Source organism: Nocardiopsis oceanisediminis (assembly GCF_048595525.1).
Lineage (GTDB): Bacteria > Actinomycetota > Actinomycetes > Streptosporangiales > Streptosporangiaceae > Nocardiopsis_A > Nocardiopsis_A oceanisediminis.
Genome location: NZ_JAFMZJ010000001.1, coordinates 271,073 through 382,680 on the forward strand (window position 1 = coordinate 271,073; position 111,608 = coordinate 382,680).

Annotated in this window: 107 protein-coding genes, 3 tRNA genes, 3 rRNA genes, 1 pseudogene and 1 riboswitch (2 of these 115 running past the window's edge); of the genes and pseudogenes, 55 read left to right on the top strand and 59 right to left on the bottom strand. The window is 71.2% G+C overall.

The features are described from left to right. The 15 genes from J0910_RS01550 to J0910_RS01620 form a co-directional block, all read right to left on the bottom strand. Positions 1–887 carry the 5' portion of a DUF3631 domain-containing protein gene (locus tag J0910_RS01550; RefSeq protein ID WP_420156714.1) on the bottom strand. It extends 265 nt beyond the left edge of the window, so only the first 887 of its 1,152 coding nucleotides appear in the window; it begins with the start codon at positions 885–887; its stop codon lies beyond the left edge, outside the window. A gap of 26 nt (positions 888–913) precedes the next feature. Continuing rightward, a complete protein-coding gene (locus J0910_RS01555) occupies positions 914–1,828 on the bottom strand; it encodes a bifunctional DNA primase/polymerase (RefSeq protein ID WP_420156715.1) in 915 nt (304 codons plus the stop codon). Continuing rightward, a complete protein-coding gene (locus J0910_RS01560; RefSeq protein WP_420156716.1) occupies positions 1,825–3,129 on the bottom strand; it encodes a DNA cytosine methyltransferase in 1,305 nt (434 codons plus the stop codon). Before J0910_RS01560 ends, J0910_RS01555 begins: the two co-directional genes overlap by 4 nt. Positions 3,130–3,224: 95 nt before the next feature. Next, positions 3,225–3,569 carry a hypothetical protein gene (locus J0910_RS01565; protein WP_420156717.1) on the bottom strand — a complete coding sequence of 115 codons (345 nt, stop codon included), beginning with the start codon at positions 3,567–3,569 and terminating at the stop codon, positions 3,225–3,227. 425 nt (positions 3,570–3,994) lie between these two features. After that, positions 3,995–6,214, bottom strand: a complete 2,220-nt coding sequence (locus J0910_RS01570) for an FtsK/SpoIIIE domain-containing protein (protein ID WP_420156718.1) — start codon at positions 6,212–6,214, stop codon at positions 3,995–3,997. 61 nt (positions 6,215–6,275) lie between these two features. Then, the gene (locus J0910_RS01575; RefSeq protein WP_420156719.1) at positions 6,276–6,473 is read right to left on the bottom strand and encodes a hypothetical protein; all 198 of its coding nucleotides are present in this window, start codon (positions 6,471–6,473) and stop codon (positions 6,276–6,278) included. Continuing rightward, positions 6,473–7,672 carry a hypothetical protein gene (locus J0910_RS01580; protein ID WP_420156720.1) on the bottom strand — a complete coding sequence of 400 codons (1,200 nt, stop codon included), beginning with the start codon at positions 7,670–7,672 and terminating at the stop codon, positions 6,473–6,475. Before J0910_RS01580 ends, J0910_RS01575 begins: the two co-directional genes overlap by 1 nt. Then, the gene (locus tag J0910_RS01585) at positions 7,669–7,872 is read right to left on the bottom strand and encodes a hypothetical protein (protein WP_420156721.1); all 204 of its coding nucleotides are present in this window, start codon (positions 7,870–7,872) and stop codon (positions 7,669–7,671) included. Before J0910_RS01585 ends, J0910_RS01580 begins: the two co-directional genes overlap by 4 nt. Beyond that, positions 7,872–8,072, bottom strand: coding sequence for a hypothetical protein (locus tag J0910_RS01590; RefSeq protein ID WP_420156722.1), 201 nt, complete (start codon positions 8,070–8,072; stop codon positions 7,872–7,874). Before J0910_RS01590 ends, J0910_RS01585 begins: the two co-directional genes overlap by 1 nt. A gap of 16 nt (positions 8,073–8,088) precedes the next feature. Continuing rightward, entirely contained in the window at positions 8,089–8,844 is a 756-nt protein-coding gene (locus J0910_RS01595; RefSeq protein WP_420156723.1) for a DUF4097 family beta strand repeat-containing protein, read from the bottom strand. Positions 8,845–8,944: 100 nt separating this feature from the next. After that, on the bottom strand, positions 8,945–9,076 hold the full coding sequence (locus J0910_RS01600) for a hypothetical protein (RefSeq protein ID WP_420156724.1): 132 nt from the start codon (positions 9,074–9,076) through the stop codon (positions 8,945–8,947). 25 nt (positions 9,077–9,101) lie between these two features. Beyond that, complete coding sequence (locus tag J0910_RS01605) at positions 9,102–9,449, bottom strand: HIT family protein (RefSeq protein ID WP_420156725.1); 348 nt, start codon at positions 9,447–9,449, stop codon at positions 9,102–9,104. Then, positions 9,446–9,610 (bottom strand): hypothetical protein, encoded by a 165-nt coding sequence (locus J0910_RS01610; protein WP_420156726.1) that lies wholly within the window; start codon positions 9,608–9,610, stop codon positions 9,446–9,448. Before J0910_RS01610 ends, J0910_RS01605 begins: the two co-directional genes overlap by 4 nt. Before the next feature lie 140 nt (positions 9,611–9,750). Beyond that, a complete protein-coding gene (locus tag J0910_RS01615) occupies positions 9,751–10,275 on the bottom strand; it encodes a hypothetical protein (protein WP_420156727.1) in 525 nt (174 codons plus the stop codon). Then, the gene (locus J0910_RS01620; protein WP_420156728.1) at positions 10,272–10,475 is read right to left on the bottom strand and encodes a hypothetical protein; all 204 of its coding nucleotides are present in this window, start codon (positions 10,473–10,475) and stop codon (positions 10,272–10,274) included. The genes J0910_RS01615 and J0910_RS01620 overlap by 4 nt, the downstream gene beginning before the upstream one ends. Positions 10,476–10,888: 413 nt before the next feature. Between J0910_RS01620 and J0910_RS01625 the strand changes: the two are divergent. The 3 genes and pseudogenes from J0910_RS01625 to J0910_RS01635 form a co-directional block, all read left to right on the top strand. Beyond that, a pseudogene (locus J0910_RS01625) lies at positions 10,889–11,080 on the top strand (GntR family transcriptional regulator); the annotation flags it as partial. 87 nt (positions 11,081–11,167) lie between these two features. Beyond that, on the top strand, positions 11,168–11,656 hold the full coding sequence (locus J0910_RS01630; RefSeq protein WP_420161863.1) for a UTRA domain-containing protein: 489 nt from the start codon (positions 11,168–11,170) through the stop codon (positions 11,654–11,656). After that, positions 11,653–12,192 (top strand): GNAT family N-acetyltransferase, encoded by a 540-nt coding sequence (locus J0910_RS01635; protein WP_420156729.1) that lies wholly within the window; start codon positions 11,653–11,655, stop codon positions 12,190–12,192. Before J0910_RS01630 ends, J0910_RS01635 begins: the two co-directional genes overlap by 4 nt. Before the next feature lie 383 nt (positions 12,193–12,575). On the opposite strand, the gene J0910_RS01640 is transcribed toward J0910_RS01635, so the two are convergent. Next, a complete protein-coding gene (locus J0910_RS01640) occupies positions 12,576–13,220 on the bottom strand; it encodes a dihydrofolate reductase family protein (protein ID WP_420156730.1) in 645 nt (214 codons plus the stop codon). Positions 13,221–13,293: 73 nt separating this feature from the next. Here J0910_RS01640 and J0910_RS01645 point away from each other — a divergent pair, with 73 nt between their 5' ends. Continuing rightward, positions 13,294–13,818, top strand: coding sequence for a winged helix-turn-helix transcriptional regulator (locus J0910_RS01645; RefSeq protein WP_420156731.1), 525 nt, complete (start codon positions 13,294–13,296; stop codon positions 13,816–13,818). A gap of 82 nt (positions 13,819–13,900) precedes the next feature. On the opposite strand, the gene J0910_RS01650 is transcribed toward J0910_RS01645, so the two are convergent. After that, positions 13,901–15,016, bottom strand: a complete 1,116-nt coding sequence (locus J0910_RS01650; protein ID WP_420156732.1) for a chitinase — start codon at positions 15,014–15,016, stop codon at positions 13,901–13,903. Positions 15,017–15,326: 310 nt separating this feature from the next. Next, entirely contained in the window at positions 15,327–15,827 is a 501-nt protein-coding gene (locus J0910_RS01655) for a phosphoribosyltransferase (protein WP_420156733.1), read from the bottom strand. Between the two features lie 164 nt (positions 15,828–15,991). Here J0910_RS01655 and J0910_RS01660 point away from each other — a divergent pair, with 164 nt between their 5' ends. Continuing rightward, entirely contained in the window at positions 15,992–16,414 is a 423-nt protein-coding gene (locus tag J0910_RS01660) for an SgcJ/EcaC family oxidoreductase (protein WP_420156734.1), read from the top strand. A gap of 242 nt (positions 16,415–16,656) precedes the next feature. Here J0910_RS01660 and J0910_RS01665 read toward each other — a convergent pair whose 3' ends face one another. Together J0910_RS01665 and J0910_RS01670 are read right to left on the bottom strand one after the other, a co-directional pair. Further along, positions 16,657–17,127 (bottom strand): NUDIX domain-containing protein, encoded by a 471-nt coding sequence (locus J0910_RS01665; RefSeq protein WP_420156735.1) that lies wholly within the window; start codon positions 17,125–17,127, stop codon positions 16,657–16,659. A 4-nt stretch (positions 17,128–17,131) separates the two neighbouring features. Beyond that, positions 17,132–17,878: an XRE family transcriptional regulator gene (locus J0910_RS01670; RefSeq protein WP_420156736.1), complete on the bottom strand. Its 747-nt coding sequence runs from the start codon at positions 17,876–17,878 to the stop codon at positions 17,132–17,134. Between the two features lie 206 nt (positions 17,879–18,084). Between J0910_RS01670 and J0910_RS01675 the strand changes: the two genes are divergently transcribed. Both J0910_RS01675 and J0910_RS01680 read left to right on the top strand, forming a co-directional pair. Next, positions 18,085–18,207, top strand: a complete 123-nt coding sequence (locus tag J0910_RS01675) for a hypothetical protein (protein WP_420156737.1) — start codon at positions 18,085–18,087, stop codon at positions 18,205–18,207. A 137-nt stretch (positions 18,208–18,344) separates the two neighbouring features. Further along, positions 18,345–18,740 carry a hypothetical protein gene (locus tag J0910_RS01680; RefSeq protein WP_420156738.1) on the top strand — a complete coding sequence of 132 codons (396 nt, stop codon included), beginning with the start codon at positions 18,345–18,347 and terminating at the stop codon, positions 18,738–18,740. A gap of 196 nt (positions 18,741–18,936) precedes the next feature. Here J0910_RS01680 and J0910_RS01685 read toward each other — a convergent pair. The 4 genes from J0910_RS01685 to J0910_RS01700 all read right to left on the bottom strand — a co-directional run bounded on the left by J0910_RS01685 (position 18,937) and on the right by J0910_RS01700 (position 20,630). Next, positions 18,937–19,021: transfer RNA gene (locus J0910_RS01685), tRNA-Ser, on the bottom strand. A 10-nt stretch (positions 19,022–19,031) separates the two neighbouring features. After that, positions 19,032–19,544 (bottom strand): nucleoside deaminase, encoded by a 513-nt coding sequence (locus tag J0910_RS01690; protein ID WP_420156739.1) that lies wholly within the window; start codon positions 19,542–19,544, stop codon positions 19,032–19,034. An 18-nt stretch (positions 19,545–19,562) separates the two neighbouring features. After that, entirely contained in the window at positions 19,563–20,060 is a 498-nt protein-coding gene (locus J0910_RS01695; protein ID WP_420156740.1) for a tRNA adenosine deaminase-associated protein, read from the bottom strand. A gap of 60 nt (positions 20,061–20,120) precedes the next feature. After that, positions 20,121–20,630 carry a tRNA adenosine deaminase-associated protein gene (locus J0910_RS01700; RefSeq protein ID WP_420156741.1) on the bottom strand — a complete coding sequence of 170 codons (510 nt, stop codon included), beginning with the start codon at positions 20,628–20,630 and terminating at the stop codon, positions 20,121–20,123. A 275-nt stretch (positions 20,631–20,905) separates the two neighbouring features. Between J0910_RS01700 and upp the strand changes: the two genes are divergently transcribed. The 5 genes from upp (at position 20,906) to J0910_RS01725 (ending at position 23,480) form a co-directional block, all read left to right on the top strand. Further along, on the top strand, positions 20,906–21,559 hold the full coding sequence (gene upp / locus J0910_RS01705) for a uracil phosphoribosyltransferase (protein WP_420156742.1): 654 nt from the start codon (positions 20,906–20,908) through the stop codon (positions 21,557–21,559). A gap of 342 nt (positions 21,560–21,901) precedes the next feature. Further along, a complete protein-coding gene (locus J0910_RS01710; protein WP_420156743.1) occupies positions 21,902–22,126 on the top strand; it encodes a hypothetical protein in 225 nt (74 codons plus the stop codon). 164 nt (positions 22,127–22,290) lie between these two features. Next, positions 22,291–22,455 (top strand): hypothetical protein, encoded by a 165-nt coding sequence (locus J0910_RS01715; protein ID WP_017595513.1) that lies wholly within the window; start codon positions 22,291–22,293, stop codon positions 22,453–22,455. Positions 22,456–22,469: 14 nt separating this feature from the next. Next, on the top strand, positions 22,470–22,985 hold the full coding sequence (locus J0910_RS01720; protein WP_184393433.1) for a PH domain-containing protein: 516 nt from the start codon (positions 22,470–22,472) through the stop codon (positions 22,983–22,985). A 264-nt stretch (positions 22,986–23,249) separates the two neighbouring features. After that, positions 23,250–23,480, top strand: coding sequence for a hypothetical protein (locus tag J0910_RS01725; protein WP_420156744.1), 231 nt, complete (start codon positions 23,250–23,252; stop codon positions 23,478–23,480). Between the two features lie 77 nt (positions 23,481–23,557). Here the strand turns inward: J0910_RS01725 and dnaB are convergent, their stop codons facing one another. After that, positions 23,558–26,125: a replicative DNA helicase gene (gene dnaB, locus J0910_RS01730; protein ID WP_420156745.1), complete on the bottom strand. Its 2,568-nt coding sequence runs from the start codon at positions 26,123–26,125 to the stop codon at positions 23,558–23,560. 371 nt (positions 26,126–26,496) lie between these two features. Here dnaB and J0910_RS01735 point away from each other — a divergent pair, with 371 nt between their 5' ends. Beyond that, a complete protein-coding gene (locus tag J0910_RS01735) occupies positions 26,497–27,852 on the top strand; it encodes an MATE family efflux transporter (RefSeq protein ID WP_420156746.1) in 1,356 nt (451 codons plus the stop codon). Positions 27,853–27,936: 84 nt separating this feature from the next. On the opposite strand, the gene J0910_RS01740 is transcribed toward J0910_RS01735, so the two are convergent. The 8 genes from J0910_RS01740 to J0910_RS01775 all read right to left on the bottom strand — a co-directional run bounded on the left by J0910_RS01740 (position 27,937) and on the right by J0910_RS01775 (position 37,540). Beyond that, a complete protein-coding gene (locus J0910_RS01740; RefSeq protein ID WP_420156747.1) occupies positions 27,937–28,764 on the bottom strand; it encodes a peptidoglycan recognition protein family protein in 828 nt (275 codons plus the stop codon). Between the two features lie 165 nt (positions 28,765–28,929). Further along, complete coding sequence (gene rplI / locus J0910_RS01745) at positions 28,930–29,376, bottom strand: 50S ribosomal protein L9 (RefSeq protein ID WP_420156748.1); 447 nt, start codon at positions 29,374–29,376, stop codon at positions 28,930–28,932. Positions 29,377–29,404: 28 nt separating this feature from the next. Beyond that, on the bottom strand, positions 29,405–29,641 hold the full coding sequence (rpsR, locus tag J0910_RS01750) for a 30S ribosomal protein S18 (protein WP_017595522.1): 237 nt from the start codon (positions 29,639–29,641) through the stop codon (positions 29,405–29,407). 68 nt (positions 29,642–29,709) lie between these two features. After that, complete coding sequence (locus J0910_RS01755) at positions 29,710–30,297, bottom strand: single-stranded DNA-binding protein (protein WP_420156749.1); 588 nt, start codon at positions 30,295–30,297, stop codon at positions 29,710–29,712. A gap of 68 nt (positions 30,298–30,365) precedes the next feature. Beyond that, positions 30,366–30,656 (bottom strand): 30S ribosomal protein S6, encoded by a 291-nt coding sequence (gene rpsF / locus J0910_RS01760; RefSeq protein ID WP_026120709.1) that lies wholly within the window; start codon positions 30,654–30,656, stop codon positions 30,366–30,368. Between the two features lie 76 nt (positions 30,657–30,732). Then, positions 30,733–32,127, bottom strand: a complete 1,395-nt coding sequence (locus tag J0910_RS01765; RefSeq protein WP_420156750.1) for a glycosyltransferase family 87 protein — start codon at positions 32,125–32,127, stop codon at positions 30,733–30,735. Between the two features lie 18 nt (positions 32,128–32,145). After that, a complete protein-coding gene (locus J0910_RS01770; protein WP_420156751.1) occupies positions 32,146–34,734 on the bottom strand; it encodes a transglycosylase domain-containing protein in 2,589 nt (862 codons plus the stop codon). A 550-nt stretch (positions 34,735–35,284) separates the two neighbouring features. Next, a complete protein-coding gene (locus J0910_RS01775) occupies positions 35,285–37,540 on the bottom strand; it encodes a transglycosylase domain-containing protein (RefSeq protein WP_420156752.1) in 2,256 nt (751 codons plus the stop codon). Between the two features lie 353 nt (positions 37,541–37,893). Here J0910_RS01775 and J0910_RS01780 point away from each other — a divergent pair, with 353 nt between their 5' ends. The 4 genes from J0910_RS01780 to J0910_RS01795 all read left to right on the top strand — a co-directional run bounded on the left by J0910_RS01780 (position 37,894) and on the right by J0910_RS01795 (position 41,786). Continuing rightward, complete coding sequence (locus J0910_RS01780) at positions 37,894–38,466, top strand: PadR family transcriptional regulator (protein ID WP_420156753.1); 573 nt, start codon at positions 37,894–37,896, stop codon at positions 38,464–38,466. Between the two features lie 65 nt (positions 38,467–38,531). Further along, on the top strand, positions 38,532–39,611 hold the full coding sequence (locus J0910_RS01785; protein ID WP_420156754.1) for an inositol-3-phosphate synthase: 1,080 nt from the start codon (positions 38,532–38,534) through the stop codon (positions 39,609–39,611). Between the two features lie 123 nt (positions 39,612–39,734). Then, positions 39,735–40,430 carry a hypothetical protein gene (locus tag J0910_RS01790; RefSeq protein ID WP_420156755.1) on the top strand — a complete coding sequence of 232 codons (696 nt, stop codon included), beginning with the start codon at positions 39,735–39,737 and terminating at the stop codon, positions 40,428–40,430. Between the two features lie 39 nt (positions 40,431–40,469). Then, positions 40,470–41,786 carry an MFS transporter gene (locus tag J0910_RS01795; RefSeq protein ID WP_420156756.1) on the top strand — a complete coding sequence of 439 codons (1,317 nt, stop codon included), beginning with the start codon at positions 40,470–40,472 and terminating at the stop codon, positions 41,784–41,786. 175 nt (positions 41,787–41,961) lie between these two features. On the opposite strand, the gene J0910_RS01800 is transcribed toward J0910_RS01795, so the two are convergent. Further along, on the bottom strand, positions 41,962–43,458 hold the full coding sequence (locus tag J0910_RS01800; RefSeq protein ID WP_420156757.1) for a CCA tRNA nucleotidyltransferase: 1,497 nt from the start codon (positions 43,456–43,458) through the stop codon (positions 41,962–41,964). Positions 43,459–43,688: 230 nt separating this feature from the next. On the opposite strand from J0910_RS01800, the gene J0910_RS01805 reads away from it, so the two are divergent. From J0910_RS01805 to J0910_RS01845, 9 genes are all read left to right on the top strand, one after another. Continuing rightward, complete coding sequence (locus J0910_RS01805; RefSeq protein WP_420156758.1) at positions 43,689–45,926, top strand: DUF6049 family protein; 2,238 nt, start codon at positions 43,689–43,691, stop codon at positions 45,924–45,926. A gap of 55 nt (positions 45,927–45,981) precedes the next feature. Further along, complete coding sequence (gene murJ, locus J0910_RS01810) at positions 45,982–47,670, top strand: murein biosynthesis integral membrane protein MurJ (RefSeq protein ID WP_420156759.1); 1,689 nt, start codon at positions 45,982–45,984, stop codon at positions 47,668–47,670. A gap of 189 nt (positions 47,671–47,859) precedes the next feature. Then, entirely contained in the window at positions 47,860–49,695 is a 1,836-nt protein-coding gene (murJ, locus tag J0910_RS01815) for a murein biosynthesis integral membrane protein MurJ (protein WP_420156760.1), read from the top strand. A gap of 270 nt (positions 49,696–49,965) precedes the next feature. Further along, positions 49,966–51,507 (top strand): protein kinase family protein, encoded by a 1,542-nt coding sequence (locus J0910_RS01820; RefSeq protein ID WP_420156761.1) that lies wholly within the window; start codon positions 49,966–49,968, stop codon positions 51,505–51,507. 8 nt (positions 51,508–51,515) lie between these two features. Further along, positions 51,516–52,142 (top strand): RNA polymerase sigma factor SigM, encoded by a 627-nt coding sequence (gene sigM / locus J0910_RS01825; protein ID WP_420156762.1) that lies wholly within the window; start codon positions 51,516–51,518, stop codon positions 52,140–52,142. Beyond that, positions 52,139–53,077 carry an anti-sigma factor family protein gene (locus tag J0910_RS01830; RefSeq protein WP_420156763.1) on the top strand — a complete coding sequence of 313 codons (939 nt, stop codon included), beginning with the start codon at positions 52,139–52,141 and terminating at the stop codon, positions 53,075–53,077. Before sigM ends, J0910_RS01830 begins: the two co-directional genes overlap by 4 nt. 185 nt (positions 53,078–53,262) lie before the next feature. Further along, the gene (trxB, locus tag J0910_RS01835) at positions 53,263–54,201 is read left to right on the top strand and encodes a thioredoxin-disulfide reductase (RefSeq protein WP_420156764.1); all 939 of its coding nucleotides are present in this window, start codon (positions 53,263–53,265) and stop codon (positions 54,199–54,201) included. Positions 54,202–54,279: 78 nt separating this feature from the next. Further along, positions 54,280–54,615 (top strand): thioredoxin, encoded by a 336-nt coding sequence (gene trxA, locus J0910_RS01840; RefSeq protein ID WP_420156765.1) that lies wholly within the window; start codon positions 54,280–54,282, stop codon positions 54,613–54,615. A gap of 338 nt (positions 54,616–54,953) precedes the next feature. Then, complete coding sequence (locus J0910_RS01845; protein WP_420156766.1) at positions 54,954–55,955, top strand: ArsR/SmtB family transcription factor; 1,002 nt, start codon at positions 54,954–54,956, stop codon at positions 55,953–55,955. A gap of 396 nt (positions 55,956–56,351) precedes the next feature. Here the strand turns inward: J0910_RS01845 and J0910_RS01850 are convergent, their stop codons facing one another. The 9 genes from J0910_RS01850 to rpmH form a co-directional block, all read right to left on the bottom strand. Further along, the gene (locus J0910_RS01850; RefSeq protein WP_420156767.1) at positions 56,352–57,485 is read right to left on the bottom strand and encodes a peptidoglycan recognition protein family protein; all 1,134 of its coding nucleotides are present in this window, start codon (positions 57,483–57,485) and stop codon (positions 56,352–56,354) included. Positions 57,486–57,695: 210 nt separating this feature from the next. After that, complete coding sequence (locus J0910_RS01855) at positions 57,696–58,661, bottom strand: ParB/RepB/Spo0J family partition protein (protein WP_420156768.1); 966 nt, start codon at positions 58,659–58,661, stop codon at positions 57,696–57,698. A 40-nt stretch (positions 58,662–58,701) separates the two neighbouring features. After that, positions 58,702–59,532: a ParA family protein gene (locus tag J0910_RS01860; protein ID WP_420161864.1), complete on the bottom strand. Its 831-nt coding sequence runs from the start codon at positions 59,530–59,532 to the stop codon at positions 58,702–58,704. 116 nt (positions 59,533–59,648) lie between these two features. Then, positions 59,649–60,362: a 16S rRNA (guanine(527)-N(7))-methyltransferase RsmG gene (gene rsmG / locus J0910_RS01865; RefSeq protein ID WP_420156769.1), complete on the bottom strand. Its 714-nt coding sequence runs from the start codon at positions 60,360–60,362 to the stop codon at positions 59,649–59,651. 353 nt (positions 60,363–60,715) lie between these two features. Then, positions 60,716–61,252 (bottom strand): Jag family protein, encoded by a 537-nt coding sequence (locus J0910_RS01870; protein WP_420156770.1) that lies wholly within the window; start codon positions 61,250–61,252, stop codon positions 60,716–60,718. Between the two features lie 47 nt (positions 61,253–61,299). Beyond that, on the bottom strand, positions 61,300–62,247 hold the full coding sequence (yidC, locus tag J0910_RS01875) for a membrane protein insertase YidC (RefSeq protein WP_420156771.1): 948 nt from the start codon (positions 62,245–62,247) through the stop codon (positions 61,300–61,302). A gap of 28 nt (positions 62,248–62,275) precedes the next feature. Further along, complete coding sequence (gene yidD, locus J0910_RS01880; protein WP_420156772.1) at positions 62,276–62,593, bottom strand: membrane protein insertion efficiency factor YidD; 318 nt, start codon at positions 62,591–62,593, stop codon at positions 62,276–62,278. Continuing rightward, a complete protein-coding gene (gene rnpA, locus J0910_RS01885; protein ID WP_420156773.1) occupies positions 62,590–62,991 on the bottom strand; it encodes a ribonuclease P protein component in 402 nt (133 codons plus the stop codon). The genes yidD and rnpA overlap by 4 nt, the downstream gene beginning before the upstream one ends. A 79-nt stretch (positions 62,992–63,070) precedes the next feature. Next, positions 63,071–63,214, bottom strand: coding sequence for a 50S ribosomal protein L34 (rpmH, locus tag J0910_RS01890; protein WP_081620687.1), 144 nt, complete (start codon positions 63,212–63,214; stop codon positions 63,071–63,073). Positions 63,215–63,932: 718 nt separating this feature from the next. Here rpmH and dnaA point away from each other — a divergent pair. The 9 genes from dnaA to J0910_RS01935 all read left to right on the top strand — a co-directional run bounded on the left by dnaA (position 63,933) and on the right by J0910_RS01935 (position 75,857). Then, positions 63,933–65,723 carry a chromosomal replication initiator protein DnaA gene (gene dnaA, locus J0910_RS01895; protein ID WP_420156774.1) on the top strand — a complete coding sequence of 597 codons (1,791 nt, stop codon included), beginning with the start codon at positions 63,933–63,935 and terminating at the stop codon, positions 65,721–65,723. Positions 65,724–66,277: 554 nt separating this feature from the next. Beyond that, a complete protein-coding gene (dnaN, locus tag J0910_RS01900) occupies positions 66,278–67,414 on the top strand; it encodes a DNA polymerase III subunit beta (protein ID WP_420156775.1) in 1,137 nt (378 codons plus the stop codon). A 49-nt stretch (positions 67,415–67,463) separates the two neighbouring features. Continuing rightward, the gene (gene gnd / locus J0910_RS01905; RefSeq protein ID WP_420161865.1) at positions 67,464–68,369 is read left to right on the top strand and encodes a phosphogluconate dehydrogenase (NAD(+)-dependent, decarboxylating); all 906 of its coding nucleotides are present in this window, start codon (positions 67,464–67,466) and stop codon (positions 68,367–68,369) included. A 34-nt stretch (positions 68,370–68,403) separates the two neighbouring features. Continuing rightward, positions 68,404–69,534, top strand: coding sequence for a DNA replication/repair protein RecF (gene recF / locus J0910_RS01910; protein ID WP_420156776.1), 1,131 nt, complete (start codon positions 68,404–68,406; stop codon positions 69,532–69,534). After that, the gene (locus J0910_RS01915) at positions 69,527–69,988 is read left to right on the top strand and encodes a DciA family protein (protein WP_420156777.1); all 462 of its coding nucleotides are present in this window, start codon (positions 69,527–69,529) and stop codon (positions 69,986–69,988) included. Before recF ends, J0910_RS01915 begins: the two co-directional genes overlap by 8 nt. A gap of 338 nt (positions 69,989–70,326) precedes the next feature. Then, positions 70,327–72,264 carry a DNA topoisomerase (ATP-hydrolyzing) subunit B gene (gene gyrB / locus J0910_RS01920; RefSeq protein ID WP_420156778.1) on the top strand — a complete coding sequence of 646 codons (1,938 nt, stop codon included), beginning with the start codon at positions 70,327–70,329 and terminating at the stop codon, positions 72,262–72,264. Positions 72,265–72,316: 52 nt separating this feature from the next. Next, positions 72,317–74,878: a DNA gyrase subunit A gene (gyrA, locus tag J0910_RS01925; RefSeq protein WP_420156779.1), complete on the top strand. Its 2,562-nt coding sequence runs from the start codon at positions 72,317–72,319 to the stop codon at positions 74,876–74,878. Between the two features lie 144 nt (positions 74,879–75,022). Then, the gene (locus J0910_RS01930; protein WP_420156780.1) at positions 75,023–75,607 is read left to right on the top strand and encodes a DUF3566 domain-containing protein; all 585 of its coding nucleotides are present in this window, start codon (positions 75,023–75,025) and stop codon (positions 75,605–75,607) included. Between the two features lie 176 nt (positions 75,608–75,783). Beyond that, a tRNA-Ile gene (locus tag J0910_RS01935) sits at positions 75,784–75,857 on the top strand. A 198-nt stretch (positions 75,858–76,055) separates the two neighbouring features. On the opposite strand, the gene J0910_RS01940 is transcribed toward J0910_RS01935, so the two are convergent. Then, complete coding sequence (locus tag J0910_RS01940; protein WP_420156781.1) at positions 76,056–77,981, bottom strand: WD40 repeat domain-containing serine/threonine protein kinase; 1,926 nt, start codon at positions 77,979–77,981, stop codon at positions 76,056–76,058. Positions 77,982–78,501: 520 nt separating this feature from the next. On the opposite strand from J0910_RS01940, the gene J0910_RS01945 reads away from it, so the two are divergent. Next, entirely contained in the window at positions 78,502–79,839 is a 1,338-nt protein-coding gene (locus J0910_RS01945; protein WP_420156782.1) for an endonuclease/exonuclease/phosphatase family protein, read from the top strand. Positions 79,840–79,879: 40 nt separating this feature from the next. Here the strand turns inward: J0910_RS01945 and J0910_RS01950 are convergent, their stop codons facing one another. Next, positions 79,880–80,884 carry a DMT family transporter gene (locus tag J0910_RS01950; protein WP_420156783.1) on the bottom strand — a complete coding sequence of 335 codons (1,005 nt, stop codon included), beginning with the start codon at positions 80,882–80,884 and terminating at the stop codon, positions 79,880–79,882. Between the two features lie 85 nt (positions 80,885–80,969). Here J0910_RS01950 and J0910_RS01955 point away from each other — a divergent pair, with 85 nt between their 5' ends. After that, positions 80,970–81,557 carry a TetR/AcrR family transcriptional regulator gene (locus J0910_RS01955; protein WP_420156784.1) on the top strand — a complete coding sequence of 196 codons (588 nt, stop codon included), beginning with the start codon at positions 80,970–80,972 and terminating at the stop codon, positions 81,555–81,557. Here the strand turns inward: J0910_RS01955 and J0910_RS01960 are convergent. After that, complete coding sequence (locus J0910_RS01960) at positions 81,547–82,638, bottom strand: adenosine deaminase (protein ID WP_420156785.1); 1,092 nt, start codon at positions 82,636–82,638, stop codon at positions 81,547–81,549. The genes J0910_RS01955 and J0910_RS01960 overlap by 11 nt on opposite strands. Before the next feature lie 32 nt (positions 82,639–82,670). Next, positions 82,671–84,005 carry a NupC/NupG family nucleoside CNT transporter gene (locus J0910_RS01965; protein ID WP_420156786.1) on the bottom strand — a complete coding sequence of 445 codons (1,335 nt, stop codon included), beginning with the start codon at positions 84,003–84,005 and terminating at the stop codon, positions 82,671–82,673. Positions 84,006–84,217: 212 nt separating this feature from the next. On the opposite strand from J0910_RS01965, the gene J0910_RS01970 reads away from it, so the two are divergent. Further along, positions 84,218–85,216, top strand: a complete 999-nt coding sequence (locus tag J0910_RS01970; RefSeq protein WP_420156787.1) for a LacI family DNA-binding transcriptional regulator — start codon at positions 84,218–84,220, stop codon at positions 85,214–85,216. Positions 85,217–85,364: 148 nt separating this feature from the next. On the opposite strand, the gene wrbA is transcribed toward J0910_RS01970, so the two are convergent. Then, positions 85,365–85,982 carry an NAD(P)H:quinone oxidoreductase gene (gene wrbA, locus J0910_RS01975; RefSeq protein WP_420156788.1) on the bottom strand — a complete coding sequence of 206 codons (618 nt, stop codon included), beginning with the start codon at positions 85,980–85,982 and terminating at the stop codon, positions 85,365–85,367. Positions 85,983–86,120: 138 nt separating this feature from the next. Here wrbA and J0910_RS01980 point away from each other — a divergent pair, with 138 nt between their 5' ends. The 3 genes from J0910_RS01980 (at position 86,121) to J0910_RS01990 (ending at position 87,974) form a co-directional block, all read left to right on the top strand. Then, positions 86,121–86,576, top strand: a complete 456-nt coding sequence (locus tag J0910_RS01980) for a hypothetical protein (protein WP_420156789.1) — start codon at positions 86,121–86,123, stop codon at positions 86,574–86,576. A 79-nt stretch (positions 86,577–86,655) separates the two neighbouring features. Continuing rightward, positions 86,656–87,315, top strand: coding sequence for a DsbA family protein (locus J0910_RS01985; protein WP_420156790.1), 660 nt, complete (start codon positions 86,656–86,658; stop codon positions 87,313–87,315). Beyond that, entirely contained in the window at positions 87,312–87,974 is a 663-nt protein-coding gene (locus J0910_RS01990) for a vitamin K epoxide reductase family protein (RefSeq protein ID WP_420156791.1), read from the top strand. Before J0910_RS01985 ends, J0910_RS01990 begins: the two co-directional genes overlap by 4 nt. A gap of 132 nt (positions 87,975–88,106) precedes the next feature. Here J0910_RS01990 and J0910_RS01995 read toward each other — a convergent pair whose 3' ends face one another. Together J0910_RS01995 and J0910_RS02000 are read right to left on the bottom strand one after the other, a co-directional pair. Beyond that, complete coding sequence (locus J0910_RS01995; RefSeq protein ID WP_420156792.1) at positions 88,107–88,292, bottom strand: DUF397 domain-containing protein; 186 nt, start codon at positions 88,290–88,292, stop codon at positions 88,107–88,109. Beyond that, on the bottom strand, positions 88,285–89,151 hold the full coding sequence (locus J0910_RS02000) for a helix-turn-helix domain-containing protein (RefSeq protein WP_420156793.1): 867 nt from the start codon (positions 89,149–89,151) through the stop codon (positions 88,285–88,287). Before J0910_RS02000 ends, J0910_RS01995 begins: the two co-directional genes overlap by 8 nt. Before the next feature lie 116 nt (positions 89,152–89,267). Between J0910_RS02000 and J0910_RS02005 the strand changes: the two genes are divergently transcribed. Both J0910_RS02005 and J0910_RS02010 read left to right on the top strand, forming a co-directional pair. Then, positions 89,268–89,528 (top strand): hypothetical protein, encoded by a 261-nt coding sequence (locus tag J0910_RS02005; RefSeq protein ID WP_420156794.1) that lies wholly within the window; start codon positions 89,268–89,270, stop codon positions 89,526–89,528. Continuing rightward, positions 89,525–89,857: a hypothetical protein gene (locus J0910_RS02010; protein WP_420156795.1), complete on the top strand. Its 333-nt coding sequence runs from the start codon at positions 89,525–89,527 to the stop codon at positions 89,855–89,857. The genes J0910_RS02005 and J0910_RS02010 overlap by 4 nt, the downstream gene beginning before the upstream one ends. A gap of 1,044 nt (positions 89,858–90,901) precedes the next feature. Here J0910_RS02010 and J0910_RS02015 read toward each other — a convergent pair. Continuing rightward, on the bottom strand, positions 90,902–91,627 hold the full coding sequence (locus J0910_RS02015; protein ID WP_420156796.1) for an adenosylcobinamide amidohydrolase: 726 nt from the start codon (positions 91,625–91,627) through the stop codon (positions 90,902–90,904). A gap of 9 nt (positions 91,628–91,636) precedes the next feature. Next, positions 91,637–92,116, bottom strand: coding sequence for a hypothetical protein (locus J0910_RS02020; RefSeq protein ID WP_420156797.1), 480 nt, complete (start codon positions 92,114–92,116; stop codon positions 91,637–91,639). A 63-nt stretch (positions 92,117–92,179) separates the two neighbouring features. Here J0910_RS02020 and J0910_RS02025 point away from each other — a divergent pair, with 63 nt between their 5' ends. The 5 genes from J0910_RS02025 to J0910_RS02045 all read left to right on the top strand — a co-directional run bounded on the left by J0910_RS02025 (position 92,180) and on the right by J0910_RS02045 (position 100,709). Beyond that, positions 92,180–93,640 (top strand): cellulase family glycosylhydrolase, encoded by a 1,461-nt coding sequence (locus J0910_RS02025; protein WP_420156798.1) that lies wholly within the window; start codon positions 92,180–92,182, stop codon positions 93,638–93,640. 653 nt (positions 93,641–94,293) lie between these two features. Then, a 16S ribosomal RNA gene (locus J0910_RS02030) occupies positions 94,294–95,825 on the top strand. Positions 95,826–96,162: 337 nt separating this feature from the next. After that, positions 96,163–99,249, top strand: a 23S ribosomal RNA gene (locus tag J0910_RS02035). 95 nt (positions 99,250–99,344) lie between these two features. Further along, positions 99,345–99,462: ribosomal RNA gene (gene rrf / locus J0910_RS02040) — 5S ribosomal RNA — on the top strand. The 16S, 23S and 5S rRNA genes sit together here, the layout of an rRNA operon. Before the next feature lie 254 nt (positions 99,463–99,716). Then, a complete protein-coding gene (locus J0910_RS02045) occupies positions 99,717–100,709 on the top strand; it encodes a helix-turn-helix transcriptional regulator (RefSeq protein ID WP_420156799.1) in 993 nt (330 codons plus the stop codon). Positions 100,710–101,312: 603 nt separating this feature from the next. On the opposite strand, the gene J0910_RS02050 is transcribed toward J0910_RS02045, so the two are convergent. Next, the gene (locus J0910_RS02050) at positions 101,313–101,621 is read right to left on the bottom strand and encodes a hypothetical protein (RefSeq protein ID WP_420156800.1); all 309 of its coding nucleotides are present in this window, start codon (positions 101,619–101,621) and stop codon (positions 101,313–101,315) included. A 230-nt stretch (positions 101,622–101,851) separates the two neighbouring features. Continuing rightward, a riboswitch (guanidine-III (ykkC-III) riboswitch) is annotated at positions 101,852–101,913 on the top strand. Between the two features lie 29 nt (positions 101,914–101,942). On the opposite strand from J0910_RS02050, the gene J0910_RS02055 reads away from it, so the two are divergent. The 4 genes from J0910_RS02055 (at position 101,943) to J0910_RS02070 (ending at position 103,899) form a co-directional block, all read left to right on the top strand. Next, the gene (locus J0910_RS02055) at positions 101,943–102,257 is read left to right on the top strand and encodes a DMT family transporter (RefSeq protein ID WP_420156801.1); all 315 of its coding nucleotides are present in this window, start codon (positions 101,943–101,945) and stop codon (positions 102,255–102,257) included. Between the two features lie 124 nt (positions 102,258–102,381). Further along, positions 102,382–103,215: a helix-turn-helix domain-containing protein gene (locus tag J0910_RS02060; protein WP_420156802.1), complete on the top strand. Its 834-nt coding sequence runs from the start codon at positions 102,382–102,384 to the stop codon at positions 103,213–103,215. Between the two features lie 341 nt (positions 103,216–103,556). After that, positions 103,557–103,679: a DLW-39 family protein gene (locus J0910_RS02065; RefSeq protein ID WP_017595396.1), complete on the top strand. Its 123-nt coding sequence runs from the start codon at positions 103,557–103,559 to the stop codon at positions 103,677–103,679. 147 nt (positions 103,680–103,826) lie between these two features. Further along, positions 103,827–103,899 (top strand) — tRNA-Ala (locus J0910_RS02070). A gap of 111 nt (positions 103,900–104,010) precedes the next feature. Here J0910_RS02070 and J0910_RS02075 read toward each other — a convergent pair. Then, a complete protein-coding gene (locus J0910_RS02075) occupies positions 104,011–105,174 on the bottom strand; it encodes a tyrosine-type recombinase/integrase (protein ID WP_420156803.1) in 1,164 nt (387 codons plus the stop codon). Then, positions 105,171–105,671 (bottom strand): helix-turn-helix domain-containing protein, encoded by a 501-nt coding sequence (locus J0910_RS02080; protein WP_420156804.1) that lies wholly within the window; start codon positions 105,669–105,671, stop codon positions 105,171–105,173. The genes J0910_RS02075 and J0910_RS02080 overlap by 4 nt, the downstream gene beginning before the upstream one ends. A 536-nt stretch (positions 105,672–106,207) precedes the next feature. Between J0910_RS02080 and J0910_RS02090 the strand changes: the two genes are divergently transcribed. The 3 genes from J0910_RS02090 (at position 106,208) to J0910_RS02100 (ending at position 109,935) form a co-directional block, all read left to right on the top strand. Further along, on the top strand, positions 106,208–108,814 hold the full coding sequence (locus J0910_RS02090; RefSeq protein WP_420156806.1) for a DUF3987 domain-containing protein: 2,607 nt from the start codon (positions 106,208–106,210) through the stop codon (positions 108,812–108,814). A 90-nt stretch (positions 108,815–108,904) separates the two neighbouring features. Continuing rightward, complete coding sequence (locus J0910_RS02095; protein WP_420156807.1) at positions 108,905–109,126, top strand: hypothetical protein; 222 nt, start codon at positions 108,905–108,907, stop codon at positions 109,124–109,126. Further along, positions 109,126–109,935 (top strand): hypothetical protein, encoded by an 810-nt coding sequence (locus tag J0910_RS02100; RefSeq protein WP_420156808.1) that lies wholly within the window; start codon positions 109,126–109,128, stop codon positions 109,933–109,935. The genes J0910_RS02095 and J0910_RS02100 overlap by 1 nt, the downstream gene beginning before the upstream one ends. Positions 109,936–109,978: 43 nt before the next feature. Here the strand turns inward: J0910_RS02100 and J0910_RS02105 are convergent, their stop codons facing one another. From J0910_RS02105 to J0910_RS02120, 4 genes are all read right to left on the bottom strand, one after another. Further along, entirely contained in the window at positions 109,979–110,239 is a 261-nt protein-coding gene (locus J0910_RS02105; RefSeq protein WP_420156809.1) for a hypothetical protein, read from the bottom strand. Positions 110,240–110,985: 746 nt separating this feature from the next. Beyond that, complete coding sequence (locus J0910_RS02110) at positions 110,986–111,198, bottom strand: hypothetical protein (protein WP_420156810.1); 213 nt, start codon at positions 111,196–111,198, stop codon at positions 110,986–110,988. Then, a complete protein-coding gene (locus J0910_RS02115) occupies positions 111,195–111,440 on the bottom strand; it encodes a hypothetical protein (RefSeq protein WP_420156811.1) in 246 nt (81 codons plus the stop codon). The genes J0910_RS02110 and J0910_RS02115 overlap by 4 nt, the downstream gene beginning before the upstream one ends. Before the next feature lie 47 nt (positions 111,441–111,487). Beyond that, a protein-coding gene (locus J0910_RS02120) for a hypothetical protein (protein ID WP_420156812.1) crosses the window boundary here: on the bottom strand, positions 111,488–111,608 show its 3' portion. 65 nt of this gene lie beyond the right edge of the window; 121 of the gene's 186 nt are visible here — the last part of the coding sequence; its start codon lies beyond the right edge, outside the window; the stop codon is at positions 111,488–111,490.

Here is a 111,608-nt window from a genome sequence, read left to right on the forward strand (position 1 = left end):
GAATCGGCCTTGAGTCGTTCAAGCAGGACAGCGGTGGGAACCGCGGTGTCCGTGCCGAACGCGGTACGGCAGTCGGTCAGCAGCCTCAACCGGGGGGAGGGCTCGCCTGTGTCGTCGGCCTCCGCTGTGAGGGCCAGAACAGCGGCACGGGCCCGGTCCGGCCAGTGACCGCCTGCGTGGTCGGCCACCGCGACCAGGGGTTCCCAGGTGTCCGCCGCACGGTCTTCGACCGGCATGGAGGGCTCGGCGCTCTCCAAAGCGGACAGGTCCGCGCGCAGCCAGCGGGTCAGGTCGGCGGCGAGTCGGTGGAGCAGCGGACGGTCGCGCCGGTGCCGGTACGGGGCGACCGACTCACCGGGGGCGCGTCGGCGCATCCGTACCACCACGGCACGATCCTCGATGGTGTCCGGCATCGCCCCGATGCCCGCCAGGGCGGCCATGGCGAAGGTCGGGATGCTTTCAACACGGCCGCTGGTGGCGTCGTAGCGCTTGGCGGGCCGATTGCGCTGGTGACCTGCGTTGAGCAAGCCGCGCAGGTCCTCGTTGCCGTCGGCTTTCGGGCCGAAGATGGTGTCGGCCTCATCCACCAGCAGAGTGGGCGGGTCGTCGGTGATGGATCGGTAGACCGCTGCCGGAGAACTGTTGACGGTGATGAAGGGCTCGTGGCACGTCGCTTCGATGATGTCCAAGAGCCTCGACTTGCCACAGCGTTTCTCTGGGGCGCGGATCACCAGCCGCGGGGCGTGCGGCCATGCCGGCTGCACGTGGGTGGCAGCGATCCACAAGGTCACGGCGTCGGCGGACTCCTCTGTCGGCAGGACCACGTACTTGACGAGCGCGGCACGCAGAGAGTCCAGCAGGAACGCGCCGCTCGGGGTGGAATCCATAGTGTCTTCCTAGTGCGGGTCGATGGTCACGCGGCGCTTCCCCGGGGTGCGCGGATGCCGGCCTGTACGCCGGAGTGCACGGTGGCCTCGGTCTCTGCCTCGCCCAGTCCGACGTGCAGGGCGGCGTGGGTCAGGGCGTCCTCGGCGAGGTGCTTGGGCAGGATCCCGGCGCCGATGAGAGTGCCCAGGGCGAACGCGGCGGTGTTGAGGGCGTGGTTGCGGCTGCCAGGGCGGGAGTCCAGCACCCGCTGGACCTCGCCGCGCAGGGCAGCGTGGGCGTAGGCGGATGTGTCCCGGCGCCGATCGAGCATCTGATGGACCTGCCCGGCGGAGATGCGCCGCGGCTCCCACTTGGGCAGCAGGGCAGCCAGCCACGCAGGCAGCACGGCTGGTGGGGCGTTGTTGATGACTTCGTAGGTGCCGGCGCCGTCGTCATCGGCGACGTAGGAACCGGGACCGACGACGTAGCCGCCCATGGCGCGGGTGTCGATGAGCCAGCCGAGCCCTTTTCCGCTGGCACCGGTGGTGTTGCGGTACCGGGTTCCTTCAGGGCAGCGGTAGTACAGGTGGGTTCCGCCGGTACGGGTGCGCACCGTGAAGGTGTCCAGCTCGATGGCGGCGCCGTGCTGTTCGGCCAGGGTCGCGAGCACATCGGCGCCGTCGGTGATGCCGGGCCGCGCCCATTCGGGGGGAGGTTCCTGGCCGTCCTTGGGGACGTCGAGGTCGATGACGACCAGTCCGGCCGGACCGCATGTGATGCCGTAATTGTGAGCAGGGTGGACTTCCCAGTGGGCGCGGATGCGCCCCGGGTCGATGGTGGCATGACGCTCCCAGCAGGTGAACCTGCGGGCTGGCTGCTTGCCGTGGGCGCGGAGCGGGAAGACCGGCCACCCGCGGTGGGCGGCGGCCAGGGCGCAGGAGCTGATGGTGTGGGTGGTCATGCGGCCCTCCGCAGAGGCTGGGCGTGGACGGCGGCGGGTTCGATCTGCTCGCCGGTGATGGACTCGGCGACCGCGGCGATCAGGTCGCGGGCCGCGGGTGGGGTGACGGCGTTGCCGGCCATGCGCACGCGCTCCCGGCGCGTCCCGAGCAGCACGTAGTCGCCGGGGAAGGCCATCGCGGCCCGGTACTCGTCCGGGCTGAGCATGCGGAACCGCATCTGCTCGACCGAGGCCGCGATGGCCTTCCCGGAGACGAGCCCGTGGTGGTTGCCCGAGGCGCACACGGTCGCCAGGGGCTCGGAGACGGGGCGGTGCTTGGAGCCCCCGCCGCGCAGCTCGACCATGTAGGCGAGCCCGGTCTCGTTCCTCGCCGTGCAGGTGCGCAGCGGCTCGTCCGCAGGGCGGGCCTTCTTGCCCTCGCGCCCTTCGACCGGGACCACCAGGGGGCGGGCGGTGTAGGCCGCGAAGCCCTCGCGGATCCGCTTCATCGTCTTGGCGGCGAGCGGCTTGGGCCGGTCGGTGATACGGGCCGCGGGCAGCGCCCAGTCGATGATGTCGGCGGCCGGCCGGACCTGCGGGCGCACCTCGGTGTTGCGGCACTCCACGCGGGGGCACCGCCACACGTACTGGCTCTTGTACTTGCCGACGGTGCGGCCTTCGCGGCGCCACGCCTGGATGGCGCGCACCCGCCCGTGCTGCGGGCACTCCGCGATGGGTCGGGCCCACCGGTTCAGGTCCGGCGCCCGCTCCCCTGTGCGCCACGCGACCACGTACATGCGGTCACGGGACTGCGGGGCGGCCGGGCCGAGCGCGGCGGCGTGCATCGAGTTGAGCGAGACGAGCCGGTACTCGTACCCGAGGGCGGTCAGCGCTGCAGACCAGGCGGGCCACAGCACCCACGCGGCGGCGTCGACGACGTTCTCGACGATGATCGCGCGGTAGCGGTGGTGCTCGGCGAACCGGATGACGTCCCACATGGTCGCCCTGCTGCGCTCGGCGGCCTCGTCGGGCAGAACGTCGCCGAACAGGTCGGGCAGTTGGTCGCTTCGCCGCGCGCCCTTGGCGATGGAGTGGTTGGTGCAGCTCGGGGAGAGCCACGCGATGTCGGTCTTCGGGTACCTCCGCGGGTCCACCTGCGACAAGTCCGCGATGTCGTGGCGGGCACCGGGGTGGTTGGCGCTGTGGCTGTCCACGGCCAGCTTCCAGTGGTTGGCGGCGAGCTCGACCCGCACGCCGGGCACCTGGACGGCGCCGGTCGAGGACCCGCCCGCGCCGCAGAAGAAGTCCGACACGGTGATCATCGGCCATATCCTTTCGTGGAGTGCTTCTCTGATCGGGAAGTGCGGTCCCGGCGGTGTGCTTGGCGGCTATGCGCCGGGACCGCTTTGTCTCCTGGTCAGAACGGCATCGAGTCGTCGCCGAAGTTCCAGGGGGCGCGCCTTTCGGCCGGGGTCAGCGGACGCAGGAGCTCGACGTGGCAGCAGGTCACGCACTGGCGGGAGGAGTCGTTGTCGGTTATGGGCTTCTCCCAGGTGTGACCGAAGCGGCGGCAGGCCCGCCTGGCCGCGCAGAAGCGGCAGTACAGGGCGCCGCCCTCGGTGGTGAAGCGGTCGTCCTCCTCGGCGAAGGTGCGGGCGTCCTCTTCGGTGTCGAACAGGTAGGGCAGCTCCCAGTCGTCTGCCCAGCGGGTGCCGCAGTCCTCGCAGTCGAGCCGGTGGTAGGTGGCGGTCGTGATCGCCATCAGGGTCCTCCTTAGCTGGGGGTGGGCCGGTCGGCCCCCGCACCGCCCCGCGCGCTGCGGGGCGGCACAGGCGCCGCAGGGCACGCGGTCAGCGGCGGGTGTAGATCCGGCGGCCGCACGTGTCGCAGGCGGCCATGCGCATGTCGAGCAGCGCGCCGCACTCGCAGCGGGCCCGGCAGATTGCGCGGCGGATCAGGTGGCGTACCATCGGGGACCTCCCTCCTGGTGGTGTTCGCATTGGGCAGGGGCAGGGCCTCCGGGGCGGTCTCGTCCGGCAAGACACACCGCTCCGGAGGTCGTTTTTCAGGGCTTCGCAGACGTTCGGGCAGCGAGGTGAAACCCGATATCTTCCCTGGTCATCTGCGGGTTTCAGCGATGTCGCCCCCGAAACCGGTTTCGGGGGCACCGAAGCCGCCCGCGACGGCTCAGGCCCCCTCGGCGGAGGCGCTGGGGCGGGCCAGGACGGCGTCCAGATCGGCTCGCTTGACGCCCTTGCGCGACCCGCCGTCACCGCGCTTGGTGACCTGGCCGGTGGGCACCCCGAACGGCGCCAGCGCGTTCGAGAGGGTCGTGGCCATCCGCGTCTCATGCGCCCGCTTCTGCTCGGGCGTCATCTCCTCGACCGGCACCTCGGCCTCGGCCCAGGGGGCATAGGCCTCGGGCCGGTAGGCGGCCAGCGCCTCCACTAGGCGCACGGAGTGCATGGTCTCCTCCCCGGCCGGCCACACCGAAGCCAGGTGGTCCACCAGGGTGGTGGTGTCCTCGGCGGCGATGGTCTCCCCTGCGGCCTCCCCGGTCAGGGTCCCGGCGGCCCTGCGTACCGCCAGGGCGCGCTTGCCGATCTCGATGGCCTCGGCCTGCTCGATGAAGGCGGCCCGCACGATCTGGGTGTCGTGCGACGATTTGGCCAGCCAGCCGGTGCCGGCCTCCTTCTTGGGGTCGAACATGGTGGCCCGCACGCCGTTCTTGTACATCGAGGTGCCCAGAACCATGTCGTTGGCCTGCTGGCCGGTGACCGCCAGGCAGAACCGGGTGGAGACGTTGTCGCTGATGACCTTGGGAAGCGACTTGGCGTCGGGCCGCTGGGTGGTGATGACCAGGATGATCCCGTAGGCGCGGGCCTTGCGGACCAGGCGCCCGGCGATGTCGGCGGCCTCCTTGCCGTACTCCTCGTGCTCGAAGAGGGTGTGGGCCTCATCGAAGATGGCCAGCAGCGGGTGCAGCCCGAGGCGCTTGTTCGCGGCGAGGTGGGGGTAGACCTTGCGTCCCTTGGGCACCTGGTCGGCGGGCAGGTCGGCGATGATCTGCTTGCGGCGCTTGAGCTCTTTCTCCAGCTTGCGCAGGGCGTCCAGGCCGGAGGCGCAGTGCTCATCGTCATCACCGGAAACGTAGCGGTGGCACACCGGCTGGACCGGGTCCAGGTCGCCGGAGCCCTTCATCTCGTACACCCACATCTCGCAGGCCGGGTCCAGAGCTCCGGCCAGGGCCACGACCATGACCCCGGAGGTCTTGCCGGAGCCCGGCACGCCGCCCATGAGCAGGTTGGTGTACATCAGGTTCAGCGGAATCACCCGGCCCCGCGGGTCGAACCCGAAGGGGATGTCGCCGAACAGGTCGGTCTGCCCATCGCGCATAAGCGGCCACAGGCGGCGCTTGGCCTTGGCCGGGTCCTTCTTGGCCACCCACAGCACCAGCCGGCCCGGGTGGGCCTCGGTGTCGGACTCGGGCCACACCGTGGTCAGCGGGCGGCGCATCGCCCCGGCCAGCTTCGCGCGCTCCTCCAGCACCTTCTCGGTCAGGTAGCCCGGCGGCAGGTCGACCTCGGCCCGCCATCCGGGGCCGTCGGTCTGGATGGGGTTGACGAAGTCGATCTCGCCCTTGACCCCGATGGCCTCCAGGGCGGCGACGACCTCGGTCGAGGTGAGTTCGCGCTGGATGTGCGGGGAGGTCCAGCGTTCCACGATCGGCTTGGCGTCGGCCCTGGCGCCGGCTGCGCCGAACAGCGCCAGCATCGCGATGATGCCGCTCATGGACGCCCACGCCGGGGCCGAGGCCAGCGCGACCGCCCCGACGGTGGTCACGCCCAGCGCTACCACCAGGGAGGACACCAGGCGGGAGCGGACCCGGGCGGTGTGCTGGCGCGACAGCATCATGTACTCGGAGGTGCGCGAGCTGCCCGCCGCCGCGCGCCGCAGCTCGTTGGCCTCGGTGTCGAAGGCCCACCGGCCCCACACCGCCACCGCGCGACCCATGCCCCGCGGGGAGCGGGAGAGGAGTTTGAGCAGGTAGACCGGGGAGCGGGTGGCGCGGTAGGCGCCCATGCGGGCGTAGTACTCCACGATGAACCGGGCGTTGTCGCTGAACTCCTGCTTGTCGCGCAGGTAGGAGGGCACCAGGGCCGGCGCCTGGTCCAGCAGCGCCCGGTGGTCCTCGATCCAGCCGCCGCGGGCGGTCGGCAGGGCGTCGACTGGGCGCGAGGCCGCTCCCTCCTCCCCGCCGGGAAGGAGTTCGACGTCGGCGGGGTCGACGTATTCGACCCCGGGCCCGTCAGCGCGGTCGGGTTCGGGTGCGGCGCCGATCGTAGGGCGGGTCGGGAAGGCCACGACCGTTCCGTCGATCTGGTCGCAGGGGTCGGGGTGGGACATGCTGAGTGCTCCTTTGCCGGGGCGGCGGTCGGTGGGTGTGGCCGCCGCCCCGCAGGCGGGGCTACTGGCCGGTGTCGGCGTGCTGCTGGCGCAGGTCGCGCACGAACTGCAGGTCGTCGATGTAGATGTCGGAGAACCAGCCGCATGAGCAGCGGGCCTGGTAGGCGCGGCTGCCGTCCGCTAGGGCGTAGGGCTGCACGTAGGCCGAGTCGGCCTCGGGGTCGTGCCCTGCGCCGAACAGGTTGGAAAGGCCGAACATCAGGCGGCCTCCTCGTCCTCGGAGACCACGCTCAGGGCGGGGCCGGCGGTCTTCTGGGAGTGCAGGGCCATGACGCGCTTGGCCCGCTCGAACCCGATCCCGAGAGCCTTCTGAACGGCGGCCACGGAGGGCTCCTGAGACACCCCCGAGTCGGCGATGGCCGTGGCCAGCTGTTCGGCCAGTTCCTCGTCCGAGAGCGCCCGAGCGGACTTCGCAGGTGCGCTCTTACGGGCCGAGGGCGGGACCTTGCGGCCCTTGTTCGGACGGGGCCGGGCCCCCTCTTCCGAGGAGTGGTCTCCGCCCTGGTCGGCGGTGGTTCGCTGCGGCTTCCCAGGGGTGGTGCGGCCGCCGGTGGTGATGGCCCTTCGGGGGGTGCGCGCCACGAGCGGCAGCAGCACCGTCCCGGCCGGGACCTGCACCCACCCCGACAGCGGCGCCTGAGCGTGCTCAGCAGCACTCTCGGAAGGCTCCTCGGCCTCTCCCTGGGAAGAGTGGTCCCCGGTCTTTCGGGACAGGTCCGCGAGAGTGCGCACCCCCGGCCCCTCGGAAGGGCGGGCGCGGGAGACGCCGTCTTCGATCAGCCCGATCAGGTGGGCGGTCATCGCGGCCCCGACGGGCCCCAGGGAGTGCACCAGCAGCGCCCCGAACCCGGCCGGCCACACGGTGGGCCAGTGGCCGATCGCGTTGAGCAGGATGCTCACGCTCAGGCACCCCCACATGATGTGCTCGGCCTGGTCGTCGAGGTCGCCGCCGCTCGAGGACAGGCGGGCCCGGCACACGATGATCCAGGCGACCGTCCCCAGCAGAGCCGGTTCCAGCAGCCACAGCGCCCACCACATCGGCGAGTAGGCCTCGGCTCCTAGCAGGGTGGTCGCACCGGCGTGCACTCCGGCGGTCGACCAGACCCCGAACGCTGCCAGGATCGGCAGCAGGACGGCGAGGGTCAGGGCGCGGGTGCGCTGCACACGCAGCACCCGGGCCTCGGCCGACTGGGCCAGATCAGCGGCAAGCTTGGCCTTCTCCAAGGCCGCAGCGTTGCGGTCCCGGGCGGCCTCCCGCCGGATTGCGCGCTCCTCGCGCTCCCGGTCGGCCTGGTCGCGCATCCGGGCCAGGCGGTCCTTCTCTTTGGCACTCTTCAGGCTCCGTTCGCGGGTGAGCTTCTCGGTGAGTTCCTCAGCGGTCGGGGTCGTCGTCTTCATCGGGAACCTCCTCGTGAAGGCGCGGGCGGGGCTGGTGGGGACAGAGCCCGGGTGATTCCCGACGCGGCGGTGTCCAGGGCCAGGGCGGCGGCGGTCAGCGGCAGCGCCAGCAGCCGCAACACGATCACCACCAGTGCGGCCAGCAGGACCAGCAGCGCAACGGCGATACCGGCGGTGTGGATCAGCTCGGTGGTGGTCATCAGGCCTCCTCCCGCTGCTGGATCAGGGAGGCTGCGATGGACAGGGCCGCCTCCACCAAGGCGTCCTGGCGCAGTGCGAGCCCGGCGGTGGTGTGGCCGCGCTCGCGGGCCTTGTTCTTCAAGTCCAGGGCGCGCCGGTAGTGCTCCTGCGGGGTCGACTCCATGGGGAGGCCTCCGTCGCGGTTGGTGTAGCGGGGCATCGGGGCTCCTGCCTGGTCAGTCGATGTGCTCGGACCCGTTGTGGGTGCGGGTGCGCACCTTGGGGGAGAAGCCCGCCCGGCGGATCGTGATGGGCCCGTTGTGGGTGGTGGCGCGGATCGGCCCGTCGCCGCCGGCCGTGATCGCGACGGCCCCGTTGTGGGTGGCGGCCCGGGTGTGGGAACCGGTGCGGCCGACGGTGATCGCGCCGTTGTGGGTGCGCACGTCGGCCTCGCCGATCACCTCCCCGACGCGGACGGTGCCGTTGTGGAGGGTGGCGGCCACCGAGTCGGCCTCGGCCACGCGCAGGCAGGCGCTGTGGCCGGTGTGGTCGATGGCCCCGGCCCGCCCGCGGGTGGTTAGGCTGCCGGCGGTGATGTCGGTGACCAGGTCGGCGCCGGCGGGCAGCACCACCCGCGCCCTCACCGGCTCCCCGGTGTCGGTGATGACCGCGGTGCCGCGCCCGAAGACGCGGCCGTTGATGACGGTGGTGCCGCCGCTGACGACGATCGACCCGCGGACGGAGCCCCCGATGACGGTGACGCCCCCTCCGCCCAGGACGGTGGGGGCGGGCTCGGGGACGCGGATGCGCCAGGTGCCGGCGTCCTGGGCGGCGGTGGCCGCCTCGACGACCTCGGCCGGGCCGGACAGCTCGATGCGGGCCTGGCCGGCCCCGGCGGTGAAGACCACCTCGGCCTCCAGGTCGGCGGCGGACAGGTCGAGGGCCATGCGCCCGGTGGCGGGGGCGGTCAGGGTGCGGGTGGTCAGGGACATGGGTGTGCTCCTTCGTCGGGTTCGGGTGGTGCGGGTCGGGGTGGTGCCTGTCTCCGTCGTGAGCGGGCGCGGCCCGGGGCCGGGACAGGCCGAAGGGGGGCTACTTCTTCTTCCGGCGCTCTTCCTCGTCGCGCGTCATGGCCTCTTCCTGGGCCTTCATCAGCGCCTTGTCGGCCTCGATCTGCTTCTGGCGCTGCTGCTCCCAGAACTCGCGGTCGTTCACGTCGGGCATGAGTTCTCCTCGCTGGTGTCGGTGGTCAGGCGGCCGGGGCCCAGGGCAGGGCCAGGCCGTCGCCGGCGGCCCGGGGGACCAGGTGGACGTGCAGGTGGAACACGGTCTGGGTGGCGGCCTCGCCGATGTTGGCGATGAGGTTGCTGTCCTGGCCCAGCGCGGCGGCCAGCTCGGCGGCCCGGCCCATGACCGCCGCGGTGACGGCCGGCTCGGCGGCGGCGTCGCGCACGTGGGCGCGGGGCAGCACCAGGACGTGGCCGGGGTGGACGCCGCCGGAGCGGGGCCGGATGGCCAGCGCGTCCGGCCAGGAGTGCACGACCTCGGCCGGGGCGGTGCCGGCGCAGATCCGGCAGAAGACGCACTCGCCGCTCACTGGGCGAGCTCCCGGTGGCAGGAAGTGCACAGGGTGTCGCCGTCGTAGGCGACGAGCAGGTCCGGGCTGGCGGTGAGCCCGCACGCGTCGCAGGTGGTGCGCTGGCGCTCCTGCGGGGAGCGGCCCTTGGGCTCGCTGTCGAACCAGAAGCCGAAAGACATGGGATTCGTCCTTTCATCGGGTCAGCCGGTCACCGGATCGATGACGGCCGGGGGCGGGGAGGGGCGGCCGGGGCCGTCGGCTCCTCCGGTCGGTCCCTCCGCTCCACCGCTGGGCGGTGGGCGCAGAGGCACCGGCCGGATCAGGCGGGGGCCTCGGCCGCCAGCGCTCGGCGGGAGGCGGCTCCGGCGGCCGCCAGCACCACCGCGGAGGCGGCGGCCACGGCCAGGGCCAGCGGGGCCGGGGCGGCGATGGCCAGCGCGGCCGGGATCATCCAGGCCACGTGCCAGGCCTGGTCCATCCGCTCGGCGCCGCCGTTGTCGTAGTAGGTGGTCTTGTGGGTCATCGGCTCGGTGGCCAGCACCAGGCCCCGCAGGGTGGCCCGCCGGTCGGCCCACCAGTGCGTCACCGCGTTGATGGCGAGGCCCGCCGGCACCGCCCAGGGGGAGACCGCGGTACCGGTCGCGCCCAGCACCAGCACCAGCGCGAGCGCCTGGGCGACGGTCAGGACCAGGACGTGGCGGGTGCAGGCCATCCGCCCCGCGTGGCCGCACCGCCCCTTGGTGAGGGCTTGGTGGTCGGACTGCAGCAGGTAGTCGCCGATGTGGTGGCCGGTGTAGAGCGCCGCGTAGGCCAGGACGGCGGTGGTCGGGTCAGCGGGGATCATGCGGCCTCCTCGGCGGTGAAGCGGTCGAAGCGGGGGGAGGTCTCGGCGGGCGGCAGGTCGGCGAGGATGTCGGCCAGGGCGGTGGTGCGGGCCAGGTGGTCCTGCAGCGGCTCGCAGAGGCCGCGCGGGGCGGACAGCTCGGCGAACAGGGCGGGGTCGATCCCCGCAGGGATGTGCGCGGGTAGAGGGAAGCGGTACATCAGGGCTCCTTTGGTCAGAACGTTGTCGGGTGGTGGCCGTGCGGTCCCCAAGCCCGCCCCGAAGGGCGGGATGGGCATCGCACGGATGCTGTGTGGCGCGGCCATACGTCGCGGAAGCGGCTCCCCGGCTGCTCGCCGGCGGGGCGGTTCCGTCGTGGTCCACGGCTTCCCGTCGCCGTCCCGTGTGTGCGGGATGGGGTCAGGGCGTTACGCACTGTTGAGTTGTCAAAACGCATGCACCCGGGCTTCCACGGCCTGTGTGCCGAGTCCACTGTGCGGGTGAAGTAGCCCGGTCATGCCTTCATGTGCTGCTTGACCGGACAAGAAGATGCAAACACGAATCGACCTGACCGGTCAAGTGGATTCGCTGATATTCTTGACCGGTCAAGCAGCGACGTTGGGTGGGATGCCTTGTGAGCAGGGGAAAAGGGCCGCTGTACCTCCAGCTGGCCGGTGACCTACGCGCTGACATCGAGTCAGGTGCCCTCCCCCCTGGGGGGGCTCTACCGTCTGAGCATGACCTGATGGAGCGTTGTGGGGTATCGCGGGCAACGGTTCAGAAGGCCCTGTCGGTCCTGACTTCAGAAGGGCTGATCACCTCGGGGCAGGGGCGACGGCGGGAGGTTCGGCGGCGTGAACCGATCGTGTACAGGCCCCAAGAGGAACTGGTTAAAAGGGCCAAGAATCCTGAGATGGACCAGTTTCTGACTCGGTTTTCGAGTGAAGGGCGTGAGCCCCGTCAAGACATCTCTGTGGAGGTTCTGGTTCCCCCGAAGTTCATTGCCAAGCGGCTCGACCTTGCTCCTGATGAGCTGGCTGTAGTGCGTCGACGGCTGCGATTTCTTGACGGTCGGCCATCGCAGGTGAATGACACATACTTTCCGCATGGCGTCGTCAAAGACAGTGAGATAGTTGATCCGCGTGATATTTCGCGCGGCGCTCTTCGTGTTCTGGTTGACCTGGGGTATGAGCAGGCTCGCCTGCTCGACGAGACCTGGATTCGTATGCCGTCGGCAGAGGAGACAGACCGTCTCTCTCTACAGTCGGGTACTCCGGTGGCGGAGCATATCCGCACCGGCTACACCTCGGAAGGGAAGCCGATTCGCTGCGCAGTAACCGTACTCCCGGGAGATGTGTACGTAATCGCTCATGAATTCGATGTTCCGGAGGACTGGGAGTGACTGAATATCTCGTTCGAAATGCCGACTGTGCTGATGTCCCCCGCGTCGCGGAAATGATGGCTGAGGCCAGTTCCTGGCTGACTTCCCAGGGGTCGGATCAGTGGCAGTACCCTCCCCCGGTCAACGTGATCGAGCGTGATGTGGAAGCCCGTACCCTCTACGTCGTCCTGCGGGAGGGAGAGGTGATCGCTGCGGCCACTATCGACCGCAACGCGGATCCCGACTTCTGGGAAGCCGGAGACCGCCCGGAAGACGCTCTGTATGTGCACAAGATGGCCATCGACCGGGCCTGGGCGGGGCGCAAGCTCGGAGCTTCCCTGCTCGATTTGGCGGGGGTCCTCGCAGAGGAAGCCGGCTTGCCGTGGGTGCGGCTGGATGCCTGGAAGACCAACGAGCGTCTGCATCGCTACTACCAGGAGGAGGGGTTCGACCTGGTGCGCCTTGTCGACCTGGAACACCGCCAGTCGGGCGCGCTCTTCCAGAGGAAGGCCACAGCCCGGTCCTCCGGCATCACTCTGGTCCGTGAAGGCTGCTGACAGAGTCGGCAGTGACGAAGATCGACTAACGACGCCCTGAGGCGCTCTGAGGCAGGCGAGGGGAAGTGCTCGCGAGTGTTCGGAGCCGCCCCGAAAACCGCTGTGCACAGGGCATCTGAGAGCCGCAACTTAGTCTCAGTTCCAGTCTCATTCACCGCCGTTCAGAGCGGTTCGGAGGCAGCCGGAGAGTAGGAGAATCGCACGGCAGCACGCCGCTGCTCGCCCGTGAACGGTGTGATGCGGGATTGGAAAGCGTGTTGGGGGCAACCCCTCACGAGTTCGAATCTCGTATCCTCCGCCAGCCTCTACGAGGCAGAACGAAGGGCCCCGACCGGGTGCGCGGTCGGGGCCTTCGTCGTGTCCGGGGTGCTCCGGACCGGAGGTCAGCGCCTCCAGAACAGCAGGTGGGTGACTCCGCTGGGGCTCGGCACCACGTCGAGGTGGAACCGGTCGAGCAGTTCGGTGCGGCTCTCCCACAGCCGCTCGCCCCGGCCGAGGTCGATGGGGGCGACGGCGATGTGCATGGTGTCGACCAGGTCGGCCTCGAGGAAGGCCCGGATGGTGGCGACGCCGCCGCCGAGGCGCACGTCCTGTCCGCCGGCCGCCTCCTTGGCGCGGGCCAGCGCCTCGGCCGGCGACGCGTCGAGGAAGTGGAACGTGGTGTCGGCCAGGGTGAACGACGGCCGCTCGTGGCGGGTGAGCACGAAGACCGGGGTGTGGAACGGCGGGTTCTCCCCCCACCACCCCTTCCACTCGTGGTCCTTCCACGGGCCGCGCTGGGGGCCGAACTTGTTCCGCCCCATGATCTCCGCCCCGATGCCGCGGGTGAACTCGCGGACCAGGTAGTCGTCCAGGCCCCGGGTGCCGCCGGGCTCGGTGCGGTTCGGCCAGCTGGCGGTGGCGCCCGCCCAGGACATGAGGTCGGCGGGGTCCGCGTGCCCGAAGGGCCGCTCCAGGCTCTGCCCCTCCCCGGTGCCGAACCCGTCCCGCGACACGGTGAAGCACTGCACCCTCAGCAGCTGCGACATGCGTCCTCCTCGATCGGTGGAGAATTCCGATTGCACCGTGCAACCGGTTGTCCGCCATTATTACCGTGAGGGTGTGACAGGAACGCCGCGGACCGGCCGCCTGCCCGTCCCCCAGGGGAGGTCCGGCTGCCCGATCAACCTGACCGTCGAGCTGCTGGGCGACCGGTGGAGCCTGGTCGTGCTGCGCGACATCATGTTCGGCGGGCACCGGCGCTTCCGCGGGCTGCTCACCGATTCGGTCGAGGGGATCGCGTCGAACATCCTCGCCGCCCGCCTGGCCAAGCTGGTCGACGCGGGCCTGCTCACCCGGCACGACGACCCGACCCACCGGCAGAAGATCGAATACCGGCTCACCGAGGCGGCGATCCAGCTCGTTCCGGTCATGACCCAGCTGGGCGCCTGGGGCTCCCGGTGGCTCCCCGCATCGCGCGAGCTGTCCGTCCGCGCCGAGCTCCTCGCCCGCGGCGGCCCCGAGCTGGGGGAGCGGTTCATGGACGAGCTCCGCGCCGTGCACCTCGAAGGCCGGCCGCAGCCCTCCGGCGGCGTCCTCGCCGAGCTCACCCTGGCCTACGAGCGCGCCGCCGCGGACGAGGAATAGGGCACCGGGCCCCGGGACGGCGGCCGGAGGAGCGGCGGAGGCCCCGGCCGGGTGCGCGGTCGGGGCCCGTGTCCGAGCGGGGTCAGCCCAGGTACCGGCCGTGCTCGGTGGCGAACTCGTCGCCGTTGTACCGGTCCCAGTTGATCGACCAGGCCATCAGGCCGCGCAGCCCGGGGTGGGCCTTGGCCGGGGTGTAGCCGGAGCATCCCGCGCCGGTGGTCAGGCAGTCCCAGGCGGACCGGACCTCGGCGACCGGGGTGTGGCCGTTGCCCGCGTGCGGGGACGCGGGCAGGCCGATGGCCACCTGTCCGGGGTCCAGCGGCGGGAAGACCTGCGAGGCGTCGCCCCCGACCGGGAAGCCGGTGAGCACCATGTCCGCCATCGCCTGGTGGAAGTCGGCGGTGCCCATGGTGTGGTACTGCCCGTCCAGGCCCATCACCGGGCCGGAGTTGTAGTGCTGGACGTGGAGCAGGGTGAGCCGGTCCCGCAGCGCGTGGATCACCGGCAGGTAGGCGCCGGCCCGCGGGTCGGCGCCGCCCCACTTCCCTCTGCCGTAGAACTGGTGGCCGACCTGCACGAAGAACGTCTCCGGCGCCATGGTGAGCACGAAGTCCGGGCCGTAGCGGCCGGTCAGGTCGCGCAGCGCTCCGATCAGATTGGTGATCACCGGTGTGGTGGGCGAGCGGAAGTCGGTGTCGCCCTCGTCCAGGTAGAGCGAGTGGCCCTCGAAATCGATGTCGATGCCGTCCAGGCCGTAGCGGTCGATGATCGCCGAGGCCGACCGGACGAACGCGTCGCGGGCGGCCGGGGTCTCCAGGGAGACCTGGCCGTTCTGCCCGCCGACCGAGAGCACGACCTTCTTCCCGCGCGCCTGCGCGGCGTCGATCTGGGCGGTGAACTCCTGCTCGGTGGGGACGCCGGGGCACTCCGCGGCCGGGCAGAGCTCGAACTCCAGCCGCCCGGAGGTCGGCGAGGTGGGTTCGGCGAAGGCGAGGTGGATGATGTCCCACTGGTCGGGCACGTCGGCCAGGTCCACCCAGCCCGACCCGTTGGCGAAGCCGGCATGCAGGTAGCCGGCGAGCGCCCGGTCCGGGACCGGGGCGGCGGCAGCGGGTTCCGCGGCGGCGGGGGCCGGCGCGAGCGTGGCCGCGAGCAGGGCCGCGGCGGCGGTGGCGAGGAAGCGGGGGATGCGTCGCACAGGGCACTCCAAGGGTCCGGGCCGGTACGGCCGCCCTTAATTGACAGGAAACCTTCCTGTCCGTTTCGGCGAAGGTAGGCCCGGACCCCGGCGCTGTCAACGGCCCCGCGGGCCGCCGTTCCCGTCGGCCGCCCGCGCTCGCCGGTGCCGCGGCCCCCGGCGGCGCACCGCGAACCGGTACACCACCGGGGCGCGGGCGCCGCAGAGCCGCGCGAAGGCCGCCGGGCCCCGGCGCGGCGGCGGTCGCACACCCGTACCGCCCCCGCTCCGGGGCTCCGGTGGCGCCCGCCGCCCCGGAGCGGGCGGCCGCTCAGGCGTCCAGCACCTGCCCGGCGCGCTTCACCACCGGGGGCTCCACCGACCACGGGAAGTTGATCCAGGCGTCCGTGCGCTTCCACACGTACTCGCACTTCACCAGGGACTGCGGCTTCTCGTAGATGACCGCGCTGCGCACCTCGGCGACGTGCTCCTCGCAGAAGTCGTGCACCAGTTTGAGCGTCTTGCCGGTGTCCGCGACGTCGTCGGCCACCAGCACCTTCTTCCGGCCCAGGTCCACCGCGTTGGGCACCGGCGGAAGCATCACCGGCATGTCCAGCGTCTCCCCCACCCCGGTGTAGAACTCCACGTTCATCACGTGCAGGTTCTTCACGTCCAGCGCGTAGCCCAGCCCGCCGGCCACGAACAGGCCGCCCCGGGCGATCGACAGGATGATGTCGGGCTCATAGCCGTCATCGGCGATGGACTGCGCCAACTCGCGCATGGCCGTCCCGAACAGCTCGTAGGTCAGGTTCTCGCGGCCCTCGTCGCTCACGGTCGCTCCCTCGGCGTCGCTCTCGCAGGTATTCGGCGGACCGGGGAGGTCTCCCCCAGCTCACGGCCCTCCCCAGTATCGCGCCGGACGGCCGCCGCCCCGCTCCGCCCCGGGGCGGCCGCGGGATTGACCTGAACCTCCATTGAGGTCGTAGCCTCCCCGCCATGACGAACACGAACTCCGCCCTGTCCGGCCGCGACCTCGACGAGGCGCGGATCCGCGAACTCGTCGCCCGCTCCCAGGAGGCGCAGACCGACCCGGAGGTCCTGCCCGCGCTGCACACCGACGATGTGGTGATCATCAACATCGCGGGGCGCCGCCTCTTCGGCCGCGAGGCGTTCGCCTCGGCCATGGCCGGCGCCCTCTCCTCCCCGCTCAAGAACGTCCGGACCACGCTGGAGGTGGAGAAGATCGGGTTCGCCGGCCCCGACACCGCCATCGTGAGCCTGACCAAGACGGTCCACGACGAGCGCCCCGAGGCGCAGGAGGCCTCCGAACTCCCCCTCAAGGGCGCCATGAGCTACGTGCTGACCCGGGACGGCGGCGACTGGCGGATCGCCCTGGCCCAGACCACCCCGATCGGCTGACCCGCCGCCGGAGGGCCCCGGACACGAAGAAGGCCCGGGCTCACCAGTGTGAACCCGGGCCGGAAGCGGTGGAGGTGGGATTTGAACCCACGGAAGGTTGCCCTGCCGACGGCGGCGACTCACCAGGGGCGTAGCCCCGTGATGCCCGGTTGACCTGCAGTCCGAGGTCATCCGGGATCACTCGGAATCCCCGTGCTCACCGGGTTCGCATGTACTGAATGTGTACGCGGACACTCCCGGCCTCAGCCCAGGTAGGGGCCTGTTTCCCCACCGATTGCGTGGCGGAGGCGCAACCGCTGGGTGTGGTGCGTCGGAAGCTCGTCGAGCTCGTCGGCGCCCACCCAGCGGACGGCGGTCGATTCGTCGCTGACGGCCAATTCCCCGCCGAGCAGGCGGGCGCGGAAGCAGATGTTGAACTGGCGGCGGACCTCGCCGTCGTCGTAGGCGATCACATGGCGGGGGTCGGTGTAGGTGCCGACCAGACCGGTGATCTCGACGTCGTAGCCGGTCTCCTCCTTGACCTCGCGCACGGCCGCATCCGGCAGGCTCTCGCTCATCTCCATGCCGCCGCCGGGCAGCGCCCACAGCCCGCTGTCGGCGCGCCGCTGCAGCAGGATCCGCCCCCGGTCGTCGAAGACCGCGGCACTGGCGGCGACGACCACGTTGTTAGGAGTCGGGGCGTGGGGGTCGTCGTAGTACTCGGTGCGGCCCATGGGCTCACTCCCTGATCGGCTCGGCGGCGGACCATACGGCCTCGAAGCTCGCGGCGTAGGCGTCGAACATGCCGTGCTCCTGCCGGCGCCGCAGGTGGAAGACGGGGTTGGCGTAGGCGTTGGCCCCGTACACATGGGTGTTGGCGAACAGCTCGCCGTCGGCCCGGTAGACCGAGTTGTACAAGGTGGTCGCGTGCTGGGCGACGTCGATGCCCTCGACGCCGAGCACCGGGGCGTAGTGCAGCCGTGCCAGGCGGCAGCGCGATTCGATGCCGTGCCCGAACTTCTCTTCTCGGCCCCGCAGCCGGACGGCTTCGCTGTCCGGATCGCCGATGAGGATGCGCACCCGGCAGCCGGCCGCGGCCTTCGCCCTGAGCAGGTCGTTCCAGTCGGGCATCTGCTCGTGCAGGAACACGGCCGCGTAGACCATGACTTCGATGGTGCTCTGCGCCCGCTCGAACATGGCCCGCCACGCCTCCAACGGGACGTCCGAGCGCTGCGGGTAGATCCTGATGAGCTCGGCGTGCGGAGTCGTCCCGCTCTTCCTCGGGGCGTCGAGCCGGGGCCACAGGTAGGCGACGTCCTCTTCCAGGGCTTCGGCCACGCGATGCGCGTTGCGCCGGTGCGGCGTCCGCCCGGTGTTCACCCATCGCTCGATGGTCTTCGGATCGGTTCCGACGGTCTCGGCGAGGGTCCGTGTCGTCTCTCCGGCCGCTGCTATCGCGGTGCGCAGCCGTTCGTTAGGGGGCATGGGGACGTTTTACCTCACTCAAGACGTCCCCTGGGGCGTCCTCTGCGAAGTTCCCCCGTCCCCCTGCGGTCACAAGGCTGGAGAGCATCGGAGGCGCTCCCCTCCCTCTCTGCGGAGCAGGCGGCGATCCCCGATCGACGAAAGACCCCCGCAACGCGGATCAGGCGTCCGGGGGCACGGTCACCAGCTATCGAGGAGCTGACGACATGGCAGACCCTAACCCCCGCACCGGCCAGATGATGACGCGGTGGGGGCGTTCTCCGGACCACGCAGGCGCGCACGCCGCGGCCGCGCGGCTGCAGGCCCAGTACCCGCACCTGGTCATCTGATTCGGCGAGACCTCCGGCCACTTCTACGCCATGGACACCACAGGCCTGCAGGAGCGCCCGACGCTCGACGCACTCGCGCAGCTGGTGCGGCAGCGCACCAACCGGCCCCGCCCGCGCGTGGCGGCGGTGAGCGCACGATGAACGCCGGACCTGAACCGCTCCGCTTCGACGACCTCGTCACCCTCGGGGACTGGGCGCGCGCCATGGACGCCGCCGTCGAGCTGGTCGAGCAGGCGCCCGACGCCGACGTCTACGCCGTGCGCGCCGTCCACACCACCGCCGAATGCCGCGTTCCCGTGCCCCCGGACGAAGCGGCCCTGCGGCGACTCAACACCGAGCACGCCGGGAAGTGGCGCGTGTGGCGCTCCCTCGACGACCGCGGCCGGCCCGCCGCATGGGTGGCGACCAACCTCGGCGTCCCGGGCGCGGCGCCGACGCTGCACGAGACCACCCCCGAGCGGCTCGAAGCCCGGATGCAGGCGCCGCCGCCCGGCTTCGCCGGGCCGCTGGCGGCACTGACGGCGCAGGACTGAGGGAGGAGGGAAGCACGCAGCGCCCCTGCCCCGGCGGCTGCGCGCCGACGGCCCCGGCGCCGGTTCTCCGGCGATGCCTCCGGCACGCCCGGAAACCGGTCGGCCGCCGTGTGCACTGAATGTGCAACGCGAGCGGGAGCGCGCTCCCCGGACACGAAGAAGGCCCGGGCTCACCAGTGTGAACCCGGGCCGGAAGCGGTGGAGGTGGGATTTGAACCCACGGAAGGTTGCCCTTCACTCGCTTTCGAGGCGAGCGCCATCGGCCACTAGGCGACTCCACCGAGAGGAACTCTACCTGAAACGGCGGCCGGAGAAGAAATCGGTGAGCAGATCCGCGCACCGCTCCCCCAGCCGCGGGGAGAGCAGGTCCGGGGGGACCACCTCGGGGCGGTGGTTCATCCTGGGGTCGCGGACCAGGTCCCAGAGGGATCCGGCGGCGCCCGCCTTGGCGTCCCGGGCACCGTAGGCGATCCGGTCGACCCGGGACAGCACCGCGGCGCCGGCGCACATCGTGCACGGCTCCAGGGTGACCACCAGGGTGCAGCCGGCCAGCCGCCAGCCGCCCAGCCGCCGGGCGGCGGCGCGCAGCGCGAGGACCTCGGCGTGGGCCGTCGGGTCCCCTGCGGCCTCCCGCTCGTTGCGGCCGGCTCCGATCTCCCGCCCCGACGCGTCCAGTACGACCGCGCCGACCGGCACGTCCCCGGTCCGCAGGGCCCGCTCGCCCTCCTCCAGGGCCCGCTCCAGCGCCGCGTCCAGCAGGGCGCGGTCCTGCAGCGGGCCGCCGCCCGCACCGGTGCCGTCCACGTTCCCCCGTGCTCCCCGTCAGATCCGCAGCGCGTCGAAGTGGTCGGCGAAGCCCGCCCGCTCCGCCAGCTCGGCGAGCACGTCCGCGGGCAGCGCCCCCTCGGCCGTGGTCAGCGAGAGCAGCTCCTCGGCCGGGACGCCGAGGTCCGCGAGGAGCGAGCCGTCCCCGCCCGGCCGCGACCCGGGCTTCTGCCCGGTCCCCTCGACCTGCTCCGGAGCGGTGATCGTGCCGCTCTCCAGGAACAGCGCGGCGACCGGGTGGTCGTGCACCGAGCGGGTGTCGGAGAGGAACACCCGCGGCTCGGCGCGGTCGTCCACCCGGAGCACGCCGAACCACTCGTCGTCGGCCTCCAGGAAGAGGAGCATCGTGCCGTCCACGGCGCCGGGATCGACCGCGCCTGCCGCGTCGCGCACCGCATCGGCCAGGTCGTCGATGGTCGCGGCGTCCGCCGCGTCCACCTCGGCCGCGCCCCAGCCCGCCGCGGCGGGGAAGAAGACCGCTGAGAAGGTCGACACCGCGTGATCCCGTCCTCTCTCCTCCCGGGGCCCCGCCCCGGCGGCGGGCCGTGGAATCCCCTACCCCATGCTGTCCAGGGCACGCTGGAACGCCTGCTGGAATCCGAGCCGCTCGGAGACGCTGGCCAGCACCTCGTCCGGGTACAGGTCGAGATCGCCGGCGAGGGCGCCCAGCTCCATCTCCTCCAGACCGAGGTCGGCGAGGATGGACAGGTCGCCCGCGGGGAGCACCTGGTCCAGGTCCTCGTCGTCGGGGACGTCGATGTCCAGGTAGTCCAGCACCTCCCGGGCCACCGGCCAGTCCACCGAAGCGGTCACGTCGGAGAGGAAGACGCTGACGTTGTCCAGGCCGTACATCCGGACGATGATGAAGAAGTCGTCACCGATCGAGAGCAGGCCGATGGCGCCGCTGATACTGGGCTGCTGCCGGAGCGCGTGCAGCAGGCCCTTGAAATCCCTGGTGAGGACCTCGGGGAGCAGGTAGACGTCCCAGAGATCGTCCTCACGGTAGGCGACGGCCGCGAAGTCGCCTTCGCCGGGCAGGTCGTCGCTCTGGTCGAGTTCCGTCATCGCCACCCCATCAGGCCGGTCATGATCGGGACAGAATCGCAGATCCGTCCCGGCTGCGTCATCGTAGCCGTCAAGCCCCGCCACGCCTGTTCCTCCCCTCACGGTTCCGCCGCCGTCCGCGTGCACGCCTCCATTAGATCGGACATCCCGCCCTCCTGCGCACCAGACGGCGAACCCGGCCCGGCCCGGATTTCCGGACGCACCGGGGGCGGGGCGCGCACCGTTAGAATCGGACGCCGAATCCCGCACGTTTCGCCAGCTCACCGGAGTGTTCAATGGAGACCCTGGTCGTCGACCACCCGCTGGTCGCGCATAAGCTCACCACCCTGCGCGACCGGCGCACCGACTCCCCCACCTTCCGGCGGCTCACCGATGAGCTGGTCACCCTGCTCACCTACGAGGCCACCAGGGACGTCCGGGTCTCCCAGGTGACCGTGGAGACCCCGCTGCAGCCCGCCCCCGGCGTCCAGCTGACCCGGCCGACCCCGCTGGTGGTACCGATCCTCCGGGCCGGCCTGGGCATGCTCGACGGGATGACCCGGCTGCTGCCCACCGCCGAGGTCGGCTTCCTCGGGATGGCCCGCAACGAGGAGACGCTGCAGCCCGCCACCTACGCCGACCGGCTCCCCCAGGACCTCTCCGGGCGCCAGTGCTACGTGCTCGACCCGATGCTGGCCACCGGCGGGACCCTGGCCGCGGCCCTCAAACTGCTGGTCGACCGGGGTGCCGACCACGTCACGGCGATCTGCCTGCTGGCCGCGCCCGAGGGGCTGCGCGCGGTGGAGCAGCGGCTGACCGAAACCCTCGGCGAGGGGCACGGCGCGACCCTGCGGGTGGTCACCGCCGCAGTGGACGAGCAGCTGAACGAGCAGGGGTTCATCGTCCCCGGCCTGGGCGACGCCGGGGACCGGCTCTACGGGAACTTCTGACCTGCGCCTTCGGCGCCATGCGTCCGTCCCGACACGGGATGGACGCATTTTTGTATATGTGTCGGCTTCCGTGAATGAACGTCCGAAAATGGGGCAGAAGGCCACTGATCGACAGGTTCGACCTGGTGGCCGCCGACACAACCGGACGCGGTGGGACTTTGAACAGCCGAATTGATTCTGATACGAAGATGTGACACTTCGGAGCGATCATGGTCCCGGCCCCGAACCACCGATCATGCACATCCGAATTTCCGCACCCGCCCGGGAGTCCCCCGCCCCGGACCGCGAAAGCGGAGATCACCGCGGAGCGCACCCGCCCACCCCCGCCCGCCGAGGAGTGAGATGCCCGAGCAGACCGAAACCGCGCCCCTCGACCTCGACCCCCTTGCCGAGCGGCTCGGCACCGAGTTCGCCGGCGTGCACGACGGCTCCACCGTCCGCAGATGCCTGGGCGCGGCCCGCCAGGGAGCCCTGGAGGTGACCGGCCGAGCCGCCCCCGACCTGGTGGAGCGGATCGCCCGGCAGCACCTGCGGGTACTGGAGATGGCCCTCGCCGAGCGCGGGTGACCCGCCCGCCCCCTCCGCCCCGCCGCCCCCCTGGAGTGACAAGGGACACACCGGAAAACCGGGGACGCCACGCCGAAGACGGGCATCCGGCTTTACGGGCTCGAGCGACGGTGTAACAATCAGCTTGGGTCGGTGGGTCAGCTTGCTTTGTTGGGGAGTCGGCTATGGCGAAGTTGAAGAAATGGCTGGGGTATGCCCTCATCGCCTTCGTTGCCTTTTATCTGCTCACTCAGCCTGAAAGCGCGGCGGGGGTCATCCACACCGGGCTCGGCGGGCTCATGTCCGCGGCCGAGTCGCTGTCGCGCTTCGTGAACGCACTCGGCGCATAGGGGTCCCTGCGGCCATGAAGCTCGTAGCATCGTCCAACCGGGCTCCCGCATCCGTCAACCGCTACCTTCTCCCGCACGAGCAGGACGTCGTCACCATCCGCCGGCACCCCGCGGTGCTGATGGGCCCGGTGGCGCTCGTGCTCGGCGCGCTGATCGTCGCGGGCATCCTGAGCAACACCGCACTGGCCGCCACTCCGGCGGCGCTCGCCGTCATCTGGTGGGTGTGGCTGCTCGTGCTGGTGTGGTTCGTCTGGAAGGTCGCGGAGTGGTCGGTGGACTACTTCGTCATCACCTCGGCGCGGCTGCTGCTCACCACGGGGCTGATCACCCGGCAGGTGAACATGATGCCGCTGGGCAAGGTGACCGACATGCGCTTCGAGCGTTCGATCCTCGGCCGCTTCCTCGGCTACGGAACCTTCGTCATGGAGTCCGCCGGCCAGGACCAGGCACTGAGCAGGATCAGCTTCGTGCCCTACCCCGAGCAGCTCTACCTTGAGGTCGTCGGCCTGATCTTCCCTGACAAGGGGTGACCACCAGACCGGACCCGGCCCCGAGCGCCCGCCCACCGGCGGGCGCTTCTTCTTTTCCCCGCCCGGCCCGGTCCGCCCGGTTCACCCGCTCCACCCCCATCTGTTCACCTTCCGTTCACCTTCGCCGGTCACCCCGCCTCCCGCCCCGCCGACTCCCCCTGGGCACGGCCGCCTCCGCGGACGAAACGCGGAAATCCAAATTGACTCTTGGGTGAACGCTGGGTTAACGTAGTCCATCTGACAACTGAAGCAGGGGGTGAAGCCATGGCTCGCAAGCCGCCGACCCTGGCGACTCAGACCGGTCGCCCCGCGGTCCGCCGCCGGACGCGGAGCACCGTCGTCCGCCGCGCACCCGGCATCTCCCGCCGGACCGGCGAGGGCCTTCCCGCGCCCCGCCCGGCCGAGGAGGACACCGCCCCGAAGCGCCCGACCCTGACCTGGGTCCTGGCCACCGGCCCCGACGGCCGCACCCGGCCCGAGGCCCACTGGGCCTGAGCCGCACGAGGCAACGAGCACCGAGGGGGCGCCGCACACGCGGCGCCCCCTCGTCCGTGTTCCGGCCTCCGGCCGGATCAGCCGGGCGCCATGTCCACGAAGCGGCTGTAGTGCCCCTGGAACGCCACGGTCACCTCGGCCGTGGGGCCGTTCCGGTGCTTGGCGACGATGATGTCCGCCTCACCGGCCCGCGGCGACTCCTTGTCGTGCACGTCCTCCCGGTAGAGCAGCAGCACCATGTCCGCATCCTGCTCGATGCTGCCGGATTCGCGGAGGTCGCTGACTTGGGGCTTCTTGTCCGTCCTCTGCTCGGGACCCCGGTTGAGCTGGGAGAGCGCAATGACCGGCACCTCCAGCTCCTTGGCGAGGAGCTTGAGGGATCGGGAGAACTCGGAGACCTCCTGCTGGCGGCTCTCCACCCGGCCGCTGGAGCTCATCAGCTGGAGGTAGTCGACGATGACCAGCTTGAGGTCGTGCTGCTGCTTGAGCCGCCGGCACTTGGCCCGGATCTCCATCATCGACATGTTGGGCGAGTCGTCGATGAACAGCGGCGCGCTGGCCACCTCGCCCATCCGGCGGGCCAGCCGCTGCCAGTCGTCGTCGGTCATCAGCCCGGATCTCATCGTGTGCAGCGGCACCCGCGCCTCGGCGGAGAGCAGCCGCATGACGATCTCGTTCCGCCCCATCTCCAGACTGAAGAAGACGCTGGCCAGCTGGTGTTTGATCGACGCGGCACGGGCGAAGTCCAAGGCCAGTGTGGAATTGTGCGTGGGGATCATCTCCCGACCGGCCAGATACAGCCGGTCGGGGTGGTCGACCTGGACGCAGCGGACCGGAACGCCGGGCACCGGGCGGACCTCGGTGATGAACCGGTGGCCGACCCGCTGGTAGGAGCGCCCCGCACTGCGCTCGCTCTGCGCGCGGGCCTTGCGGGCCAGCGAGAAGACCGGCTCGGTCGGGCTGAAGGTGATCGTGTAGCAGTTCGAGGACTCCTCGCTGCGCCCCTTCACCCGCTTGACCGCCATGCCGCTGCGGTAGCCGAGGCTGTGCACCAGCTCCCGAACGTCCTCGGCGAGCCGCCGGTTGACGACGCTGAACTGCACGCTCCCGCTGTGCGTGACCGTTCCGTCGGTGTCCATCAGGCCGGCCAGCAGCCGCCGCCGCTGCGCTTGCGAAGCGCGCAGGTAGGCGGCTGGGATGTGCTTGTCGCCGAGAACCCCGACCGTGCGCAGCAGCGCCTGCACGCTGCCGTGGTCGTCGATGCACCGGCGGCAGCGGGTCTGGCCGTGGCACTGCCGTCCGCAGTCGACGCAGGCGGTGTGGGGCACCGGGGCGGAGACGAAACGGGCTTTGCCGCCGCAGGAGCGCCCGCAGGTGCGGACGTGCGGAAGGCGCGGGACGAAGGTGGTCCCGCAGACGGCGCACCGCTTCTCCGCCACCGGGGCGTCCGCGGGCAGGTGGACCGAGTAGCCCATCCCGGACACGTCGCCGTACGCCTTCACCACCAGGCCTTCGGCCTCGATCCCGGCGACGATCTCGGGGTCGGCGGTGGTGATCCGGGCCGCCGCCGAGTGGCCGTCCCCCAGCCAGGCGCCGAGGAAGTACGGCGGCAGGGGCAGCTCCCGATCAGGGCCGTCCAAGGGGGCCGCATTGCGGACCGAGTGGTTGATCCGGCGTTCGGCGGTGGCGCAGCGGAGCGTTTCGGCGATCTGCCGGGTGGTGCGGATCTCCGGTGCACCGTTCTCGGAGCGGCGCGAGGCCCGGGTGTCGGTGAGCCACTGGTGCTCGGCGTCGGCGACGATCCTGCCGCCGTCGTCGAAGCGCACCTCGTAGCAGGGCCGCCCGTGCATGGCGTCGGTGGCCGCGACGACGGTCGTCGGCGTCCCGTCCGCGGCGATGAGCCGATCCCCGACCCGCACCTCCCCCATGGTGGTCCAGCCCTCGGGAGTGGGCAGCGGGGTGTCGAGGGCGAGCGCCTTGCCCACGGCAGGCCGCGCCGCGATGATCACCATCTGGCCCGGGTGGAGGCCGTTGGTGAGCTGGTCGAAGTCGGTGAAGCCGGTGGGGACGCCGGTCATCGAGCCGTCGTGGGCGGAGATCGCCTCGATCTCGTCGAGCGCCCCGGGCATGATGTCGCTGAGCGGGAGGTAGTCCTCGCCGGTGCGCTTCTCGGCGACCTTGAACACCTCGGCCTGGGCATGGTCGACGATGTCGTCGACCTCGCCGTCGCCGGCGTAGCCCATCTGGGCGATGTGCGTGCCGACCTCGACCAGGCGGCGCAGGACCGCGCGGTCGGCGACGATGCGGGCGTAGTAGCCGGCGTTGGCCGCGGTGGGGATCGCCTCGGTGAGGGTGTGCAGGTAGGGCGCGCCGCCCACCCGGGTGATCTCGCCCCGCTTGGTCAGCTCGGCGTTGACCGAGATGGCGTCCACCGGCTCGCCGCGGGAGAACAGGTTCACCGCGGAGTCGAAGACGATCTGGTGGGCGGGGCGGTAGAAGTCGGAGGAGCGGACGATCTCCACGACCTCGCTGATGGCGTCCTTGGACAGCAGCATGCCGCCCAGCACGCTCTGCTCGGCGAGGATGTCATGCGGAGGCGTCCGCTCGAAACCGGTCTGCTCCGGCGGGTGCTCGGCCACGCTCACGTACTCTCCCCCTGGTGACGGCCCGTACCCGGGTGGGCGGTCCGGATGCCCCGGGTACCGGTCCTATGGATTGTCGCGACTGCACGGCCGCTAAGGCAAAGCGACCTGTGGACGGCGCTGGGGAGATCCTGTGGATGACTCCGGCGATCCTGCGGATAGCTTGTGCACAACACCTGTGGATAACTTCCTCGGGACGCTGACATATCTTACTTGGCCTGCGAAAACGCACTGAAGCACCTGTGTGCGAAAGAAAGTTCACATCCCGGTGTCCACAGGTTATCCACAGGCCGTGCGACACGCGGTGGAGAACCGGCGGTTCCGATCGAACACCCGTCCGGAGCGTCATCGGAGTCCGCTAGCGTGGCAAGGCCATGCCCAAGCCGCTGCTCTCCGCCCTCCCCTTCCGCCACCGCCACGACCGCGAGATCCTGCACCTGGCGGTGCCGACCTTCTTCGCGCTGATCGCCGAGCCGCTGGTGCTGCTCACCGACACCGCGATCGTCGGCACCCTGGGCACCGAGGCCCTCGGCGGCCTGGGCATCGCCGGCCAGGTGCTGATGACCCTGGCCAACCTGTGCGTCTTCCTCGCCTACGGCACCACCGCCGCGGTCGCCCGGCGGTTCGGCGCCGGCGACGTCCGCTCCGGGCTGCGCAGCGGCGTCGACGGGCTCTGGCTGGCGCTGCTCATCGGGGCCGCGGTGGCCGCCGCCGGCATCCCGCTCTCCCCATGGCTGGTCGACGTGCTCGGCGCCTCCCCCGAGGTCGCCCCCTACGCCGTGGACTACCTGCGGATCAGCCTGCTCAGCACGCCGGCGCTGCTGCTGGTGATGGCCGGGACCGGGGTGCTGCGCGGGCTGCAGAACGCGCGCACCCCGCTGGTCGTCTCGGTGGCGATGTTCACCGCCAACGGCGCTCTCTGCGCGCTGCTGGTGCTCGTCCTGGACCTGGGCATCGCCGGGTCGGCCTGGGCCACGGTCATCGCGCAGGGCGCCGGCGCGGCGGTCTACGTCGCGGTGGTGGTCCGCGCGGCGCGGCGGGAGGGCGTGCGGCTGACACCGGACGCGGCCGGGCTGCGCGCCTCGGCCGCCTCCGGGGCCGCGCTGTTCGTGCGGACCGTGTCGCTGCGGGTGGTGCTGGTGGTGACCACCGCGGTGGCGGCCCGGATGGGCGACGCCGACATCGCCGCCCAGCAGGTGGTCTTCCAGCTGTGGTCGCTGCTGGTGTTCGCGATGGACGCGATCGCGGTCGCCGGTCAGGCGATCATCGGCCGGTACCTGGGCGCCTCGGACGCCGCCGGGGCCCGTTCGGCCACCCGCCGGATGGTGGAGTGGGGTGTGCTGACCGGGCTGCTCTTCGCCGTCCTGGTGCTGGTGGCGCGGCCGTGGGCGCCGCTGCCGTTCACCTCCGACCCGCAGGTGCACGCGCTGATCGTCGGGGTGCTGCCGCTGGTGGCCGTGCTGCAGCCGCTGAGCGGCGTGGTGATGGTGCTGGACGGCATCCTGATGGGCGCGGGCGACCAGCGCTACCTCGCCTGGGCCAGCCTGTGGACGATGCTCGCCTTCCTGCCGTGCGCCGCCCTGGTGCTGCGGACGACCCCGGACGGCTCCCCGGACGGCCTGTTCCGGCTCTGGCTCGCCTTCGGGGTGTGGATGGCGGCGCGCGGGGTGACGCTGGGGCTGCGGGCCCGCAGCGGCGCCTGGGCGGTGCTGGGGGCCTCCCGGGGCTGAGTGCGGCGCGCGGTCCCGGCGCCGCGGCGCGCCCCCGGGCTCCCGGGAGGGCCGCGGCTCCGGGGCCATCGCGGGCGGGGCCGGTCAGCGGCCGAGGTCGCGCTCGCCGATGGCCGGGCCGTGGTAGTAGGCCGCGGTCCGCTCCATCGCCGGGGCGCCCGGATAGGTGGGCAGGTGATCGGCGGGGAGTTCGGCCAGGCCGAGCAGCTCCTCCTGCTGCCTGCGGGTGCGCATCCGGGTCTGCACGTCCCGGCGGAGCCGGGGCAGCATCGCGTAGAGCCGGTCCCCCGGGCAGCTGGTGACGTTGTAGTCGCGGTGGCCGACGATGGCCGAGGACGGGTCGAGCTCGTAGAGCGAGCAGAGCCAGGCGCAGGTCTCCACCAGGGAGGCGAACAGCCTCTCCGGCGGGGTGGCGGAGCCGTACAGCCCCTCGTTCTCGATCCCCACGGTGTGCGAGTTGTGGTTGGCGGTGTGCGCCCCGACGACGTGCCGGCCCTGCCGCAGCGCGGCCAGGGTGCGGTTCCGCCCCTCCATCACGTACCCGCCGCGGGAGATGGTGAAGTGCTGGCCGATGTCCGCCCAGCCGTTGCTGTCCATGTGGTAGCGCTGGATCGCGCGGGACAGCGCGGCCGCGTGGCTCTTGGAGTAGTCGGTGCTGTTGCCGGTGGCGGTGTGGTGCACCACGATGTGGTCCGGCCCGGACCCGATGACCGCGGAGGCCTTGGGCGGCCGCGCCCCCCAGTCGGCGCGGGTGTAGACGTGGGGTCCGGCGTCCGCGAGAGCGTTTCCGGGGGAGGCGAGGTCGAGTGCGCCGCCCAGCAGTGCGCCGCCGGCCGCGGCCGCCGCGGCGCGGACCGCCGTCCTGCGCGTCATCCCCCGCTGCTCGGGGTCTCCCAGCTCATGAACGGACATCTGGCCTCATCCTTCCTGTGGGGAAACGGGCCCACAGAAAAAGATAAGTTACGAATAGTGATGAAAGAATTACTATAAGCTACACGGCGTGTCGCGGAACGGCGAAGGCCCCGCCCCCCGGAAGGGGCGGGGCCCGATGCGCGTCCCCGCGCGGGGGCGCCGGCGTCAGCCGCCGACGACCTCCAGCGCGATGGTGGCGGACACCTCGGGGTGCAGGCGGATCTGCACCTTGTGCGCGCCGACGGACTTGATCGCGTTCTTGATCTCGATCCGGCGCTTGTCGACCTGCGGGCCGCCGGCGGCCTTGACCGCCTCGGCGACGTCGGCCGCGGTGACCGAGCCGAACAGCCGGCCGCCGTCGCCCGCACGCTGGGTGAGGGTGACCGACAGGGCGCCGAGCTGGCCGGCGATCTGCTGGGCCTCCTCCAGGGTGCGGATGTCACGGGCCTGGCGGGCCCGGCGGATCGAGTCGATCTGCTTCTGTCCGCCGCGGGTCCACCGGATGGCGAAACCGCGGGGCAGCAGGTAGTTGCGGCCGTAGCCGTCCTTCACCTCGACGACGTCGCCGGGGGCACCGAGACCGTTGACCTCGTGGGTCAGAATCAGCTTCACGACTAATACCTCCCTCGGAATTCCCCGGTTAGCGAGCGGTGCTGGTGTAGGGCAGCAGCGCCATCTCGCGGGCGTTCTTGATCGCCGTCGCGACGTCGCGCTGGTGCTGCGTGCAGTTGCCGGTCACCCGACGGGCGCGGATCTTGCCGCGGTCGGAGATGAACTTGCGCAGCAGAGTAGTGTCCTTGTAGTCGATGTAGGACAGCTTCTCCTGGCAGAAAAGGCAAACCTTCTTCTTGGGCTTGCGTGCTGCCGGCTTCGCCATCGTGGTGCTCCTTCGCAAGAGCCCCGGATCATCCGGGGATGGTCATTCGGACAGGAATTGAACGCGGTCTAGAACGGCGGCTCGTCGGAGAATCCCCCGCCGCCGAAACCGCCGCCGCCACCGCCGCCGTTGGTCGCCCACGGGTCGTCCGCGGGAGGGCGTCCGCCGCCCTGGGAGCCGCCGCCGAAACCGCCGGCCGAGCCCCCCTGGTTGCCGTAGCCGCCGCCCCCCTGCTGGGGGCCGCCGCCGAAGCCGCCTCCGCCGCCGAAACCGCCGCCCTGGCCGCCCTGGCGCTGCGTCTTGGTCACCTTCGCGGTGGCACTGCGCAGAGCCGGGCCGACCTCTTCGACGTCGATCTCGAAGACGGTGCGCTTCTCGCCCTCCTTGGTCTCGTACGACCGCTGCTTGAGGCGGCCCTGGACGATGACGCGCATGCCGCGCTGCAGGCTCTCGGCCACGTTCTCCGCGTACTGCCGCCACACGGAGCAGCTGAGGAACATGGACTCGCCGTCCCGCCATTCGCCGCTCTGCCGGTCGAAGACGCGCGGGGTGGAGGCCACGCGGAAGTTCGCGACCGCCGCCCCACTGGGGGTGAATCGCAGCTCAGGGTCGTCGACCAGGTTGCCGACGAGCGTGATCTGAGTTTCGCCTGCCATGGATGGCTCCGGGTTCGAATAGTTCGGATCAGGCGGGGAGAGTGCGTGCGCGGCGCGCTGCGACGCCTCTAGTGCGCCTCGGGGCGCAGGACCTTGGTGCGCAGGACGGACTCGGTCAGGTTGAGCTGACGGTCGAGCTCCTTCACCGTGGCCGGCTCGGAGGTGAGGTCGATGACGGCGTAGATGCCGTCGGCGTTCTTGGCGATGTCGTAGGAGAGGCGGCGCTTCCCCCAGACGTCGACCTTCTCCACGGAGCCGCCGTCGTTGCGGACCACCGCGAGGAACTGCTCCAGCGACGGCGCCACCGTGCGCTCGTCGAGGGTGGGGTCGAGGATGACCATAACTTCGTAACGACGCATCGTCGTTCCTCCTCTGGACTGTCGCGGCCATGGTCTTTCCATGGCAGGAGGGCATTGAGCCAGACGGAAGCCAAGGCTACCGCAGGCCTGCGACCGTTCTGCCGCTTCGCAGGCAATCCGCGGCCACGCAGGCGCAGACCGCGAGCAGAGTGGCCGACCGCGCCAGGGAGAGCACCGAGTAGCCGGCGAAGGCCAGCCCCTGCTCCGGCCCGGCGGCCCCCTCGGCCGCCCAGGAGACGTGCATCAGGTGCCGCCAGATGCCGAAGAAGTAGGCGGTCTCGGCGGCCTGCCAGAGCGCGAAGACGAGCAGCGGCGGCCAGGTGCCCATGGTCCGCGGCCAGGCCAGCACCGCCAGCGGGACCAGCCAGAGCACGAACTGCGGCGACCAGACCTTGTTCGTCAGCAGGAACGCGGCCACCACCAGGAACACCAGCTGCTCCGGCCGCGGCGGGCGGCGGGCGAGGACCCCGGCGGCGGCGATCAGCGCGCACGCCGCGGCCAGCGAGGCGGTCCCGGCGGTGTTGACCAGATCGAGGTCGCCGGTGTCGAGCAGGCCGTACCCGTCGAGCACGTAGTAGAGCGACCCCCAGTCCGCGCCGCGCTCCCGGCTGAACGTGAAGAAGGTCGCCCACCCCTCCGGGGCGGCGAGCATGACCGGGAGGTTCACCGCGGCCCAGGCGGCCGCCGCACCGCCCAGGGCGCGGAGCAGGTCCTGCGGCGCCATCCCGCCGTCCCGCCCGGTCCACCGGCGCAGCACCAGCACCAGCAGCGGGCCGAACACCAGGAAGGGGTAGAACTTCGCGGCCACCGCCAGCCCGACCAGGGCGCCCCCGGACCAGTACCGGGACCGGCCGAGCAGCACCAGCCCGCCGGAGAGCAGCGCCACCGCGAGCAGGTCCCAGTTGATGTAGGCGGTGAGCACCGCGGCGGGGGCGAGCGCGACCGCGCCGCCGGCCAGCAGCGCCCGCCGCCGGTCGAACCGCTCCCCTTCCGCCGGGCGCAGCCCGCCCCGGCCGGCCAGGTGGCCGGTGCACAGCACGGTGGCGACCAGGCAGGCGCCCATCAGCGCGGCGGTGAGGTCGAAGTAGGCCAGGGCCCTGCCGAGGGTGTCCGGCAGCCAGGAGACGGCCCGGCCGATCAGGTGCATCAGCCCGCCGGTGAGCACCGGGTACTCCAGCGGCCGGTCCAGGTAGGGCACCGCCCCCTGGTCCAGGCCGTCCCGGTAGTAGAGCGGGAACACGTCGCTGTAGCAGGCGGCGGCGTACTGGCCGCCGTCGAGCCAGGCGCCGCCGAGGCGGCAGGGGGCCTTGGCCAGGTAGCCGAGGAGCGCCCCGGCCGCGCCGAGCGCGGCGAGCGCGCCCCACGGGGTCCGGCCCTGCGGCGGACCGGTCTGAAGACGCCGAGTGCCGGCGGCGGCCTGCTGGCCGCCGCCGGCACCGGGACGTCCGTCTCCTCCGGACGTTGAGGTCACGTCGCTCCTGTTCGCTGGTCAGTCTTCCCTGCGGGCGAACGGGTCCCAGCCGCCGCCACCGCCGCCTTCGCCGCCGCCGCCTTCGCCGCCGTCCCCCTCACCGGGGCCGCCGGGCTCACCGGGCCCGCCCGGCTCCTCGGTCTCGCAGTCGTTGCCCGGGAACGGGACGCACGGCTCCTCGGTCGCCGGCGGGCTCATCGGCGGCGAGGTGGAGGGGTCGGGCGACTCCGTGGGCTCCGGCGGCTCGGCGGACTGCGTGGGCTCCGGCGAAGTGGGCGGGGTCGGGGTCGCGGGCAGGAAGCTCTGGTCGTCGCCGACCCCGGCCCGCGGCGGGAACTGCTTCTCCTCGACGCCCTTCATGGCCTCCTCCATGAAGGCCTTCCAGATCTTGGCCGAGGTGGTACCGCCGTAGACGTCCTGGACGCCGGGGATCTCCAGCTGCTTGCCCTTGTCCCGGAAGAGTCCGACCGCGGTGGACATCTGCGGGGTGTAGCCGACGAACCAGGCGGACTTGGCGTCGTTGGAGGTACCGGTCTTGCCGGCCACCGGGCGGCCGTCGGAGAGCATGGCCTCCTTGCCGCCGCCGTCCGGGCTGACCACCTGCTGCATGGCGAAGGTGGCGTCCGCGGCGACGTCGGCCTCGAAGGCGCGGACGCCTTCGAGCCGGTCCGCGTCGTTGGGGGTGACCTCGTCGCCGTTCGGGTTCACCAGCTTGGTGATCATGTGCGGCGGGATGTGCACGCCCTGGTTGGCGAAGGTGGCGAAGCCGGTCGCCTGGTCCAGCGCGCGGACCTGGTAGGTGCCCAGCGCGATGTTCGGGCCGAGCTGGGCGGTCTCCAGCTGCTCCTCGGCGATGCCCGCGGCCTTCGCGGTGTCCTTGACCGCCTGCGCGCCGACCTGCTGGGTGAGCTCCACGAACGAGGTGTTCACCGAGTGCTTGGTGGAATCGATCAGGTCCACCGTGCCCCAGGACTTGTTGCTGTCGTTCTGGATCTCGCCCTCGATGCCCTCGAAGGTCTGCGGGGAGTTGCCGTCGAACTCGCTGTTCAGGCTGATCCCGTTGGAGAGCCCGGTGGCCAGAACGTAGGGCTTGAAGGCCGATCCCGCCTGGGCCCGCTCGGTGAGGGAGTTGTTGGCGTCGACGGTGAAGTCGCTGCCGCCGTTGAACGCCTTGATCTCACCGGTCGCGGGGTCGACCGCGGTGAGGCCGTAGTTGGTGTCCTCGGGCATGCCCTCGGGCAGCGCCTGGGTGAACGCCTCGGAGGCGGCCGTCATCAGCTTCGGCTCCAGCGAGGTGGAGATCTGGTAGCCGCCCTTGGTGATCTGCTCGGCCGAGACCCCGTAGCGCTCCTGGGCCTCCCTGAGCACCGCGTCGCGGACGTAGCCCTTGTAACCGGAGTAGTCCTCGCCGCCGACGTTGTAGTCGACGGTGTCGGGGAACTCCAGCTTGTCGGTCTCCTCCTTGGGGAGGCCGTACTCGCCGTCGTACTCCTCGTACATCACGTTGAGGCCCTTGAGCGTGTCCTCGCGCCAGCGCTCTTCGAGGATCTCCTGCATCTTCGGGTCGGCTTCGTAGTTCTCGAAGTTGCCCGGCTGCTGGATGATGGCGCCGATGAACGCGCCCTCGGCGTCGTCCAGCTCGCTGACGTCCTTGCCGAAGTAGGCCTGGGCGGCGGCCTGCACACCGTAGGCGTTGCGCCCGAAGTAGATGGTGTTCAGGTACTGCGTGATGATCTGGTCCTTGCTGAGCTCGTTGCCCAGCTTGATGGAGATCAGGATCTCCTTGAGCTTCCGGGTGTAGGTCTGCTCCTGGGAGAGGCCGTCGTAGTAGTTCCGGGCCATCTGCTGGGTGATGGTGGAACCGCCGCCGGCCGAGCCGCCGTAGATGATCGCCCGCATGGTGCCGGTGATCGAGATGCCGCCGTCGCTGGGGAAGGTGCGCTGCTCGGTGCCGAGCACGCCGTTCACCACGCTGTCCGGGATCTGGTCCCGCTTGACCTTCTGCCGGTTGACCTCACCGGTGGTGATGAGCTTCTCGCCCCCGGCGTCGGAGATGACCGAGGCCTCCGCCTCCGCGGCGGCCTGGGCGTCCATGTCCTCGGCGTCGTCCAGGGTGAAGTAGAAGATCGCCAGCGCGGCGACGCCGCCGACGAAGAGCACGCCGAAGGTGATCAGCGCGGGCTTCCACACCTTGGCGAAGAACCGCTTGACCGGGCCGCGGTCGTCCGGTTCGTCGCGGCGTGAGGGGGGCCGCCTGCGGCCGCCGCCCCCGCCGCCGCCCTGGGCGCGGCGGGACCCGCCGGAGCGGGCGCCGTGCTCGGCCTCCCGGCCCCGGTCGCGACCCCGGCGCTCCTCCTGGGGGCGGCGCCGGCCGCCGCCCTCGGAGCGGGCCCCGCCGGAGCGGGACTCCGCGGAACGGCGCCGGGTGGGGCGTTCATCGTCCCAGAAGCCGCCGTCGTCGCTGGGTGCAGCGCGACGGCCGCCGGCGCGTTCGTCCCTGGGCGGGCCGTCGGCCCGCCGCCTGCCGCCGCTGCCGCGCGGGCCGTCGTCCGGGCCAGAGGCCCGGCGGCGGCCGCCGCCGGCGTTACGTCGTCTCTCGGTACTCACGCGTCCTCGATTGCTTCTCTGCGGCCGATCGGCCTTACGACTCGGGGTAGGAGGGGGCGGAACTCCCCCTGGGGGATCCGTTCCGACCGGGTGCCCCGGGAAGCGCCGCGGGGGACGCGGTCTCGGGGGGAGACCGGCGATCCCTCCATGGGACGCTCCACCCGGGTACGGGGTTTTCCACCCGACCGGAAGACGTGGTCCTCGGCTTCCTCCTGTCGATGGACCTCTCTTCGGGGAGCCTCGCAGGCGCCGTGCTGCGGCGCAAAGCACGCGTCACGCTAAAGCCAAGGCGCCTCATAGCACAACCCAGGCGTGAGGCTACCCCGCGATACCCATTCGTTGATCACGTTCCGGACAACGCCGACGCGTGCATGACAGGGTACGGGCTACTCCGAGTGTTCGAGAGGGTCCCCGGGCGAATCCGCCGCCTGTCCGGCATCGCCCCAGCTCAACGCGGTGAAAACGGAAGCAGAAGGGTCCGGCACCGGGCTCCTCCCGGTGCCGGACCGTGTTACCTGCGCTACATCCGGAGGGTGTGCGGCACCCCCGGTCACCACCAGTCCTGGCCGCCGTCGACGGGCGGACCGGCGCCGCCGTCGCCCCCGCCGCCACCGGGGTCGGGCGGCGTGGGCCAGTCGCCCCCGCCGTCCTCTCCGCCGCCGTCGTCGCCCCCGCCGCCGTCCGGCGGGCTCGGCTCGCCGGTGTCCTCTTCCTCCTCCTCGGTGGGCTCCTCGGTCCGGGTCGGCTCCTCGGCGGGCTCCTCCGGCCGGGTCTCCTCGGGCTGCGGCACGGTCTCCGGGGCGGGCGCGGGGGGCGCGTCCTGCTGCTGCTCGGGGGCGTCGCCCCCGCCCCAGACCGGTTCGGGGAACTCCTCCACCGGCTCCCCCTCCATCGCCTGCTGCATGAAGTCCTTCCAGATCAGCGCGGAGGTCGAGCCGCCGTAGACATCGCCGACGCCGGACAGTTCGAGCGGCTGCCCGTCGCTGCGGCTCAGCCCGACCGCGACCGACAGCTGCGGGGTGTAGCCGGCGAACCAGGCGGCGGTGGCGCTGTCGGTGGTGCCGGTCTTGCCGGCGGCCGGGCGGCCGTCGTCGAGGGCGGCGCCGCTCCCGGTGCCGCCCTCGACGACCTGCCGCATGGCGTAGGTGGCGTCGGCGGCGACGCCCTCGCTGAACGCGCGGGTGCCCTCGTCCAGCTCCTCCTCGTCGACCGGGCCGACCTCGCCTTCGTCCCCCTTGACCTCGGTGACCATGTGCCGCGGCAGGTGCACGCCGCCGTTGGCGAAGGTGGCGAAGCCGCTCGCCTGGTCCAGCGGGGTGACCTGGTAGGTGCCCAGCGCGATGTTGGGCCCCAGTCCCGCAGTCTCGAACTGCTCGGCGGGGATGCCCGCGGCCTCGGCGGTGTCCCGGACCTTCTCCGGGCCGATGTCGCTGGTGAGGCCGACGTAGGCGGTGTTGACCGACCGCTCGGTGGCCTCCAGCAGGGTGACCGGGCCGTAGCTGCGCCCGGCGTTGTTGCGCACCGGGGCGGTCAGCCCGGGGAAGTACTGCGGCGAGCTCCCGTCGTAGACGGTGTTCAGGCTGCGGCCCTCGGACAGCCCGGCGGCCAGCGCGTACGGCTTGAAGGCCGAGCCGGCCTGGGCCCGCTGGATCAGCGAGTTGTCGGTGTCGGCGACCGGGTCGCCGCCGCCGTGGAAGGCCTTGATCTCCCCGGTCTCCGGTTCGACCGCGGCCAGTCCGAGCACGGTGCCCTCGGGCACCTCGCCGAGGGTGTCGGTGAAGGCGGTCTGCGCCGCCTCCATCAGGTCCTTGTCCAGGGAGGTGCGGATCTCGTAGCCGCCGGTGGCGATCTGCTGGTCGGTGAGGTCGTAGCGGTCGCCGAGCTCGCGGACCACGGCGTCGCGGATGTAGCCCTCCAGCGCGGGGACGCCGTCCACCCCGCCGTTCCACGGGATCGTCTCGGGGTACTCCAGGCCGTCGGCCTCGGCCTGGGTGATGCCGTGCTCGGGGTCGATGGCGTGCACCTTGACCGCGCCGCGGAGCGCGTAGTCCCAGCGGGCGCGGAGCGCCTCCGCCTCCGGGGAGCCGGGCTCGGGGTCGGTGAAGGTGCTGGGCTTCTGGATGAGCGCGCCGATGTAGGCGCCCTCGGCCTGGTCCAGCTCGCTGACGTCCTTGCCGAAGTAGGCCTGGGCGGCGGCCTGCACACCGTAGGCGTTGCGGCCGAAGTAGATGGTGTTCAGGTACTGCGTGATGATCTCGTCCGGGGTGAGGTTGCGGGCCACCTTCAGCGAGATGAAGATCTCCTTGACCTTCCGGCTGTAGCTGCGCTCCTGGGAGAGGCCGTCGTAGTAGTTCCGGGCCATCTGCTGGGTGATGGTGGAACCGCCGCCGGCCTCGCCGCCGGTGATGATCGCGCGCATGGTGCCGGAGACCGACACGCCGGGGGTCTTGTAGAAGTCGTGCTGCTCGGCGCCGAGCACCCCGCTGATCACGGTGTCCGGGATCTGGTCCCGGGTGACCTTGGTCCGGTTGACGGCGCCCGTGGTGGCGGCCTTTGAGCCGTCGGAGTAGCGGATCTGCGAGGCGGAGACGGCCGCGTCGCCCTGCGGCTGCAGGTCGTCCGGGGCCGGGATGAGCAGGTAGATACCGAGGAACGCGACCACGCCGGCGAGCACGGTCGCGGAGAGCCCCATGAGCAGCCAGTGGACCGCTCTGCGCCAGCGCGGCGGGCGCGCGTCCCGCGCGGCCGCGCCGTCCCGGACCCCGCGGCGGGCCCCGTTCGGCTCTTCCCGGTGTCTCCTGTCCACAAGCACCCTCATTCCCCGGCCGGGTCGTTCGTCCGCGCCGGTCGCAGCGGGCGGACGCGGACGTGAGGGGGCCGTGCGTCTCCCGCTTGGTCGGTCATCTACCGGCGGGGGAGGCCGTACGGATCCGACATCTCGTTCAGGTTGAGAAATCGTCCCGGAAATACTACGTGATCACGGTGCGGGTGCCCGTCACCGTGCACCGCGCCAGGGAGTCCTTATATCGACTGGATATAGTCATACGTGCATAAAGCACGCCTCCGTTCACATTCGGCGCCGCGGACCGCCGCCCGGGAACAGAACGGCTCCGGCGGAGGCTGTCATCGTTGCGCACCGGGGGAGGAGGTGGACGAGGCATGGAGACGCGCCGGTCGCGGGTGCTCGACCTGGCCGTGCTCGGCCACCTGGCCGAGGCCCCGATGCACGGGTACGAGCTGCGCAAGCGGCTCGACCGGGAGCTGGGCCTGCTGCGCGCGTTCTCCTACGGCTCGCTCTACCCCCGGCTGCGCGCCATGCGCTGCGGCGGCCTGGTGGAGGCGGACGGCGCCCGCCCCGCAGCGGGGCACCGCTCCCGGATCGTCTACCGGCTCACCGAGGACGGCCGGGCCGCCCTGCTGCGGCTGCTGTCCGACAGCGCGCCGGCCGAGAGCGACGACGAGTGCTTCGGGGTGCACTTCACCCTGTTCGGCCGGACCCGCCTCGAGGTGCGGATGCGCATCCTGTCCGGTCGGCGGCACCGGCTGGCGCAGCGGCTGGACGCCCTGCACGAGACCCTGGGGCGGCTGGACGGCCGGGGCGACCCCTATACCCATGAGCTGCACCGGCACCGGGCCGAGGCCCTCCGGCGCGAGATCGGCTGGCTGGACGGCCTGATCGAGCGCGAGCGCCGGTGCGCCGAACCGGGCGGCCCGGCCGGGCCGCCGCGGTGAACGGCGGCCCCGTGCCGCCAGACCTCATCGGATCACAGTCATCGGATCAGAAGGAGCAAGGACCAATGGGTTCGGTACGCGTAGCCGTCGTGGGCGTCGGCAACTGTGCGGCGTCTCTCGTCCAGGGCGTCCACTACTACCGGGACGCCGACGCGCAGACCCGGGTCCCCGGCCTGATGCACGTCCAGTTCGGCCCCTACCACGTGCGCGACGTCGAGTTCGTCGCGGCGTTCGACGTGGACGCCAAGAAGGTCGGCCACGACCTCGCGGACGCCATCACCGCCAGCGAGAACAACACCATCAAGCTGTGCGACGTCCCGCCGACCGGCGTGACCGTGCAGCGCGGGCCGACCTTCGACGGCCTGGGCCGGTACTACCGGGAGATCATCGAGGAGTCGGCCGAGGACGCCGTGGACGTCGTCGCGGCGCTCAAGGCCTCCAAGGCCGACGTGCTGGTCAGCTACCTGCCGGTGGGCTCGGAGGAGGCCGACCGGTTCTACGCCCAGTGCGCGATCGACGCCGGTGTGGCCTTCGTCAACGCGCTGCCGGTGTTCATCGCCTCCGACCCCGAGTGGGCGCAGAAGTTCACCGACGCCGGCGTGCCGATCGTGGGCGACGACATCAAGTCCCAGGTCGGCGCGACCATCACGCACCGGGTGCTGTCCAAGCTGTTCGAGGACCGGGGCGTCGTGGTCGACCGGACCTACCAGCTCAACTTCGGCGGCAACATGGACTTCAAGAACATGCTGGAGCGGGAGCGGCTGGAGTCCAAGAAGGTCTCCAAGACCCAGTCGGTGACCTCGCAGATCCCGCACGAGCTCAACGCCGGCTCGGTGCACATCGGCCCCTCCGACCACGTGCCGTGGCTGGACGACCGGAAGTGGGCCTACGTCCGCCTGGAGGGCCGCGCCTTCGGCGACGCGCCGATCAACCTGGAGTACAAGCTGGAGGTCTGGGACTCCCCCAACTCCGCGGGCATCATCATCGACGCGCTCCGCGCCGCCAAGATCGCCAAGGACCGGGGCATCGGCGGGCCGATCGCCTCGGCCTCGGCCTACTTCATGAAGTCCCCGCCGGAGCAGTTCAGCGACAGCGCCGCGCACGACATGGTCGAGCGGTTCATCTCCGGCGAGGTGGAGCGCTGATCCGCCGCTGAGCCGGACGGGGGGAGGGGCCGCCCGGCGGGCGGCCCCTCCCCCCGTCCGGGCGCCCCGCGGGTACGCTTCGGTTCCGGAGCCGACGAGTCCGACGAGTCCGAGGAGTCCCCCGTGTCCTTCCCTCCCCCCCAGGGCCCTCCCCCGCCGGGGCACGGCGGTCCGCCCTACGGGCCGACCGGGCCGCACCCGCCCGTTCCCCCGTACGGCCCGCACCACGGGCCCCCGCAGGGCCCTCCCCCCGGAGGCCCGCCGCACGGGCCCCCGCCGGGCGGCCCCGGCCCGTACGGCCCGCCGCAGAAGAAGGGCGGATCGGGCTGCCTGATCGCCGGGATCATCGGCGGCGGCCTGGCCCTCATCCTGCTCATCGCCGGCGGCGTGGGCGCCTTCTTCTACCTCGGCGCCGACTCCGGCGGCTCCGGCGGCCAGGGCGGCTCCGGCTCCGGGGGCGCCCCCGGCTCGGGCGGCGCCTTCGACGGCACCTGGGAGGCGGAGATGACCCAGTACGACCCGGACGGCGAGCCCTGGGCCGGCTGGACCATGCACCTGACCATCGAGCAGGGCGAGGTCACCGAGGCCTCGGAGTCCGGGCTGACCACCGGCGACGGCATGTGCACCTGGGAGCCCGGCACCGCCTCGGTCACCGGGGACGAGCTGAGCTTCTCCTACACCGTGGCCGGCGACCCGGACTGCGTGGACAACGGCGAGGTGACGCTGCGCGACACCGGCGCCTCCATCGAGGCCGAGGTCACCAGCGCGATGACGGACGGCAGCACCGCCTACGCCGACGGGACGCTCGCCCCGCGCTGACCCGGCGCCCGCGCCGCCGCCGAGCCGTACGCTTTCCCCGTGCCCTTCTTCGGTGATCTGCGGACCGTGCTGCGCGGACCCCGCTTCCGCCGGCTCTTCGGCACCCGCCTGGTCTCGCAGTTCGCCGACGGCGTCTACCAGGCGGGGCTGGCCGGCTACGTCTTCTTCAACCCCGAGCAGCACACCGCGGCCGGCGACGTCGCCGCCGCGTTCGCGGTGCTGCTGCTGCCGTTCTCGGTGGTCGGCCCGTTCGCCGGGGTGCTCATCGACCGCTGGTCCCGCCGCCAGGTGCTGCTGGTCTCGGCGCTGGCGAAGGCGGTGCTGGCCGGGCTGACCGGGGTGCTGGTGGCGGCCGGCGCCGACGGCGCGGCGTTCCTCGCCGCGGCGCTGGTGCTGCTCAGCGTCAACCGGTTCTTCCTGGCCGGGCTCTCCGCGGCGCTGCCGCACGTGGTCCCGGCCGACCGGCTGATGATGGCCAACGCGGTGACCCCCACCTGCGGTACCGCGGCGAGCTTCCTCGGCGCCGGGGTCGGCGCCGGGCTGCGGCTGGCCGGCGGGGACGGCGCGCCCGGCACCGCGGCGGTGCTGCTCGGCGCCGGGGTGTTCTTCGCCGCCGCGGGGGCGGTCGCGCTCACCCTGGGCCGGCGCGAGCTCGGCCCGGACCTGGAGGAGGCGCCGCCGCGGGTCCGCGAGGCGGTGCGCGGGGTGCTCTCCGGGCTGGCCGACGGGGCGCGGCACATCCGGTCCCGGCGCCCGGCCCGGTACGGGCTGGCCACCATCGGCGGGCACCGCTTCCTCTTCGGCGTCTCCACCCTGATGACGCTGCTGCTGTACAACAACACCTTCACCGCCGGCGGGGCGGCCGGGTTCGCCGGGTTCTCCGCGGCGCTGGCGGCCTCGGGGGCCGGCTTCCTCGCCGGCGCGGTGGCCACCCCCTGGGCGACCGCGCGGATGTCGCCCGGGAACTGGATCGCGCTGCTGCTGGGCTGCGGGGCCGCGGTGCTGCTCGTGTTCGGCCTGCCGTTCTCCCCGGTGCTGTTCCCGGCCGCCGCGTTCGGCCTGGGGGTGGTCTCCCAGGGCGTCAAGGTCACCGTGGACACGCTGGTCCAGCGGCACATCGACGACGCCTACCGGGGCCGGGTGTTCTCCGTCTACGACATGCTGTTCAACGCCTGCTTCGCCGCGGCGGCCGCGGTGGCCGCGGTGGCCGTGCCGCCCTCCGGGGCGAGCGCCGCGGTGCTCTGCTGCATGGCCGCGGGCTACGCCGCGATGGCGGCCAGCTGGGCGGTGTACGCCCGCCGGGGCGGCGCCTCCGGGGTCCCCGGGCCCGCCGGGGCCGGCCGCCGGGCGCGCTGAGGTCCGGCACCGGTCCGGCGAACGGGGCGCGCGGCCGGCCCTCCTCCGCCGGCGGGGCCGGGCGGCGGCGGCTCGGGGCCGGCGGCGAGCACCCCGCGGTGCGGTCCGGTGGCGCCGCCCGCCGGAGAGCGCGCCCGGCGGCCGGACCGGGGCCGCTCGCCCCCGCCGGGGGCGGTCACCCCTCCGGGGCCCCGATGCCCTGCGCGGCCGCCCAGGCGCGCAGCTCCGCCTCGGCCGCCTCGGCGCCCATCGGGCCGTTCTCCAGGCGCAGTTCGAGCAGGAACCGGTAGGCCTTGCCGACCAGCGGCCCCGGCCCGATGCCCAGGATCCGCTGGATCTCGTTGCCGTCCAGGTCCGGCCGGATGCTGTTCAGCTCCTCCTCTTCGGAGAGCCGCTCGATCCGGCGCTCGATGTCGTCGTAGGAGCGGCTCAGCGCGGCCGCCTTGCGCCGGTTCCGGGTGGTGCAGTCCGCCCGGGTCAGCACGTGCAGCCGCTGCAGCAGGTGGCCGGCGTCGCGGGCGTAGCGGCGCACCGCGGAGTCGGTCCACTCCCCCTTGCCGTAGCCGTGGAAGCGCAGGTGCAGCGCGACCAGCTTGCCGACGTCGGCGACCACGTCCTTGGGGAAGCGCAGCGCGCTCAGCCGGTTCTTGCTCATCGAGGCGCCGACCACCTCGTGGTGGTGGAAGGTGACCCGGCCGCCCGACTCGAACGCCCGGGTCTTCGGCTTGCCGATGTCGTGCAGCAGCGCGGCCAGCCGCAGCACCAGGTCGGGCTGCATCCCGCGGGCCCGCTCCAGGTCGATCGCCTGGTCCAGCACGGTCAGCGAGTGCTCGTAGACGTCCTTGTGCCGGTGGTGCTCGTCGATCTCCAGGCGGAGCCTGGGGACCTCCGGGAGCACGTGCGGCGCCACCCCCAGCTCCACCATCCGCTCGATGCCGGTCCGCGGCGCCGGGCTGAGCATGAGCTTGGTGAGCTCGTCGCGGATCCGCTCGGCGGAGACGATCGAGAGCCGGTCGGCCATCTCCCGCGCGGCCTCGCGGACCTCCGGGACCGGTTCGAAGCCGAGCTGGGCGGCGAACCGGACCGCGCGCATGATGCGCAGCGGGTCGTCGCCGAAGGAGTCCTCCGGCCGGCCCGGGGTGCGCAGCCGCCGGCCCCCGAGGTCCTCCAGCCCGCCGAACGGGTCGACGAACGACCGGTCCGGCAGCCGCACCGCCATGGCGTTCACCGTGAAGTCGCGGCGCCTCAGGTCCTCGGTGAGCGAGGTGCCGTAGTCCACCTCCGGCTTGCGCGACTTGGGCGAGTAGGACTCGCTGCGGTAGGTGGTGATCTCCAGCTGCAGGCCGTCCTTGCGCAGCCCGACGGTGCCGAAGTCGATGCCGACGGTCCACACCGCGTCGGCCCAGCCGTCCACCAGCTCCAGGATCCGCTGCGGGACCGCGTCGGTGGTCAGGTCGAAGTCGTGCACCTCCCGGCCGAGCAGTGCGTCCCGCACCGGGCCGCCGACCAGGGCCAGCTCGTGGCCGGCCGCGGCGAACCGCTCCCCCACCTCCCGGGCGACCCGGTCGATGGAGGCGAAGACGCCGGCGACGGCGTCCCGCTGCTCGGCGGTCAGCTCGGACGGCGCCCGCTCGGGACGCGGGTTCTCACCTGGAAGCGCAGTGTTCGGCACAGCACCCGAGGGTAAGTGGCCTTCCCCCGCGGTGCGAATCGGCGCCCCTCCCCGCGGCCCCGCCGTTGCACTTCGGGACCGGCCCCGCGAGAAGGTATCGTCAACTCCATCGGCATGACCGGACCGCTCCCTCGCGGCGGCGCCGCGTGCCCGATCGAACCGGCCACGGCGTCAGCGTTGCGCGGCACCCCCGCCCGGCCACCGTCAAACCCGACTGGAAACCTTCTGGCGTGCGTCGATTTGCTCACCTGGGCGCGGTCGTGGCCACGACCGCGATCCTGATCCCGGCACTGGCCGCCTTCTCCCCTGTCCGGACCCCGTCGGCGGCTCCGGCCGAGACCGATCCCGATGAGGCGCCGCTCGTCATCGACGCCATCACCCCCGAGGCGGTGGAGCCGGACAGCACCCTGCGCATCACCGGGGAGATCACCAACACCACCGGGGCGGCCCTGGACGACCTGGCGATCCGGTTCCGCTACTCCGGCTACCCCTTCCACCAGCGCGCCCAGCTCGCCGAGTTCGGCGAGGGCCGGGGGGACGGCCAGACCCCCGCGCGCGGCCCCTCGGTGGACGTCGACGCCCCCCTGGAGCCGGGCGAGAGCGCCGCCTTCACCCTCAAGGTCAAGGCCGGGAAGCTCGGCCTGGACGGCTTCGGGGTGTACCCGATGGCGGTGGAGGCGCTGGAGGGCGGCTCGGAGATCGCGACGGTCCGCAGCTTCCTGCCCTACGAGGGCGAGAAGGCCCCCTCCCCCGTCGACATGGCCTGGGTCTGGCCGCTGATGGACTACCCCCGGCGCACCGACGACGACACCTTCCTCAGCACCGACCTGGCGGCCAGCGTCGGACCGAACGGGCGGCTGGGCCGGCTGCTCGCCGCCGGCGCCCAGGACGACTCCCTCACCCTGGACCCGGGCGAGGCGGCCGACCCCCAGGAGACCCCCGAGCCGGAGGAGAGCGAGTCCGCCCGGGACACCACCTCGGCCCCGGCCTCCGACGGCGCCGACCGCGTCCCGGTCACCTGGGCGGTGGACCCCGGGCTGCTCTCCGACATCGAGCGGCTGGCCGCCGGCCCGCACCAGGTGCTGGAGGACCCCGCGGCCGCCGGCGACGCCCTGGAGCCCCCCGCGCAGACCCACGAGGCCGACCCCGCCGCCCGGGTCTGGCTGGACGGCGCCGCCTCCGCCCTGGAGAGCGGGCACGTCATCGCCACCCCCTACGCGAACCCCGACGTCTCCGCGCTGCTCGCCGCCGACCTCGGCGCCGACCTGGACGCCTCGGTCTCCCTCGGCCGGGACGCCCTCGCCTCCGCGCTGGGCATCGAGGCCGACGGCGCCTACGCGCTGCCCCCCGGCGGCCTGGTCGACAAGGCCACCCTGGACTTCTACGCCGAGCAGGGCGCCACCCGGTTCCTCGTCTCCGACACCCAGATGCCCCGCCGGCCCTGGGTCGAGCACACCCCGGACGCCGGCGCCGAACTGCCCGCCGGCGGCTCCGGCGAGAGCACCGCCCTGGTGGTGGACAGCGGGATCACCGACGCGCTGGGCCAGCCCAGCCGGGACCCCGGCGAGGCGGCCCTGGCCCGGCAGCGGTTCATCGCCGAGACCGCGATGATCAGCGGCGAGCACACCGGCGGCGACCGCACCGTGGTCGCCATGCCGCCGGCCACCTGGAACCCCGACCCGGAGTTCGCCCGCTCCGCGCTGGCCGCCTCCGAGGAGCTGCCCTGGGTGGACGCGGTCGAGCTGGGCGACGTCGAGCCGCCCTCCGGCGACCCCGAGCGCCAGGAGCCCTCCGGCGGGGCGGTGAAGAAGGCCCGGCTGGACGGCGACCACCTGGACGCGGTGAAGGACATCCGCGGCTCGGTCCGGCTGTTCAACAGCATCCTGGTGGAGGACGTCGACCCGTTCCGCACCGCCGTGCTGCGCGCCGAGTCCGCGGCCTGGCGGGAGGAGGAGAGCCGCCGCCCGCTCTCGGTGCGGCTCGTCGGCAGCGCCGTCCAGGCCGGCCTGGGCAAGGTGCGCATCATCCCCACCGAGCCGGTCACCCTGGCCAGCAAGACCGGCACCATCGGCGTCATCATCGCCAACGACCTGGAGGACGAGGACCTGGCGGTCCAGGTCAAGCTCTCCATGTTCTCGGAGAACCCCGAGCGGATGAGCATCGGCGACTACACCGACGAGATGGAGATCGGCCCGGGCCGCAAGACGACCGTGTACGTGCCGCTGAACGCGCGGATCAACGGCCGCACCATGCTCTACCTGAGCCTGCAGAACTCCATGGGCGAACCGGTCTCCAGCGAGGAGACCCTCACCTCGGTGAACGCCACCGGCCTGGGCAACCAGGCCATGATCATCAGCGGCATCGGCGCACTGGTCCTGGTGGTCGCGCTCACCCCGCGGGCGCTGCGCAAGTGGGCCCGCAAGCGCGCCGCGGCCCAGGGCGGACCGGCCGGCGGCGAGGACGGCTGAGGCGCGCCCGCCTCCCGTCCGCCAGCGAGCACCACCAGCGAAGGGAGCCTGCCCGGTGGCAACCGACACCGTCGACGGCAGCGACGACAGCGCGAAGAGCGACCCCGGTTCCGGCGGCGGATCCGGGGGCGGCGCCATGCGCTCCAGCGCCATCATGGCCGTCGGGACCATGGCCTCCCGGATCACCGGCTTCGTGCGGACCATCGTGCTCGCCGCGGCCCTGGGCACCCAGCTCCTCGGCGACGCCTACAACACCGCCAACACCATCCCGTTCATCATCAACGACCTGCTGATCCAGGGGCTGATGGCGAGCGTCATCATCCCGTTCCTGGTGAAGCGGCGGAAGGCCGACGCCGACGGCGGCAAGGCCACCGAGGACCGGCTGTTCACCGCCGCGGTGGTGCTGCTGCTCGCGGTGAGCCTCACCGCGATGGCCGCCGCCCAGTGGCTGCTGGCCCTGTACGCCGGCGGGTTCACCGACGAGCAGATGCAGGTCTCGGTCTACCTGGCCCGGTTCCTGCTGGCGCAGATCTTCTTCGTCGGCCTCAGCGGCCTGATCAGCGCGATGCTCAACACCCGGGACCGGTTCGGCGCGCCGGTGTGGGCGCCGGTGCTGAACAACCTGGTCATCATCGCGGTCGGCGCCGCGTTCATCCTGGTCGCGGCGCCCGGCCGCACCCCGGAGAACATCACCTCCGGGGAGCTGACCCTGCTCGGCCTGGGCACCACCTGCGGCATGGTCGCCCAGACCGTCGCGCTGGTGGTCTCGCTGTGGCGGACCGGCTTCCGCTGGCGGCCCCGGCTCGACCTGCGCGGCTCCGGCCTGGGCGAGGCGCTGCGCACCGCGGGCTGGATGTTCCTCTACACCTGCACCACCCAGGTGGGCTTCCTGATCACCACCAACATCGCCAACCGGGCCGGCAGCCAGAGCGTGGAGCAGGGCTACGGGGTCGGCGCCGGCCTGACCGCCTACAACTACGCCTACCAGCTCTTCCAGCTGCCGTACGCGATCATCGCGGTCTCGCTGATCACCGTGCTGCTGCCGCGGATGAGCGCGCACGCCCACGACGGCCTCTGGCACGAGGTGCGCGACGGCTTCTCCCGGACCCTCCGGGTCTCCTCGCTGTTCCTGGTGCCGCTGGCGCTGGCCATGGCGGTCTATGCGGTGCAGCTCTCCGTGGTGGTGTTCGCCCGCGGCTCCACCTCCGTCGCCGACGCGCACAACATCGGCGTGGTGCTCGCGGTGATGTCGCTCGGCCTGGTGCCGTTCACCGTCTTCCAGCTGATGCTGCGGGTCTTCTACGCGATGGGCGACACCCGCACCCCGGCGATGATCAGCATCGCCAACGTCGCGGTGCACGGCGTGCTGGCGGTCTCCTCCTCGCTGCTGCTGCCGCCGAACCAGGTGGTGGTCGGCGTCGCCGCCGGGTTCATGCTCTCCTACGTCTCCGGGCTGGTCATCGCGGGGACGATCCTCAGCGCCCGGCTCGGAGGGCTTGACGGCCGGCGCATCCTGGGCACATTGTTCCGCCTGCACCTGGCGTCGCTGCCCAGCGTCGCCGCCGCGATCGGCGTGCTCTGGCTGTTCACCCGCTGGTTCGGCTCCGGGCTCCTCACCGACCTGGGCGCCCCCGCCGCCGGCTGCCTGATCGGCGCCCTGCTGTTCCTGCTCTTCGCCCGGCTGCTGCGGGTCCAGGAGCTGCAGTCCGCCATCGGGCTGGTCCGCTCCCGGCTGCGGCGCTGACCGGGCGGGCGCGGCCGGAGCCGACCGGAACCGGCCGCGCCCGCCCCGGGGCGCGCGCCCGCCCGGCCCGCACCCGTATCCTCTACTCTCCGCCCGCCGACGCCCCGGCCTCCGGCGCCCCCGTCTCCCTGTCACCCGGGACGCGGGCCGCGGCCCGGGACCCGCTCCCGATCACGATTGCGCTCCCCCGTGGCCAAGGACCAGACCGACAGCGAGAACGGCCCGCGCTCGCGCCTCCTCATGCCCGAGGAGGTCCTCGACTCGATCGAGCGCTCCGAACCGGACGACCGCCCCGAGCCCGGCCTGACCACGGTCCGGGACCCCGCCGAGATCGGCGACCTGGGCACCGCGGACCGGGCCGGCGAGGAGGGCGACGAGATCGGCGGTGCCGCGCACAGCGCACCGTCCGACCTGATGCGCTCCAGCGCCGTCATGGCCGTCGGCACGGTCTTCTCCCGGCTCACCGGCTTCGGGCGGACGCTGGTGCTCGCCGCGGCGCTGGGCACCCAGCTCCTCGGCGACGCCTACCAGACCGCGAACATGGTGCCGTTCGCCGTCTACGACCTGCTCATCGGCGGCCTGCTGGCCAGCGTCTTCGTGCCGTTCCTGGTGAAGCGGCGGAAGGCCGACGCCGACGGCGGCGACGCCACCGAGCAGCGGCTGTTCACCGCGATGCTGCTGGCGCTCTTCGCCATCACCCTGGCCGCGATCGCGGCCGCGGAGTGGCTGATCCGGATCTACGCCGGCGAGTTCACCGCCCCCCAGCACGAGGTCGCGGTCTACCTGGCCCGGTTCCTGCTGGCGCAGATCTTCTTCATCGGCGCCAGCGGCATCGCCAGCTCCATGCTGAACGCGCGGAACCGGTTCGCCGCGCCGATGTGGACCCCGGTGCTGCAGAACCTGGTGATCATCGGGGTCGGCCTGCTGTTCCTGGGCACCGCCGGATCGGGCGGCACCCCGGAGAGCGTCACCGAGGCCCAGCTCACCCTGCTCGGGGCCGGCACCGCCGCGGGGCAGGTGCTGCAGACCGCGATCCTCGGCTGGTCGCTGTGGCGGGCCGGGTTCCGCTGGCGCCCCCGGCTCGACCTGCGCGGCGCCGGACTGGGCGAGCCGGTGCGCACCGCGGGCTGGATGATGCTCTACATCGGCATCGTCCAGGCCGGCCTGCTGGTGACCACCAACGTCGCCACCCGGGCCGGGGTGCGCGCGGCCGAGGCCGGCGAGTCGCTGGCCGGCGCGGGCATCACCGCCTACCAGTACGCCTCGCTGATCTACCAGCTGCCGTACGCGATCATCGCGGTGTCGGTGATCACCGCACTGCTGCCGCGGATGAGCGGGCACGTCGCCGAGGGCCGCAAGGACCTGGTCCGGCTCGACTTCTCCCGCGGGTTCCGGCTCTCCTCGGTGCTGCTGGTGCCGATCTCGGTGGCGATGGTCGTCTACGCCGTCCCGTTCTGCGTGCTGCTGTACGCGCGCGGCAGCACCTCGGTGCAGGACGCGCAGAGCATCGGGATGATCCTGATGGCGTTCTCGGTGATGCTCATCCCGTTCACCCTGTTCCAGCTCCAGCAGCGGGTGTTCTACGCGCTCGGGGACACCCGCACGCCGTCGCTGATCGCGATCCCCGCCGAGCTGGCGCACGCGGGGCTCGCCGTCGCGCTGCTGTTCCTCGCCCCGCCGCACCTGATCGTGGTGCTGCTCCCGGTCGCCTACGGCATGTACTACATCGTCGGCTCGCTGATCGCCTGGCGGATGCTGTCCCGGCGGCTCAACGGGCTGGACGGCCGGCGGACGCTCCGCACCCTGCTGCGGCTCTACGCCGCGGCGCTGCCCAGTGCGGTCTTCGCGGTCGCGATGGTCTTCACCTTCGGCCTGCTGCCCGGGACCTACCTGCCCTCTGTGCTGGCCATCGCGGTGGGCGGCGCGGTGGGCGCGGCGATGTTCGTTCTGGTCGCCCAGCGCCTCGGGGTGACAGAAGTCACAACTTTCTTCGGTATGGTACGAACCCGCCTACTCCGTCGCTGATCACCCGGACGACGTCACGGCGCGTAAGCAGAGGAAGGAGGGTGAAGTGCGGCGAGTGCGGTGTACTTGTCCTCCTGGGGCGTCGCCCGAGCGTCCTAGCATGGAACAGCAGTTCTCCCCCTCCGCACCCGAGTATGACCGAGCTGCCCGAAGGGAGGTCAGGGACAGCCGACATGGCCGGCCCCAGCGCCGAGACCGCACCGGCGCCCCCGCGCCCGTCCCGCTGGTCCCCCGGTCGTCGTGTCCGTCACTCCCGGAATGAGCACATCAATGATCGAGCCGGGCGCACGGCTCGCAGGCCGCTACCGCCTTGACGAACTGGTGAGCGAATCCGAAGGCGCAGCCTTCTGGAAGGCCACCGATGAGACCCTCGCCCGGCTGGTCGCCGTGTGGACCTTCGCCGAAGGCTTCCCCCGCACCGCCGAGGCGGTGCGCGCCGCACGCGCCACCAGCCGGATCGCCGATTCCCGGGTCACCCAGGTCTTCGACGCCGACGACTCCGGCGCGACCCCGTACGTGGTCGAGGAGTGGGTCGTCGGCCAGTCGCTGACCGACCTGCTCAGGCAGGGCCCGCTGGAGCCGGACCGGGCCGCGGGCCTGGTCGCCGAGGCCGCCGAGACGCTGGCCACCGCCAACGCCACCGGCCTGTTCCACCTCAACCTCACGCCGGACAAGCTCATCTGGAGCGTCGGCGGCGCGGTGAAGCTGACCGGCATCGGTGTGGACGCCGCGCTCCGCGGCATCAGCACCGAGCAGCCGGCCCTCACCGACGCCCAGGGGCTGGGCAGGCTGCTCTACGCCGCCCTCACCGGGTACTGGCCCGGGCCGGCCGGCGTGGACCTGCCGCCCGCGCCGCTGGTCGACGGCTCCCCCCGCCGCCCCACCCTGGTACGGCCGGGGATCCCGCCCCGCTACGACGAGCTCGTCGGCCGGGCCGCCTTCCAGGCCCCGGTCGGCCCCGGCCCGGTCGGCAGCGCGCGCGAGGTCGCCGAGGCCCTGGCCGACGTTCCGCGCCTGGTGCCGATCCCGGTCTCGCCGGCGCACGCCCCGGCGGCCCCGCCGCCCGAGCGCGGCACCTCGCGCGACTCCGGCCAGTTCCCGTCCTCCCCGTCCCGGCAGTACTCCGGCGGCGGCTCCGGAGGGCGCGGCCACGGCCGGCGCGCGGCCGCCGAACCGCCCGCAGGGCGCCGCGAGGAGCGCTCCCGCGTCCTCCCCCGGGCGCTGATGGGCGTCGCCGCGCTGGTCGTCTTCGTCGGCGTGGTGGTCGGTGCCTGGCACGTGGGCAGCTCGATGAGCGGCTCCGGCACCGAGGGCACCGAGACCGGCGGCAGCCAGCAGGCCTCCGGGGACGACCCCGCGGACGATGCGGAGCTGGAGGCCCTCGCCCCGGACGGGGCCGACGTCTACGACGAGAGCGGAGACGGCGACCACGCGGACAAGGCCGGCCTGGCCATCGACGGCGACGCCTCCACCGCCTGGAAGACCTCCACCTACCAGGGGCCCGATTTCGGCAAGCTCAAGCCCGGCATCGGCCTCGTCCTCGACATGGGCGGCAGCGTCGAGGTGCACCAGGCCGACCTGAACCTCGGCGGCGGAGGCCACGAGGTGGAGATCCTCGTCGGCGACTCGGCCGGGCGGGACTCGATGACCGTGGCCGGAAAGGCGTCCGGCGCCACCGGGGAGACCAGCATCGAACTGGACGACCCGGCCAAAGGTCGCTATGTGCTCATATGGTTCACTGACATCCCCCAGGTCGACGGCGGCGGATGGCGGGGGAGCGTCAACGAAGTAGAGCTGCACGGGAAAACGTGACGAGGCTGATGGACGCAGTCCAGGAGCTCCCGGACAAGGAGCTGTTGTCCCGACACGCTCGCGGCGACGACCAGGCCTTCAACGAACTGGTCCGTCGGCACCGCGAGCGCATGTGGGCTGTCGCCGTCCGGGTCCTCGGCGACCCCGAAGAGGCCTCCGACGCGCTCCAGGACGCGTTCCTGTCCGCCTTCCGCGCCGCCGGCCGGTTCCGCGGCGAGGCCCAGGTGAGCACCTGGCTGCACCGGATCGTGGTGAACGCCTGCCACGACCGGATGCGCCGGCGCATGGTCCGCCCCGCGGTGCCCACCGACGACGCCACCCTGGACGTGCTCTCCAACGAGCGGGCCAAGGCCACCGCGAGCACACCGGACTCCAGCGGCCGCAGCGACTCGGCGATGGACGTGCGGGCCGCCCTGGACAAGATCCCGGACGAGCAGCGGATGGCCCTCGTCCTGGTGGACATGATGGGCTACCGGGTCGACGAGGCCGCCGGGATCCTCGACGTGGCACCGGGAACGGTGAAGAGCAGGTGCGCCCGGGGACGGGCGAGACTCCTGCCATATCTCGCCCATCTCAGGAACCCTGAACGCCCCCGAGACGTCACATCTCCGAGAGGAGGTGACGGGAGATCGTGACGTCTCATGTGGACGCGGAGACTCTCGCCCTATCGGCCGAAGGGCTGCTCGACGGCGACGACGAGTCCTCCGTCCGGGCCCACGTGGCCGAGTGCGCCGACTGCGCCGCACGGCGGGAGGCGCTCAGCGAGGTTTCCCTGGCCCTCTCCGAGGCGCCCGTGCCGCCGCTCCCCGACTCCGTCGCCCGGAGACTGGACGAAGTGATCGGCGCCGAGGCCGAGCGGCGCCGGGCCGAGGGCGACGCCTACCCGGCTCAGGACGAGGGCGACCCCGACGACACCGCGACGCAGCTGCGCCGCGCACGGGCGCGGGCCCGCGCGGCCGCCCCCGGCACCGCCGAGTCGAACGTGGTCCCGTTCCGCCCCCGGCGCACCGGGCGCTGGCTGCCCTACATCGCCGCCGCGGCCGCGGCGGTCTTCGTGGCCGGCGCCGGCGCCGCGGTGATGCGCGGCTTCCTCAGCGGCCCCGCGTCCGACGGCGCGGCCGCGCCCCGGTCCGAGCCCGGCGGCCCCGCGGCGATCCAGTCCTACCGGCCGCTGACCGCCGAGAGCGGCACCTCCTACACCGAGACCGGGCTCGCGGCCCAGGCCGGGCGGGTGCTCGCCGACGCCGGGCCGCACGTCGGCTCGGGCACCGGCGCTGAGAGCCCGCAGGAGGGCGGGCGGATCGGGACCCTTCCCGCCGCCCAGCCGCCGCCCGCCGAGCTCTCCTCGTGCATCACAGGGCTCTCGGCGGCCTCCGAGGACGACGAGCACCCCCCGGACCTGGTCGACGTGGCCGAGTACGCGGCCGCAGGGGCCCCGCCGGCCCCCGCCTGGGTGATGTACTACCCGGCCGAGGGCGGCACCGTCGAGGTCGAGGTGGTCTCCGCCGAGTGCTCCGAGGGGAGCGCCTCCTCCTCGGTGCTCGCCCGGACGACCGTCGACGCGCCCTGACCGGGGCGCCGCGCCGGCGGCCCCGGTCCGGTCCGCCCGGTTCCCTCCCGGGTGCCCGCGCAGGTCACACGGCGGCCCGGCCGCAGCGGGAATGGCCCGCCCCTACCATCTGTTGGTAGTGAACGACCTGCCAGAGGGCCGCCCCGCTCGGGCGGCCCCCAGTGCCGACTGAAGGGCCGACGAGCGTGAGCGACGTCCGCAACGTAATCATCATCGGATCCGGGCCCGCGGGGTACACGGCCGCGGTCTACGCGGCCCGCGCCAACCTGGCCCCCCTGGTGTTCGAGGGCTCGATCACCGCGGGCGGTGCGCTCATGAACACCACCGAGGTGGACAACTTCCCCGGGTTCCCCGACGGCGTCATGGGGCCCGACCTCATGGACAACATGCGCAAGCAGGCCGAGCGGTTCGGCGCCGAGCTGGTCGCCGACGACGTGACCGAGGTCGACCTCGCGGCCGAGCCCAAGGTGGTCAAGGTCGGCGACGAGGTGCACCGCGCCAAGAGCGTCATCATCGCGACCGGCTCCGGCTACCGGGAGCTCGGCGTCCCCGGCGAGAAGGAGTTCTCCGGCCGGGGCACCTCCTGGTGCGCCACCTGCGACGGCTTCTTCTTCCGCGACCAGGACATCGTCGTGGTCGGCGGCGGCGACACCGCCATGGAGGAGGCCACCTTCCTCACCCGGTTCGCCAAGTCGGTGACCGTCGTGCACCGCCGCGACGAGCTGCGCGCCAGCAAGATCATGCAGCAGCGCGCGTTCGACAACGAGAAGATCCGCTTCGTGTGGAACTCCGAGGTGCTCGAGGTCCTCGGCGACAGCAAGGTGACCGGGGTGCGGCTGCGCGACCGGGTCAGCGGCGAGGAGAGCAAGCTGGACGTCACCGGCGTGTTCGTCGCGATCGGCCACGACCCGCGGGTGGAGCTCTTCACCGGCCAGCTCGACCTCGACGAGGAGGGCTACCTCTCGGTCGAGCACCCCACCACCAAGACGAAGATCCCCGGCGTCTTCGCCTGCGGCGACGTCGTGGACCACATCTACCGCCAGGCCATCACCGCCGCCGGCACCGGCAGCTCCGCCGCGCTGGACGCCGAGCGGTACCTGGAGGCCCTGAAGGACCGCGCCTGACCGGCGCCGCTCCGGACAGCGCCGCACCGCCCTGAGCGGCACCGAGCAGAAGTCTTCCCGATCCGAGGAGTGAACCCCGTGTCCGACGTCAAGTCCACGATCAAGAAGGTCACCGACAAGACCTTCGTCGCCGAGGTGCTGCAGAGCGACAAGCCGGTACTGGTCGACTTCTGGGCCGAGTGGTGCGGCCCGTGCCGCCAGGTCGCCCCGATCCTGGAGGAGATCGCCGCCGAGTACGGCGACAAGATCAGCATCGTCAAGCTCAACATCGACCAGGAGCCGGAGACCACCCGTGAGTACGGGATCATGCAGATCCCGACCATGAACGTCTTCCAGGGCGGCAAGGTCGCCAAGCAGATCATGGGCGCCAAGCCCAAGCGCCTGCTCCTCAAGGACCTCGAAGAGTTCATCTGATCCGCGCACGCGGAGGCAGGGCCGCGGCCCCCGGGGACGGTTCCCCGGGGGCCGCCGCTCTTTCCGGGGCCGCTGCGGAGGCGCCCGCGGCGGATGAGGCGGATCCGGCGGGCGGCCGCCCGCCGGCCCCCCGCACGCCTTCCGGCTGCGCCGCGGAAAGCGCCGGCCCCCAGGGGCCGCCTTCAGGGACGGCCCTCCGGTGAAACCGGCGGCCGCCGGTCGGCGTCTTACCGGGCGGAGGAGAACCGCGGACCTGCCCCGCCGCGGGCGGCCCCGCCACCGCGGCGGTCGAGGGCTCCACCAGGAATGCCGATCCCCCAGGAGACGCCCCGAGCACGATGCTGCGCATCCACTTCACCGACGCGGACCTCGCCCGGACCACCCTCGCCGACTCCCCCGACCCCCTCTGGGAACTCGTGATGAGCCTGCACCGGCTGCAGACCCGCCAGGGCCGCGCCAAGGTCGCCGACTGGCACACCGCGGCCCGGCGCGACCTGGCCGCCTCCGGACTCGCCGCCGACGTGAAGAACCGGCTCATTCCGATCGCCCCCCGCTCCCGCTACTTCCCCGACTTCCTCACCCCGGCCGAGGCCGCCGGCGGCCTCGACGCGGGCCTGGACGCGATCGCCGCCCTGCCCCGCCGCGAGCTCGACCACCAGCTCGGCCGGGTCGCCGCGCACAGCGGCCGGCTCCCGGGCTGGGCCCGTGCGCTGGGCGAGGGCGAGCCCCGCGCCCGGCGCGAACTCCTCGGCCTGCTCCGCGGCTACCACCGCACCGTGCTGGAGCCCCGGTGGGAGCGGATCACCGCCGACGCCGACGCCGACCGGGCGGTGCGCGCCCGCGCCGTGCTCAGCGGCGGGACGGCGGGCCTGCTGCGCAGCTTCGCGCCGATGATGCGCTGGGAGCCGCCGGTCCTGCACGTCGCCTACATCGGGGGCGGCGACATCGACATGCACCTGCAAGGCCGCGGCCTCCGCCTGATCCCCTCCTACTTCTGCTGGCTGAAACCGGTCGCGCTGGCCGACCACGATCTCCCGCCGGTCCTGGTCTATCCGCTGCACAACGGGGTGTCCCGCCCGTCCGCTCTCGGCCCCGGCCGGGCCGAGGAGGCGCTCGGCGCGCTGCTCGGCACCACCCGTGCGGCGATACTGTTCGCGGTGGCCGACGGCGCGACCACCGGGGAGCTGGCCGCTCGGCTGTCGATCTCCCCTGCCGCCGCCAGCCACCACACCCGGGTGCTGCGCGACGCCGGGCTGATCGTGAGCACCCGCGAACGCAACCGGGTACTGCACACCCTCACCGGCGCCGGGGCGGGCCTGCTCTCATCGCCCTCCGGCTGAACGGGCGGAGCCGGCCGGGAGCGCCCCTCTTTCACCGCCCCCGGCCGACTCCGGCGCACCGGGCTCGCAAGCCCGTCCTCCGCGAGCCCGACGCTCCGGGAAAGCCGCCTCCATAGTGCAGACCGGTGCCACCGCACCGCCAGGTCCTTCGAGCCTGATCGAAAAACCCTGCTCAGACCGGTTCAGGCCGGAGCGGCTCACCCCGGGTCGGTTCAGTCCAGGTCGGTTCAGTCCGGGTCGGTTCAGGGGCGGTCGGCATCCCCGCCGGTTCCGCGGGTGTGCGCGGTTCCGGCGGGGATGCTCTGCTCACGCGGGGACATCCGGCTCACGCAGCGGCGGTGCCGCGAATCAGCCGGTACGGCGGAACGCCTCGCCGACGCTCTCTCCGGCGATGTTTCACGTGAAACCGAGTGGGTCCGCTACCCGCTTGCGGATCTCCCCGAACCGCGCTGCGAAGGCGTCACCCGGGCAGGCGGTGTCGCCCCAGTCCCGGTGCATGGCCACCGCATCCGCGGTCCGCTCCGTCCCGGTCACCGGGTTGACGTACTTCACCTTGGCTCCGGGGTCGACCCCGGTCAGCAGCGCCAGGGTGCGCAGCACCCGCACCAAGCGGTCCCGGGCCGCACGGCTCGGCTGCTCCGAGGTGTAGTCGCCGAGCATGCAGATCCCGATGTTCCCGGAGTTGTAGCCGACGGCGTGCGCCGCGGTCACCGACTTCGCGGCGCCCGGGATCGGCGGCGCTTGGAAGACCGGAACCGTCCCGCCGGCCACCCGCCCCTCGTACACCGTTCCCTCCGGGTCGATGAGCAGGTGGTAGCCGATGTCGCCCCAGCCGTTCTCCACCGTGTGCAGCCGGTAGATCGCCCGCATCGTCTCCCGGGGGTCCTCGGCCACCGGCATCGCCGCGTGGTGCACGGTGAAGACCTGCACCGGGGAGTACTCCCGCGGCCAGCTCTCCGAGCCGTCCTCGCCGTACCGGAGCGACTCGTCCGCCCCCCAGCCGGCCCGGGTCACGTAGCGGAGCGGCGGCAGCTCCTCCGCGGCACCCTCCGTGGAGAGAATCCCTTCGGCCTCGCCGCGCATCTGCACCCGCTCCCCCTCCCTGGTGTCGATGGCGGCCGTCTGCACCGTGCTCCCTCCGGGGGCCTCCACCTCGTAGCCGACCGCGCCCTCCGGCGCCGGCAGCACCCTGCCGTCGCTCCCGCCGGAGTCCGGTCCGTGGCCGCCGGGCCGGACCGCCTGCCACGGCCCCGGCCCGTCGGCGGTGAGGAAGCGGACCTGGATCCTCTCCCCTCCCGCTCCCTCCGGTACGAACGCGACGTGGTCGAAGGGGCCGTCCGGGCGGACCGCCTTCCCCGCTTCTGCCGCGAGGCGGGCCACCCGGGTGCGCGGCGTCCCGGCCCCGCTCGACGCGCCGGTGGCGGTGGCCGCGACCGGGGCCGGCTCCCGGAGCACCCCTCCCAGCAGGCCGGCACCGACGAGCGCCCCCAGTGCCCCCACGCCGGTGAGCACGAAATCCCTTCTGCGCACCTTCTCCCCTTCCTCTCCGTACAGCGCTTCTCCGTACAGCGCTTCTCTGTACAGCGACGCCCGGCCCGCCGACGAACGGCAGGCCGGGCGTTCAGGAGAGTCTAGGGACGGGGGTGGCGGCTGCGCAGTCCTTTTCTCCGGTAGTCCGCACCCCGGTGAGTCGCGCCCGGTGCCCCGGGTCCAGGCGGCTCGCCCGGACGGGGCGGGGTCTCAGTTCTCCGGGGCCATCGCCGTGATGATCCGCTGCAGATCCTCCTGGGTGGCGAACTCGACCACGATCTTGCCCTTGTTCCGGCCCATGTTGACCTTGACCCGGGTGTCGAAGCGGTCGGAGAGCCGACTGGCGATCTCCTCGATCTCCGGGCTGGGCTCCGCCTTCTTCGGGGCGGCCCGCCGGGGGCGGGACGGCTCCTCGCCGGTCTCCCCCAGCGCGATGATCTCCTCCAGGGCGCGGACGGAGAGGCCCTCCTCCACGATCCGGCGGGCCAGGCGGTCCTGGGTCTCGGAGTCCTCCACCGAGAGCAGCGCCCGGGCATGCCCCGCGCTGATCACCGACGCGGCCACCCGGCGCTGGACCGCCGGGGAGAGGTTGAGCAGCCGGAGGGTGTTGGTGATGTGCGGGCGGGAGCGGCCGATCCGCCGGGCCAGCTCCTCGTGGGTGGCCCCGAAGTCGTCCAGCAGCTGCCGGTAGGCGGCCGCCTCCTCCAGCGGGTCGAGCTGCTGCCGGTGCAGGTTCTCCAGCAGGGCGTCGCGGAGCAGGTCGTCGTCGCCGGTCTCCCGGACGATGGCCGGGATCCGGTCCAGGCCGGCCTCCTTGCTGGCCCGCCAGCGCCGCTCCCCCATGATGAGCTCGTAGCGCTCCGGCCCCAGTCTGCGCACCACCACCGGCTGCAGCAGCCCCACCTCGACGATCGAGGCGCGCAGCTCGTCCAGCGCCTCCTCGTCGAAGTGCTTGCGGGGCTGGCGCGGGTTGGGCGCGACCGAGTCGACCGCGACCTCCTCCAGGTAGGCCCCGCCCACCATCTGCTGCGGACCGCCGTCCGGCACCGGGGCGGAGGGGTCGCGCCCGTTGCCCTGGGCGCCGCCGACGGCGCCGTCCGTCGTCTGAGTGGCCACCGGCCCCTGCGGTATGAGGGCACCCAGCCCCTTGCCGAGGCCGCGCCGCTGCTGGCTCACCGACGTCTCCTTTCAGGTCCCGTCATCCGAGTCCGTACTCTCACAGCCCGGTACCCGTCTCGGCCCGGTAGGCGATCTCGCGGGATGCCTCCATGTAGGCGACGGCACCGGTGGATCCCGGGTCGTAGGTCATCACGGACTGCCCGTAGCTCGGCGCCTCCGAAACCCGGACGCTGCGCGGCACCAGTGTCTTCAGCACCAGATCCCCGAAGTGCTGGCGGACCTCGTCGGCCACCTGGGAGGCGAGCCGGGTCCGACCGTCGTACATCGTCAGCACGATGGTGGAGATGGCGAGTGAGGGGTTGAGGTGCGACTTGACCAGATCCACGTTGCGCAGCAGCTGGCCGAGCCCTTCCAGAGCGTAGTACTCGCACTGGATCGGGATCATCACCTCTTCGCAGGCGACCATCGCGTTGACGGTGAGCAGGCCCAGCGAGGGCGGGCAGTCGATGAGGATGTAGTCGAGCTCGTCGGTGTCGTAGGCGGCGAACGCCCGCTTCAACCTGGACTCCCGTGCGACCAGGGAGACCAGCTCGATCTCGGCGCCGGCCAGATCGATGGTGGCCGGCACGCACCACAGGCCGTCGATCCCGGGAACCGGCTGCGCCAGGTCCCGCAGTTCTTCGTCTTCCACAAGGCAGTGGTAGATGGACCTGGAATTCCCGCCCCGCTCCATGCCGAGGGCGGTGGAGGCGTTGCCCTGGGGGTCCAGATCCACGACGAGCACCCGGTTGCCGTGCATCGCCAGCGCGACCGCGATGTTGACGGTCGTCGTGGTCTTACCGACGCCGCCCTTCTGGTTCGCGACGCTGATCACCCGGCAGGATCGGGGGCGGGGCCAGTCCTCTTCACCCTGCCCCCGGACCGACATGGCGGCTCGCGCCGCACGCGCTATCGGGGTGTCCAAGGGGATGTCGTCGTAGTCGGCCCTGGTTTCACGTGAAACATCGATGCCGCCGTCGGAGTGGTTCTCGGGCACGAATGAGTTCACCTCTTCCGTCCGCGCTTCTTCCTTCCACCCGCGGCCCGTCGCGACCGAGACGGGGCGGGGCGATCGATCTCAGACGTCACCGTGACGCGAACGACCGTGGTAGCTGGATCGACCTTACCCTCACCCACCCGGATCACATCTGCAACGCTGGCGCGTAGTTTCGACAAATCCGCGCGGGCGGCCTCCAGTTCGCTCTCCGCCTGCTCACCCTTGAGCGCCAGCAGCGCGCCGTCCTTCCGGAGCAGCGGCAGCGCCCAGCCGGCCAGTCTGGCCAGCGGCGCGACCGCTCGCGCGGTCACCACGTCGGCCCGGAGCTCCTTCTGCTCTTCGGCCCGGCCGCGGACCACCCGCACGTTGGGCAGTTCGAGCAGTTCCACCGCCTCCCGGAGGAAGACGGTGCGGCGCAGCAGCGGCTCCAGCAGCGTCACCTCCAGGTCCGGGCGGAGGATACCCACCGCGATCCCCGGCAGGCCCGCCCCGGAACCGATGTCCACGACATCTGCCCCGGCCGGGATGATCTCCTCGACCACCGCACAGTTGAGAATGTGCCGCTCCCACAGCCGGGGGACCTCGCGCGGCCCGATCAGGCCGCGCTCCACCCCCGCCCCGGCGAGGAGGTCTGCGAAGCGGCTGGCCACGGGAAGACTGTCACCGAACAGCGCGACCGCCGACTCGGGCGGCGCCACACGCCGGTCAGCACCCGAGGTCATCTGTCACCACCTTGGTCTCTTGGTTGATTCACCGACGGCTCGAAGGCACGGCGGCTCGATCCACGGGAAGCGGGATCGGCCGGGACCGCCGACAGGGCGATGCGGAGAGGGACCTGCGAAGCACCCCCCACGATCTTATGCGTGCGCGGCCTACGCCTGTTTCACGTGAAACATCGCGCGCCCCGTTCCATGGCGACCGCGGCCCTTCCAGCGGCCCCGCCCCTCCCCTCCCTGCCGAGCCGGGAACGGAGTGAGGCAGAGCGGAACGGCCGAGGAGCCGGCCGACCCCGGAACGGCAAAGCGCCCCCGACCGGTGTCGAGGGCGCTGAGCGTCGTGGACCGCTCGGGCGGTGCTACTCCGCGGGGAGGACCACCACGTAGCGATAGGGCTCCTCGCCCTCGGACTCGCTGCGCAGACCGGCCGCCGCGACGGCGTCGTGCACGACCTTCCGCTCGAACGGGGTCATCGGCTCCAGCGGCTTGGCCTCGCCGGACTTGGCCACCTCCCCCGCGGCGTCCGCACCGACCCGGGCCAGCGCCTTGCGCCGCCCTTCGCGGTACCCCCCGATGTCCAGCATCAGCCGGCTGCGGTTGCCGGTGCCCCGGTGCACCGCGAGCCGGGTCAGCTCCTGGAGCGCCTCCAGTACTTCGCCGTTCTCGCCGATCAGCTCGTCCAGGGTGGCGCCGACCACGGAGACCATGGCCCGGTCGCCCTCGACGTCCATGTCGATGTCGCCATCGAAGTCGGCGATGTCCAGCAGGCCCTCGATGTAGTCCGCGGCGATGTCGCCCTCGTTCTCCAGGGCTTCGATGTCGACGGACTCCTCCGGGGCCTCCGCGACCGCGACGCCGCCGCTCTCCTCCGAGCGTTCCGTGTTGCCGTTGCTCACAGCGTGCTGACTCCTCTACCTACCGATCCGACCCTGACCCTTCGGCCCTACTTCCCCGAGCGACCGCCGGAGCGCTTCGACCGAGTCTGCTTCTTCGGCTGCTTACGCTCGATCTTAGGCTGTTCGACCGGCTCGGGAGCGGTCTCCTTGCGCTTGCCCAGCAGCCCCTTGGCCGACCCGTTGGCGGCACCGCTCTTGGCCGTGCTCTGCGCCTTGTCCTCATCGCTGCCGGGAGCGGGGAACTTCCGGTAGAGCAGGTGCTGCTGCCCCATGGTCCACAGGTTGGAGGTGACCCAGTAGAGCAACACGCCGATCGGCATGCCGAGGCCGAACAGACCGAAGGCCGGCGCGATGTACATCATGATCTTCTGCGACTGCATCATCGGGTTGTCCGGCATCTGGTTGGCCGTCCGCTTGATGCTCTGCCGCATGGTCAGGAAGGTCGTGGTGCCCATCAGCACGCAGGCGATCACGATGACGATCTTGGCCAGAACCGGGTCGGACCCGAAGGCCGCCAGCTCCTCGCTGGAGCTGGTGAACTGCGCCGCGATCGGCACGTGGAAGATCAGCGCGCCGCGGGCGCTCTCCACCAGCTGCTCGGTGAAGCCGTACTGGGCCTGCCCCTGGGCGACCGAGCGGAGCACGCTGAAGAGGGCGAAGAAGACCGGCATCTGCAGCAGCAGAGGCAGGCACCCCATGATGGGGTTGGTCCCGCTCTCCTGGTAAAGCTTCATCATTTCTTGCTGCTGGCGCTGCTTGTCGTTCTTGTAGCGCTCGCGGACCTTCTGCAGCTTCGGCTGCATGTCCTGCATCTTCCGCTGCGTGTTCATCTGCTTCACGAACAGCGGGACCATGATGAGCCGCATCAGGACCGTCAGCGTGACGATCGACAGGCCCCAGGCCCATCCCCCGTCGGGGTCCAGCCCCAGCATGGTGAGACCCGAGTGGATCTGGATCAGCACCCACCCGACGATGTTGTAAAGCCAGTCCAGCACCGGCCAACTCCCTTTTACTTCGGTTCAGCTACGGGTGCGCAGGGCCGGGCTCGGCCGAGCCCTCGGACCCCCCGCCCGAGTCCTTCGCCTTCTTGTCTCGGACGTCCTTGCGCGGAGGAACCGGGTCGAGTCCTCCCGGGTGAAACGGATGGCATCGGGCGATCCTGCGCACCGCCAGCCACAGCCCTCGCAGCGCCCCATGGGTCTGGAGCGCCTGCACCGCGTAAGTGCTGCAGGAGGGGTAGAAGCGACAGACCGGCGGGAACAGCGGTGAGATGAAACGCTGATATCCCCTGATGGGCAGGATGAGCACCCGCGCCAGGGGGTTCGGTCTGTCATCGGTCATCGGTCCGCCTGGTGGTCTCCGCCGCGCCCCTTCCGGCGGCGCGGCGCGCCGCTGCGGGGGCGCCGTGCCGCGGCGAGGGCACCATCGAGGTGCTCGGCCAACGTCTCGTATCCGAGGCGCGCCGCTGCAGGTTTGGCGCGCACTACCAGCAGGCTACCCGGCTGCAGAGAGGCGATCCGATCGCGCATCAGGTGCCGCAGGCGGCGCTGCACCCGCTTGCGCACCACGGCCCCGCCGACCGCCTTGCTCACCACGAAACCGACCCGCGGAGGGTCGGTCCCGGGGGTGCCGGGGGCCAGCAGGATCACACCGAGCGATTCCCGTCCGGCCCGGCGCCCCTTGCGCATGACGAGGCCGAATTCGGCACTGCGCCGCATACGGTTATGAGGCGACAACAACGGATCGGTCCTTGAACACAAGAAGGGGACCGGCTGCCTTGCGGGCAGACCGGCCCCGGAGTCGACGGCTGCGCCGTGGTCAGTGGCTCACGGTCAGGCTGGCGCGCCCCTTCTTGCGGCGGGCGGCGACGATCGCGCGGCCGGCACGGGTCCGCATGCGCAGCCGGAAACCGTGGACCTTCGCACGGCGCCGGTTGTTCGGCTGGTACGTACGCTTGCTCACTGCTGGGCTCCAGGGCGTCTAAGAGGTCTTCGGCGCGGCTCCGTAGTCGGTGCCGCTCATGTCCTGCTCAACAACGTCGCGGGGACGTTCGAGGCTAGGAACATCGCCCGCTCGCGTCGCGACCGGGCGCACGCCGACGCTGGGCGTGGGCGTACAGGGAGGTAGCGACTTAAGCATAAAGAAGATACGGCCCGCCCGGACACCGGTCAAATCGACCGCGCCGCCGGCCGCGCTCCTCACCAGGGGCGATCCTGCGTTGTCCACAGTATCGCCGATCTGTGGACAACGCGTTGTCCACATTGGGGACGGGGGCGCCGCCCCGCGCGAGCTGTGGATAACGTGTGACCTGGGGATAACCCGGGAATCCCCGGCGCCGAGCCCCCTGTGCACAGCGTCACCCCCAGAGTTGTACACACAGTGAACTGCAGATTGTGGATAACCTGCTGCTCTCCCCAGTGTTCTGAGAGGCTGTGTACGGACCGGTGCACAACTTGTGGATCACCGCCGATACCTGTGGACACGGAGCGTCGCGGCCGGTGCACCGCCACCTCGGCCCGTCCAGCCGGTATGCACAGGTGATCCACAGGAATTCCCCGTTCTGCCCACAGGCAGGGGACGCCGGGGCGCCGGACCCGGGAGAATGGGGCCTCCGGCCCGCGCGCGGCGCGGCCGCCGGACCGAAGACCGTTGAGAAGGGGATGGACCATGGCAGGGCACCGTGTCTGAGGCGCAGGTCAATCTCGCGATGGTGTGGTCGAGCGTGGTGGACAGCCTCGACAACAGCGTGCTGCCCCCGCACCAGCGGGCCTGGCTGCCGCAGACCAGGCCGCTCGGCCTGATCGAGGACACCGCTCTGCTCGCCGCCCCCAACGACTTCGCCAAGGAGATCCTGGAGACCCGGCTGCGGGACAGCATCAGCCGCGCCCTCTCCGCCGAGCTGGGCCGGGAGATCCGGGTCGCGGTCACCGTCGACCCGACCGCGATGCAGCCGGCCCCCTCCCCCGCGCCCCAGCCGCCCGCCCCGCCGCAGGGTCCGGCGGCCGCTCCGCACCCCTCCCACCCGCGCCCGGACCGGGACCCGCTCGGCTACGGCCCGCCGCAGGGGCAGCCGGACCCCGCCTCCTACCCCCCGGACCCCTCTTCCGGCTACGCCCCCGGGCCTCCCCCGGTGGAGCAGGGGCCGCAGCACTACGGCGCCCCCGGCGAGGACCTCCTCTCCCCGCAGTGGCAGCCGCCGCGGCCGCAGCAGCAGTGGGAGCAGCCCCCGGCTCCGCAGCCGCAGGCCCCGCAGCCTCCGCAGCAGCAACAGCAACAGCAGTGGGAGCAGCCGCCGGCCTGGGACCAGCCCCGGCAGTGGGAGCAGCCGAACCGGTGGGAGCGGCCGCAGGCCGAGCGGCGGCCCGCCGGGGCCGAGCCGGACGGCGGCGAGCAGGAGGCCGCCGACGGGACCGAGGCACCGCCGGCGACGGCCGAGCCGGCCCGGCTGAACCCGAAGTACACCTTCGACACCTTCGTCATCGGGTCCAGCAACCGGTTCGCGCACGCCGCGGCGGTCGCGGTCGCCGAGGCTCCGGCCAAGGCCTACAACCCGCTGTTCATCTACGGCGGCTCCGGGCTGGGCAAGACCCACCTGCTGCACGCGATCGGCCACTACACCCAGCGGCTCTACGACGGCGCCCGGGTGCGCTACGTCAGCTCCGAGGAGTTCACCAACGAGTTCATCAACTCGATCCGGGACGGCAAGGCCGACGGGTTCCGCCGCCGCTACCGGGACATCGACGTGCTCCTGGTCGACGACATCCAGTTCCTGGAGAACAAGGAGCAGACGCAGGAGGAGTTCTTCCACACCTTCAACACCCTGCACAACTCCAACAAGCAGATCGTGATCTCCAGCGACCGGCCGCCCAAGCAGCTGGTCACCCTGGAGGACCGGCTGCGGAACCGGTTCGAGTGGGGCCTGATCACCGACGTCCAGCCGCCCGAGCTGGAGACCCGGATCGCGATCCTGCGGAAGAAGGCCGCCCAGGAGGGGCTGGCCGCCCCGCCCGAGGTGCTGGAGTTCATCGCCGGCAAGATCTCCACCAACATCCGGGAGCTGGAGGGCGCCCTGATCCGGGTCACCGCCTTCGCCAGCCTCAACCGCCAGTCGGTCGACCTGCACCTGACCGGCATCGTGCTCAAGGACCTCATCCCCGACGACGAGGGCCCGGAGATCACCGCCTCGGCGATCATGGCGCAGACCGCCTCCTACTTCGGCCTCACCACCGACGACCTGTGCGGTACGTCGCGTTCCCGGGTGCTGGTCACCGCCCGGCAGATCGCGATGTACCTCTGCCGCGAGCTGACCGACCTGTCGCTGCCCAAGATCGGGCAGCAGTTCGGCCGGGACCACACCACCGTGATGCACGCCGACCGGAAGATCCGCTCGCTGATGGCGGAGCGCCGGTCCATCTACAACCAGGTCACCGAACTCACGAACCGGATCAAACAGGAGTCCCGGAACGGCTGACGGAGCCCTTTCGGCGCCGGTTCTCCACAGCTTCCGCCCCCATTCTGTGGATAACCGGTGGACAACCCTGCGGATAACCCGGCTCCTCCTGTGGGAAAGCTGGGGACAAGCGGCGGTCAGCTGTTGACGGCCGGATCCCGGACCGGTCCGGCCCGCTCAGCGGCCTGTGGGCAAACTGGGGACAGCCGGTGGACAAGCGGTGGAAAACTCGGGGACAGCCTGTGCACGGCCGAGCGCCGTCCACAGCGCGCCGAGTTCTCCACAGCCTTCGCCCACAGGGGCAGTGGATAAAAAACGCGGGTTGAGCTGCGCAAAGACCTGTTATCCACACTATCCACAGCCCCTACTATTACTGCTCCCTTAAGTAAGACCCCAAGTGCTTCAAAATCGGGGCGGGCCCGATTCTGTGGACAAGCGCTCCGGAGCCCTCGGACCGGCCCTCGGCGCCCCCCTGAGCCGCGGCGGGGATCAGGCGTTGCGGGCACCGGCAGGGCCCGAATGCGGGTACCGTGTGAAGCCGTCCCCGCGTGTGCCCTGAGGAGAGTGAGTCGATCGTGAAGTTCCGGGTCGAACGCGACGTACTCGCCGACGCCGTCGCCTGGACGGCTCGCAGCCTGCCGGTCCGCCCGTCGGTGCCGGTGCTGGCCGGGATGCTGCTGGACGCGGGCGAGGGCGAGGGCGGCCGCCTCAAGCTGTCCTCCTTCGACTACGAGGTCTCCGCCCAGGTCTCGGTGGACATCGACGTCGAGGAGGCCGGGACGACGCTGGTCTCCGGCCGGCTCCTCGCCGAGATCACCCGGAACCTTCCTCCGCAGACGGTGGAGATCTCCACCGACGGCGCCAAGGTCGTCGTCTCCTGCGGCAGCGCGAAGTTCACACTGCTCACCCTCCCTGTGGAGGACTACCCGACGCTTCCGGCGATGCCCGGCGCCACCGGCACGATCGGCAGCGACGTGTTCGCCGCCGCGGTCGCCCAGGTCGCCGTCGCCGCGGGCCGGGACGACACCCTGCCGATGCTGACCGGCGTCCGGGTCGAGATCGAGGGCGACCGGCTGACCCTGGCCTCCACCGACCGGTACCGGCTCGCGGTCCGCGAGATCGGCTGGAAGCCGGAGGACCCGGAGCTCTCCGCGGTCGCGCTGGTCCCGGCCAAGACGCTGGCCGACACCGCCAAGTCGCTCACCTCCGGCGCGGAGGTCTCCGTCGCGCTCTCCACGGGCGAGGGCGCGGACGGGATGATCGGCTTCGAGGGCGGCGGCCGGCGCACCACCACCCGGCTGCTGGACGGCGAGTTCCCCAAGTACCGCGCGCTGCTCCCGGACTCCTTCAACTCCGTCGCCGAGGTCAACAAGGCGGAGTTCATCGAGGCGGTCAAGCGCGTCTCCCTGGTGGCCGAGCGGAACACCCCGCTCCGGCTGGCCTTCGGCGAGGGCCGGGCCGTGCTGGAGGCGGGCACCGGCGACGAGGCGCAGGCCGTCGAGGTGCTGGAGGCCGTCCTGGAGGGCGACGACATCCAGATCGCCTTCAACTCCGGGTTCCTGCTGGACGGCCTGAACGCCGTCGACTCCGACATCGCCCGGCTCCAGTTCACCACCTCCACCAAGCCTGCGATCATCAGCGGTAAGCCCGCCGACGACGAGGCCGCCTCGGACTACCGCTACCTGATCATGCCGGTGCGGCTCTCCGGGTGACCGGGCGCGCGGGTCCACATATCCACAGGTGCCATTGGGGGAGAACACGATGAAGCTGGGCATGGTCGGCCTGGGCAAAATGGGCGGGAACATGGCGGCCCGGCTGCGCGAGAAGGGGCACGAGGTCGTCGGCTTCGACTTCGACCCCGAGGTCCGCGACGTGGCGAGCCTGGCCGAGCTCGTCCAGGCCCTGGAGGCCCCGCGGACCGTCTGGCTGATGGTCCCCGCGGGCGAGCCCACCCTCGGCGCCATCGCCGAGCTCTCCGAGCTGCTGGACGCCGGCGACCTGATCATCGAGGGCGGCAACTCGCACTACGTGCAGGACCGCAAGAACGCCGACGCCCTCAAGGACCGCGGCATCCGCTATCTGGACGCGGGGGTCAGCGGCGGGGTCTGGGGCCGGCAGAACGGCTACGGCATCATGGTCGGCGGCGCGGCGCAGGACGTCGAGCGGGCCAAGCCGGTCTTCGACGCGCTCACCCCGGACGAGGGCGGCGGCTACGTGCACGCCGGCGGCGTCGGGGCCGGCCACTTCGTCAAGATGGTGCACAACGGCATCGAGTACGGCATGATGCAGGCCTTCGCCGAGGGCTTCGAGCTGATGGCCGCCGCCGACATCGTGGACGACGTCCCCGGCACCTTCGAGAGCTGGCGCGAGGGCACCGTGGTCCGCTCCTGGCTGCTGGACCTGCTCAGCCGCGCCCTGGAGGAGGACCCCGAACTCGACGGGCTGCGCGGCTACGCCCAGGACTCCGGCGAGGGCCGGTGGACCGTGCAGGCCGCGGTGGACCACGCGGTCCCCGCCCCGGCGATCACCGCCGCGCTCTACGCGCGCTTCGCCTCCCGGCAGGAGGACAGCCCGGCGATGAAGGTGATCGCCGCCCTGCGCAACCAGTTCGGCGGGCACGCCGTCACCAAGACCACCGACGACCCGGCGCGCACCCCGCGCAGCTGAGCCGTCGGCCGCGGCCGACGCGAGGGAGCCGGAGTTGTACGTTTCCCATCTCCAGCTGGCCGACTTCCGGTGCTACGAGTCGGTGCACCTGGAGTTCGAGCCCGGGATCAGCACCTTCGTGGGCCCCAACGGCCAGGGCAAGACCAACCTGGTCGAGGCGGTCGGCTACGTCGCGACCCTGGGCAGCCACCGGGTCTCCGGCGACGCCCCGCTGGTCCGCCGGGGCGCGGAGCGGGCGGTGGTCCGCTCCGCGGTGGTCCGGGACGGCCGGCGCGCCGTGGTCGAGCTGGAGATCAACCCCGGCCGGGCCAACCGGGCGCGGCTGAACCGGGCCCCGGCCACCCGCCCCCGCGAGGTGCTGGGCGTACTGCGCACGGTGCTCTTCGCCCCGGAGGACCTCGCCCTGGTCAAGGGCGACCCCGGCGACCGGCGCCGGTTCCTGGACGAGCTGCTGGTGGCGCGGGCCCCCCGGTTCGCCGGGGTCCGCGCCGACTACGAGCGGGTGCTCAAGCAGCGCAACGCCCTGCTCAAGTCGGCCTCCGCGCGCTACCTCAAGCGCCAGGAGGTGGACCTGTCCACCCTGGACGTGTGGAGCGAGCACCTGGCGGTCAACGGCGCCGAGCTGCTCGCCGCCCGGATCGCGCTCACCGCCGAGCTGCAGCCGCTGGTGGCCAAGGCCTACGCGGAGCTGGCCGGCTCGGGCGGCGCCCCGGTGCTGCGCTACCGCAGCTCGGCGGCGCCGGAGGGGGCCGAGCCGCCGGCCGACCGGGAGCGGCTGGTCGCGCTGCTCCGCTCCGCCATGGAGGACTCCCGCCACCAGGAGCTGCAGCGCGGCATCAGCCTGGTCGGCCCGCACCGCGACGAGCTGGTGCTCTCGCTGGACGACATGCCCGCCAAGGGCTATGCCAGCCAGGGCGAGTCCTGGTCGTACGCGCTCTCCCTGCGGCTGGCCGCCTTCGAGCTGCTCCGCGCGGACGGCGACGACCCGGTCCTCATCCTCGACGACGTCTTCTCCGAGCTGGACGCCGAGCGCCGCCGCCGGCTGGCCGAGCACGTCCGCCACTGCGAGCAGGTGCTGGTCAGCGCCGCCGTCCCGGAGGACATCCCCACCGAGCTGCAGGGCGCCCGGTTCCGGGTGCAGGACGGGGAGGTCGAGCGTGCCTGAGCGGCCGGAGGAGCCCGCCGCGCCCACCGGGATCGAACTGGCCCGGCAGGCGCTGGCCCAGGCGCGCGCCGCGGCCAAGGAGCGCGGCGCCGCCCCCGGCGGCCCGCCCCGGCGGGCCCGCGGCGGCCGGTTGCGGTCGCGGCGCGAGCCGCAGATGTTCGGCGACGCGGTCCGCGCCTGGCTGGCCGAGCGCGGCTGGCAGGAGGAGATCGCCATCGGCGGGGTCTTCGGCCGCTGGCACGAGATCGTCGGCGACTACAACGCCCAGCACCTGCACCCGGTCTCCTACGAGGCGGGCGAGCTGGTCGTCGCGGCGGATTCGGCGACGATGGCGGCCCAGGCCAGGACCATGGTCCGCGACCTGGTGCGCAGGCTCAACGAGGAGCTGGGGCACGGCACCGTGCACAGCATCAAGGTGCAGGGGCCCGGCCGCCGGCGGGTGCGCAGCAGGTGACCGGCCGGTGACCGCCGGGTGGCCGGGGGGCGAGCGCCCGCGGAGGTCGCGGGCACGCCTGATTTCCTCCCGGACTTGACAGCGGCCCCGGGTGCGTGTGGGGACTCAACTCCCGTCCCGTTCGCGCGTTGTGAGGCGGCACAGCGCCGCCGATGCCATTTTGTCGTCACGTGCGCGGTATCATGGGAGCGGTTCTTCGGACGCTTTCACCGGTACGGCTCACCCCGACGAGGGTGACGGGTTTCGGGGTCGTGAGCGGGGTCCGGCCGGAGCGGCGCCGAGCGGCCGCCCGCCTCCCGCCGGTCGCAAGGCGTCCCCCAGCAGGAGGGTGTTCCCACTTGGCCTACGATGCTCGATCTATCACGGTTCTGGAAGGGCTCGAGGCGGTACGCAAGCGCCCCGGCATGTACATCGGGTCCACCGGTGAGCGGGGCCTGCACCACCTGGTCTACGAGGTCGTGGACAACTCGGTCGACGAGGCCTTGGCGGGCCATGCCGACGCCATCGAGGTGACGCTGATGGCCGACGGCGGCGTCCGCGTCGCCGACAACGGCCGGGGCATCCCGGTCGGCCTGCACCCGGTCAAGAAGCGCTCGGCGCTCGAACTGGTGCTGTCCACCCTGCACGCGGGCGGCAAGTTCGACGGGGAGTCCTACGCGGTCTCCGGCGGCCTGCACGGCGTGGGCGTCTCGGTCGTCAACGCGCTGTCCACCCGGCTCGAGGCCGAGGTGCGCCAGGACGGCCACGTGTGGCGGCAGAACTACGAGATGACCCGCCCCACCGCCGACGTCGCCAAGGGCGAGGAGACCTCGGAGACCGGCACCCAGATCACCTTCTGGGCCGACCCGTCGATCTTCGAGACCACCACCTACAACTACGAGACGCTGGCCCGGCGGATGCAGGAGATGGCCTTCCTGAACAAGGGCCTCTCCATCACGCTGCGGGACGAGCGGCCGGAGCTCGTCGACGACGGCCCGGCGGTGCAGACCTTCCACTACGAGGAGGGCCTGGTCGACTTCGTCCGGCACATCAACGCCAAGAAGGACCCGTCGCACGCCTCGATCATCGAGTTCGAGGAGGACGGCGAGGGCATCTCGGTCGAGATCGCCATGCAGTGGAACCAGTCCTTCACCTCCTCGGTGCACACCTTCGCCAACACCATCAACACGGCGGAGGGCGGCACCCACGAGGAGGGCTTCCGCGCGGCGCTCACCTCGATCGTCAACCGGTACGCCCGGGACCAGAAGCTGCTCCGGGAGAAGGACGACAACCTCACCGGCGACGACATCCGGGAGGGCCTCACCGCGATCATCTCGGTGAAGCTGGCCGACCCGCAGTTCGAGGGGCAGACCAAGACCAAGCTGGGCAACACCGAGGCCAAGTCGTTCGTGCACCGGGTCGCCAACGAGCACCTGCGCGACTGGTTCGAGCGCAACCCCGGCGAGGCCAAGGACATCGTCACCAAGGCCGGCCAGGCGGCGCGGGCCCGGATCGCCGCGCGCCAGGCGCGCGACCTGACCCGGCGCAAGACGCTGCTGGAGTCGACCTCGCTGCCGGGCAAGCTCTCCGACTGCCAGTCGACCGAGCCGGAGAAGTCCGAGGTCTACATCGTCGAGGGCGACTCGGCGGGCGGCTCCGCCAAGGGCGGCCGGAACCCGATCTACCAGGCGATCCTGCCCATCCGCGGCAAGATCCTCAACGTGGAGAAGGCCCGGATCGACCGGATCCTGAAGAACAACGAGGTCCAGGCGATCATCACCGCGCTGGGCACCGGGATCCACGACGACTTCGACATCGAGAAGCTCCGGTACCACAAGATCATCCTGATGGCCGACGCCGACGTCGACGGCCAGCACATCCGGACCCTGCTGCTCACGCTCCTGTTCCGGTTCATGAAGCCGCTGATCGAGGCCGGCCACGTCTACCTCGCCCGGCCCCCGCTCTACAAGATCAAGTGGGACCAGCGCGGCGGCGACGCCGACTACGTCTTCTCCGACCGGGAGCGGGACGAGGTCATCGCGCGCGGGATCGCCGCGGGCAAGAAGGACCCCCGCCCGCGCGACCTCGTGCAGCGGTTCAAGGGCCTGGGCGAGATGAACGCCGCGGAGCTGTGGGACACCACGATGGACCCGGACCGCCGCGTGCTGCTCCAGGTGACCCTCGACGACGCGGCCCAGGCCGACGAGATGTTCAGCGTCCTGATGGGCGAGGACGTCGAGTCGCGGCGCTCGTTCATCCAGCGCAACGCCCGGGACGTCCGCTTCCTGGACATCTGACCCCGCGCGACACGACGTCAGCGAAGGACTCACCAGAAAGGTTCGACATCCAGTGACGGATGCGAATACCCCGGATGCCCCGGAGGGCGGCGGCCAGCGCGTCGAACCGGTCGACATCCAGGTCGAGATGCAGCGCAGCTACCTCGACTACGCGATGTCGGTCATCGTCGGCCGGGCGCTGCCCGACGTCCGCGACGGCCTCAAGCCGGTGCACCAGCGGGTTCTCTACGCGATGTACGACGGCGGCTACCGCCCCGACCGCGGCTACTTCAAGTGCGCCCGCGTCGTCGGCGACGTGATGGGCAACTACCACCCGCACGGCGACAGCGCGATCTACGACACCCTGGTCCGGCTCGCGCAGTCCTGGTCGATGCGGATGCCGCTGGTCGACGGGAACGGCAACTTCGGCTCGCCGGGCAACGACCCGGCGGCGGCGATGCGCTACACCGAGTGCAAGCTCGCCCCGCTGGCGATGGAGATGCTGCGGGACATCGAGAAGGACACCGTCGACTTCCGCCCCAACTACGACGGCCGCTCCTCCGAGCCCGAGGTCCTCCCGGCGCGCTTCCCCAACCTGCTGGTCAACGGCTCGTCCGGGATCGCGGTCGGGATGGCCACCAACATCCCGCCGCACAACCTGCGCGAGGTCGCCGACGGCGTCAACTGGTTCCTGGAGAACCCGGAGGCCGAGGACGAGGAGCTGCTCGAGGCCCTGATCGAGCGGATCAAGGGCCCGGACTTCCCGACCAGCGGCCGGATCGTCGGCCGGCGCGGCATCGAGGAGGCCTACCGGACCGGGCGCGGCTCGATCACCATGCGCGCCGTGGTCGAGGTGGACGAGGACTCCCGCGGCCGGCAGGTGCTGGTCGTCACCGAGCTGCCCTACCAGGTCAACCCGGACAACCTCGCGGTCAAGATCGCCGAGCTGGTCAAGGACGGCAAGGTCAGCGGCATCGCGGACGTGAAGGACGAGACCAGCGGCCGCACCGGCCAGCGCCTGGTCATCGTGCTGAAGCGGGACGCGGTCGCCAAGGTCGTGCTGAACAACCTGTACAAGCACACCCAGCTGCAGGAGACCTTCGGCGCGAACATGCTGGCCCTGGTGGACGGGGTGCCCCGCACCCTCCGGCTGGACCAGCTCATCCGGCACTGGGTGGCGCACCAGGTCGAGGTCGTCGTCCGGCGCACCCGGTACCTGCTGCGCAAGGCCGAGGAGCGGGCGCACATCCTGCGCGCGCTGCTCCGCGCGATCGACCGGATCGACGACGTGATCGCGCTGATCCGGGCCAGCGCCTCGGCCGACGAGGCCAAGACCGGCCTGATGAACCTGCTGGAGATCGACGAGGTCCAGGCCCGCGCCATCCTCGACATGCAGCTGCGCAAGCTGGCCGCCCTGGAGCGGCAGCAGCTCACCGCCGAGTACGACGAGCTGATGGCGCAGATCGCGGACTACAACGACATCCTCGGCTCGCCGGCCCGGCAGCGGGCGATCATCCGCGACGAGCTCGCCGAGATCGTGGAGAAGTACGGCGACGACCGCCGGACGCACATCGTCCCCTTCGAGGGCGACATGCGGATGGAGGACTTCATCGCCGAGGAGGACGTCGCGGTCACCATCACCCGCGGCGGCTACGCCAAGCGCACCCGGCTGGACAACTACCGGGCGCAGAAGCGCGGCGGCAAGGGCGTCCGCGGCGCCCAGCTCAAGCAGGACGACATCGTCCAGCACTTCTTCGTCACCACCACGCACAACTGGATCCTGTTCTTCACGAACAAGGGCCGGGTGTACCGGACGAAGGCCTACGAGCTGCCCGAGGCGGCCCGGGACGCCCGCGGCCAGCACGTCGCCAACATGCTGGAGTTCCAGCCCGACGAGGAGATCGCGCAGGTCATGGCGTTGCGCGGGTACGACGTCGCGCCGTACCTGGTGCTGGCGACCCGCGACGGCCTGGTGAAGAAGTCGCGGCTGGAGGACTTCGACTCGGCGCGCTCGGCCGGCATCATCGCGATCAACCTCCGCGACGACGACGAGCTGATCGCGGCCCGGCTGGTCTTCCCCACCGACGACCTCCTGCTGATCAGCAGCGACGCCCAGGCCATCCGGTTCAGCGCCTCGGACGAGTCGCTGCGCCCGATGGGCCGCGCCACCAGCGGCGTGATCGGGATGCGCTTCACCGAGGATGCGCACCTGCTCAGCATGGACGTCATCCGGGACTCCGACGGCCCGGCCGACGTCCTGGTCGCCACCGAGGGCGGGTACGCCAAGCGCACCCCGTCCGACCAGTACCCGGTGCAGAACCGGGGCGGCAAGGGCGTGCTGACCGCGAAGATCGTGGAGGCCCGCGGCAAGCTGGTCGGCGCCGCCATGGTCCACCCCGAGGAGGACGAGGTGTTCGCGATCACCTCGGCCGGCGGGGTGATCCGCACCCGCAGCGCGGAGATCAAGCAGTCCGGCCGGGCCACGATGGGCGTCCGCCTGGTCAACCTGGGCGAGCGCAACCACGTGGTGGCGGTGGCCCGCAACGCCGAGGCCGACGACGGCGAGGCCGAGGCCGGCGCCGAGGGCCCGGAGGCGGGCGCCTCCGGCGGCGAGGGAACCGCAGCGGAGTCCTGACGAGGTGCCCCGCGGGGCTAACGTGGTGTGCGGAGGGCGCGGCCGAGGCCGCCCCTCCGCGCGCTGTAGCGCACCCCGCAGCGCTCCCCGCGCACCGTCCCCCTTTTTCCACCCGCCAACGGAAAGTCCAACGGTAACGTGGCTATGTCGGACAAGACGAAAGAAGACTCCGAGGCCGTGCCGGCCCCGGACGCGGAGGGGGCTGAGCCGGAGTCGGCTGAGCCGGCCGAGTCGAAGCAGGAGGGGCAGGGGGAGCCCATGGCGGTACCGTCATCGGACGAGAGCAGGCCCGCACCCGCCGGCCCGGCGGCCAAGCCGCCCAAGGCCGCCAAGGCGCCCAAGGCCGTCAAGACGAGCCGCAAGGCGCACCTGAGCGTCAGCCGGATCGAGCCCTGGTCGGTGATGAAGTTCAGCTTCGTCATCTCGCTGGTCTGCTTCATCGTGCTCTTCGTCGCGGTGGCCGTCATCTACGCGATCCTGTCCGGCCTCGGCGTCTTCGACGCCCTGGCGGGCATGCTCACCGCCCTGACCGAGGGCGGCGAGGGCGAAGAGGTCCCGATCAACCCGGCGGGCTGGTTCTCCCCGGCCCGGGTGCTGGGCTACACCGGCCTGATCGGGGCGCTGAACATCGTGCTGATCACGGCGCTGTCCACGGTCGCCGCGATGCTCTACAACCTCGCCGCGGACCTGGTCGGCGGCATCGACGTCACCCTCACCGAGTCCGAGTGAGGCACCCCTCCCCCGCCCCGGTCCCCTCCCTGCGCGGAGCGGGACCGGGCACCCCCGGGGCCACGCTAGAATGGTCCCCGGAAAGAGGCCCGCACCGGGCCGCTTCCCCCCCGCTCCACCAGCGTCATCCGGTTCGCCGGTACCGCCCGGATGCGGTAGAGTTCCACTCGGAACGCGGGCGTATAGCTCAGTCGGTTAGAGCGCATCCCTGATAAGGATGAGGCCCCAGGTTCAAGTCCTGGTACGCCCACCCACGTCAAAGGCCCCACGCGATGGTCGCGCGGGGCCTTTTTGCCGCCCGTGCAGCTGAAAAGTACTGCATCGGCTTCAGCGAAGGCCCCGCGCGATCACCGCGTGGGGTCTTTCTCGTTCCTCACGGCCCCCGGCCGGCGCGGGCTCCCTGTGCCCGCTCGCCACGGCCGCGCGCCGCTTCGGGCCGCTCCTCTGCTCAGGGGGCCTTCCAGAGCCGCACCTCGCCGTCCTCGACGGCGGCGGCGAGGGCGGTGCCGTCGGGGCTGAACGCAACGTCCGTCACCACGGCCCGGTGCCCCTCGAGGACGGCGGTCTGCTCGCCGCTCTCCACGTCCCACAGCCGCACGGTGCGGTCGCCGCCCGCGGTGGCGAGGAGGGAGCCGTCCGGGCTGAACGCCACTCCCCCGACCCCGCCCTTGTGCCCTTCGAGGACGGCGGTCTGCTCGCCGGTCTCCGCGTCCCACAGCCGGGCGGTGCGGTCGGCGACGCCGGTGGCGAGGATCGCGCCGTCCGGGCTGAACGCCAACCCCTCGATCCAGCCGTCCAGGTCCCCGGCGGCGCTCTCCTCGCCGGAATCCAGGTCCCACAGCTGCACCACGCCGTGGTAGCTGCCGGTGGCGAAGGCCGAGCCGTCCGGGCTGAACGCGATCGTCCGCGCGTCGCCGCTGCTCGGTTCGAATTCGCCGACCTCGTCACCGGTGTCCGTCTCCCAGATCTTCACCCCTCCCCTGGCGGCCGTGGCGAGGGCCGCGCCGTCCGGGCTGAACGCCACCGCCTGAGTCCCCCAGTCGTGGTCGGGGAGGGCGGAGACCTCCTCCCCGGTCTCCGGGTCCCACAGCCTCGGGTTCGTGTGGGAGCCGCCGGTGGCGAGGAGGGGGCCGCTCGGGCTGAACGCCACCGACCAGATGAGGGAGTCCGGCGGATCGATGGTGCGGACCTCCTCGCCGTCGGCGGGGTCCCAGAGCCGGACCACGCCGTCCTCGCCCGCGCTGGCGAGGAAGCGGCCGTCGGAGCTGAAGGCGACCGAGGTGACGAAGCCGCTGTGCCCGGTCAGCTTGGTGTGGGTCCATCGCTCCTCGGACGCGGCCTCGGGGCCGGCGCCCGCCTCCGGTGCGCCGCCGCCCGGGCTTCCCCAGATCCACACCCCCGCGGCGGCGACGGCGGCCGCGGTGCCGGCGGCCGACAGGCCGAGGAGGAGGCGGCGCCGGGGGGCGGCCGCCTCGGGGCGCGGCCCGGGCGCTCCCCCGCGGGCGGGCGGGGAGCGCCGGGTCGGAGGGGCCTCCTCGGTACCGCCGGGGAGCGGCGCCGCCGGGGCGGCCGCCCGGGAGTCCGGTACGGCGCGGCCGGTGAGCAGCATGTCCAGGACCTGGCGGGCGGTGGGGCGCCGCTGCGGCTCCTTCTCCAGGCAGGCGAGCACGATGCCGAGCAGCGGGTCGGACAGGTCGCCGGTCTCCGGCGGCCGGGTGAGCACCCGGTTCATGCGGGCGGCCGAAGTGGGGCCGGGGAAGGCGTCCCGGCCGGTGGCGGCGTAGACGATGACGGCGCCCCAGGCGAACAGGTCCGCCGACGTTCCCAGAGCGGTGCCCTGGAACTGCTCGGGCGCCATGTAGCCGACGGTGCCGATCTGGGTGGCGGAGCGAGTGTCGGCGTCCAGAGCGCGGGCGATGCCGAAATCGATCACCCGCGGCCCCTCCGCGCCGAGCAGGATGTTGGCCGGCTTCAGGTCCCGGTGGACCAGCCCGGCGGCGTGCACCGCGACCAGCGCGGTCATCGTCTGCACGGCCAGGCGGTGCAGGTCGGCGCCGGTGCGGGGCCCGTGCTCGCGCACCGCCGCGGCGAGGGTCGGGCCGTCGATGTACTCGGTGGCCAGCCACGGCTGCTCCCCCTCCGCGTCGGCGTCCAGGATCTGGGCCACGCAGAAGCCGTGCACCTTCCGGGCGCTGGCGAGCTCCTGGGCGAAGTATCGCCGCGCCTGGGCGTCCTTGGCCAGGTGGGGGTGGAGCAGCTTGACCGCCGCCCGGCGCCCCGAAGAGTCCTCGCCCAGGTAAACCGAGCCGAAGCCGCCCGAGCCCAGCTCGCGCACCAAGCGGAATCCCCCGACCCACTGCCCGATGCCCGGCATCGCCCCTCCGAACCAGCGCCCCGGGCCCCGGTAGGCGGGTGCCGGGCGGCGGATAGAACTCGGATCAACATACTGGAACGCCTATCGGGCGGCCATCGCATCGCAGCGGCCGCTACTCGAGTAAAACTCGTTCTCGTCTGCGATGACCGGCAATGCCACCTGCCCGTCGAGGGTCGGAGGCGTTTACCGCAGGGCGTTCTCGCCTCGAACCGTGCTGGGAGGCCGCATCGTCCAGGGCCGCCACCTCGGGCCTGCGCAGCAGCGGCTCTCAGGAGAGACGGGGGTGCGGGCGGAGAGCGGACGGATGCGGAACGGACGAGTGACGCGTGCGAATGGCCGGTTCCGGCTAAGAGCGGTGGGTGGAGAAGGACGGTGGGTATGCGGGAGGGCGGACATGCCCCCATGTCCTGATCCCGTGTCCGTCCGCCGGCTTCTGGGAAGGCATGACATGTCCGCATGCGCGCGCAGGCGCCCCCGAGTCTCAGCCGCCGCCAGGTTCGCAGCGCTCAGCGCCGCGTCCATGCTCGCGATCGTTCTCGCACCCCCCGCTCAGGCTTCCTCCATCGCGCAGAACGCTCCTGCCGAACGGCCGCCCGCCGCTTCTGAAAGCTTCAGCGTCCTGTCCTTCAACATGGCCGGAGGCTGGGCGTGCCTGGTCCTGCCCAATGACGAGTGCAAAGGGAACTACCCGGACGCCCCCTATGACGAGGAGCGCGACAACGCCGTTCCCGCACTGGCCGAGAGCATCCGAGCGCGCGACACCAAGGTGGCCTTGATCCAGGAAGCCTGTCGCGACTGGATCGAGGACGAGCTCCCTGCGGAGCTCGGTAAGGAGTACCGGGTCGGCTTCGAGGCCTTCTCTCAGCAGGGGGAGGACGGGGTGTGGAGGACGCCGGGGTGCAAGACGGCCGGGAGCGAGCGCGGTCCCGACTACGGCATCGGAATCGTCGTCCATGAGGACTTCGGCGACGTGACGTTCTCCAGCCGCCTCCTCGACAGCGGCGAGGACACGTCGAACAGGCCGGAGAGGAAGAAGATGCTGTGCGCGCACTCCGCGGAGCTCAACGCCGTGGCCTGCAGCATCCATCTCCAGGTGGGGCGCGAGGCGAACGAGGTCGAGGTACGGGAGAGCCAGGCGGAGTCGGCCATGGAGTACCTGGCCGAGAGGTTCCCCGGTCAGACGAAGATCATCGGCGGGGACATCAACGCCGAGGCCCCGCACAGCGGCACCGAGGGCGGCGGCACCGGCGAAGCCGGGACCGACCCATCGCTCGAGCACTTCTACCACCTCGACTACACGGAGGGGGCCGAGGCGCCCGCTCACCACGGGGCGTACAAGGAGGCGTTCAGCGGCTGCGGTGACGACATGGGCGCTGGGGAATGCATGGACGGACCTCTGACCCGCCCGAACTACCTCGAGAAGGGCGAGAAGGAGGGCCTGAGGCCCCTGGAGAAGATCGACTACGTCTTCGTCTCTGAATGGGTGGAGGTCAAAGACACGAAGGTCACTGCTCCACGGCACTCCGACCACAAGCTCCTCTGGGCCGATGTCGAGTTCCCCGCGAACGCCGGGCAGTCGTATGTGGACACGATCGGCAACCTGAAGGGCTGGAGCTCCCCGTACGAGAACGCGGATGAGACGGGGCTGCTCAACGGAGGTACGCCCTACGTGTACTGCCGCCAGTGGGGGCGCGAGATCAAGGGGGAGCGCGGCGAGAGCAGCTGGTGGGTGCTCACCGACTTGGACGAGGGCGATCCTTGGCGGCTCCAGTGGGTTTCGGCCTATGGACTCGTCGATCCGGGCGACGCCGACGACCTCCCTCTCTGCGCAGGGTCCTTCTCGCAGGAGCCTTCCTGACCGGACGCCGCGACCGGTGGGGCGTGCCCGGACGGGCGCGCTACTCGGCCGCGGTCCTCGCCTCGGCGGTGTCCCCGTCCGCCACGGCCCGGTGCGGCCTGGTCCGGACGCCGGCTTGATCCGCATGCCGCGGCCCGCGCCGCTTCGCGGGGGGCCGGGGCCGGGGGCCGGTGCCGATCAGGGCGACCGCCGCCGCGCAGACCGCGAGGCCGGCCAGGGAGATCGGGCCCGGGGTCTGGCCGAACATGGGCCAGGCCCAGAGCATGGTGGTCGGCGGGGTCAGGTAGAGCAGGGCGGAGACCCGGGTGACGTCGGTCCGGGCCAGGACCGCCCAGTAGAAGCCGTAGCCGCCGAAGGTGGAGAGGACGACGACCCAGGCGACCGCGGCCCAGAAGGCCGGGTCGGCGGGCGGGGCCAGGGAGCCGGTGGCCCCGGCCAGGCCGGTGAAGAGCACCGCGGAGACGGCGCACTGCACGGTGAGGGCGTCGGTGACCGACGCCCGGGGCCGGGTGCGGCGCTCCAGCACCGACGCGGCGACCAGGGAGAGCATCGCGGCGAGCGGCAGCAGGAAGGCCCAGGCCGGGGCGGCGCCGCCGGCGGAGAGGTCGGAGCCGACCACCAGGGCGACGCCGAGCAGCCCGAGCGCCAGCCCGCCGGCGCGGCGCGGCGTCACCCGCTCCCCCAGCAGCGGGGCGGCCAGCGCCGCGGCCGCGATCGGCTGCAGTGCGGCGATCAGCGCGCTGGTCCCCGCGGCGACGCCGTGCTCGGCGGCGGCGACCACCCCGTACAGGTAGCCGGCCTGGGCCAGCGCGCCGATCGCGGCGTGCAGCGCCAGCTCGCGCGGCGGGATCCGCGGGCGGCGGAGCAGCGCCCAGCCGCCGAGCACCGCGGTGACGGCGATGAACCTCCAGGCCAGCAGGGTCGTCGCGGAGGTCGCGCCGGTGCCCAGCTCGGCGCCGATGAAGCCGGAGCTCCAGGTGGCCACGAGCCCGGCGCCGAGCAGGGCGGTGGGAACGGTGCGCGGAAGGGAAAGGGAACGGACCATGCGCCCAAGTAACCACACCGGTCGGTATACTCGCAGTGCACCCGGTCCCCCGCAGGACCCCGAGAACGGAAGCGAGGCAGCGCAGATGACCGCCACCGGAACCGCGACCGGAACGGAGCGGCCGCTCACCCCGGCCGGGCGCCGGGTGCTGGACACCGCGTCCCGGCTCTTCTACGAGCGGGGCATCAACACCGTCGGCATGGACCTCATCGCCGATCAGGCCGGGGTCACCAAGAAGACCGTCTACGACCGGTTCGGCTCCAAGGACGCGCTGGTCGCCGCCTACCTGGCCGCGCGGGACCGGCGCTGGCGGGCCTGGGTCGGCGAGTACACCGCCGCAGCCGCGGGCCCGCGCGAGCGGGCGCTGGCCGTCTTCGACGCGCTGGAGGCGTGGATGGAGGGGATGGAGCCGCGGGGCTGCGCCATGGTCAACGCCTGCGTGGAGCTGACCGACCCGGCCCACCCCGGGCTGCGCGTCGCCCGCGAGCAGAAGCGGTGGACCCGCGAGCTCTTCCTCGGCCTGGTGGTGGAGGCCGGCGCCGCCGACCCGGAGGAGGCCGCGGACGCCCTGCTCGTGCTGTACGAGGGGGCGGTGGTCGTGTACAACACGGCGGGCGTGCGCACCGCTGTGCGCACCGCCCGCCGTGTCGCCGGGGACCTGCTCAGCCGGTGAGGCCGAGCTCCCGGTAGCCCGGCTTGATGACCTCGTCGATCAGCGCGAGCCGCTCGTCGAAGGGGAGGAACGCCGACTTCATCGCGTTCAGCGTCAGCCACCGCATGTCGGCCAGGGTGAAGCCGAAGGCGTCGGCCAGCACGCCGAACTCCTTCGACATCGAGGTGCCGCCCATCAGCCGGTTGTCGGTGTTGACGGTGACCCGGAACCGCAGCCGGCGCAGCAGGTCGATCGGGTGCTCGGCGATGGAGCCGACCGCGCCGGTCTGCACGTTGGAGGTCGGGCACATCTCCAGCGGGATCCGCCGGTCGCGCACGTAGGACGCGAGCCGGCCCAGCTTCGCGGTGCCGTCCTCGGCGACCGCGATGTCGTCGGCGATGCGCACCCCGTGCCCGAGCCGCTCGGCCCCGCAGTGCTGGATCGCCTCCCAGATGGACGGCAGCCCGAACGCCTCACCCGCGTGGATGGTGAAGTGCGCGTTCTGCTGCCGCAGGTACTCGAAGGCGTCCAGGTTGCGGGTGGGCGGGAAGCCGGCCTCCGGGCCCGCGATGTCGAACCCGGCCACGCCGGCGTCGCGGTACCGGACCGCGAGCTCGGCGATCTCGCCGGACCGGGCGTTCTGCCGCATCGCGCAGAGCAGGGTGCCGATCCGGATCGGGGCGCCGGCCGCGGCGGCGCGCCGCTCCCCCTCGGCGAAGCCCTCCTGCACCGCCTCCACGATGGCGTCCAGCGAGAGCCCGCCCTCCTGGAACAGCTCCGGGGCGTAGCGGACCTCGGCGTAGACCACGCCGTCGGCGGCCAGGTCCTCGGCGGCCTCGGCGGCCACCCGCACCAGCGCCTCGCGGCCCTGCATCACCCCGACGGTGTGCGAGAAGGTCTCCAGGTACCGCTCCAGCGAACCGGAGTCGGCGGCCTCGGTGAACCAGCGGCCGAGCTCCTCCGGGTCGGTGCTGGGCAGGCCGGTGTAGCCGGACTCCGCGGCCAGCTCCACCACGGTCGACGGGCGCAGCCCGCCGTCCAGGTGGTCGTGGAGCAGCACCTTGGGGGCGCGTCGGATCTCTTCGGGGGTCGGGACGTGCATGGGAGCTTCCTTCTCCGGACGGGGGTGGTGGGCTAACCGATCAGGATTCCGGCGATGGCGGCGCTGAGGAGGTTGGCCAGGGTTCCGGCGAGGATCGCGCGCAGCCCCAGCTTGGCGATGGCCTTGCGCTGGTTGGGCGCCAGGCCGCCGAGGCCGCCGAGGAGCACCGCCATCGATCCGATGTTGGCGAAGCCGCAGATGGTGAAGGTGACGATGGCGACCGTCTTGTCCGAGAGGTCGGCGATCTGCGGGGTGAAGTCCATGAAGGCCACGAACTCGTTGAGCACCAGCTTCTGGCCGAGGAAGCCGCCGGCGGTGACCGCCTCGTCCCACGGCACCCCGATGGCGAACATCAGCGGGGAGAAGATCCAGCCGAGGACCTTCTGGAAGCTCAGGTCGTCCATGCCGAACAGGCCGCCGATCGCGCCGAGGCCCATGTTGAGCAGGGCGACCAGGGAGACGAAGGCGAGCAGCATGGCGCCGATGTTCAGCGCCAGCTTGAGGCCCTCGGAGGCGCCCCGGGCGGCGGCGTCGATGACGTTGTGCGGGCGCTCGTCCTCTTCCGCGGCGGGGGCCTCGGGGGCCTTGGCCGCCTCCGCCTTCTCCCCGCCCTCGCCGGCGGAACCGGCGCTCTCGCCGTCGGTGATGTCCGCGGGGCCGGAGCCGGCGGCGGCCTTCACCGCGAGCACTTCGCCCGCGGTGCTCTTCTCGGTCTCCGGCAGCATGATCTTGGCCATCAGCAGGCCGGCCGGGGCCGCCATGAAGGAGGCCGCGATCAGGTACTCCATGCTCGCGCCGAGCAGGTAGTAGCCGACCAGCACGCTGCCGGCCACGGTGGCCAGGCCGCCCACCATCACCGCGAACAGCTCGGAGCGGGTGAGCCGGCTCAGGTAGGGGCGGATCACCAGGGGGGCCTCGGTCAGGCCGAGGAAGATGTTGGCGGTGGCGTTCATCGACTCGGCCTTGCCGGTGCCGAGCAGCCACTGCAGGCCGCCGCCGATGATCTTCACGACCCACTGCAGGATGTGCAGGTGGTACAGGACCGCGGTGAGCGAGGAGACGAAGATGACCACCGGCAGCACCTGGAAGGCGAAGATGGTGCCCTCCTCCGGCAGGAGGCTGCCGAACAGGAAGGCGATCCCCTCGCCGGAGGCGTCGATCAGCGACTGGAACCCGAGGGAGAGGGTCTGCAGTGCGGCCTTGCCGGGCTCCCAGTAGAGCACGACGATGGCGAAGACGACCTGGGCGAGCAGGGCGCCGATGACCGTGCGCGGTTTGATCGCGCGGCGGTCGGTCGAGAAGGCGAACGCGATGGCGAGGATGACCGCCATCCCGCCGATGCCCCAGAGCACGTTGGCCACGTCCATGCCCCCTCCCTTCTTGTAAACGATTACCGAGATCTAGCACACTCCAGGTGTGTTACAACTTTTGTCAAGCCCGGGTGTGCTTCACAGATCATCGTAAGACAGCTGGTGAACCCCTTACCTCAGGGGTAGAGCAGCGTTCGGAGAGGTCGCTCGCCGTCAAGGAAAACGGTTTCTGAAAGCCCGTCCAGCGGCGGGTTCCGAGGAGGAGTGTGGTGTCGGTCACCATCAAGCAGGTCGCCGAGCGGGCCGGGGTGTCCGTCGCGACCGCCTCCCGGGCGCTCTCCGGGGGGCGGGGCGTCCGCAAGGCCAACCGCGAGGCGGTGCTGCGCGCCGCCGAGGAGCTCGACTACAAGCCGAACGCGGTCGCCGCGGCGCTGCGCAGCCGGACCACGCGCACCATCGGCATGGTGGTGCCGCTCATCTCCAACCCCTTCTTCTCCACCCTGGTGGAGGAGGTCGAGCGGGAGGCCGGGCTGGGCGAGCGCGGCCTGCTGCTGGCCACCTCGCACTACGACCCCGAGGCCGAGGCCCGCCGGCTGCGCACCCTGCTGGACCGGCAGGTCGACGCGCTCATCGTGATCCCCTGCCACCAGGAGCGGAGCCGGGAGGCGTTCGAGGCCGCGGCGCGCCGGGTGCCCGCGGTCCAGCTCGACCTGAGCGTGGACGGCACCACCGCGAGCTGGGTCGGCGTGGACAACGGGGCCGGCATCCTGCGCCTGGTCGACCACCTGGTGGAGCGGGGCGCGCGCAGCCTCGCCTACATCGGCTCCGAGCCGACCGACTCCTCGGCCCGGGCGCGGCTGGACGGGTACCGGCGGGCCGCGGTGCGCTGCCCCGGCCCGGCCGACCGGGTGCTGCTCGGCGACTTCAGCCTGGAGTGGGGCCGCGCCGCCGCGCGCCGGCTGCTGGACGAGGGGGCCCCGCTGCCGGACGGCGTGGTCTGCGGCAACGACACCATCGCGCTGGGCGTGCTCCGGGAGCTGTCCGCGGGCGGCGTCCGGGTGCCGGCGGAGGTGATGGTCGGCGGGTTCGACGACATACCGTTCGCCGCGCTGGCCGAGCCGGCCCTCACCACGGTCCGCCAGCCGCAGGACCGGCTCGCCGCCGAGGCGCTGCGCACCGTCATCGGCATGCTGGAGGGCGGCGCGGAGCCGAACCGGCGGGTGGCCGTCGTCCCCGAGCTCGTGGCCCGCGCCTCCACCGCCCGCTGACCGGCCCCGCCACCCCTCCCGATGATCTTGGAGTTGCGGCCCCATCAGAGCGCTCTGATGGGGCCGCAACTCCAAGATCGACGCGGAAAGGGGGAGGTGAGGAGCCTTCTTCACTCCTCTCCTCCCCCTTCGCGGGGACTCGGCCGGGTCAGAGGCTCCCGCCGGCCTTGAGCGCACCGGCGATCCGGACCACGCGCTCGGCCTGGACCCGGGCGGCGGTGCGGGTGGTGTCGTCCACCGGCAGGCTGCCCTGGCCGTCCACGTGCGAGGTGCCGTACGGGTTGCCGTCGGCGAACTTGCTGGCGTCGGTGTAGCCGGGGGGAACGATGATCCCGCCGAAGTGGTAGAAGGTGTTCGACAGCGCCAGCAGGGTGCTCTCCTGGCCGCCGTGCAGGGTGGCGGAGGACGCGAACCCGCTGTACACCTTGTCGGCCAGCAGCCCCTGGGCCCACTGCGGGCCGAGCGTGTCGATGAACTGCTTGAGCTGCGCGGCGATGTTGCCGTAGCGGGTCGGCGAGCCGAAGATCACGGCGTCGGCCCAGACCACGTCGTCCGCGGCGGCCTCGGCGATGTCCTTGGTGGCCTCGGCGTTGGCGGCCCAGGCCGGGTTGCTCTGGATCGCGGCCTCCGGGGCGAGCTCGGCGGCCTTGCGCAGCCGCACCTCGGCGCCCGCCTTCTCCGCGGCCTCGGCGATCTCCCGGGCGATCGTGCTGATCGTGCCGGTCGAGGAGTAGTAGATGACGCTGAGCTTGACGGTCTCGCTCATGTTCGGTGCACCCTTCGAAAGGTCGCGTTCGGTGACTGCTTCCTAGAAAGATAATGCCTCGTGGTTTATTCCCGCGCCAGACGTCCGGGGCCGATGTGACCGGAGGCATACCGGACGGGCCGGGGTACCCTTTGCGCCGTGAAGACGCTGCTGCGGAGCCGGCGGAGGGCGCGCCCGATCTGGGCGGTCGCCCTGATCGTCGCGCTCGCGCTGCACTGCGTCTGCATCGTCTGCCTGGCAGCAGCGGCCGAGGCGCAGGAGGCCCGGGCCGTCGCGGAGGCGGGCGCCGCCGCACCGGCGGACCCCGGCGCCCAGGCCGATCAGGGCGGCGACCACTCGGTGGGCTGCGACGCCGCGCAGGCGGTGGCAAGCCCGTTCGGCCCGGCCGGGGCCGACACCGGGGGCAAGGCGCCGAGCGACCACCGCACCGGCTCCACCGCGGTCATGCTCTTCCTGCTGTTCAGCGTGGCGCTGGGCGGCGCGCTCTGGACGGCGCCGCGGTTCCGCCGGCCGCCGCCGGCCCGCGCCCCCGCCCACATCTGGCGCCCCAGCGGCTTCCGGCTGCTCACCACCCTCTGCATCCAGAGGGTCTAGAGGTCTGCGCGCCGCGCCCCGCGGGCCGGCGCGCCATCACCAGTCGAACTCCGTCGAAACGACCGACCCTGGTGAGGACATGACCAGAAATCTCAGCATCACCCTCGGACTCCTGCTCGTACTGGCCCTCGGCTTCGGCGTGTTCGCCGTGGTCCGGGCCGCCACCGGCGACACCGGTTCGGCCGCGGCCGAGCGGGTCCCCGAGGAGCTCCTGGTCCGGGAGGACAGCCACTACCTGGAGAAGAACGAGGACGCGAAGGTCACCGTCGTCGAGTTCCTCGACTTCGAGTGCCCGGCCTGCGGGCAGCAGTACCCGGTGATGGAGGAGATCAAGGAGAAGTACGAGGGCGAGATCGACTTCGTGATCCGCTACTTCCCGCTGCCCGGCCACGTCAACGCCGAGGCCTCCGCGGCCGCGGCGGAGGCCGCCGCCCGGCAGGACGCCTTCCCCGAGATGTACTCCAAGCTCTTCGAGACCCAGCAGGAGTGGGCGGGCGCGAGCGAGCCCACCCCGCAGGTGTTCGTCGGCTACGCCGAGGAGCTCGGGCTGGACGTGGAGCGGTTCACCCAGGACATGCAGGACCCGAAGCTGCTGGAGCGGATCAAGGCCGACATCCCGGACGGCACCGAGGCGGGGGTGTCGGGCACCCCGACCATCTTCGTCAACGGCCTGCCGATGTCCTCGATGCCCAGTGAGAAGGAGCTGAGCCGGGTCATCGACGAGGAGCTGGAGTCGTGACCGCGGGCTCCCCTCCCGCCGAGGGCGCTTCCGCCTCCGCGGGCCCGGCCGCCGAGGCGGCCGAGGAGGCGCCGATCGTCGGCCGCGCGCTGCCCTGGCTGCTCGCGATCGGCGGCGCGGTCGGCGTGCTCGCCGCGTTCGCGCTGGCGGTGGAGAAGGTCAACACCCTGCGGGACAGCGCCTACGTGCCCACCTGCAGCATCAACCCGGTGCTCAGCTGCGGGACGGTGATGGACACCCCCACCGCGGAGGTGTTCGGCTTCCCCAACCCGTTCCTGGGCATCGGCGCGTTCGCGGTCGTCGCGGCGATCGGCATGGCGATGCTGGCGGGGGCCCGGTTCGCCCGCTGGTTCTGGATCGGGCTCCAGGCGGGGGTGCTGTTCGGCATCGGGTTCGTGCACTACCTGATCTTCCAGAGCCTGTATGAGATCAGGGCGCTCTGCCCGTACTGCATGGTGGTGTGGACGGTGATGATCCCGATCTTCACCTACACCACCCTGGACAACGTCCGCACCGGCCGGATCCCGCTCCCGAAGGGCGCGCGCTCGGCCGCCGGGGTGCTGATCCGCAACCACACGGTCGTGCTCACCGTCTGGTACGTGCTGGTCATCGCCGCCATCGGCCAGGCGTTCTGGAGCTACTGGAGCACGCTCATCTGATGCTTTGATCCGTTCGCCGGCCGCATCGGCAGGCGGTGGATTAAGGTGGACGACGACCCCTTGGGGTTGTTTTCAAGTGCACCGCGGCCCCCGGAGATCCTTCCGGGGGCCGTTGGTGTCTCTACCGGGCGGTCAGAGCCGCTCGGCCTTGACCTCGCGGAGGAACGCCGACCACTCGTCGGCGGCGAACCGGAGATGCCCGGCACCGGGGTTCTGCGAATCGCGCACCGCAGTGCCACTGGGCAGGTCGGCGACCTCGACGCAGTTGTTGCGGTCGCCGCTGTAGCTGCTCTTGCGCCAGTTCTGCGGGCTATGCATCAGGGTCCTCTGACTCGGCGATGAGGTGTTCGAACAGTGCCACCGACTCGTCTGCGCCGAGCGCCGCGTTCTGAACCAGGCCGAATGCGACCTCGTAGCGCTCGATTTCGTCGGGTTGCTCTACGAACATGCTAGCCGCGTAGGTCTCGGAGTATCCGAGCGCGGGATCGAGCGGATGAGGGAAGTCCAGCAGCACGAAAGAGCCGTTGAGAGCCGCATGGTGTCCAGCCGAGAACGGTAGGACGTTGAGCGTGATGTTGTGCCTGGCCGCCATGTGCACCAGATGCTTCAACTGGTTCCGCATGACCTTGGGGTCCCGGGTCGATCGCCGCAGAGCGGCCTCGTCGATGATCGCCCAGTAACGCGGTGGATCGAACCGGTTCAGGATCGATTGCCGCTGAACCCTCGCCTCGACGCTCCTGCGGATCGCCGCATCGTCGCGCACCTGGCCTCCCCGGAACACGCTCTCGGCGTACTCGGGAAGCTGGAGGAGGCCCGGGATCACCTGACACTCATAGGTCCGGATGACCGAGGCCTCCGCCTCGAAGTCGGGGAGGGAGTCGGTGAAGACGCCTCGATACGGGGCAGCGGACCACCATCCTCGCTCCTTGGCGTCGCGCAAGAGCTGGTGGAGGTCTTCCCGGGACTCGCCGTCGGTGACGTCGTACAGGTCCAGGACCTTGTCGAGATCGGCCGTGTTGATCTTGCGTTCCGCGTTCTCGAACTTCGAGAGCTTGGGGGCGCTCCACCCCAGTTCACGTGCGGCTTCCATGAGTCCGAGGCTCGCCTGCTCCCGGGCGCGCCGCAGCTCTGCTGCGAGCCGCCGCAGGCGGACGGTGGGGCTGTGGTCGCGTCGCATGGGGCGAAGTCTAGACATCTTTGATGATGCCAATTTCCAGTTTTCCTCTTGCAATCCGCTACTTGGCGTCACACTATGGAGTCACTTGAAAACAAGTTCAAGGGAGGTCAAAGACCATGGAACTTGCTGTTAGGAAGGGTAGGCGCAGGTCAAGTGGCGCGCAGGGGAAACGGCGGAGTCGGAACCTGCCCACCACGCATCCCATCGGCCTCCGGTGGCCGGAGTGGGAGTTCGGCGTCCTCCCCGACGGCCGCCGCTACGCCCGCCGCGGTCTCCGCATCGTGGCCGGCCCGTCGCTCGGCCACCTCGACCGGGTGCTCCGGGCCGAACCGCCCGCCGGGTCCCGGTACGTCCTGGAATGGGGGATGGCCGCATGACCGCCCCGCGCAGGCGCAGGCCCGTCACCGCTCCGCCCGACCGCCACCCCTGCCCCGAGCTGCGCGAAGCCTTCGGCCCCCGCGGATGGACCTTCTTCCGCACCGGGCGCGGCCACGAGGAGATCCTCGTGCACGCCGTGTTCGCCCGCACCCTCCCGCACAGCGAGGCGCTCGGCTTCCGCGAGCACATCGCCGCCCCGCTCCCCCACCTGCCGGCCGAGCTCGACCTCCAGGCCGTCGTCATCGAAGGCCACGCCAAGGTCTGCCGGAAGTGCGCGCAGGTGTTCGAGGTGGCCTGCCGCAGCGCCCTGGGCACCCTCATCCCCTGACCCCTGACCGGGCCCGTGCAGCGAGAGGGGGCTGCACGGGCCCTCGAACCCCGCCGTCCACCTGGAACTCCAGCACTGCGCGGACAACGTCGTCCCACGGGGTCGAGGTCCAAACCAGCGGTGACGGCAAGGGCAGGGCCGGGGCGGAGGCGGTCGCCCGGGTGCGGCGACTCGCGGCGCGAGGGTTCAATCGGGCAGCGAAGGCGGGAGGGGCAGCGGCCGGTCGGTCGGGCGTGGCGCCTCGCGGGGCGGGGCTTGAGCGGGCCGGGGCCGGCCGCCTCTGAAATCGCCGCATCTCCCTGGCCTGGGTGAATACGTACGGTGATGGCTAGGTGGGGTGCCCTGCGCACCGCGAGAGCACCCCGGTGATTCCTGGGCGCGCATCCCGGGCTGGAACAGGCCCCCAGAGGCCCGAATCACGCTGATCGGGTCGGTGATCGGGGGCTCGAGCCGCCCGGAAGGCCGGGAAGCAGGGGCCGGAACCAGGGAAGAGCAGAGGTAGGGGCGGAATGTCGCATTCGTTCCCCCGCGAGGCTCCGTCTTGACCACTCTGGGTAATCGACGAGGGGGTGGTGGGGGCTCAGGGCTTACTACTCGCTGGTAGATGTAATCGGGCCTGCCGCGGAGGTGCGCAGGGCGCCCCGCCCTTGCCCGATCCCCGCCGTGAACCGCGGCATATAGGGATACGGCCCCCTGGTAGGCGCGGGCGGGCCCACTCTCCTTCGCCGGGGCGCCGCCTCCTCCTACCGGAAGCGCGGGCCGGGCCGGTGAACGCGGCCGCCCCGCCCGCTCCCGCCTTCGCCGCCCGTCTGAATCCCGGCCCCGTGGGGTGCCGCACTGAGCGGTGTGCTCGCCCCGTCCTTCCGAAGCCGTCCTTAGCCGTCCTTTCGAAGACTTCATCCACAGTCTGTGCATAAAGAAACGAAAGAAACGAGGGGGCGCCTTTCAGGGAAAGGGCATCCCCTGCGGCGGTGACCTCGGCGTCGCCGCAGGGGAGAGCGTCTTGATACCCGGTAACGCCAGGGTCGGCCGAGAAAACGCCGGTCAGCCCCGGCGGGCCGCGTCCTGGAGGGCCCCCTCGTAGACCGCCTCGCGGACCGCGCGTGCCGCGCGGGCGCCCCAGCGGGAGCGGGGACCGCCGAAGGGGTCCGGCGCGTGCGCGCCGTCGTCCACCGGGCAGGCCAGGCAGACCGCGTCGGAGGCGGTCCCGGTACAGGCGAACCCGGCCTCCATCACCGCCTGCACCTTCGCCTCGGTCACCGTGGCGGCCAGGTTCACCAGCGCGGCGTCGGAGAGCGGCACCGGGACCGCGACCACGATGTTGATCGTGCCGGGCGGCGGTCCGGCCAGCGGGGAGTCCAGCCGCGCCTCGTCCAGCTCGGCGGCGTCCGCCGCCCAGGTGGGGCGGCCGATCCCCACCGTGGCCAGCGCCTCGACTCCCCCGTCGGCCCCGAGCCGGGCCCCGGTCACGTCGGCTGCGGTCATCATCCCGACCCCCGGCCCGCGCATCCGCGCCGCGGTCGCGATCTCCGCCAGGTGCGCAGCCGGGTCGATGCGCCGGTAGTCCCCCGCGACCTGCGCGTTGAGCACGAAGGCACGCTCCCCCAGCCCGCCGCCGAGCACCCCGGAAGAGAGCATCCGCCACCCGGGCCCGGCCTTCCAGACCGCGGAGGCGAGCGTTCGCCCGCCCTCCCGCCGCCGGTGCAGCACCGGGCGGAGCAGCTCCCCGCGCGGGAGCCCGTTCCTGCCGGCCTCGGTCGACTTGCGCACGCGGAGACTTTAACCCGTACGGCCGCGCAGCGCCGCCGCGGCGACACCGGCGGTCCAGCCGAGCGCCGCCCCCCAGGCCAGCCCGCTGAGCAGCCCTCCGGCGGCGAAGCCGAGCCAGCCCACCGGCCCGAGCCCCATCGCGGCCGCGTCCGCGAGCCCGCGCAGGGCGTTGCCGGCCGCCGCGCCGACCAGTACCGCGGCCCACCCCGACAGCGCGCTCCGCACCGGCCCGGCCTCCGGGCGGAGCCGCGCGGCCCGCGCCGTCCACAGCGCGGCGAGGACGACCAGCAGCGCGACCGCGGCCAGGTCCACCGGGTCGAGCCGGACCCCGGGCAGCCCGAACGGAGCGCCCAGAGCAGAGGGCACCAGCAGCCACGAGGCCCGGGGCGCGAGCCAGGTGGTGAACGCCGCGCTCCCGAAGGCCAGGCAGAGCAGGAACGCAACAGCGGCGACGGCGGGAGCGGCGGGGCCATTGCGAAGAAGATTCATGTTTTGCATGATAGTGACGCACGTCTCATCCGGGTAGTCCGATCCCCCAGGAGATAACGAGAGATGAAGCGTCTCCCCCGGCGCCTGCGCCTCCCGGTCCTGCTCGCCGCCCTGGTGCTCGTCGCGGGAACCGCCGCCTCGGCCACCCGGATCGAGCCCGGTGCCCCGCGCTACCTCACCGACGACCAGGGGCGCGCCCTCTTCCTGCACGGCTTCAACACCTCGGGCTCGGCCAAGGACGACCCGGAGCACCTGCCCTGGATCGACGAGGACGCCGTGCAGCGCGAGTACGAGGAGACCGGCACCAACTTCGTCCGCTTCCTGATCCAGTGGCAGGCGCTCGAACCGGAGCGGGGCGCCTACGACGAGGAGTACCTGGACGCCGTCGCCGAGCGCGTCGACTGGTACGCCGAGCGCGGCTACCACGTACTGCTCGACATGCACCAGGACCTCTACGGCCGCTACACCAGCCCGGAGGAGCACTCCGGCAACGGCGCCCCCGAGTGGGCCACCCACACCGACGGCCTCCCCGTCGCCCGGCAGGACATGTGGGAGCTGGTGTACCTGGAGCCGGGAACGGTCCGCGCCTTCGACAACTTCTGGAACACCACCGGGAGGCACCCCGAGCTGATGGACTCCTACGCGGCCGCCCTCCGGCACGTCGCCGCCCGGTTCGCCGGCGAGCCGGCCGTCATCGGCTACGACCTGATGAACGAGCCGTTCGGCGGCAGCCTCCAGGGCCCCGCCTTCGAGACCGGCCCGCTCGCCGACCTCTACCGCACCTCCATCGCGCGGATCCGCGAGGTGGACCAGGACGCCTGGCTCTTCGTCGAAGGACAGGCGGTCGGCGTCAACTGGGGCCTGCCCTCCGCCCTCCCCCACCTGGACGACCCGCGGGACGGGGAGCCGCGCATCGTCTACGCGCCGCACGCCTACCCGCTCCCGATGGACCTCGGCGAACCGTATGCCGGCGCCTCCCGGGGGCGGGTCGACGCCAGCATCGAGCAGTGGTCGAGCAGCGTCCGCACCACCGCGGAGCGCCTGGAGGCGCCGATCGTCCTCGGCGAGTTCGGCCTCGACATGTCGGGCGAGGGCGCCGCCGACTATGTCGCCCGGATGCTCACCGAGACCGAGCGGATGGCCGCCGGCCGCGCCTACTGGTCCAACGACCACGACGGGTGGGGCCCGTGGAAGGACGACTCCCTCGCCCCCGGCCCGCTCGCCGAGACGATGAACCGCCCCTACCCCCGGGCGATCGCCGGACGGCCGGTGGAGATCGACTACGACCCGGAGGCCCCCGAGCTGACCGTCCGGTTCACGGAGAAGGAAGGGGTGTCCGGGCCGACCGAGCTGTACCTGCCGGACACGGTCTTCCCCGAGGGGTTCGACCTCGCGGTGGAATCCGCCGGCTCCCCCGGGGAGCCCGAGGCCTCGGAATGGGACGGCGAACTGCGCATCCTCTCGGTGGAGACCGCCTCCGCCGAACCGGGGACGGAGCACAGCCTCACCGTCACCCCGGAGTGACCGGCTGATGGCCGGCCCGGCGGCGCGGCCCGGCGGCGATCGCTCCGTTTGGAGCATCCCGGAAGGGCCGCTATAGTCGTCCGAGTCGCCAGGAGCGGCCCTGGAAAGGGCGGATCCGGCGGCGGTCTTCTGAGGCCGGAACGGACACCCGATCAGCGGAGCTGAAGAGGGTGGCCGGGGCCGCACCTTCTCCTGATCCTCCAGGAACCGGTACGAAGCACTGCTCCCAAGGTGGCATAATCATTTATGCCCACCGCAGCGGGAAACAGTCGCAAAAGACCGGAACCCGGAGCGAAAAGGGCAGGGCTTTACCGGGGGAACCGCGAGAAACCGCCGATTCGACGGGGCGCGGAACACCTGATAAAGTCGGAGACACAACAAAGCGGAAAGCGCCGCCTCTAGCGGAAGAGCGACCGGGCCGATCGAAGATCGGCGGGGGAGCTTGTACCGGATGAGCGGTTGTTTCTTGAGAACTCAACAGCGCGTGTTCAATACTTTATGTGCCATGTTTGTTTTGGCCCCGTCGAACACACTTCGGTGGTGTTCGTAGGGTTCCTTTGATTGGATATCGGGTGGTTTTTCCGCCACCCGGGTTCGGTCAGGGTTTCTCTTCCAGGTTTCACCCCCGGCTCGTCCGGCGGGTGGGTTAGACCTTGATGGAGAGTTTGATCCTGGCTCAGGACGAACGCTGGCGGCGTGCTTAACACATGCAAGTCGAGCGGTAAGGCCCCTTCGGGGGTACACGAGCGGCGAACGGGTGAGTAACACGTGAGCAACCTGCCCCCGACTCCGGGATAAGCGGTGGAAACGCCGTCTAATACCGGATACGACCCGCACCCTCATGGGTTCGGGTGGAAAGTCTTGTCGGTCGGGGATGGGCTCGCGGCCTATCAGCTTGTTGGTGGGGTAACGGCCTACCAAGGCGATTACGGGTAGCCGGCCTGAGAGGGCGACCGGCCACACTGGGACTGAGACACGGCCCAGACTCCTGCGGGAGGCAGCAGTGGGGAATCTTGCGCAATGGGCGGAAGCCTGACGCAGCGACGCCGCGTGGGGGATGACGGCCTTCGGGTTGTAAACCTCTTTTACCACTCACGCAGGCCCCGGGTTCTCCCGGGGTTGACGGTAGGTGGGGAATAAGGACCGGCTAACTACGTGCCAGCAGCCGCGGTAATACGTAGGGTCCGAGCGTTGTCCGGAATTATTGGGCGTAAAGAGCTCGTAGGCGGCGTGTCGCGTCTGCTGTGAAAGGCCGGGGCTTAACCCCGGTTTTGCAGTGGATACGGGCATGCTAGAGGTAGGTAGGGGAGACTGGAATTCCTGGTGTAGCGGTGAAATGCGCAGATATCAGGAGGAACACCGGTGGCGAAGGCGGGTCTCTGGGCCTTACCTGACGCTGAGGAGCGAAAGCGTGGGGAGCGAACAGGATTAGATACCCTGGTAGTCCACGCCGTAAACGTTGGGCGCTAGGTGTGGGGGCTTTCCACGGTTCCCGTGCCGCAGCTAACGCATTAAGCGCCCCGCCTGGGGAGTACGGCCGCAAGGCTAAAACTCAAAGGAATTGACGGGGGCCCGCACAAGCGGCGGAGCATGTTGCTTAATTCGACGCAACGCGAAGAACCTTACCAAGGTTTGACATCACCGGTAAACCGCCAGAGATGGCGGGTCCTTCGGGGATCGGTGACAGGTGGTGCATGGCTGTCGTCAGCTCGTGTCGTGAGATGTTGGGTTAAGTCCCGCAACGAGCGCAACCCTTGTTCCATGTTGCCAGCACGTGATGGTGGGGACTCATGGGAGACTGCCGGGGTCAACTCGGAGGAAGGTGGGGATGACGTCAAGTCATCATGCCCCTTATGTCTTGGGCTGCAAACATGCTACAATGGCCGGTACAGTGGGCGTGCGATGCCGTGAGGCGGAGCGAATCCCTAAAAGCCGGTCTCAGTTCGGATTGGGGTCTGCAACTCGACCCCATGAAGGTGGAGTCGCTAGTAATCGCGGATCAGCAATGCCGCGGTGAATACGTTCCCGGGCCTTGTACACACCGCCCGTCACGTCATGAAAGTCGGCAACACCCGAAACCTGTGGCCCAACCTTCGGGAGGGAGCGGGTGAAGGTGGGGCTGGCGATTGGGACGAAGTCGTAACAAGGTAGCCGTACCGGAAGGTGCGGCTGGATCACCTCCTTTCTAAGGAGTCTTTTGCAGCCGGCTGTTTTCCAAGTTTGGCCGGCGGACTCGAAAGTGGACCCGGTGCCTGAGCTTGCCTCTGGCCCACCGGGATGGCATGTGGAGTTTGGACTTCCCCTGGGTCTCTGGAAGAGCCCGGGGGCGCGCTGTTGGGTGTCTGAGGGAGCAACCGCTGGTTGTTTCCGGGTGCCACCCCGGTCGAAGACCCTGTCTTCCCTGGTTGTCCGGTCCCTGCCTGTTCGGGTGGGTGCGCCGGCTGGGTTGCGGGTGTTTTAGGCGGGTTCGTGGCTGGTGTTTTGATTCGTGGATAGTGTGCGCGAGCATCTTGTATCTGTGGTGGCCAAGTGAATGTGGCATACGGTGGATGCCTTGGCACCAGGCGCCGATGAAGGACGTGGGAGGCCGCGATAGGCCGCGGGGAGCTGTCAACCGAGCTGTGATCCGCGGGTGTCCGAATGGGGAAACCTAGCCCGAGTCGTGTCGGGTTGCCGCCGCCTGAATGTATAGGGCGGTCGGTGGTGACGCGGGGAAGTGAAACATCTCAGTACCCGCAGGAAGAGTAAACAACAGTGATTCCCTGAGTAGTGGTGAGCGAAAGGGGATGTGGCTAAACCGCGGGCGTGTGATAGACGGCGGTCGTTGCGTTCGCGGGGTTGTGGGATGTGCCTGTTCCCGGTCTGCCGGCCGGGTGCGCTGATGGTTCTTTTAGCCGAATCCGTTGGGAAGCGGAGCCGTAGTGGGTGAGAGTCCCGTAGGTGAAGGAAGAGCCTGGGCGTTGGCATGCTCCCGAGTAGCGCGGAGCCCGTGAAATTCCGTGTGAATCTGGCAGGACCACCTGCTAAGCCAAAATACGTCCTGGTGACCGATAGTGCACTAGTACCGTGAGGGAAAGGTGAAAAGTGCCCCGGTGAGGGGTCGTGAAATAGTTCCTGAAACCGTGTGCTGTCAAGCCGTCAGAGCCCCTTGTCGGGTGATGGCGTGCCTTTTGAAGAATGAGCCTGCGAGTTGTGGTGTGTGGCGAGGTTAACCCGGGTGGGGTAGCCGTAGCGAAAGCGAGTCTGAATAGGGCGTTTGAGTCGCATGCTGCAGACCCGAAGCGGGGTGATCTACCCATGGCCAGGGTGAAGCGGCTGTAAGAGGTCGTGGAGGCCCGAACCCACCAGGGTTGAAAACCTGGGGGATGAGCTGTGGGTAGGGGTGAAAGGCCAATCAAACTCCGTGATAGCTGGTTCTCCCCGAAATGCATTTAGGTGCAGCGTCGCGTGTTGCCTGCTGGAGGTAGAGCTACTGTTTGGCTGATGGGCCCGACAAGGTTACTGACGTCAGATAAACTCCGAATGCCGGTCAGGTGGAGCGCGGCAGTGAGACTGCGGGGGATAATCTTCGTGGTCGAGAGGGAAACAACCCAGATCATCGGCTAAGGCCCCTAAGCGTGTGCTAAGTGGGAAAGGTTGTGGAGTTGCTGAGACAACCAGGAGGTTGGCTTAGAAGCAGCCATCCTTTAAAGAGTGCGTAATAGCTCACTGGTCAAGTGATTCTGCGCCGATAATGTAGCGGGGCTTAAGCACACCGCCGAAGCCGTGGAGCCTGCACGTTTGTGCGGGTTGGTAGGGGAGCGTCGTGCGTTCGGTGAAGCGGCCGGGTGACCGTGTCGTGGAGGGCGTGCGAGTGAGAATGCAGGCATGAGTAGCGAGAGCAACGTGAGAAACGTTGCCGCCGATTGACTAAGGGTTCCTGGGGCAGGTTAATCCGCCCAGGGTGAGTCTGGACCTAAGGCGAGGCCGACAGGCGTAGTCGATGGACAACGGGTTGATATTCCCGTACCCGTCCGTGCGCGTCCGATACCGAGTCCTTTGATGCTAACCACCACCGAAGCCGTTTTCTCCCTTCGGGGGGATGATGGTGGAGGCGTGGGACCCGATGGGGTAGTAGGTAAGTGATGGGGTGACGCAGTGGGGTAGCTCTACCCGGCGGTGGTTGTCCGGGGGTAAGCGTGTAGCCCGGGGTGCAGGTAAATCCGTGCCCCTCACAAGGGTGAGGCGTGATGCCGAGCTGTTTTCAGTGAAGTGAGTGATCCCGTGCTGTCGAGAAAAGCCTCTAGCGAGTTCGCGGGCGGCCAGTACCCGAAACCGACGCAGGTGGTCAGGTAGAGTATACCGAGGCGTTCGGGTGAACCATGGTTAAGGAACTCGGCAAATTGTCCCCGTAACTTTGGGAGAAGGGGAGCCCTGTCCGGTGATGGAACTTTGCTTTCTGAGCTGGGTGGGGTCGCAGATACCAGGGGGAAGCGACTGTTTATTAAAAACACAGGTCCGTGCGAAGTCGTAAGACGCTGTATACGGACTGACGCCTGCCCGGTGCCGGAACGTTAAGAGGACCGGTTAGATCTTTCGGGGTCGAGGCTGGGAATCTAAGCGCCGGTAAACGGCGGTGGTAACTATAACCATCCTAAGGTAGCGAAATTCCTTGTCGGGTAAGTTCCGACCTGCACGAATGGCGTAACGACTTCCCCGCTGTCTCAACCATGGGCCCGGTGAAATTGCACTACGAGTAAAGATGCTCGTTTCGCGCAGCAGGACGGAAAGACCCCGGGACCTTCACTATAGCTTGACATTGGTGTTTGGGATGGTTTGTGTAGGATAGGTGGGAGCCGGTGAAGCCGTCACGCTAGTGGCGGTGGAGGCGTTGGTGAAATACCACTCTGGCTGTTTCGGGCATCTAACCTTGGGCCGTGATCCGGTTCGGGGACAGTGTCTGGTGGGTAGTTTAACTGGGGCGGTTGCCTCCCAAAGGGTAACGGAGGCGCCCAAAGGTTCCCTCGGCCTGGTTGGCAATCAGGTGTTGAGTGTAAGTGCACAAGGGAGCTTGACTGTGAGACGGACGTGTCGAGCAGGTGCGAAAGCAGGGACTAGTGATCCGGCACCGGCGTGTGGAAGCGGTGTCGCTCAACGGCTAAAAGGTACCCCGGGGATAACAGGCTGATCTTCCCCAAGAGTCCGTATCGACGGGATGGTTTGGCACCTCGATGTCGGCTCGTCGCATCCTGGGGCTGGAGTTGGTCCCAAGGGTTGGGCTGTTCGCCCATTAAAGCGGCACGCGAGCTGGGTTTAGAACGTCGTGAGACAGTTCGGTCCCTATCCGCTGCGCGCGTTGGAGACTTGTGAAGGGCTGTCCCTAGTACGAGAGGACCGGGACGGACGAACCTCTGGTGTGCCAGTTGTTCCGCCAGGAGCATGGCTGGTTGGCTACGTTCGGGAGGGATAACCGCTGAAAGCATCTAAGTGGGAAGCCTGCTTCGAGATGAGGTCTCCTGCCCCTTCGAGGGGGTAAGGCTCCCGGTAGACGACCGGGTTGATAGGCCGGGTGTGGAAGCGTCGTGAGGCGTGGAGCTGACCGGTACTAATAGGCCGAGGGCTTGTCCGCCGCAGATGCTGGGTGTTCGCGCACACTGTTTTCCCCCGCCGCCGGGGCCCCGTGTTGGGGTGCCGGCGGGTGGGGGGTCCGCGGGTCTGTTGGGTTTGCGGTGGTCATGGCGGGAGGGTCACACCCGGTCTCTTTTCGAACCCGGTCGTTAAGTCTCCCTGCGCCGATGGTACTGCCTCCATGGTGGGGGTGGGAGAGTAGGTCGCCGCCGCATTTCTTTTTCTGGGTTGGGCGGGGTTCTCTTCGGGGGGTCCCGCCTTTCCTTGTGCGCTTCCTTGTGAACATGTGAAAAATAGAATTGCGGATAGAGGGCGAGTCGGCGGGAGCACCTCGAAGGGCTCCGCTCCTGACCGCTTCCCTACTCCTCCGCGCCTCTGGGCCGGCCCTTCCCCCCGGTAGGTTGGACCGGAGCAGGGGCCGGCTCTCCGTCTTCGCCCCTCACCGGTGCCGCTGGAGGTCGGAAGGTCCATGTCGTCTCTCACTTCTGCGCGGCTGCTGCGGCTCCTCTCCCTCTTCCAGGCGAGGCGGGACTGGACCGGCACGGAACTGGCGGAGCGGCTCGAGGTCACGCCGCGGACTGTCCGGAGAGACGTCCAGCGGCTCCGAGACCTCGGCTACCCGGTGGACGCCACTCCGGGGGTGGCCGGCGGGTACAGGCTCGGGGTCGGGTCCACCCTTCCCCCGCTGCTGCTGGACGACGAGGAGACCGTCGCCGTCGCGGTGGGGCTGCGCGCGGCCGCGTCCGGGGGATCGCTGTCCGGGATCGAGGAGACCTCGGTCCGGGCCCTGGCCAAGTTGGAGCAGCTGCTCCCGTCCCGGCTCCGGCGCAGGGTCAGCGCACTGAACAGTTTCACCGACACGGTCGGCCGGAAGTCCCCGACCGTCGACGGCGAGTTCCTCACCGTCATCGCCGGCTGCTGCCGGGACGGCGAGCGGCTGCGCTTCCGCTACCGGAACCACCACGGCGAGGAGAGCCGGAGGGTCGTCGAGCCGCACAAGATGGTGCACGCCGCCGGCCGCTGGTACCTGCTCGCCTGGGACGTGGACCGCGAGGACTGGCGGGTGTTCCGGTTGGACCGTATGGAGGGGCCGCTGTCGACCGGACCCCGGTTCGAGCCGCGGACCCCGCCGGAGGACGCCGCGGCCTACGTGGCCCGCGGGATCTCCAGCAGCGTCTACGAGCAGACCGCCCGGGTCCTGGTGCACGCGCCCGAGGAGGAGGCCGCACAGCGCCTCTCCCCATTCGACGGCACCCTGACCAGGGTCGACGACCGCACCTGTGAGCTCCGCGTCGGCGGGAACGGGCTCGACATGATCGCGGTCTACCTGCTCTTCTTCGGTTTCGACTTCTCCGTGCTGGAGCCGGCCGAGCTGGAGGTGGAGCTGAAGGCGCTGCGCGACCGCATCGACCGGTCCCTCAGCGGCCCGCGGCCAGGCCGGGGCTCCGGTAGCGGCGGCTGAAGCGCGGCGGGGAGAGGGCGGACCCCTCGGGAAGGGGGAGGGGAAGGGGGAGGTGTCGACATCGATTTATCGACAAAGAGACTCATCGATGAATCGTGCTGCAGATAACACTGAATACGGGCCGTCCGGAACAGAGGCGGTTTCGGTCGGGGGTCGACGGCGACACGGTGCGGCTGCGTAGAAGGCCGGCGAGGTGGGGGAGTGCGCGCGCGAACGGAAGTGGGCCGGCCCGGAGCGGGGGCTGCCCGAGGGCAGAACCGACGGGAAGGCGACCGGCCCGACCGGGGCCGGAGCGTCTTCCTCAGGGCCGCGCCCTACCGGGAGGAGGCCCGGAGCGCGCGGGGAGACCGCCCTGCCGCTCGGGCCGGGCGGTGCGAGGGCGCGGAGAGGTTATTCGTCGTCGCTGGGGGGCGTGCCGGGAGCGTCGATCAACTGGCGCACCAGCGCCAGGAACTCTTCGTCGCTCATCGTGGCCCAGTCCACACGCTCGTTCATGTTGAGCGGTTTCCCCGGCTTCAAGATCGATAAGCATGAATAGCCGGATCCGGCCGAAGGAAACGTGAAACCCTAGCTCAGGGCGGTCTTCGCGGTGGGCCCTCCGGGTCAGAAGCGGCGGTTCACCGCGGCTCGGCACTGCGGGCAGCGGCACCGCTTGTTGAAGCCGGTCACCGTGCCGTGCGGGAGGCCGGGGTCGCGCTCGGCGGTGAGGGTGGCGTCGAGCTGGTCGCCGAAGGACGCGAGGATGCGGGCCGCGGAGAAGACCTGCTGCGGGGTCATGCCGAGGTCGTGTGCGGCGTCGTCGATGTGCTCCCCCTTGCGGAGCTTCGCGATCAGCCGCGAACGCAGCGGCGGCGGGAATTCCTCCTCGGCGTTCGCGATCAGCTGCTCGGCATCGTCGATGGGGTGGCTCATTGTCGTCCTTCTGAGTGCGGGAACCGGGCGCCCTCGGGCGTCCGTCCTGGTGCATGGTACGCGTTCCGGGGGCCGCTGCGGCCCCCGGTGACGATGATCTCCGGCGGGGCGGGAAGCGGGGCCGGCCGAGGGCCGTTGCAGAGAGCGGAGGCCGCGGGGGCGGCGCCGAGCAGGGCGGGGTCCCCGGGGCGCGGAGCGGAGTCCGCTGCTACGATCCCGGATCGGGACGGGCTTCGAACTCCTGTTCCCCCGGACGAGGGCGCTGTACCCGGTCAAGACAAGACGGCGCGCGATCGATCAGCACTCTCCGGGAGGCGCGCCATGGCGTGGTTCGTTCTTGTCGTATCCGGTGTCCTCGAGACCGTCTGGGCCACGGCCCTGTCCAAGACCGAGGGCTTCACCCGGCTCTGGCCCACCCTGACCTTCGGGGTCGCCCTCGTGCTCAGCATGGCCGGCCTGGCCTACGCGCTGCGGAGCATCCCGGTGGGCACCGGGTACGCGGTCTGGGTCGGCATCGGGGCGATCGGCACCGCGCTGGTGGGCATGGTCTGGATGGGCGAGGGCGTGAACCCCGCGAAGATCCTGTGCCTGCTGTTGCTGGTGAGCGGAATCGTGGGGCTCAAGCTGCTGCACTGACGCTGCGCGGGGCGGGAATCGGCGAAGAACTCCCGGCTGATTTCTAGGAATTCATTGCTAGAGGCTAGGTGTAGTGCTTCGCTAGATCCACGGAACCGGTACGCCGCGTGTACGGATCAGTGCTATGACCAGCCCCACCGTTCGACGCCGTCGGCTCAGCGCTGAGCTGCGCCGGAGGCGCGTCCAGGCAGGAATGACCCTGAGCGACGTCGCCGACGTGCTCGAATGGTCCCCTGCGAAGCTGGGCCACATCGAGACCGGGATACGCAAGTGGCCCTCGGTCATGGAGGTCTCCGCGCTCCTGGAGCTGTACGGGGTGACCGGGGGCCAGCGGGAGGCCGTGCTCACCCTGGTGCGGGAGTCGCGGCTGCGGCCGTGGTGGACCGAGTACGAGGACGTGCTCTCCTCCGCCTACGTCGGCAACGAGGCGGGCGCGGTGGCCATCGACACCTACGCCGGGATCCTCGTCCCCGACCTGCTGCAGGCCCCGGAGTACACCGCGCTGCTGGCCCGCGCCCGCGGGCACGGCGATCGGACCGCCGAGCGGATGGTCGCGGCCTACCTGAAGCGGCAGGAGGTCCTGGACCGGGACAGCCTGCTGCGCTACAGCGCGGTGATCGAGGAGGACGCGCTGCGCCGGCTCTCCGGCGACCCCGACCTGCTCCACGCCCAGCTGCGCCGGATCATCGAGGTGGTGCTCTCCAACGACCGGGTGACGGTGCGGCTGGTGACCACCTCCGCCGGGCCGCACGCCGGTTCCTCCGGCCCGTTCACCGTGCTGGAGTTCGATGAGGACGAGGCGTCGCTGGCGTTCGTGGACACCCCGCAGGGCGGCACGATCGTGGAATCGGAGGAGGAGGTCCGCGGCTGCCAGCGGGTCTGGAACGGCCTGGTCCGCGCGGCGCTGGACCCGCAGGCGACGCTGACCAACCTCAAGCGCCTCTCGCTGCTCACGTGACCCGCCCGGCGGTCGGGCGCTCCGGGCGGCGGCCGGAACCGGCCGCTTTCTCCGCGCGGCGCCGCCCCGTCCTCCGGGGCTCTCCGGGCGCGCCCCCCTGTCGGCGTCCGCGGTGCTCACGGCCGGGCCGCCGCGTCTCCGGGGGGTGTCGCGGGCGCACGCCCGGCCGCTCGGGGCCCGGCAGACCCGACGGGGTGGGGCGGCGGGCCGAGGGGTTGCTAGTCTGCAGGGAGACAACCCCATAAAGTTCTCTACTGACGCCTTCCGCTCGGTGCTGTACCTCCGAGCCGCGCGTCATCATTCGACCGCATTACCCGTGATCTAAGTAAGGGGTCCACGCCGTGAAGAAGATCATCGTGCTGGTGCTGGTGGCCCTCGGGGCGTTCGCCGTCTACCGGAAGATCCAGGCCGACCGCGCCGAGCTCGACCTGTGGACGGAAGCCACCGCGGCCAGCGAGAACTAGTTCCGCCGCAGACCGGTCAGCCACGGCACCGAGGGTGCCGGTGGCTGTCGGTTGTGCCGTGGGCGGCGTTCGTCCCCTTGCGGCGCCCACGACCTCCCCCGCGGGGCGGTATGCTCTAGTCGGCCGATACCCGTCAGGGGCGTGCCGGGGGCCATAGCTCAGTTGGCAGAGCGCTGGTTTTGCATACCAGAGGTCAGGGGTTCGACTCCCCTTGGCTCCACCGAGAAAATCGCAGATCAGACACGGTAGACGGGGATCCTTCCGAGGGTCCCCGCCTGCGTTCCAGGGGCCTTGGACCGGATTCAGACCGGGCGGGATCGGGCGGCACCGGTCAGCTCGCCTGCGCGAGAGCAGCGGCACGGGCGGTGCTCATCTTCACAGCCACCTCGTCGAGGCGGTCGGGGAACAGGTGCCCGTACAGATCTAGCGTCATGGTCGCTGTCTTGTGGCCGAGCATGGTCTGTACGACCTTCACGTCCGCGCCCGAGGCGATCGCTAGAGAGGCAGCCGTGTGCCGGAGCTTGTGCGCCGTGATCCCGAGATCGGAGAGACCGGCCTTCTCCACGGCTGGCCCGAACACCCGCCGCCGGAAGTTGTCGTAACGCAGCATCCCGCCGCCCGGGGAGGCGAACACCCACTCGCCCGGCGCCCGGCCCTGAACCAAGGCTTCCAGCTCCGGCGCGAGGAACTCCGGGACCGGGACCGACCGCCGCTCATGGGTCTTGGGCGTGGTCACGTACACTTCGCCGGCGTCCCTGCCGAACGCCTCGGCGACACGGATCCGGCGCCGCTCCACATCGACGGCGCGCGCCCGGATCGCGGCGGCCTCCCCGTACCGAATCCCGGTGTACGCGAGGGTGAGGACGAACGCCCGGTACTCTCCGGCGGCCTCGGCCAGCCGTTCGACCTGGGCGTGGTCGAGGTAGACGTGTTCCGAGAGGGGGAGGCGCGGCAGCTTCACCCCGATGGCGACGTTCGCGCCGATCCTGTTCGAGGCCACCGCCGAGTCGAGGACCATCGACAGGACGTTGTGGATACGCCGGACCTGGGAGGGGCCCAGCGGTCGGCCGGCCGCCCCGGGCTCCTCGACCAGGCGGGTCACCCACTTCTCCACGTCGTCACGCTTGATGTCGGCTACGGCGATATCGCCCCACCGGGGGAGAACGTACAGGTCGAGGTGCCCCCGGTACCCGTTCTTCGTGGACCGCTCAAGGTCCCGCTGAGCTGCGAACCAGGCTTCGGCGATCTCGCGTAGCTTCTTCCGGCCGTCCTTAGGGTCACGGTAGGTGCCCTTGTTCAGCTGGCCTTCGAGTTCGGTCCGCCGGTCTTGGGCCTGCGTCTCCTTCTGGAAGGTCTCGGAGCGTTCGGTGCCGGTCGGGTCGATGTAGCGGACCTTCCAGCGGCCGGGCGGCCGGCGTTTGGCCTTCTTCGCCTTGGCCGCCCGCTCGGCGTACCCGGGGCGCTTCGACATGTCGTCGATCCATACGCGCTTCATCTACCACCGTCCTCTTGGTCCTGGTCGTCGTATTCGAGAGGGCGCCGCTGCAACCGGCCGGCGTTGATGTCCGAGACGGTGAGGGTGTTCGCCCGAGACCACCACGGGCGAACCGCCTGGTCGAACGCGCGTGCTTGCTGCTCCGAGGCGCGGCCGGGGAGCGGCATGTGCCCGTCGACCCACTTCCACGCACGGATCGCGGGGACCTCGCCGTGCCCGGTGATCTCGACGGGCCGTTCCCGATCGACCTCGACGGGCAGCATGAGGGCGCTGGGGTTGACGTTGAGCACCACGGCCAGGACGACCAGGTCGTCAACGTCGAGGCGGCGTAGCCCCTTCTCGGCCTGACTGAGCGCGTTAACGCCGAACTTCCGCCCGGCCTGGTCGGCGAGCTCGGCGAGCTCCCGGAGGCTCAGTTCTCGTGTGATGCGCAGCCGCCGCAGGTTCTCCGCGACGGTGCGCCCGGTCGGTCCCAACTCGATCTTCTCCTTGGCCATGGGGCGACGATACCGACGATGGTCTTGTGTTCCGAGGGAAGCGCTACTATGTTCAGTGTCATCGTGGAGAGCCACGATGTCAAGCACGATCAACGATAATCGGGAAAGCCCCCGAAGATCGAGAGGAGTGGGGATGGCCCCGAGAGATCCGGGAAGCACCCTGACCGCTTCCCAGCTCGCCGAGCGCTGGCAGTGCCACGTCCAGAGCCTCGCGAACATGCGGTGCCGGGGCGCCGGGCCGCGTTGGGTCAAGGTCGGCAGGCTCGTGCGCTACCGCCTGGCCGACGTCGAGGCTTACGAGGAGGCCCGGGCTCAGGGGGGCGAGGCCGCATGACCACCAACGAGAACGACCCCCGGCGCGGCAACGCCGAGGGTCGTGGAAAAGCTCTCATGTCTGGTGGAGCTGGGCCCATGGTAGCGGACCCCGCCGCGCTCAGACGAGCCGCAGCGCGCCGCCTTCCGCCCCTGTCCCACTGCCCGCACCGGCCCCGCCATGCCGATCCGCTGGTGTGCCGCCGCGCTGATCGGAGGAAGCGTTGACCGCGATCGACCGCGTCAGGGAAGCGCTCGAAACCTACGGGTCCACGGTGCGGGGTAGCGGCAATCAGCTCTCCGCGCAGTGCCCTGCACACGATGACCGGGACCCCTCCCTCTCGGCTGGCTACCGGGACGGCAAGGTCCTGCTCACCTGCCACACGGGGTGCCCCGTGGAAGACATCGTCGATTCGCTGGGCCTCACCATGGCCGACCTGTTCGACGACACCGACCGGCCCGGCTGCGACCACAAGGGCTTCCCCGGTACCGGGGCGAGCACCTTCGACCTGATCGCCAGCTACGACTACACCGACCAGGCCGGGGAAGTCCTCTACACCCAGCAGCGGTTTCGGTGCCGAGTGTGCGCGGAGAAGACGTTCCGCCCCCGTGATGCGGCGACGGGCCGCCTCGGTCTTCCCGATGCCCGGGTGCTGTACAACCTGCCGGCTGTCCTCGACCAGGCCGCCACCGGCGGCACCGTGTACGTGGTCGAGGGGGAGAAGGACGCCGACCGGCTGAACGCCATGGGCCTGGTCGCCACCACCGCCGTCAACGGCGCGGGGAAGCCCTGGAAGCACGACTACACCACCGCGCTCAAGGGGGCCCGTGTCGTCGTCATCGCCGACAACGACGCCCCCGGTATCGAGCACGCCCGCGCTGTCGCCCAGGCCCTCGACGGCGCCGCTGAGAGCGTGCGTGTGCTGCGCTCCCCACTTGAGCGCAAGGGGGCCGACGTGTCCGACCACCTGAACGCCGGGCGGGAACTCACCGATCTGGTCCCGCTCGGTGCGGGCGCTCCCTCCGAAAAAGCGTCCCAGAAATCCCAGATCTCCGGGCGGGAGCGGGATGAGACGAATTCTGGGATTTCCGGGACGTCGGACGAATGGGGGTTCTTCGAGGACGCCCCGATCCCGGTCGACGCGCCGCCCCTGCCGGCCTTCCCTGCCGACAACCTCGGTCCACTGGCCGAATGGGTCCGTGCGGCCGCTGTCTCTCTCCACGTCCCTGAAGACCTCGCGGCGTTCGCCGCGCTGTCGGCGATCTCAGCTGCCATCGGTGGGCGGCGCCGGGTCGAGGTGATGGACGACTGGTCCGAGATGGTCTGCCTGTACACGCTGGGGTTGGCGCCGTCCTCCGCGCGCAAGACGCCGGTGCAGAACCTGGCGAAGAAGCCGGTCGAGGAAGCCGCCGCCGACCTCCGGGCGAAGGTCGAAGACCAGATCTTCGTTCACAACGAGCGAGTGGAGATCGCCCAGGCCCGCTACGACAAGGCCAAGGAGGCTGTCAAGCAGGGGAAGGGGGAGAGGGCCGACCTTGAGACTGCGCGGGATGAGCTGCGCGGCCTCGGAGATGAGCGCCATCTTCCCCAGGTCCTCGCCGGCGGGGACTCGACCATGGAGTATCTCGCCAAGGCCATGGGCGAGCAGGGCGGACGGATCGCCGTTCTTACTTCCGAGGCGACCTTGTTCCAGCACGCGGCCGGCATCTATAGCAACGGCCGGGCCAACATCGGGCCCTTGCTAGAGGGGTACACCGGCGGGTCCTACGACCTTGGGCGCGTGTCCCGGGGCGCTACCCACATGCCGCACACCGCCGCCACCCTCGGTCTCCTGATCCAACCCGGTATGGCCGAGGGTCTGTCCAGGAAGAATCCCAACTTCAAGGAAGCGGGGTTCCTAGGGCGGTTCCTCATGGCGCTGGCACCGGAGATGCCGCCGGGCAAGTTCCGCCGACCGCAGGTCCCCCCTGCTGTCAAGCAGGACTACAGCGCCCGGATCCGTGGTCTCATCGACCAGGTATGGGCGTCGGAGAACATCGCCACCCTGTACCTCACGCAGGGGGCCGAGTATCGGTTTGAGGCGTTCTACGAGGATGTGGAGCGCCGTAAGGCCAACGGCGGGGACCTGTGCGACCTCGGGGAGTGGGCGGGCAAGCTCTGTGGCCAGCTCATCCGCCTGGCGGCGTGCCTGGCGGTCTATGAGAACCCCGGAGCCACCGAGATCACCGAGGACGCCATGACGCGCGCCCTGGGGTTCGCTCCGTACTTCATCGCCCATGCCCGCCGGATCTTCGAGCTGATGGACGCGCGCACCGAGGGCGGCCGCAAGCCGCTGGTCGACATCCTCGCGTGGCTGGGCCAGAACACCAAGGCCGCGCGTCCGGTCTCCGCCCGGCAGGTCTGGCAAGGGTTGAAGGGACGCGCGTGGGCGGTCGACGCCGAGACCGTCAAGGACGCGCTGGAGGAGCTGGAAGACCTCGGGTGGGTCGCGGAGATCCTCCCCGAGAAGGTTCCGGGCAAGCGGGGGCGAAAGCCGTCCCCGAAGTACGTGGTCCACCCGGCTGCCTACACGGACGGCACCCACGGAAAAACGTCCCAGAAATCCCACAACCCTGCTCCATCCATTAGAGCGGCCGCCCCGACCCCGCCGGAGACGAATTCCGGGATTTCTGGGACGCGAAACGAGGGGGGTCGTGCTGTGGGAAACCCGGCCGGAGAGACCACCAAGGCGTCTGCGAAGCCCCGGTGTGAGGGGTGCGGCGCCGTCCACACCCGCGCGGCCGGATCCGCCCTCTGCTACGAGTGCCGCTCCAAGCGCGACGCGGCCTGATCCGATCCGGGCGCCCCCTGACCGCCAGGGGGCGCCCCGCCCCGGGGGTCCGGAAACGCCGACCCCCGCCACACCAAGGAGGACAACGACATGCCCCACGACGGCGGGTTCATCCACCAGTTCGTCGCCGAGGTCGAGGAGCGCGCCCGGGAGCGCACCGCCCTGGCCCGCATGACCCGGGCCGAACGCGACGCCCACCTCGGCACCCTGTTCGCCGACCACCTCGGGCCGCCCCGGCCGCCCAGCATCCTCACCCTTCACCAGGACGACCAGAGGCACCGCCCCACCACCGACACCAAGGAGGACCAGTAATGCAGCCGACGCCCGACACCCAGCTGTCCACGTGGCGCGCCGCCCTCACCGAAGCCGGCATCGCCGACCTTCCCGCCCCGCTCCAGCGCGCCCTCGACGTCCGCCACCAGCTCCGGGAGCGCTTCGCCGCCGCCCGGGACCGGCCCCGCCGCGTCGCCGAGACGGCCGTGAACGCCATGCTCGACGGACATGACACGGACGAGGCACTCAACACCGCCGCCGCGCAGCTGTGGGCCGCACACGCCGACCAGGAACTACAGGGCGCCGAAGTCCTCGGTGTGCTGCACTCCCGGATCCGGGCCCTGATGGTCGACCACCAGGCCGACCTCTACGCCCAGGCCGCGCCCCAGGTGACCGAGGCGGCCCGCCGCCTGGAGAAGGCGGCCGTCCGCCTACCCGAAGACCTGGCCCCCGGCAGCGTCCTAGCCGCCGACGCCGGGCCCGCCTGGACCGAGGCCACCACCGCCGCCCGGCGCCTGCTCACCCTGGCCGGGCTCGCCGAACCCATCCGCACCACCTGGCGGGAACAGCACTGGCTGTTCCTGGTGGAGGTGCCCGACGCCGAGGTGCTCCCCTCCGGGACCCCGGCGGAGGATCCCCGCCACAAGCCGCGCCGCGCGCACTTCAAGGCCGGCGATCTGCTCAAGGCGCAGGGCCGCCGGATGGAAGGGCTGATCCGCATCGCCCGGGGCGAGGTGCCCGGGGTGCGCATCAACGTCACGGCCGACCCCGGGGAACTGGCCGCGCGCACCGAACGCAACCAGCGCGCCCACCGCCAGACCGGCGGCTCCCTGTCGATGGTGGCGTGACCGGCACGCGGGGCCCGGCCGGCCGGGCCCCGCGCTCCCGGGTTCAGGTGGCCGGGTTCTCGGCCAGGGCCAGATGCGGGAACAGGGCGGTGATCTCCGGCGGCGCCGGAACCGCCTCACCGGCCCGGAACACCTCGAACTCCTCGTGGGTAAGGAGCCTCTCGGCGTGCTTGACCAGCTCTTCACGGGCGACGGTGGGGCCGTGGGCGAGGAGCGCACGGCCGTCGTCGAGGCGCATCACAGCGGGCTGGAGAACATCCGCGACGAAGATGAACAGTTCCTTCTTCGACTCCACGCCGACCAAACCCGATCCCCTCCCTGGCAGCACGGAGCGCACCGTTTCGCACCGCTTAGCGGCCGAACATACTTTTCGCTTCGCTGCGCTGTCCAGGGGCCCCGGGCCGACGCTCACCCGACGGGCCCGCCCCATCGGCGGACCCGCAACGCGAGAGGGGTAGGGGGTTACCCTCCCCCCCGGGGGTGCTCCTGACCGCTGCGTCATAGCAGCTCGGACCCTGTACGGGTTTCAGAGTTTCCGGGGTCCGGTTGTTCGGTCGTTTGCGGGTCCGCTTGGTAGAAGGGCGCCCACAGGGGCGGTACTGTCCCCGCCCCGGCCCGGTACTGGGGCCGTGCTCCACCTTCGGAGATCATCACCGAGGGCAAGGCGGCCCGTCGGCGTGGACACGGCGGTGCTCCCCTTCTCGTCGCCGGGTACCGGTACCGGGGTGGTTCCTCCCGGGTTATGGGCAGCCGCACGGCTTTTGCTGGCCCCGCTGGTACCGGGTGCCGCAGGTGCATGTCTCGTAGTCGTTACCGCTGCTGTCGGGCATCGTCGCTGCCTTCCTCCTCGCTGCGGTCCTTCCAGGTGCCGCCGACTGCGGATTCGTGTGCGCCGCCGTGGTCGGCGGGGCGTGCGCAGGGGTGGGGGTGGCCGGGCAGGCGGGCGCCGCAGGTGTCGGGTTGGGCGGTCGGGTAGGTCATCGCGGGCTTCCGTGTGCAGGGGGCCGCCCGCCCCGGCGAGGGGAGCCAGGCCGGGGCGGGCGGCGGCTTTCAGGCGGGGCGGTGGAGCCGGCCGCGCGCGGTGGCGATCGCGGCCGCCAACCGGGTGAGGTAGGCGGCGGCGTCGAGGTCCCCGGGCTGGAGCAGGACCTCAACCCCGGGGGCGAGCACCAGGGCGACGCCGCCGGCTTCGGGAGCATCCTCGACGCGGACCATGCCGGCGTGCGGTGCGCGGATCACGACGCGGTTCTCGGCGGAGGTCATGGCGCCTCCAGCTCGGCGAGGTCGGCGAGAAGACGCTGTTCTTCGGCGCGAGCGGCTGCCTCGGAGGGGAGGTAGGGCCGTACCCGTTTCGGCGGGGCGAAGTCGCTCAACGCGGCGTCGAGGACGCCGAGCCGGGACGCCGCCAACACGATGTCCGGCTCGGCCTTGTGCTGGGCCGTGTACGGGGTGGCGGTGCCGTGCTCGTAGCGGAGCGACCAGCGGGCGCGGTGGTGCAACGCCACCCCGCAGAACTCATAGTGGTTCGGGATTCGGGAGGCCGGCGGGGACATCACCGCTCCGCCTCCTCGACGGCTGCCAGGCGCTCACGCAGCTCAGCGAGGCTCGGAGCGGACACCGCCCGGTTATCCCACACGGCCCGCCAGTGACCGGGCCCGTCGAGGAGGTCCCGG

What these genes read in the sequence shown, in the direction of transcription:
- J0910_RS01555 (WP_420156715.1), bottom strand. Translation starts at nt 1,828, where the DNA reads ATGACCACCCACACCATCAGCTCCTGCGCCCTGGCCGCCGCCCACCGC.
- J0910_RS01560 (WP_420156716.1), bottom strand. Translation starts at nt 3,129, where the DNA reads ATGATCACCGTGTCGGACTTCTTCTGCGGCGCGGGCGGGTCCTCGACC.
- J0910_RS01565 (WP_420156717.1), bottom strand. Translation starts at nt 3,569, where the DNA reads ATGGCGATCACGACCGCCACCTACCACCGGCTCGACTGCGAGGACTGC.
- J0910_RS01570 (WP_420156718.1), bottom strand. Translation starts at nt 6,214, where the DNA reads ATGTCCCACCCCGACCCCTGCGACCAGATCGACGGAACGGTCGTGGCC.
- J0910_RS01575 (WP_420156719.1), bottom strand. Translation starts at nt 6,473, where the DNA reads ATGTTCGGCCTTTCCAACCTGTTCGGCGCAGGGCACGACCCCGAGGCC.
- J0910_RS01580 (WP_420156720.1), bottom strand. Translation starts at nt 7,672, where the DNA reads ATGAAGACGACGACCCCGACCGCTGAGGAACTCACCGAGAAGCTCACC.
- J0910_RS01585 (WP_420156721.1), bottom strand. Translation starts at nt 7,872, where the DNA reads ATGACCACCACCGAGCTGATCCACACCGCCGGTATCGCCGTTGCGCTG.
- J0910_RS01590 (WP_420156722.1), bottom strand. Translation starts at nt 8,072, where the DNA reads ATGCCCCGCTACACCAACCGCGACGGAGGCCTCCCCATGGAGTCGACC.
- J0910_RS01595 (WP_420156723.1), bottom strand. Translation starts at nt 8,844, where the DNA reads ATGTCCCTGACCACCCGCACCCTGACCGCCCCCGCCACCGGGCGCATG.
- J0910_RS01600 (WP_420156724.1), bottom strand. Translation starts at nt 9,076, where the DNA reads ATGCCCGACGTGAACGACCGCGAGTTCTGGGAGCAGCAGCGCCAGAAG.
- J0910_RS01610 (WP_420156726.1), bottom strand. Translation starts at nt 9,610, where the DNA reads ATGTCTTTCGGCTTCTGGTTCGACAGCGAGCCCAAGGGCCGCTCCCCG.
- J0910_RS01615 (WP_420156727.1), bottom strand. Translation starts at nt 10,275, where the DNA reads ATGATCCCCGCTGACCCGACCACCGCCGTCCTGGCCTACGCGGCGCTC.
- J0910_RS01620 (WP_420156728.1), bottom strand. Translation starts at nt 10,475, where the DNA reads ATGTACCGCTTCCCTCTACCCGCGCACATCCCTGCGGGGATCGACCCC.
- J0910_RS01630 (WP_420161863.1), top strand. Translation starts at nt 11,168, where the DNA reads ATGGACCAGTTTCTGACTCGGTTTTCGAGTGAAGGGCGTGAGCCCCGT.
- J0910_RS01640 (WP_420156730.1), bottom strand. Translation starts at nt 13,220, where the DNA reads ATGTCGCAGCTGCTGAGGGTGCAGTGCTTCACCGTGTCGCGGGACGGG.
- J0910_RS01660 (WP_420156734.1), top strand. Translation starts at nt 15,992, where the DNA reads ATGACGAACACGAACTCCGCCCTGTCCGGCCGCGACCTCGACGAGGCG.
- J0910_RS01665 (WP_420156735.1), bottom strand. Translation starts at nt 17,127, where the DNA reads ATGGGCCGCACCGAGTACTACGACGACCCCCACGCCCCGACTCCTAAC.
- J0910_RS01670 (WP_420156736.1), bottom strand. Translation starts at nt 17,878, where the DNA reads ATGCCCCCTAACGAACGGCTGCGCACCGCGATAGCAGCGGCCGGAGAG.
- J0910_RS01675 (WP_420156737.1), top strand. Translation starts at nt 18,085, where the DNA reads ATGGCAGACCCTAACCCCCGCACCGGCCAGATGATGACGCGGTGGGGG.
- J0910_RS01680 (WP_420156738.1), top strand. Translation starts at nt 18,345, where the DNA reads ATGAACGCCGGACCTGAACCGCTCCGCTTCGACGACCTCGTCACCCTC.
- J0910_RS01700 (WP_420156741.1), bottom strand. Translation starts at nt 20,630, where the DNA reads ATGACGGAACTCGACCAGAGCGACGACCTGCCCGGCGAAGGCGACTTC.
- upp (WP_420156742.1), top strand. Translation starts at nt 20,906, where the DNA reads ATGGAGACCCTGGTCGTCGACCACCCGCTGGTCGCGCATAAGCTCACC.
- J0910_RS01710 (WP_420156743.1), top strand. Translation starts at nt 21,902, where the DNA reads ATGCCCGAGCAGACCGAAACCGCGCCCCTCGACCTCGACCCCCTTGCC.
- J0910_RS01715 (WP_017595513.1), top strand. Translation starts at nt 22,291, where the DNA reads ATGGCGAAGTTGAAGAAATGGCTGGGGTATGCCCTCATCGCCTTCGTT.
- J0910_RS01720 (WP_184393433.1), top strand. Translation starts at nt 22,470, where the DNA reads ATGAAGCTCGTAGCATCGTCCAACCGGGCTCCCGCATCCGTCAACCGC.
- J0910_RS01725 (WP_420156744.1), top strand. Translation starts at nt 23,250, where the DNA reads ATGGCTCGCAAGCCGCCGACCCTGGCGACTCAGACCGGTCGCCCCGCG.
- J0910_RS01735 (WP_420156746.1), top strand. Translation starts at nt 26,497, where the DNA reads ATGCCCAAGCCGCTGCTCTCCGCCCTCCCCTTCCGCCACCGCCACGAC.
- J0910_RS01740 (WP_420156747.1), bottom strand. Translation starts at nt 28,764, where the DNA reads ATGTCCGTTCATGAGCTGGGAGACCCCGAGCAGCGGGGGATGACGCGC.
- rpsR (WP_017595522.1), bottom strand. Translation starts at nt 29,641, where the DNA reads ATGGCGAAGCCGGCAGCACGCAAGCCCAAGAAGAAGGTTTGCCTTTTC.
- J0910_RS01755 (WP_420156749.1), bottom strand. Translation starts at nt 30,297, where the DNA reads ATGGCAGGCGAAACTCAGATCACGCTCGTCGGCAACCTGGTCGACGAC.
- rpsF (WP_026120709.1), bottom strand. Translation starts at nt 30,656, where the DNA reads ATGCGTCGTTACGAAGTTATGGTCATCCTCGACCCCACCCTCGACGAG.
- J0910_RS01780 (WP_420156753.1), top strand. Translation starts at nt 37,894, where the DNA reads ATGGAGACGCGCCGGTCGCGGGTGCTCGACCTGGCCGTGCTCGGCCAC.
- J0910_RS01785 (WP_420156754.1), top strand. Translation starts at nt 38,532, where the DNA reads ATGGGTTCGGTACGCGTAGCCGTCGTGGGCGTCGGCAACTGTGCGGCG.
- J0910_RS01820 (WP_420156761.1), top strand. Translation starts at nt 49,966, where the DNA reads ATGATCGAGCCGGGCGCACGGCTCGCAGGCCGCTACCGCCTTGACGAA.
- sigM (WP_420156762.1), top strand. Translation starts at nt 51,516, where the DNA reads ATGGACGCAGTCCAGGAGCTCCCGGACAAGGAGCTGTTGTCCCGACAC.
- J0910_RS01845 (WP_420156766.1), top strand. Translation starts at nt 54,954, where the DNA reads ATGCTGCGCATCCACTTCACCGACGCGGACCTCGCCCGGACCACCCTC.
- J0910_RS01860 (WP_420161864.1), bottom strand. Translation starts at nt 59,532, where the DNA reads ATGTCGGTCCGGGGGCAGGGTGAAGAGGACTGGCCCCGCCCCCGATCC.
- rsmG (WP_420156769.1), bottom strand. Translation starts at nt 60,362, where the DNA reads ATGACCTCGGGTGCTGACCGGCGTGTGGCGCCGCCCGAGTCGGCGGTC.
- yidD (WP_420156772.1), bottom strand. Translation starts at nt 62,593, where the DNA reads ATGACCGATGACAGACCGAACCCCCTGGCGCGGGTGCTCATCCTGCCC.
- gnd (WP_420161865.1), top strand. Translation starts at nt 67,464, where the DNA reads ATGAAGCTGGGCATGGTCGGCCTGGGCAAAATGGGCGGGAACATGGCG.
- J0910_RS01930 (WP_420156780.1), top strand. Translation starts at nt 75,023, where the DNA reads ATGTCGGACAAGACGAAAGAAGACTCCGAGGCCGTGCCGGCCCCGGAC.
- J0910_RS01940 (WP_420156781.1), bottom strand. Translation starts at nt 77,981, where the DNA reads ATGCCGGGCATCGGGCAGTGGGTCGGGGGATTCCGCTTGGTGCGCGAG.
- J0910_RS01945 (WP_420156782.1), top strand. Translation starts at nt 78,502, where the DNA reads ATGCTCGCGATCGTTCTCGCACCCCCCGCTCAGGCTTCCTCCATCGCG.
- J0910_RS01950 (WP_420156783.1), bottom strand. Translation starts at nt 80,884, where the DNA reads ATGGTCCGTTCCCTTTCCCTTCCGCGCACCGTTCCCACCGCCCTGCTC.
- J0910_RS01955 (WP_420156784.1), top strand. Translation starts at nt 80,970, where the DNA reads ATGACCGCCACCGGAACCGCGACCGGAACGGAGCGGCCGCTCACCCCG.
- J0910_RS01960 (WP_420156785.1), bottom strand. Translation starts at nt 82,638, where the DNA reads ATGCACGTCCCGACCCCCGAAGAGATCCGACGCGCCCCCAAGGTGCTG.
- J0910_RS01965 (WP_420156786.1), bottom strand. Translation starts at nt 84,005, where the DNA reads ATGGACGTGGCCAACGTGCTCTGGGGCATCGGCGGGATGGCGGTCATC.
- wrbA (WP_420156788.1), bottom strand. Translation starts at nt 85,982, where the DNA reads ATGAGCGAGACCGTCAAGCTCAGCGTCATCTACTACTCCTCGACCGGC.
- J0910_RS01985 (WP_420156790.1), top strand. Translation starts at nt 86,656, where the DNA reads ATGACCAGAAATCTCAGCATCACCCTCGGACTCCTGCTCGTACTGGCC.
- J0910_RS01995 (WP_420156792.1), bottom strand. Translation starts at nt 88,292, where the DNA reads ATGCATAGCCCGCAGAACTGGCGCAAGAGCAGCTACAGCGGCGACCGC.
- J0910_RS02000 (WP_420156793.1), bottom strand. Translation starts at nt 89,151, where the DNA reads ATGCGACGCGACCACAGCCCCACCGTCCGCCTGCGGCGGCTCGCAGCA.
- J0910_RS02005 (WP_420156794.1), top strand. Translation starts at nt 89,268, where the DNA reads ATGGAACTTGCTGTTAGGAAGGGTAGGCGCAGGTCAAGTGGCGCGCAG.
- J0910_RS02010 (WP_420156795.1), top strand. Translation starts at nt 89,525, where the DNA reads ATGACCGCCCCGCGCAGGCGCAGGCCCGTCACCGCTCCGCCCGACCGC.
- J0910_RS02020 (WP_420156797.1), bottom strand. Translation starts at nt 92,116, where the DNA reads ATGAATCTTCTTCGCAATGGCCCCGCCGCTCCCGCCGTCGCCGCTGTT.
- J0910_RS02025 (WP_420156798.1), top strand. Translation starts at nt 92,180, where the DNA reads ATGAAGCGTCTCCCCCGGCGCCTGCGCCTCCCGGTCCTGCTCGCCGCC.
- J0910_RS02045 (WP_420156799.1), top strand. Translation starts at nt 99,717, where the DNA reads ATGTCGTCTCTCACTTCTGCGCGGCTGCTGCGGCTCCTCTCCCTCTTC.
- J0910_RS02050 (WP_420156800.1), bottom strand. Translation starts at nt 101,621, where the DNA reads ATGAGCCACCCCATCGACGATGCCGAGCAGCTGATCGCGAACGCCGAG.
- J0910_RS02055 (WP_420156801.1), top strand. Translation starts at nt 101,943, where the DNA reads ATGGCGTGGTTCGTTCTTGTCGTATCCGGTGTCCTCGAGACCGTCTGG.
- J0910_RS02060 (WP_420156802.1), top strand. Translation starts at nt 102,382, where the DNA reads ATGACCAGCCCCACCGTTCGACGCCGTCGGCTCAGCGCTGAGCTGCGC.
- J0910_RS02075 (WP_420156803.1), bottom strand. Translation starts at nt 105,174, where the DNA reads ATGAAGCGCGTATGGATCGACGACATGTCGAAGCGCCCCGGGTACGCC.
- J0910_RS02080 (WP_420156804.1), bottom strand. Translation starts at nt 105,671, where the DNA reads ATGGCCAAGGAGAAGATCGAGTTGGGACCGACCGGGCGCACCGTCGCG.
- J0910_RS02095 (WP_420156807.1), top strand. Translation starts at nt 108,905, where the DNA reads ATGCCCCACGACGGCGGGTTCATCCACCAGTTCGTCGCCGAGGTCGAG.
- J0910_RS02100 (WP_420156808.1), top strand. Translation starts at nt 109,126, where the DNA reads ATGCAGCCGACGCCCGACACCCAGCTGTCCACGTGGCGCGCCGCCCTC.
- J0910_RS02110 (WP_420156810.1), bottom strand. Translation starts at nt 111,198, where the DNA reads ATGACCTCCGCCGAGAACCGCGTCGTGATCCGCGCACCGCACGCCGGC.